A 115,343-nucleotide genomic window follows, 5' to 3' on the forward strand; every position below is an offset into this window, starting at 1 on the left:
TGCGATCGCGTATCTTCCGCGCGCGGGAAGCAGTGGATCAGCATATTCAGCCGCTGATGACCACGTCGCGCAATGCGGAATCCCTGTCTGAATAGGCGGCAGGAGCGGCTTTAGTGGCCTGGGGAAAAGGGCAAATCATGCGACTTCCCCATTTTTTTCAAATTGAGATGAACTGTTGGCGAGAATGGGCGTCTTACCCAGTGACTGACCGATACATGCATTGGGCTTCCATTGCCTCACGCCGCACGCTGTAGCTGGCTTCAAGGCGGCAGAACAAAGGCAGTTCGGTAGTGGAACCTGACGCCGATTCTAGGGTCTTGGACCTGTAGGCGTGACGCTTCGTCGAAATGAGGTGTGGAGAATGAGTCTGAACGCACGGGAATCGCTTTCAGCCCTGATGGACAATGAAGGTGACGAGCTGGAGCTGCGTCGGGTGCTGAAGGCACTGGATGGCGACCAGGACAGCGCAGAAAGCTGGCGCCGTTACCATCTGATGCGGTCTGCTCTGCGCCGCGAGACAGATACCGATCCCTCCGTGGATCTGTCGGCCGGCATCATGGCCCGACTGGAGGATGAGCCTGCTCCGCTGGTGGAGTCGTCCCCACAAGGCACAGCGCAGCGTGGAGGCATCGGCCTGGCGCGCGGAGCGGGCATTGCGGCGGCGGTGTCGTTGATGGTGATCAGCGGCGTGCAGTTCTACAACTCGTCCTTTGATGCCGCGCCTGCCGCTGGCACTGCAGGCTTGGCCGCCGGAAACGGTGCCGCCCAGCCGGCCAGCGTGTCCAATGCCAATGCCGGCGCGGAGCTGGCCAGCGTGGCGGCCTCGCGCCCCTCGCTGATGGATTTGCCGATGTTCCAGTCCGGGGCCGGCAATGGAGCTACGAATAGCGGGTTGATGACGGTCGGTGCGCAGGTGGCGTCGCCGATGATGCTGTCACCTTCGGCCCAGCAATCTCGCGTCAGCGACCAGGCCCAGGCACAGCTGTTGCAGTCCTACCTTGATCGGCATGCCCAGGGCGCCGCCTTCAGCAGCGCCGACAACTGGATGCCGATGCTGCGCAGTACGCCCGTCGAGGCGCGCTGAACAGACGTGGATTGCCGCAGCGATGACTGTCGCTTGCGCACATGATGGATTTGTCCGGCCCCTGATGGGGCCGGGCGTCGTTAATGACAAGCCTGTCGGGACACACCTCCTATGCCATATGCAGGGCCGCATGCTTCCGTGACGGGTCGGCTGACGCTCCTTCTCGCCTGCCTGTGCCTTTCTCCGCTGACGCTGGCGCAGAGCGCGCCCGTCTCCTCCAGCCCTGCGCTTGCCGGGGCGCCGTCTGAGGCGGCTGATGTTCAGAGCGTCTATGACTGTGCCGCGCTACCTGCACTGGCGCCTCCCTCTGAACCGGGAGAATGGTTCGAGCGCAGCGTGTGGGCATCCCATTGCTACCAGTATCAGGCCCGCGCGGTGCGGATTGTCGATGACGAGGTGGTTACCCTGTCGGTAGCGCGAGACATCCGTCAGGGGGTGGAGCGAGATCGCCTGCACTTTCTTGATGGGCCTAATCGTTCGCTGCTGCGAGAGGGCGGTGCCTTTCGCTTCGAACTGCCTTCCCCGGAGGCTGCTGCACCGGCTTCCCCCGAGGCCCTGGTCGAGCATCTGAGCCATTTCTATCGCCTGCGACTCGACGGTGAAGAGCGCATTGCCAACCGGGCGGCGGTGCGGCTCGAGCTGCTGCCCCTGGATGACATGCGCTACGGCTATCGCATGTGGCTGGACCGGGAAACGGCGATTCCTCTAAAGCGGGCGCTGATCGATGACAGCGGGCGCGTGCTGGATACCTTCCAGGTTGTCGCGATGACACCGCCGCAGCGCTATCAGGGCAGGGTCGAACTGAAGCGCCCCGCGTCCTCTGCGACCCTCGCCTGGCGCGCCGGCTGGCTGCCGGGTGGGTTCGTTGCCCAGCCTCTGATGGCGATGGCGGACGATACCGATGAGCCCCGTCGTCACAAGCTTTACAGTGATGGCCTGTCGACCATCAGCCTGTTTGTCGAGCCGGTTGCCGGGGCGCGGGCGCTGCGTCCTGGGGTGCACCGACTGGGCGCCAGTCACGCCGCGGTACGTCGGATTCAGCAGCAGGGACAGTTGCTCCAGGTGGTGGCCGTCGGTGAGTTGCCCCCCAGCGTATTGATCCGAGTGGTCGAGACCCTGGAGATGGGAGAGGCGTCATCGGCTCCCTCGTTGACGACTGACGGCCAGAGCGCGTCATCATGAGTGGGTCCTGCGCCACCGCAGAGGCGACCGTGATCGGCTGGACCCGCGACGGTATTCGGGTGGCGGTGAAGCCTCAGCCTGGCTGCGGGCAGTGTGCTGCGCGGGGCAGTTGCGGCGCCCGTTGGCTGTCCCAGGACACGCCTGAGCGCCGTGAGCTTGAGGTGGCGACCACATCCCGGCCTCCCATTGGCAAGCCTGTGACGATCAGGCTGGCCTCGGCGACGCTGGTGCGAGCCAGCGTGTTGATGTACGGGCTGCCGCTATGGGTGGCGTTGGGCCTGACCCTGCTGGTGGAGCTGGCCTGGCCGGAGCACTGGTCATCTCCTCTCGCCTTTGTTGCTGGGCTGGTGGTCGGCGCGGCGTTGCTGCGTCGTCATCTGCAGCGGCATGGAGCACAGTTTCGCCCTCAGTTGGTGGGCGCGCCTGTCGATGTGTCGGACGAGGCGGCCGAGGTGCGGTCTCGTTAAGGGTGGCTTGCTCGCTAACGATTGAACCTTTTGCGCTGGCGACGGTAAAACATGTAGCGACCCCAGGGACGCATCGAATAGATGACGCACAGAGCGGTGTATTCCGTGCCTCTCTCAGGTCGCTTCTCTCGCAATCAGAGTCCTAGCAGGAGCCTTGCATGAAGCCGATGACTCGCACCCTGTCCACGTGGATGGCGCTGATGGTGGGCATGGTCGTAGCCCAATCCAGTCTGGCCAGGGATCTTCCCGATTTCACCGAGTTGGTCGAAGAGGCCGCCCCAGGCGTGGTCAATATTTCCACGACCCGCGTGACAGAAGGGTATTCAACGCCCTTTGGCAACTTTGGCGGTCAGGAGATTCCCGATATCTTCCGTCACTTCTTTGGGGATCGCTTTCCGGTACCCCCGGGCGGTGGCGGTGGTGGCCACACCGAAGAGCGCCAGTCGCTCGGTTCTGGTTTCGTGATCGATGCCGATGGCTACATCATGACCAATGCCCATGTGGTGGAGGGTGCCGACGAGATCATGGTTCGCCTCAATGATCGTCGGGATCTCAAGGCCGAACTGGTCGGTGCTGACGAGAAGACCGACGTGGCGGTGCTCAAGGTCGACGCCAGTGACCTGCCGACGCTGTCCCTGGGGGACTCCGATGACCTCAAGGTTGGCGAGTGGGTAGCGGCCATCGGCTCGCCCTTCGGCTTTGATCATTCGGTGACGGCGGGCATCATCTCTGCCATCAACCGCACCTTGCCGCGGGATGCCTATGTGCCCTTTATCCAGACGGACGTGGCGATCAACCCCGGCAATTCCGGCGGTCCGCTGTTTAACCTGGACGGCGAGGTGATCGGTATCAACTCGCAGATCTTCACCCGTAGCGGCGGCTTCATGGGGCTGTCGTTCGCGATTCCGATCAACGTGGCCATGGACATTGCCGATCAGTTGCGTAGCGAAGGCCATGTCACCCGTGGTTGGCTGGGCGTGATGATTCAACCGGTCTCCAAGGATCTGGCGGAGTCCTTTGGCATGGAGCGGCCAGAAGGCGCCTTGATCGCCGATGTCGACCCGGATGGTCCTGCCGCCCGGGACGGTCTGGAAGCGGGGGATATCGTGCTGGAAGTGGACGGCGAAGCCGTCGAGCGTTCCAGCAGCCTGCCGCGCTTGATTGGTCGCGTGGCCCCGGACAGTGAGGTTGAGCTGAGCGTGCTGCGTGGAGGAGATCGGCAAACCCTGACGGTCACCGTGGGCGACTGGCCTGAAGCGTTGGCTGGGGGCAGTGGTGAGTCCTCCAGCAGCGCCTCGCCGGCCCGTCTGGGGATTGCGGTGCAGGCGCTGACAGAGGCGGAGCTCGGCAAGTACGGCATCGACGCTGGTGTGCGAGTCAGTGATGTGGATCCCCGTGGCGTGGCGGCGGCTTCCGGTATTCGCCCTGGCGACATCATCGTCAGTGTGGATCAGACGCCGGTGGAAAGCGGCCGCCAGTTGAGCCAGCTGGTGCGTGAATTGCCCGCTGATCGTGCGGTGCCGGTGCGCCTGTATCGCGATGGGCGCTCGCTGTTCGTGGCGCTGCGCCTGGCCGACGACTGAGCGCCAACAGGCATTTTTTGCTGGTGACGAACGCCCGGGTTCACCCCCGGGCGTTGTCGTCTTCTGCCACGCTACAGCAGCCCGCCGATGCGGCTTGGGATGCGCGGGGCAGGGGATGCCGGTACAATGGCGCCAACTTTTTCTCGGCGTCACCCAGGCAAGGTTATTCTCGTTGCCCTTCGGCGCGTTCTCAAGATGGAATCATCCAGCATGTCAGAACCTGATAACCGCAAGGTAATCAATAATATACGCAACTTCTCGATCATCGCGCATATTGACCATGGCAAGTCTACCCTGGCCGATCGCCTGATCCAGAACTGCGGAGGCCTGACCGAGCGTGAGCTCAAGGATCAGGTGCTGGATTCGATGGATCTGGAGCGTGAGCGCGGTATTACCATCAAGGCCCAGTCGGTGACGCTGGATTATCACGCCAATGATGGCCAGACCTACCAGCTCAACTTCATCGATACGCCAGGGCACGTCGACTTTTCCTATGAGGTGTCGCGTTCGCTGTACGCCTGTGAGGGCGCGTTGCTGGTGGTCGATGCCGCTCAAGGGGTGGAAGCCCAGTCCGTCGCCAACTGCTATACCGCCATCGAGCAAGGCCTCGAGGTGTTGCCGGTGCTTAACAAGATGGACCTGCCCCAGGCGGATCCGGACAAGGTGGCTCACGAGGTAGAGGAAATCATCGGCCTCGACGCGACCGATGCCTGCCAGGTTTCCGCCAAGAGCGGCATGGGCATTGACGCCTTGCTGGAGCGCCTGGTGCGCGACATCCCGCCGCCCAAGGGGGATCCCGAGAAGCCGCTGCAGGCGCTGATCATCGATTCCTGGTTCGATAACTACCTTGGCGTGGTATCCCTGGTCCGTATCTTCGATGGTGTATTGAAGAAGGGCGAGAAGATTCGCATTCTGTCGACCGGGCGTGACTGGCAGGCCAACGAGGTGGGGATCTTCACGCCGCTGCGCAAGGAAACCGATATCCTGCGCGCCGGCGAGGTGGGCTTTGTGGTAGCCGGTATCAAGGACATCCACGGGGCGCCGGTGGGGGATACGATTTCCCACGCCAAGACTCCTGACGTCAAGCGTCTGCCCGGGTTCCAGAAGGTCAAGCCTCAGGTGTACGCAGGCATGTTCCCGGTCAGCGCAGATGACTACGAGGACTTCCGTGACGCCCTGGAAAAGCTGGCACTGAACGATGCTTCGCTGGACTATGAGCCGGAAAACTCGGATGCCCTTGGCTTTGGTTTCCGCGTCGGCTTCCTCGGCACGCTGCACATGGAAATCGTTCAGGAGCGCCTGGAGCGCGAGTACGACCTGGACCTGCTGACCACCGCTCCCACGGTGGTCTATGAACTGGGAATGAAGAACGGCGAGGTTCGCTACGTTTCCAACCCGTCGAAGCTGCCTGATATGGCGGACGTCGAAGAGATGCGTGAGCCGATCGTTCGGGCCAGCATCCTGGTGCCCCAGGAGTTTGTCGGCAACGTGATCAGCGAGTGCGAACTGCGCCGCGGCACCCAGAAGGACATGCTGTTCCTGGGCAGCCAGATCCAGCTGACCTACGAATTGCCGATGAGCGAAGTGGTCATGGACTTCTTCGATCGACTCAAGTCGATCTCCAAGGGCTATGCCTCACTCGAGTACAATTTCGAGCGCTTTGAAGCGGCCAAGCTGGTGCGTCTTGACGTCCTGATCAACGGTGATCGGGTCGATGCGCTGGCGGTCATCATCCATCGTGATCACGCCCACAGCCGCGGCCGGATCCTGGTGGAAAAGATGAAGGAGCTGATTCCCCGTCAGATGTTTGACGTGGCGATTCAGGCTGCCATCGGTGGTCAGGTGGTGGCGCGCTCGACCGTCAAGGCACTGCGCAAGAACGTCACCGCCAAGTGTTACGGCGGTGACATGACGCGTAAGAAGAAGCTGCTCGAGAAGCAGAAGGCCGGCAAGAAGCGCATGAAGCAGGTCGGTCGCGTGGAAATTCCTCAGGACGCCTTCCTCGCCGTACTCAAGGTGAACGACTAGCGTTCCCCTCGGGCGTGGTGCACGCCCCGGCGTAGTTGCCGGGGCCATCCGCCCGATCCCTATTGTCTATCAAGCCACCTGGAATGACTGATATGGACTTCTCCCTGTTGCTGGTGATCGCGGTTGCCGTCACTGGCCTGATCTGGCTGCTCGACCTGGTCTGGTGGCGTCCTCGCCGTCGAGCCCACACCGAGATGGCCGAAGCCGGCACCACCGAAGGGGTAGGCACCACAGCGCGGACCCTGGCCAGCAAGGAACCCTGGCCGGTGGACTATGCCAGGTCCTTCTTTCCAGTGCTGCTGGTGGTGCTGGTGCTCAGAAGCTTTGTGGTGGAACCGTTTCAGATTCCCTCGGGCTCGATGCGTCCGACCCTCGAGATCGGCGACTTCATTCTGGTCAACAAGTTTACCTACGGCCTTCGGCTGCCGGTGAGCAATACCAAGGTGCTGGACGTCAACGAGCCGGAGCGGGGAGACGTGATGGTGTTCCGCTTTCCCCAGGATCCCTCGGTGAATTTCATCAAGCGGGTCGTGGCGGTGCCGGGAGATACCCTGCGCTACGTTGACAGGCAGCTTTACGTCAATGGCGAGGCCGTGCCCAAGACGTTGCTCGACGATGCTCCCGACAGTGCTCCAGGCGAGCTGCTGTTCTCCGAACAGCTGGGCGAGCATCAGCATCAGATCTACAATAATCCTCGTGCTACTAGCCCGTTGGTCCATGATGTGGTCGTGCCTGAAGGCATGTACTTTGCCATGGGTGACAACCGGGACCATTCCAATGACAGCCGCTATTGGGGCTTCATCCCCGAAGAAAACATCGTCGGCAAGGCCTTCGCAGTGTGGATGCATTGGGACGGTGGATTGCCGAGTTTCGCCAGCGTGCGGTCGATTCCTTGAACGCATCCTGGCGGCCAGGTGTCCCCATCGTCAGATTACAGAATTAACAGGAGCGTCGTGAGCAATCCCCTGATTCCCTTCAGTCGCCGAATTGGCCATGATTTCCAGAACCCCGATCTTCTGGAATTGGCCATGACCCACCGCAGTTACGGTGGTCGAAATAACGAGCGCCTCGAGTTCCTCGGTGACTCGATCGTCAACTTTGTCATTGCCGAGGCCTTGTTTGCCCGTTTCCCTGAAGCTCGGGAAGGGCAGTTGTCGCGTCTGCGGGCCCGCCTGGTGAAGGGACAGACGCTGGCGGAACTGGCCCGGGAGATGCGCTTCGGGGAGTGTCTGCGCCTGGGCTCCGGCGAGATGAAGAGCGGCGGCCATCGCCGCGAGTCGATTCTGGCCGACGCCGTCGAAGCGGTGATCGGCGCGATCTATCTGGATGCGGGTATGGACACGGTCAGAAGCCGTGTGCTGGCCTGGTTCGAGGAACGTCTGGGGCGTATTGACCTCAAGGAGTCCCAGAAGGACCCCAAGACCCGCCTGCAGGAATTTCTGCAGTCCCGTCAGGCGCCGCTGCCGCGTTACGAGGTGACCTCGGTGGAGGGTGAGGCGCATGCCCAGACCTTTACCGTCGAATGCCACGTCGAGATGCTCGACGAACACACGACCGGCACCGGAGCCAGCCGTCGCCACGCCGAACAAATGGCGGCAGAAAGCGCCTTGAAGCGTCTTGATCCGAAGGGAGCCAGCGCATGAGCCAGACCTGTGGATTTGTGGCCATTGTCGGTCGACCCAACGTCGGCAAGTCGACACTGATGAATCGCATTCTTGGCCAGAAGATATCGATCACGTCACGTCGCCCGCAGACGACGCGCCATCAGGTGCTCGGGATCAAGACCGAAGGCGAAGCCCAGACGATCTTCGTGGACACGCCCGGTATCCATATTCTCGGCAAGGATCGCAACAAGGCCATCAACCGCTTCATGAACCAGGCGGCGGTGCAGGCCCTGCGTGATGTGAACTGCGTGGTGTTCCTGGTCGATCGTACGCGCTGGACGGAAGAAGACCAGATCGTGCTGGACCGTCTGGCCAACGTGAAGGCACCGGTTATCCTGGCGGTCAACAAGGTGGATCGTCTGCAGGACAAGGCGTCATTGCTGCCTTGGCTCGCGGAGCTTGGCAACAAGCGTGAGTTTGCCGCCGTTGTGCCGATTGCTGCCCAGCACGGCACCAACGTGCCCGAGCTTGAGGCCGAGATCGACAAGCACCTGCCGGAAGGCATTCACTACTTCCCGGAAGACCAGGTCACCGACAAGAGCATGCGCTTCCTGGCCGCCGAGATGGTGCGCGAGAAGGTCATGCGTCAGTTGGGTGATGAGCTGCCCTACCAGATGACGGTGGAGATCGAGGAGTTTCGCGACGAGGCCCGGGTGGTGCACATCAGCGCGCTGATCCTGGTGGAACGCCAGGGGCAGAAGAAGATCCTGATTGGCGAGAGCGGCGATCGGATCAAGAAGATTGGCCGCGAAGCCCGCCTGGACATGGAACGGGCGCTCGACAAGAAGGTCATGCTCAACCTGTGGGTCAAGGTGAAGCGTGGCTGGTCCGATGACGAGCGAGCGCTGAAGAGCCTCGGCTACGACCTCGACTGAAGCCCTCCGCCGCCGGCCAGGCCGGCGGCCCCTTCGCTGCCTCTTTTCGGACGCGACGCGACATGCAGCCGCAACCCGCCTTTCTCTTACACAAGCGACCCTATCGCGAGACCAGCGCCCTGGTCGAATTGCTGACCCTGGACCACGGTCGCGTGCGCGCCGTGGCTCAGGGCGTGCAGCGTCCCAAGAGCCGAGCACGCGGTCAGCTGCAGCCGTTCGCCCCATTGCACCTGACCTGGCAGGGAGAGCGTGAGCTGAAGCGCCTGAGACTGATGGAGTCTCGCGGCCCAGCGGCAATGCTGGTGGGTGAGGGGCTGCTGTGCGGGTTGTATGCCAACGAGCTGCTGACGCGCCTGCTGCCGGTGGAGTTTCCCGTGGCCCAGGTCTTTGCGTTCTATGCCTCGGCCGTCGACGCACTGGCCGTGCCCGCCAGCCGCGCGTCAGCTCTGCGCCGCCTGGAATACGCCCTGCTTGATGCGCTGGACGCATTGCCGCGCTTTAGCGTGGCGAGCGGTGCCAGTCTGGATCCTCACGCTCGCTATCGATTTGATCCAGCGAGCCGAACCTTTGTGGCCGCGGACAGCGGGCTTGATGGTCGCACCCTGAAGCTGCTGTCGTCTGCTGACTGGGGCGAGCCTGGCCTTGCCGGTCCCGCCAAGGTTCTCAGCAGGGCAGCCCTGGCCCCTTTGCTGGGGGACCGACCGCTGCGCTCGCGCGGGTTGATGGTGTCCATGGCGCAACGCCGCCGGCAACAGCCTTGAGCGCGTTGGGCAACAGCCTTGAGCGATACGGGATATAGCGAGCCCTGAGCGTTGTGGGATACGGCCTTGAGCGTTGTGGGATACAGCCTTGAGCGTTGTGAGAAACAGCCCTGAGCGTTGTGAGAAACAGCCTTGAACGTTGAGAGAAACAGCCCTGAGCGGTACTGATACTCGCCCCGAACCTCGCAAGCGATCGATGCATGGGGGTGATACCATGCGCGCTAGAGCAGCGCGTTCGGCTTGCCGGTACCGGTGATGGCGCGCCGCTCATCACCCTCTAGACGGAGAACTCTGATGCACCCCCCAAGACTGCTGCTGGGCGTCAACATCGATCACATTGCCACTCTGCGTCAGGCCCGAGGAACTCGCTACCCTGATCCGGTCCAGGCTGCCTTGTTGGCAGAAGAGGCGGGTGCTGACGGGATTACCGTGCATCTACGTGAGGACCGTCGCCATATTCAGGAGCGTGACGTGCGTGTATTGGCTGAAGTGCTCAACACGCGCATGAACCTCGAGATGGCGGTGACCGAGGAGATGCTGGCCCTGGCCGAGGAGGTCCGTCCGGCACACGTCTGCCTGGTGCCCGAGAAGCGCGAAGAACTGACCACCGAAGGTGGCTTGGATGTGGTCGGTCAGTTTGACGCGGTCAAGGCCGCCTGCGAGCGTCTGGCAGCGGTGGGCTGCGAAGTGTCCCTGTTCATCGATGCCGATCCCGACCAGATTGCCGCTGCCCAGCGTGCCGGGGCGCCGGTGATCGAGCTGCACACCGGGGCCTACGCGGAAGCGACATCGGACCTGGAGTCACGCCGCGAGTATCAGCGTATCGTGGCTGGCGCCGAGATGGCCGTGGAGCTGGGGCTGATCGTCAATGCGGGACATGGTCTGCATTATCACAATGTGGAAGCGGTGGCGGCCATTCCCGGGCTACACGAACTTAACATCGGTCACGCCATCATCGCGCGCGCGCTGTTTGTGGGGCTCAAGGAGGCCGTGGCAGAGATGAAGCGGTTGATGCTGTCGGGCTACGAGGCCGGCCTGGTGGCGGCCATCGAGGAGTTTGACCACGATCACGATCACGACCATGCCCATTGATGTCAGCGTGTCAGGGGGGCGCGGCTGGTGATTCTCGGAATCGGTACCGATATCGCGCGGATTGAGCGCTTCGAGGCCGCCGTGGTCCGCCATGGGCCGCGCTTTGCCCAGCGTATCCTGGGGCCCAAGGAACTGTTGCGCTACCCCCATGCCCCGCGCCCCAGCGCCTACCTGGCCAAGCGTTTTGCGGCCAAGGAGGCATGGGTCAAGGCGCTGGGCACGGGTCTGCGCCAGGGCATGCGCTGGACCGAGATCGAGGTCGTCAACGATGCTCTTGGGCGCCCCCATATTGCGCTGTCGGGAGAAGCCCTGCGCCTTGCGGGGGAGGCCGGCATGTCGCGCTGCCATCTGTCCTTGAGCGATGAAAGCGATGTGGTGGTCGCCTTCGTCGTGATCGAGGGCGGCGATCTCTCCAGGCGGCCAGACTAGCGGTGTGACTCGCGGTTCCCTGGGGCTTCCAGGGGCACTTCGCCGGAGGCTGCCTGCCAGCGTTCGACCTGTTCCATGGCGTGTTGCAGGCTGGGTAGCAGGGGGCGGACGTCGTCGATACCGCGGGAGCGCAGGCGCGTTTCGAGGGTCTCGACCAGCAACGCCATGCGCGGTACGCCGCAGTATCGGCAGGCACCGTTCAGCGCATGGATGGCGTCGAGCAGGGCTTCCTCGTTCTCGTCCTCCAGTGCCGCCTGAATTTCCTGGCGGGTCTGCTCGAGGGAGGCCGCCAGGGTCGCCAGCAGTTGACGCGCCAGGGGCTCGCGTCCCCCCGCCAGTCGCGCTCCCAGCGCGATATCGATGTCCGGAAGGTCTTCTTCGCGGGTGGGTGCAGTGGGGGGCGCTTGCGGTGTCTCTTCCTCCAGTCCACTCCCCAGTCTGAGTGTCAGCAGCTCATCGAGTCGGGTCGTATCCAGCGGCTTGATCAGTACGTCATTCATGCCATTGGCCAGCAATTCCCTCCGCTGGCTCTCGAGTACGTGGGCGGTCACCGCGATAATCGGTCGTTCGGCCCACTCGGCACTGAGTTGCCGGATCGCACGGGCTGTCTCCACGCCATCCATGCCGCCCATGCGAATATCCATCAGTACCAGGTCATAGAGTTGCTGTTGGGCGAGCGCCAGAGCCTCTTCGCCGCTGCTGGCCAGGGTAACCCGTCGCCGCGGGCTTTCCACCAGCTCGCGCAGCAGCAGTCGGTTGGTTTCGCTGTCGTCCACCACCAGTAGCTGTGCCGTCTCGCTGGTTGCGTGATCGTCACTAGCGACAGCGCCGCCGGGCTGTGGTGTTGCTGCGTCGCTGTCGATCTCTGTCTGACGGTCCCGTGGCGCGTTCGCCGGTCCAGCGGTGCCGGCAGCGTGGTCGACTGTCAGTGCCTGCTCGTTGGCCGGCGGTGGCAGGGCGGCCTCCGGTGCAGGCAGTGCCGTCACCGAAGGTGTCTTGGTCAGGGCGATGATCGGTTCCAGCGCGTTGGCCAGCGCCTGGCGTGCGAGGGGCTTTGACAGCACTCGCACATGCTGCGGTAGCTCCAGCGCCGGGATGTCCGGCAGGCCCGCGTTGATCAACAGCAGGGTGGGGCAGCTGCGGCCATTCAGTCGCTCACGCAGTTGGACGAGCTCTGGGCCTTCCAGCTCCTCGACAGGTATCGCCTCGAGCGCCAGGCGCGCCTGCTGTGGGCTCTCCACGACGCGGCCTTCCCATTGGTTGAGCAGGTGCAGCAGGGCGCGGCGGGTGGCGCCGTGGGGTTCCTCGACAAAGATCGGCATCTGGTCAAGGGACAGCTCTGGCGTGCGGCTGCCTCCCGTGATGCCGGCCAAGGGCAGGGTGAAGTGAAAGGTCGAGCCCCGTCCAGGACTGCTGTCGACGCCGATGATGCCGCCCATCTGTTCCACCAGCTGGCGCGAAATGGCAAGCCCCAGACCCGTCCCGCCGTACTGGCGGGTATGGCTCGCAGCGGCCTGACGGAAAGCCTGAAACAGACGTCGTTGTTGGCTGTCACTGAGTCCGATACCGGTGTCACTGACGCTGATCCGAAGCTTCATGGGCTCATGCTGGGTGTCTTCGACCATGACCCTGACGATGATATCGCCGCGCTCGGTGAACTTGATGGCGTTGTTGACCAGGTTGGTGACGATCTGGCGGATGCGCAGGGGATCACCAATGAACTCCTCTGGCACGTCATCGTAGACCAGGCTCAGCAGCTGCAGGCCTTTTTGCTGAGCCAGCGGGGCCTGCAGCCCCAGCACTTCGTCGACCAGCGACTGAATGTCCACCGGCACGTTTTCCAGAATCAGCTTGCCCGCTTCCAGCTTGGAGAAGTCCAGCACATCGTTGACCAGAGACAGCAGGTTGTCGCAGGCGCGCTGTACCTGATCGAGCCACTCCCGTTGGCGGGTGTCGAGAGAGGAGCGACCAATCAAGCGGCAGAAGCCGATGATGCCGTTCAGGGGGGTGCGAATCTCATGGCTCATGTTGGCCAGGAATTCCGATTTCACGCGGTTGGCCTCCACCGCCTGTCGGTGGGCGAGATCCAGCTCGATGTTCTGCACCTCGATGGTTTCCATCGACTCCTGCAATTCTGCAGTGGCGTGCTCAATCTGCTGTTGAAGGTCGTCTCGCGCCTGGGCCTGGTGGTCGATCAAGGCGTTGACACGACTGCCCAGCGCCGCCAGCTCCCGAGGCTGGTCCAGGGCAAGATGGCTAGGCTGGCGGCCTGCGGCCAGCTGATCCAGCAGGTGGGAAATGTCGTCCATGGGCCGGGTCAGGCGTCGGCTCAGGGTCAGCGCGACCAGAAACAGCAGCAGCCCACTGACCAGCAGCGCCACCGCGGCTCTGGCCAGGTGGCTGTAGGTGGCCAGCAGCAGGAGTGATGCGTCGACGTCGAGGATCAGGTAGGCGGCGGTGACGCCCGGGACCGGCACCGTCATCACCCATTGGCGGTAGTGTCTGGTCAGTTGGGCCTGGCCCCCTGGGGTGGCGTCCAGAGCGGCCCCTCGCAGGCGTCCAAGCTCAATTACGCTCTGGTCGCGATGGATCAGGCGCAGTGCGCGAATGCTGGTGATATCCATCAACCGGTTGGCCGCGGCCTGCACCCCCGGCGTATCCCCCAGCGACAGCGCCGAGCCGAGCGTCGGCGCGACCAGCTGGGTGGCGGTGACCAGGTTCTGTTCCAGGGCCGATTGACGCAGGTCATGCTGTTGCTGCACGGTCAGGCCGACGGCCAGGCTGAGCAGCACCAGCGGCAGCCCCACCAGGGCCAGCATCAACCTTGTCTTCACGCTCATGGCACAGTCCTTGCCGAGTTACAGGCGTGCCGGGGCGGGAACCCGTCACGGCGCACGTTCCATGTCACCCCAAGTGAGCACGCCTGTCCAGTCGCGAGGGGCGTCGATATAATGGCCGCAGACGACGTTACAAGGAAAGCGTGATGGATTTCCCCTATCTCGAACAGCTGGTCGGTCATACGCCGCTGGTTCGGCTCAAGCGAATCACCGCAGGTCGCAACAATGTGTTGCTGGCCAAGCTGGAAGGCAACAACCCGGCGGGGTCGGTCAAGGATCGGCCGGCGCTGTCGATGTTCGACGAAGCCGAGCGGCGCGGCGATATTGCCCCGGGAGACACCCTGATCGAGGCGACCTCCGGCAACACGGGTATCGCCTTGGCGATGGTGGCCGCGATGAAGGGCTATCGCATGGTTCTGATCATGCCGGAGAGTGCGTCGAGTGAGCGTAAGCAGGCGATGGCAGCCTACGGTGCGGAGCTGATCGAGGTCAGCAAGGAAGGTGGCATGGAGGCGGCCCGAGACCTGGCCGACACCATGGTCGCTAAGGGCGAGGGCAAGGCACTGGACCAGTTTGCCAATCCCGACAATCCGCTCGGTCACTACCGCACCACGGGACCAGAGCTGTGGCAGCAGACCGATGGTCAGATCACGCACTTCGTCAGTTCCATGGGGACCACCGGGACCATCATGGGCGTTTCTCGCTATCTCAAGGAGCAGCGCGACGATATCCAGATCATCGGCCTGCAGCCGGAGGACGGTGCCAGCATCGCCGGTATCCGTCGTTGGCCAGCGGCGTATCTGCCGAAGATTTTCGAGCCAGAACGGGTGGATCGGGTGCTCGATATTGGCCAGCAGGAGGCCGAGGTTCACATGCGCCGCCTGGCCCGCGAGGAGGGCATTCTTGCCGGAGTGTCTTCCGGTGGCGCCCTGGCGGGCGCCCTGCGGGTGGCAGAGCAGGTCGAGAACGCCGTGATCGTGTTTATCGTCTGCGACCGGGGTGATCGCTACCTGTCCACCGGCCTGTTGGCTCCGGAGGCTTGACGTGGGATTGGGAAAACGCCGTCCGCCGCGTCGTGCCTCTGGTGGCTCTGGACTGTCCGGCCAGCAGGCCAGGGAGCGTCAAGCGGCTCCGTCGCAAGCTGCCAAGGGAATGGTACACCAGGAGCTGGCGCAAGAGGGCCTGGTCGACGTTCACGGCCTGGCCCATGATGGCAGAGGAATTGCCCGCGGCGCGGACGGCAAGACGGTCTTCATCGACGCTGCCCTGCCTGGCGAGCGCGTCGAGGTGGCGGTTCACCTGACGCGCAAGCGTTTTGATGAGGCGCATGTACGCCAGCTGATCGACCCCTCGCCGGACCGGGTTACGCCACCGTGCCCCTACAATGACCGCTGTGGCGGCTGTGATCTGCAGCACCTGTCCCGCAGCGGTCAGCGCCGGCACAAGGCCGCGGTGTTGTCCGATCTGCTGGCTCGCCAGGGGATCCAGGCAGAGATCGACAGTATCGAGGTGCTGGCGACCGATACCGAGGGGTATCGGCGTCGCGCGCGTCTTGGCGTCAGGGTCGATGCCGAAGGCGTCGTCCACATGGGCTTTCGTGCCAGGCGCAGTCACCGCCTGGTGTCGGTGACCTCGTGCACCGTGTTGGTGCCAGAGCTGGCGGCACTGCTGCCAGCGTTGCACCAGCAGCTGTCGGCCCTGGCATCACCGCGGCTGGTGGGACACGTGGAACTTCTCGCCAGTGACGATCAGGTGACCTTGGTGGTCCGCCAGCTGCGCGAGCATGCGCAAGATCTCGACCTCTGGCAGCAATGGGCAGAGCACCACGGGGTGGCCCTGGCGCTGCTGTCCGGCCGGCAGTCGCCGGCCTTTGCCTGGGTGATCGAGCCCCGCGCCGCGCTCACCGTGCAGGTGCCATCCGCCCATGGCAGCATGGCGCTGGGGATTGCGCCCGGCGATTTTCTGCAGGCCAATGACGAGGTCAATCGACTGATGGTGGCGACCGCCCTGGCGTGGCTTGGCGCGCCTGGGACGCCAGACGAGCCCCTGTTGGACCTGTTCGCGGGCATCGGCAATTTCAGCCTTCCCCTGGCGGCGGCCGGGTATCAGGCCGCGGCCTGGGAGGGCGCTGCGCAGATGGTCGAGCGCTTGCGCGACAATGCCCAGCGCGTTGGCGTTGATGTGGCGGCCGACCAGGCCAATCTGCATGACCAGACCCAGGTGGAGAGGCTGTTGCAAGACCCGTCCATCGGCGTGGTGGTGCTTGACCCGCCCCGTGATGGCGCCGAGGCATTATGTCGGGCACTGGCCAAAAGTACGGTGCCCAGGGTCTTGTATATTGCTTGCGATCCCTCCACCCTTTCTCGCGATACGGCACATTTGTTGCAGGGAGGCTATCGTCTGCGACGAGTGGCCATGGCAGACATGTTCGTGCACACCTCGCACCTGGAGTCGATGGTGTTGCTCGAGCGTCCAACGTCGTCGCCACGCCAAGGAGTCAGGAGAGATGGTTAAAGTGCGGGAAGACCAGCCGCTGAATGCGGAGGGTCGGGTCGATATCGACCAGTGGGTGGCGCGGCTGCAGGAGGATGTCAAACTCGCTGACGCCAGTGAGCTTGCTGAGGCCTGCCGCTTGGCGGAGTCGCTGGAGCAGACGTCGGAGCGCCCCCACAAGTCCTGGCTGAAGGATGGCTCAAGCTTCCGCATGGGGCTCGAGATGGCGGATATTCTGGGTGAGCTGCGGCTGGACCAGACCGCCATCGAGGCGGCGGTGCTCTATCGTGCCGTGCGTGAGAAGCTGATCCAGCCCGAGCAGGTGGCCAAGCGCTTCGGTGATGAGGTTGCCCGCTTGATTCAAGGCGTGCTGCAGATGGCTGCCATCAGCAACACCCAGACCAGCACACCGGGGCTGCAGCAGCAGGATCAGCAGGATAATCTGCGCAAGATGCTGGTCAACATGATCGATGACGTTCGCGTGGCATTGATCAAGATTGCCGAGCGTACCTGCGCCCTTCGTCAGGTTCGGGACGCGCCGCGGGAGAAGCAGGTCCGGGTCGCTCGAGAAGTCTTCGATATCTATGCACCGCTGGCGCATCGTCTGGGCATCGGTCACCTCAAGTGGGAGCTCGAGGACCTGTCGTTCCGCTACCTGCATGAGGACGACTACAAGACCGTGGCGCGGCAGTTGGCCGAGAAGCGCCTGGACCGTGATCGGTATATTCAGGAAGTGGTGGACACCCTCAAGACGTTGATGTCGGCGCAGGGTATCCGTGATTTCCAGGTGGATGGGCGGGCAAAACATATCTTTTCGATCTGGCGCAAGATGAAGCGCAAGCGGATCGACTTCTCCCAGGTCCATGACGTTCGCGCGGTCCGCATTCTGGTGCCGAGCGTCCAGGACTGCTACACCATGCTCGGTATTGTCCATTCCCGCTGGCACACGGTGCCGGACGAGTTCGACGACTACATCGCCAATCCCAAGAAGAACGGCTACCAGTCGCTTCATACGGCGGTCATCGGTCCGGAAAACAAGGTGCTCGAGATCCAGATTCGCACCTTCGCCATGCACGAAGAAGCGGAGCTGGGCGTGTGTGCCCACTGGCGCTACAAGGGCCACGACACCAACGCCCGCAGCGACAGCTACGAAGAGAAGATCGCCTGGCTGCGCCAGGTGCTGGAATGGCACGAGGAGGTCGGCGAGTTCGGCGATCTGCGAGAGGGCCTGACCAGCGATGTAGCTCCGGATCGCATCTATGTGTTCACCCCGGATGGTCATGTCATCGACTTGCCACGGGTCGCCACCCCCATCGACTTTGCCTACCGGGTGCATACCGAGGTCGGGCATCGCTGTCGCGGTGCCAAGGTCAACGGACGCATTGTGCCGCTGACGTACAAGCTCAAGACTGGCCAGCAGGTGGAGATCCTTACCGCCAACAAGAGCGCGCCAAGCCGTGACTGGCTCAATCCGAATCTGGGCTTCGTGCGCACTTCCAGGGCCAGGGCCAAGATTCAGTCCTGGTTCAAGCACCAGGCCAGAGACCAGAACGTCGAGGAAGGCAAGGCACTGTTCGAGCGTGAGATGAAACGTCTCGATGTGCACGACATGGATCTGGACACCCTGGCGAAGAAGGTCAACTACGCCAACGCAGATGACATGTATGCTGCGCTTGGCGCCGGGGATCTGCGCATCGGTCAGGTGCTGCATCAGGCCCAGCAGCTGTTCGGCGACAGCGACGAGCAGGAACACCTGGACCGACTGCTGGCCAAGCAGCGTCAGCGTCCCGCCAAGACCCCGGATGGTGACATCACGGTGCTGGGGGTGGGCAATCTCAAGACCAACATGGCCAATTGCTGCCATCCGATGCCCGGGGAGCCGATTGTCGGCTTTATTACCCAGGGGCGTGGGGTGTCGATTCATCGTCAGGACTGTCCCAATATCCTGCAACTGAGGGTCGACGAGCCCCAGCGGGTCATTGAAGTCGAGTGGGGGTCGCGGGCGAGCAACCAGTATCCGGTCGACATCGAGATCCTTGCCTGGGACCGGTCCGGCCTGCTGCGGGATGTCACTGCCGTGCTGGGCCAGGACAAGGTCAACGTGCTGTCGGTGAATACGCGCACCGATACCGACGATGGCATCGCTAGACTGTCGATCACCGCCGAGGTCGATGGTCTGGAGACGCTGGAGCGACTGTTCTCGCGGATCCAGCAGTTGCCCAACATCATCGAGGTCAAGCGCAAGCGCGCCCAGGGGAGGTCGCGAGGATGAGTCGACGCTACGACATCGACGATCTGCTCACGCTGATGCGCGTGCTGCGGGACCCTCAACAGGGCTGCCCGTGGGACGTCAAGCAGCACTGGGACTCCATCGTGCCCCACACCCTGGAGGAAGCCTACGAGGTGGCTGACGCCATCGAGCGCCGGGCGTTTGACGAGCTTCCTGGTGAGTTGGGGGATCTGCTGTTTCAAGTGGTCTACTACAGTCAGTTCGGCCGCGAGGAAGGGCGTTTCGATTTCCATGATGTGGTGCATGTGCTGACCGACAAGATGCTCAAGCGCCACCCACATGTGTTTGTGGACGGCACCCTGGAGTCTCGCCGGCAGGGTGAGTCCGCGGCCGAGGTCGAGACGCGTCAGGTGAAGTCGCGCTGGGAGTCGCTGAAGGCGGCCGAGCGGGAGAGCCGTGCCGAGGGCGAGGCCCGTCATGTATCGGCGCTGGATGATGTGCCGCGCACACTGCCTGCCCTCAGCCGCGCGTCCAAGTTGTCCAAGCGCGCGGCGCGGGCCGGCTTCGACTGGCCCGATGCGGCTGGAGTGATGGACAAGCTGGAGGAAGAACTGGCCGAGGTGCGCGAGGCCCTGGAGGCCGGCGATCACGACCACGCGGCCAGTGAGGTGGGGGATCTGCTGTTTGCCACGGTCAACCTGGCACGCCGGCTTGGCGTCGACCCGGAGGCCTGCCTCAGGGGCACCAACGGACGCTTCGAACGGCGCTTTCGTTATATGGAAAGGGCACTGGTGGAGCAGGGCACGGCGCTGGAGCGTGCCTCCCTCGAACAGATGGAAGAGCGCTGGCAGGAGGCGAAGCGGCTGGAGCGCGAGCAGCCAGAACGCAAGCAGCCAGAACGCGAGCAGGCCTCGCCGCCACACCAGGGCTTGGCTGGCGCCGACTGATCCACGGGCACCTTACCACCACAACGTAGTGGGGCCGGCGTCAGGGGTCCCGCTGGACACAATAGACAAGGAGACCCCATGAGCCACGACCTGCACGAATCCCTGCGTGACAACGTCCGCATTCTTGGTGACAGCCTGGGACGCACGATTGCCGATGACCTCGGCCCGGGGTTTGTCTCGCGCATTGAAACGATTCGCGGACTGGCCAAGCGGGGACGCCAGGGAGAGGAGGCCGGCCAGCAGGAACTTATCGAGTATCTGCGTCGCCTGCCGGAGAAGGACCTGTTGCCGGTCACCCGCGCCTTCAATCAGTTCCTCAATCTGGCCAACATCGCCGAGCAGCACTACCGCGCGCGCTTTCGTCGGGTCGAGGACTACAAGCCAGGGATGCAGCCGGTACTGGGCGAACTGCTCGAGCGGGCGCGCCAGGAGGGTCATACCCCGCGCAAGCTGGTCGAGACGCTGGCCAACATGCGCGTCGAGCTGGTGCTGACGGCGCATCCGACGGAGGTCATCCGGCGCACGTTGATCCAGAAGTACGACGCGATCGATGACTGCCTGACCGCGATCGAATCCTCTGGTGAATACCCCGAGCGCGCGGCACGGGCCAAGGGGCGGCTCGAAGAGTTGATCAGCCAGGCCTGGCACACCGATGAGATTCGCCATGATCGGCCGACCCCGGTGGATGAGGCCAAATGGGGCTTCGCGGTGATCGAGAATTCCCTGTGGCAGGCGGTGCCGGATTTCCATCGAGACCTCGACAACCTGTTGCTCGAGAGCGCCGGTGAGCGCCTGCCGCTGGACGCCGCGCCGCTGCGCTTCGCTTCGTGGATGGGCGGCGATCGCGACGGCAACCCCAATGTCACCGCCCGGGTCACCCGGGAAGTGCTGCTGCTGGGGCGCTGGATGGCGGCGGATCTCTATCTGCGTGATCTCGAACAGCTCAAGATCGAGCTGTCCATGTGGAGCACCAACAGTGCCCTGCGTGCCGAGGTCGGCAATGTCGCTGAGCCCTATCGGGAGCTGCTCAAGCGCCTGGTGACGAAGGTCGAGGCGACCCGCGACTGGGCCAAGGCAGAGCTGGACGGCAAGAGCTACGACGGTGGGCCGATCATCGAGACCCGTGATCAGCTGTATGCGCCGCTGCTGGCCTGCTATCGCTCGCTGTGTGACGTCGGCCTGGACACCATCGCCAACGGCGTGCTGCTGGATACCCTGCGCCGGGTGGCGGTATTTGGCGTCACCCTGACCAAGCTGGATCTGCGCCAGGAAGCCGGACGTCACGCCCAGGTGATGGAAGAGCTGACCCACGACCTGGGGCTTGGCAACTATCGCGACTGGAGCGAGGAGCAGCGCCAGGCCTTCCTGCTGGCGGAGCTTGAATCCGCGCGGCCGCTGATTCCGCGTCGCTGGGAATGTTCGGCGGAGACCCGCGAGACCCTGGACACCTTCCAGGTGGTGGCCGCCGAGCACGGCGAGGCACTGGGCACCTATATCATCTCCATGGCAGGCCAGCCCTCGGACGTGTTGACGGTGGCACTGCTGATGAAAGAAGTCGGCGGCCGCGTGGGCATGCCCATCGCACCGCTGTTCGAGACCCTCGATGACCTGAACCGTGCGGGCGATGTGATCGACCGGCTGCTGGCGTTGCCTGGCTATCGCCAGTTTGCAGGTGACAGTCAGGAGGTGATGATCGGTTATTCCGACTCGGCCAAGGATGCCGGGCAACTGGCAGCGGCCTGGGCGCAGTATCGCGCCCAGGAAGCGCTGGTCGACGTGTGTCAGCGGCACGCGGTCGATCTCACCCTGTTCCACGGTCGCGGTGGTACCGTGGGTCGCGGCGGTGGTCCTTCCCACGCGGCGATCCTTTCGCAGCCGCCGGGGTCGGTCAACGGCAGCCTCAGGGTGACCGAGCAGGGCGAGATGATTCGCTTCAAGTTTGGCCAGCCGGACATTGCCCTGCGTTCCATGGAAATCTATGCCTGCGCGGTGCTCGAGGCCTCGCTGCTGCCGCCGCCCAAGCCCAAGCCCGCCTGGCGTGACGAGATGGACCGGCTGGCCGAGATCGCCCACGGTGCTTATGTCGGCGTGGTGCGCAAGGATCCGGACTTCGTGCCGTACTTCCGCGCGGTCACCCCGGAAGGTGCGCTGGGTCGCCTGCCCCTGGGCTCGCGTCCGACCAAGCGGCGCCAGGATGGTGGCGTCGAGACCCTGCGCGCCATTCCCTGGATCTTCGCCTGGACCCAGATTCGCCTGATGCTGCCCGCCTGGCTGGGCACCGGCGAGGCCTTCGCCACGCGCCTGGCCGAACCAGGTGGCCTGGATGTCCTGCAAGAGATGCGTGAGCAGTGGCCCTTCTTCGGTACCTACCTGGATATGCTGGAGATGCTGCTGGCCAAGGCCGACGTGGAGCTGGCGGCCTACTACGAGCATCGACTGGTCGACGAACCCAGTCTCGAGGCGCTGGGTCAGCGGCTGCGGGAGCGTTTCCGCAAGCTCCATGAAGAGCTGCTGAAGATCCTCGACCAGCAGGAATTGCTGGAGAAGACGCCGTTGATTCGTCAGGCCATCGAAGTGCGCAATCCGTACATCGATCCGCTGCACGGCTTGCAGGCCGAACTGCTGCAGCGTAACCGTGACGCGGACGGTGCCATCAGCGCGGATCTGTCCCGTGCCCTGATGGTCACCATGGCAGGTATCGCCGCCGGGCTGCGTAACACCGGCTGACGACGAGCATGTAGCGCGCTGTTAGCGATGCCCACACCCTCTGCCCGGCCATATGGCCGGGCAGATAGTGTGAGGTGCAAGGTATGCCAGCCCACAGGGATATGCGCTCAACTGAGATCTTCACCCCTTCCTGAGGCGGCGCATCAACCAGGATTGGCTGACTCCCAGTGCCTCGGCGGCCTTGCGCGTGCTGCCATGCTGTTCGAGGGCCTGATCGATGGCCGCCCGCTCCAATGCCGCCAGGCGCTCAGGCAGTGGCCGTGGGTCACTGTCTTCAAGCGTTGCCAGCAGCGTGCCGTGGGAGGTCGTGGCATCAGCGGCGGTACTCGGCTCCAGTTCGGGTAGGTCCAGGGCCAGATCGGCCACGCCGATGGTGCTGCCTTCGCAGAAGACGCTCATGCGCTCCAGCAGGTTCTCCAGTTCGCGCACGTTACCCGGCCAGTGATAGCGGCTCAGCGCTCTCAAGGCGGCGCGTTCAAGGCTCAGGTGACGCTTGTGGCGTTGTGCAATGTCCTTCAGCAGCTGCGTGGCAAGGCGGGGTATGTCCTCGGGGCGCTCGCGCAGTGGCGGCACCTCGATGGGCACGATATTGAGGCGATAGAACAGGTCAGGGCGAAAGCTTCCGTCCTGGACCCGGGTCGCCAGGTCAGCATTGGTGGCAGCCACGATACGCACGTTGGCCTTCTGCACCTTGCCCCCCAACGGGTGGTACTGACGTTCCTGCAGCAGTTGCAGCAGCTTGGGTTGCAGCGGCAGCGGCAGCTCACCGATCTCGTCGAGAAACAGCGTGCCGCCTTCTGCCAGGGCGACATAGCCGACGCGACCATCACGATGGGCGCCGGTAAAGGCGCCACTGCGGTGGCCGAACAGTTCGGCCTCCAGCAGCGCTTCGGGGATGGCGGCACAGTTGACGTGAATCAGCGGTTTGTCGGAGCGCGGGCTGTACTGGTGCAGGCGATTGACCAGCCAGCTCTTGCCGACCCCGGTTTCCCCCGTGACCAGCACGGTGGTATCGCTGGCGGCGGCTCGGTCCAGGCGTTCGAGGCACTGGCGATAGCGCGGACTGCGGCTGGGTGAGGCCGGACTGGTCTCGCTGGCGACCTGCTCTTGGCGAATGCGCTTGAGCTGGTGCATGACATGGTCAAGTAATGCTTGCGTGGTGTCCGGGGAGCGGGAGGCCAGCACGTCACGGTCCAGATTGCGTGTCTGTACCAGCACGGCATCGGGCTCGGCGGGAGAGCCTGAGTTCAGGCAGAACAGGCTGCCGTTCACCAGATAGTCCTTGCCGCGATAGCGGTGCACGACACTGACGGGCCTGCGTTCATCGATCACGAAGCGGGTGACCGACGGAGAAAACACGCCTTCCTGCTCCAGAGTGTAGACGTCGCTGGCATACAGCCGTGCTTCGGTGGTCTCGAGCTGGGACAGGCTGGCCTGGTTGACCCACAGCACGCGTCCCTCGAGGTCGGTAATGAAAATGCCATCCTCGAGTGCATTGAGGATGGCCAGCAGTTGATCGGGCATGAGGGTGCCGTGGTTCATCGAGGCTCCGGACAGTGACGAGGTGGGTCATGGTGTGCCCGGAGCGAGCGTTAGTAAAGATGGGAGAGGGGCTCAGCAGCCCCTCGACCTGCTGTTAAAGCCCAAGCTGGCTGAACAGGTAGCCCCACAGCGCGCCGGCGATGACCACGAACAGCACCATGATGAACCACACCTGGCGGTATTCGCGGATAAGTGCCTTGGCGCCGTTCGGGCGGGCCAGGATGTCGCGGATGGTGGTGTCGGACAGCCGCCGGGCGCGGATGTCGTCGAACACCTTCAACTCATAGTCCGAGGGCTGGCTCTTGAGTCCCACGGCAATCAGCGCCAGGGTGCCGAGCAGAATGGCGACCTGCAGGTTGTCGATGTGCAGCGGCAGTGCCAGCAGACCATGACGTTCCAGTTCGCCCACCACAATGAAGGTGATCGAGCCCACCAGCATGCAGGCCAGCGCGGCGTTGGCGCTCATCCGGCGCCAGTGGAGCGCAGCCACGATGGTCGGCAGCCAGGCCACGGCGAAGATGGCACCGGCATAGATGGAGATCCAGTAGATGCCGGCGGGGCGCGAGATCGCCACCGCGCAGACGATCAGTGCCACCACCGCCTGGGAGATGCGACCCAGGACGACCCCCTTGCGCTCGCTGACCTGGCGGTCAAACAGCTTTTCGTAAAGGTCTCGCGCCAAGGCAAAGCCTGTCAGCACGAACAGGGTGGACGCCGTGGACATGATGGAGGCCATCAGACCCGCCAGGCCGATGCCCGCCAGGGTCGGATTGGTGTGTTCCATGAAGCCGACAATCATGGCCCGGTCAGTCGGCTCGATACCCGGCTGGATGACTTGCATGGCGGCGGCGGCAAGAAACACCAGCAGCTGCATGGCGGGGGCAAAGAACACCCCGATCACCGCGACCTTAAGGATCACGAAGTCGTTCTTGGCCGGAAACACGCGGGAGACCAGTGCAGGGGTACAGGCGAAGAACAGGATCCACACCAGGAACTGCGAGATGGACCAGCCCAGCGGACGCTCATTGGCGCCACCGATGGTCCAGAAGCCGGGCAGCGTTTCGCCAAGGCCCTTCATGGCATCAAAGCCCGCATCGCCGATCAGTAGCGGGGCAATGACGAAGGCTATGGCCAGCATGGTGAAGAACATCATGGTGTCGGTGTAGACGACGCCATACATGCCGGACAGCGAGCAGAAAGCCAGCAGGGCCAGGGTGAAGGCGACGATGATCACCGGGAACGGGATGTCGATGATCTCGGCCAGTACCAGGCCCGCACCAATCAGCTGGATGATGCCATAGCCGAGCAGGCCCACGACCATCAGGATCAACGCCACCACGCTGACCCATTTGTTGTTAAAGCGATAGTCGAAGAAGTCCATCATGGTGCGGCAGTTGAGCGCCTTGAGCTTGCGCCCGATGAAGACCACCGCGATCAGGGTGCCGACCCAGGCACCGAAGGAGCCTAGCGCCGCGATCACCAGGGGCCCCTCGCTGTAGGAAATGCCGGCGATGCCCATCAGGGTCACCGCACTCAGGAAGGTCGCAGCCAGGGTGCCGACGATCAGCAGCGTCGAACCCTGCTCGCCCATCACATAGAAGTCGTCCTTGTTCTTGATACGACGGGCGAGCAGTGCCGCCACCGCCACGTAGGCGGTGAGTACGGTAGCGAAGATTGCCAGAGTCATGGCAGGTCTCTCTTGTTACAGGTTGTGGTTGTGTCAGGGAAATGCGGCAGCAAATGCCTGCGCCGCCAATTCGCCGCGCTGCCAATTCACTGCGCCGCCAATTCGCTGCGCTGTGGGCGCTTGGCGTCTCGTGGCGCTGGACCGATGTCTTCAGCACTTCCCTTGGGTTGGCAAATGGGTCAGCCCCGGGAAGTCTCGGGCTGTGGTGACGGGCTCCTGGTTTGCTGAGGGGTGGGCTGCCCAGATTGAGGCGCGCTGTCGGGTTGAGCGCCTTGCTTGAGCCGGCGAATGGTCGGGCGATACTCCCTGACCAGAATGACGCCGACAATCGCGACGGAAAGTGCCGTCGTGAGGAAGGCGTTGGCAAACAGAAACAGCACGTGGGGGTGGAAATCCATCGAAAAGCCTCTTGTTGTGGGGCGGGTATAGCGCGCACGCCTAGCCCGTCCTGTCATCGGGTCAGCGGATCAGGTGTCGGCCAGTTCACACCAGTCCATCAAGGTCAGCGCCATGATTTCGGCCACGGTAAAGACATCGTCCAAGCGAATGTGCTCATCGGGATGGTGGGCCAGTCGCGTGATGCCTGGGCCGAATACCAGCGCCGGAATGCCGTACTGGGACAGCAACCCGCCATCGGTTCCCCAGGGCGAGGCCTGCACCGCCGGCTGGCGGCCGTGGACCCGCTCGAAGGCATCGGCGAGCTGTGTCACCAAGGGGTTGTCCATATCGATGCCCCCTGGCTGCCAGCAGGCACCGTAGAAGGTGACGTCTATCGGGTGGTCGATGAACCAGTCGTCGACCTCTGCCAAGGCTGCCATGGCGTCCCGCAGGGACTGTTCGGCAGCCGCCACGGTCTCACCGGGGCCGACACCGATACGGCCTTCCATGGTGATATCGTCCGGCACGCTGGACGGCCAATCTCCACCGGCGATGCGGCCGAGATTGATCGGCAGAGGAATCGGTACACCGGCGTAGAGAGGGTCATCCAGCTCGGCGTTGCGGCGTGCCTCCAGGGCCTGGATCGCCTGAATCACGGGAACGCTTTTCTCCAGCGCGCTGACGCCCTCATAGCGGGTACCGCCATGCGCCTTGACCCCGGACACCGTCAGCCTGAACCAGCGCGACCCTTGCTGGCGCGGAAACAACTTCTGCTCGCTGGGCTCGGGGATCAGCGCCGCATCCGCGGTGTAGCCTCGCTCCAGAGCCGCCAGGGTACCAGCGCCGCCAGCCTCTTCCTCGACCACGCTTTGCACAATGACGTCGCCCTTCAGGCGGATGCCCAGTGCCATCAGGGTTTCCACCGCTATCAAGGCAGACAGGTTACCGCCTTTCATGTCGGTGACGCCGCGACCGAACAGGCAGCCGTCGCTGACATGGCCAGAGAAGGGGTGATCCTGCCACTGGTCATGATCACCCTCCGGCACTACGTCGACGTGGCCATTGAGGATTAGCGAGCGGCCACCGCCAGCGCCTTTCCAGGTGCCCACGACATTGGGGCTACCGGCCAGGCTATCTCTCTGGCAATGGAAGTAGGGGTTGTCAGCGAGGGTGTCGATATCGATTTCCCACAGGTCGGTATCCAGCCCCAGCGCTTGGTAGCGCTCAGCAATGCGCTGCTGATAGTGCTGCTCGTGGCCGGGAAGCGTCGCCTCCTGAACCCATTCGCTCAGTAGTGAGATGTAGTCATCACGCCGTTCGTTGATGAGCGTGCGAATCTGATCATGCATCGAGACACTGCTCATGGGAGCCAGACTCCCTGTTGGGTTGTCGTTGTAGGGACCATCGTTGTAAAGACCATTGTTGTGAAGACTGTGGCTGTGAAGATTGCTGTGAGGACTGTGGCTATGACGATCGACACGGTGAACGAGCGTGACGGGGAGGCCCGCCGCCATGAAGATCATGGCGTGCATCGTCATAGCGGTGGTTGGCGTTGTGAGCGAGGGGACAGCGCATCTCTGCCCACCTCGCTAGAGCTCGTTTGAGTCTATATCAACTCATTCGAGTCGAATTAGACTCGATTGCTCAGCTATCCTCACGCTCGGCCCTGGCGATGACGGCATCGCACAGCAGCTGGGTACCCAGTGCACAGTGCTCCGGCTCCGCGTACTCTGCCTCGTTGTGGCTGATGCCGTCGCGGCAGGGCACGAAGATCATGACCGTCGGGGTGACATGGGACAGGTGCACCGCATCGTGGCCTGCGCCACTCATCATGCAGGGAGCATCGAGTTGGCGGGCCTCGACGGCATCGCGCAAGGCGTCGATCAGCACCGGGTCAAAGGGCGTGACCGGGGAATGCCAGCGCCGCTCGAAGCTCAGCGTCACGCCCTCGGCCTCGGCGGACTCGTGGGCGATGCGCTCAAGCGCAGCGTCCAAGGCGTCAAGCTCGCTATCGCTGACATGACGAAGGTCGATCGTCAGCTCCACCTCACCGGGCACCACGTTGCGGGAAGGCTCGATGACCTTGAAGTCCCCCACCGTCAAGCGCGCGGCACCTTCGGAGTCGGCCATGACCTCCTCGCGCATGCGCTGTATCAACCGAGTGGCAGCCAGCAGCGGGTCGTGCCGGTAGCTCATCGGGGTGGGGCCAGCGTGAGCCGACTGTCCCGTCAGACGGATGTCGTACCAGCGAATACCTTGCACGCCGGTGACGATACCCACGGCATGGCCTTGTTCCTCAAGTACCGGTCCTTGCTCGATATGCAGCTCGAAGTAGGCGTCAAGGTCGGGTTCGCCCAAGGCTTGATCGCCGGCCTCGCCGCAGGCCTCGATGGCGTCGGCCAGGGTGATGCCCTGGCTGTCCTTGGCGTTGAAGAAGGTGGCGGCGTCCAGGCGGCCGGACCATACGCCACTACCGCCCATGGCAGGAGCGAAGCGGCTGCCTTCCTCGTTGGTCCATACGATCAGTTGCAGTGGACGCCGGGTGACGATGTCGCGCTCATGCAAGCTGCGCAGTACTTCCAGGCCGCCAAGCACGCCGAGAATGCCGTCGAATCGACCTCCCAGGGGCTGTGTATCCAGGTGGCTGCCCATGGACACTGCCGGCAGGTCGTCCTCGCGGCCACTGCGTCGGATAAACAGGTTGCCTGCCTTGTCCCGGCTCCAGCTACAGCCGATGGCTTCAATCCAATCCAGCAGCAGACGCCGGCCTGCTGCGTCTTCCTCAGTCATGGCAAGTCGCCGGTTGCCGCCGTTGGGTGACGGGCCGATCTTGGCCATTTGCATCAGGCTGTCCCACAACCGCTGGGCATCGATATCGACAGGGCGCGACGAAGACGTCATGGCAGCATTTCCTTGTGATGTTGTGTTATGCCACAGCATCTAGCGAATCATGGGCCATTTCGAGAATAAGGTTTATGAAACAATGACATAAAGTCTATTGCGTGGTGTGTCTTACGGCAGAAGGTGACTCGTGGCTGCCGCGTCAAGCCTCTGTGAGTCGATATCGACTCAGAGATGGGTGGCCTATTCAGGGCAAGCAGGTCTTCAGCTGCCTGGGGGGCGTCCGCGAGTGGGCGAAGTGCTGGGAGAGCGCTGGGAGAGCACTGGGAGCGTGCTGGCAAAGTGCTGACGAGTGCAGCAGAGGACCTTCCGATGGACCCCGGGGTGGGGTTAGAAGGGCAAGTGAAAGGAGGCGGTGATCATGTTCAGGTGCTCCAGCTCGCGGTCATCCACTTCCTCGAACTCGACCTGCCCGATCCAGCTGGAAGTCATCCAGCGGGCACCAAATCCCTGCACCCGGGTAGAGCCGCTGGTGGAGTCGAAGGTGTTACGCCCGGTAACTGGATCGCTGATCCATTGTGCCATACCGGTCTTGCCGTAGACCCCGAACTGTCCGATCCGGTAGCCGGCCACCAGGCTGCCACCCAGGCTGGTAACGTCCTGCACGTGTTGACTGTCGCTGGCGGTCATGGGGACATCGTCGCTATGTCGATAACGCAACTCGGCGCCCAGGTCCCAGCCGGACACATCTTCTGGAGCCATACCGGCTGTCAGGCGGAATCCAGAGGTATAGCCGTCAGGTGTATGTACCTTGTCACCCTGTACCAGCACGCCGCTGTCGAGTCTGACGATTTCTTGACCCATGCCAGAAAAGGCCGGTGTCGCCCCCTGGCCCGCGTCGTTGTCAGCCAGGGTGGACGTGGTGGTGTTTTCGTTGGCGCAGACCCCTTGGGCCGCCAGCGTCATCAGGCTGACCAGCAGGAACAGGGTGATCGAGCTTCTCCGCGCGAGCGGTGAGCGTGATGGCGAGTCGCTGTGGGCGATGCGCATGGGTGACATCAAGAAGCGTGGAGCTGTCATGATGGTTGTCCTGGCGGAGCCTCTCCGCTAATGGCGACCCTTCCTGGGGCGGGTCGTGCCTCGTTGTTACAGGCCCCGTGCACGCTGCCGTGCTCGGCGGGGCCGGAATCTCTGCTGCTTGACGACTGTCGCTCTTCACAAGCGCCGCTCTCAACAAGCGTCGCTCTCAACAAGCGCCGATTTCTACGACGTACCGCCAAGGAGGTAGCGCGTGGCGACTGTGACGAATCTCAAGCCGTCACCGGACAGCTACTATCGCCAGACAGCTACTATCACCTGACAGTCTCTGTCGCCGGACAGTCTTTATCGCCGGACTGTCATCATCGGCAGAGCCTTGCTGAGCATGGATAGCCATTCACTATAGACAGTAGCGACCGTAGTATCTACGACTATCGTCGCGGCTGTCCTGTCTGATCTACCTTGCCTTTTGACCTTGCCTTGCCGCGTATCAGTCATCGGTGGTCTGGCTAACGCGTTCTGCCGCAACAAACGTCGCGGGGCCGAGTGCTGTCCTGGCCTGCACCCAGGCTGGCGTTGGAGCTAAAAATAGCAATCGCTGCCCGTGGATGCTACTCCAGGCTTGCCTGATTCAAGCATTCAGGAAGTGCCAATACGCCGTCAGCTGAGGGCAGGGAAGGTTCGCGTCGCTCGCGGCGTCGAGCAGCGGGCCGAGGATGGCATCGTGCTCGGTGGGGCGACCCGCCTCGATGTCCTGAAGCATTGAGGCGCGATTGGCGGCGGTTTGCGCAATGACCTGCCAGACCCTGGCGTGCCAGGCGCTGTGTCCGTGCTGCAGCGGGTACGACCCGTCCAGCGCTGTTGCGGGAGGGGGGATCTCCAGGGCCGCCAGGATCAGGCGGATTTCATCGATGATGGTGTTCACCTCATCGCGATAGGGGGCTTGTGCCAACTCGCCGTTACGGACCCGGTGGCGTGCCACCAGGGGATTGATGGCGGCATTGACGGCCAGCTTGTGCCACAGCCTGACCGAGATGTCTGCGACGGCCCGGGCATCCAGTCCGGCGTGGCGGAGTTGAGCGGCCAATGCCTCGGCAAGCTCAGTGTCGCTTGGGTTAGCGGTGCCGTCCAGATGACCGATCACGGTTTGCCCGTGACCGGCATGTACCACCCCGTGGTCGTCCTCGAGATAGGCGCCTTCGGTAGTGGAGGCGCATAGCACCGGCCCGGTCCAGGCCTCGGTGATGGGGCGCTGAACGCGCAGGCCGTTTTGCCACAGGATCACCGGCGTCTGCGGGGCAAGATGTCCGGCGACGGCGGCAAAGGCGTCCTGGGTAGCGTATGACTTGGTGGTCAGCATGACCCGCTCGACGCCTTGGCAGGCCTCGCCGGGATCCGTGCTGACAGTGAGTAGCAGTCGCTGGTGCTGGCCGTTGGGGTCCGTCAGTGATTGTTGCCGGGGGAGCGGACGTCGGCCGAGCAGCCGCACGGACTGCCCTGCAGCGCTAAGGCGACATGCCAGCAGGCGGCCAATGGCGCCCGGTCCCACGATCAGCGTGCTCATCAGGTGTTCCCCTTGCGTGGCGAGCGGCGCCCCCGGCCGCTGCTGGACTTGCGGTTGGCGCCGCCGTCAGAGGTGGTGCTGGAGGCGTCTCGTGCGCTGGTTCCTTTTTTGGCCCTGGGCTGGCTCCGGCGCCGGCGAGTGCCAGCCCGCTTCGCGGGCGTGGCGGCGGCGACTTCACCCTGAGCGGAGCGCAGGGCGGACTGTAACCGCTGGCTATCGGCGCTGGCCACCAGCGCAGTGAGGTCGACCACCAGCTGAGACACGAAGGGATCGGGCTCCGCTCGGGCTTCAGCGATATCCTCCAGGCGCTGCTCCCACAGCGCCGTCCGTTCAGGCCTGCTGACCGCATCCGGCAAGGAGTGAATCAGGCCGACGCCCAGGCGGGTCGCTCGCAGAGTCTTGGCCTTGCGCACCAGGTAGCCCCGCTCGATCAGTGTCTCGATGATGCCGGCGCGAGTTGCTTCGGTGCCCAGCCCATCGGTGTCTCGCAGGGTGCGCTTGACCTCGGCGTCTTCCACGTAGCGGGCGATGTTCATCATGGCCTTGATCAAGCTGGCGTCGGTGAAGGGTTCTGGCGCACGTGTCTCGCGCTGTTCCACCTCGGCATTGATGGCCTGGCAGGTTTCTCCCTGGTGCAGGGCGGGCAGCGGAGGCGCCTCGTCACGGGTAGTGAACAACGGCTTCCAGCCAGGTACCAGCAGTGTCTGCCCCGACGCCGCAAAGCGCTCATCCAGGAGTTGGCATTCTGCCTTGATCTCCTGGGTCTCGAGGGCCGGGTAGAATTGTGCCAGGACGTTGCGGGCGATCAGCCGATAGACGTCGGCTTCCTGGGCGGACAGCCGCTCTGCGCTGAAGGGTTTGCCGGTCGGGGCCAGAGCATGGTGGGCGCCGACCTTGCTGTCATCGAAGGCGCGCGAGCGCAGCTGCATGTCGGCGTTGGCCAGCCAGCGTCCCAGCGTCGCATCATCTCGACAGGCGCTGGCCAGCTGCCCGGGCAAGCTCTTCAAGTGCTCTCGGGGCAGGTAGCGGCAGTCGGAGCGTGGATAGGTGATGAGCTGGTGACGTTCGTAGAGGCGCTGGCAGATATCCAGCACCGCCTTGGCCGACAAACCATGACGACGGGCGGCATCGACCTGCAGTGCTGACAGCGAGTATGGCAGCGGGGGAGGCTGGCGCCGGTGACGGGATTCGACCTTGGTCACGACACCCTGGCTGCCTGGCAAGCGCGCGGCCAGGGCCTGGGCCGGGGCCTCATCGAGCAGCCGGCCGCGTTCATCCAGCCGATGCTGTTCGGACGGTACCCACCAGGCCTTGAAGGTCCCTGCGGCGACGCGCACCTCTGCCCACAGCACGTGGAACGGATAGGGGACGAACTGGCGAATTTCCTCGTCGCGGCGCACCACCAGCCCGAGTACCGGTGTCTGTACACGGCCTACCGACAGCACACCATCGTGACCCGCCTGTCGCCCTATCAGGGTCCAGGCTCGGGTCAGATTGATGCCATAGAGCCAATCGGCACGCGCCCTGGTCTGGGCCGCGCGATAGAGAGCATGGTAGTGACGATTGTCGCCGATACGTGACAATGCCCTGACGACCGCCGGACGGTTGAGGTCATTGATCAGCAGGCGTGCTACGTCGCCTTTCCAGCCCAGATGCTCGATGACCTCCTGGACCAGCAGCTGACCTTCTCGGTCCGGGTCGCCGGCGTGCACAAGCTGGCTGGCACGCTTGATTCTGGCGCGGATGACGGCCAGCTGACCTCGCGCCTTGGGCCGCGGTACCAGTTTCCACTGACTCGGCACGATGGGCAGGTGGTCCCGTCGCCATGGCTTGAGCGCTGGATCATAGGCATCCGGGGGCGCCTGTTCCAGCAGATGCCCGAGACACCAGGTGACCTCGGTGTCGCCGACGGACAGGTAGCCGTCATGTTTCTGTGCAGCCCCGGGCAAGGCATCGGCGATGGCGCGCGCCAGGCTAGGTTTTTCCGCAATGATCAATCGCATGGCGCACCACAGAAGGGATGTTTCTGGATATTCTTCCAGTATCTGAAGAGCGATGCCAGGTGTACCATGACGTGATTGATGTACAACTCTTATATCATTTTTTTATGCATCGAGAGTGGGCTGACCAGGCAGTCTTGCCATCTCGAGCGCCGCGACCGCTGCCGTTGGTGGCACGAGGAGCATCATGCGACAGGCTGGAAGAACGCGCCGTATGTTGGGTCTGTCGGTGCGCACGGGGACCACGCTACTGCGATCCCGGGTAGGCGGCAATGCCGACTGGCAGGCGCTTGGCGAGTCGCTGTTCGACGGCTTGTCGGAGCTGAAGGGGCCAGCCATGAAGCTGGCTCAGGTCATGTCCCAATGGGATGACCTGCTGCCCCCTGAGCTCGCCGAGGAGCTGGCTCGCCTGCAGCGCAATGCCACTCCGGCGCCGTGGGAGGATATTCGGACGACGCTTGAGCAGGAACTGGGTGAGCTGCAGGCACTGTTTCGTCATGTCGAGCCCGCGCCCTTCGCCAGCGCATCCATGGGGCAGGTGCATCTCGCCACTACCCTGGAAGGGCAGCAGGTGGTGCTCAAGGTACAGTACCCCGGCCTCGAGCAGGTGCTGGAGCAGGACCTGGCACAGGTCCGCCGTATCCTTCGCCTGGGGCGCTGGTTCAAGGTCTCCCAGAGTCGCCTCGATGCCTTGTTCGATGAATTGGCCGAGAGCCTGCGCCAGGAGCTCGACTACGTCGCTGAGGGCAACATGTTGAGGCGCTATCGTGAGCGCTATGACGCCTGGGGCAATATCCGCATTCCCGCACCTGTCGACTCCCTCTGCACGTCTCGAGTGCTGGCCATGGAGTATGTGCCGGGAACACCGCTGCGCGAGATCGAGCAGGTCGATGACGAACGACGGCAGCACGTGGCCAGCACGCTGGCGGACTGGCTGACAGAGGAACTGTTCGTCCATGGCGAGGTGCATGCCGATCCTCATGCCGGTAATTTTGCCGTGGATGATCAGGGTCGCTTGATCCTGTACGACCTGGGGGCGGTGATAGCGGTGCCACCGGAGCGACTGAGGGGCATGCTGGCGCTGCTGTCGGCGACCCTGGAACGGGACCCTGTGGCCATGGATGAGGCCCTTCGAGGACTCGGCGGGCGGCAGGGCGAAGGCGCGCCCTTGGCGTTGTATCAGGAGTCGGCCGAGGCCATTGCCCCGCTGTTTGCGCCGGGGCTGCAGGATTTTGGTGATGTGCGTGTCCATCGGCGTCTGCGCGAGCTGAGTCCCAGAGTATGGAGCGCGCTGGACCGTCTCCAGCCACCGCCCGGCATGTTGATGTTGGCGCGCACGCTCAACGGACATTACTGGAACCTGGTGCGTCTCGAGGCGCGCCTGGATATGCAGAATCGAACAGCGCAGGTCTTTCAGACCTACGCCGGCCAGGGCGTGGGTCTGCCAAGCTGAGCTCTGCACTGTTAGACTGTGCCGTTTTTAATTTCAGGGGAGAGGGCGATGCTGGCGTTATGGGTGGATCAACTGCTGGGCTATGCCTCTGGCGCCCTGGCAGCCATTCGGCAGGATGAACGCTATCCCAGCCTGATGAGCTGGGCGCGGGAGCAAGGCCCGGACTGTGTGGGTGGCGACAAGTCGCTGGCCCAGGCGCTGGCGCCGGAGCTGTGGTCGCAGACGCCGCTGGCTCGGCTCGATTTCGCCTGTGAAACCCTGGCGCGCCCCGGCCGCAACGAGCCTTGCTGGTGTGACTCCGGACGCAAGATGAAACAGTGCTGTGGTGCGGTCAGCCTGCCGGGCCACCTGCCTCCACACCTGATGTGGATGCTGTCGCTGCGTGAGTGGAAGGGCGACGCACTTAAAGCGGCGCTGGCCAGCGGTCGAGCCCCCGCCCAGGCGCTGCTCGAGGCGGGCCTGATCGCGGCGGAGTCCGGTCAGCGCGGCCGTGCCCAGCAGATACTCGAGTCCCTGTTCACCAATGCGGACTGGGAGCGATTGCCCGAGCAGGCGGAGCCGGCCTTCGAGATACTGCTCGACCTGTTCCAGGAGCGCGGCTTCCATCGCAAGCGGGAGGCGCTGCTGGACGAGGTGCTGGAGCGAGGTCCGATGTTCCTGCGCGGGGTCGCCCTCGAGCGGCTGTGCCTGATGCATCTGGACAATGACGATCTGGATAGTGCCCGCGCAGCCTTCGTGCGTGCGCAACAGGCCCTGCCAGATTCGCCGACCCTGGCATACATCGAGGCCATGCTGCTGCTGCATGAAGGCAATGACGAGGAGGCGGTGGAGCGCTCACGCTTCTGGCTGCGTCGTCTGACCCGGCAGGGCGACCTCGATCCCGAGCAGTTGCAGTTTCTTGCCGATCTGGCCGACAACCCCGGCGCTACCCTGGCTGACCAGCTATTGAGCGCTGAAGAGGATCTGGCCGAGCCGCTGGTGGGGCTGCAGACCCTGCTGGCTGAGCTGCCGACGCCTCCGCCGATCAAGGTTGAACAGCAGGATGGTGTGCTGGTGTATCGCTCCACTGCACGGGAAGACACCCTGTTTGCGGCCTTCCAGGAAGGTTTCCAGGTGGACGTGGACCCGGACGCCCCCATGGGATTTCTGGGAGACCCCTGGATCAATGCCAGCGTCTGGTTGCCGGCGCTGTGTGCCAATCCCGAACAGCTCGATTCGCCGGCAGTACTGCAATCGGTGTCGCTGGCATTGACCAGTCGCTTCGGCAGCCTGCCGTGGATGGCGCCCAGCCTGTTCGAGCCGCTGGCCGAACGGCTTGAGCGTTGGCTGCAGCAGGTCAGCCAGAGCGGTGACGGTCCCTTCCAGTGGGATCAGGCGGACAACGCGCAGCTGCTGCGCGCGGGGCTGGCCCTGGTGGTCGGCATGGAGCGCGGGTCGCGCCAGCATTCCCGTGAGTTGGCCGAGTTGCTGCTATCGCTGGACGAGCAGGACAGCCTCGGCTTGCGTGAGCTGGTGCTCGACCAGTTGCTGCGTGAAGGCCGTGACGGCGAGGCGTTGTCGATGAGTCGGCAGGCGTTGGAGCAGGCAAGCGAAACGGATGCCGCTGAACAGGATGCGCCGCTGTTGGGCATGTACATGGGCCAGGTGCTGGCACTGTACCGACTGGGGCAGCTCGACGATGCGGCGGCCGCGTTGGAGAGTGCCAAGCGCCATAACAGCCATGCGGTCTCTCTGCTGTGCAGCGACAACCCTCAGCGCGCGGCGACGCCTCCCAATGGACAATTGGCAGAGCCTGGCACCCGTGCCGAAGCCTGGCAGTACCGCACCCTGATGCGTGACCAGTGGCGGACGACTCCAGGGGCGCTGGACTGGTTGCAGGAACTCGGTTCTCGCCGCTGAAGTGACCGCCCGGCGAGTGAACGTCAGTCGCACCTGCGCGTCTGACGTTCGCTACCGGTATCAGGCCTCGGCGCTGGAGGTCTCTTCCTTCACCTGGAGGCCTTTACCTTCACTTGGAGGCCTCTTCCTTCACATAGTGCCGTTTGATCCACAGCGCCATCGCCACCGCCGGAAGGCCAAGAAGCGAGGCCAGCACGAAGAAGCTGGGGTAGCCCCAACCCTCCACGACCAGTCCGCCAAAGCCTGACAGAAACTTGCCAGGCAAGGTCATCAGTGACGAGAACAGCGCATATTGAGTGGCCGTGTAAGCGCGAGACGTCAGGCTTGAAAGAAACGCCACGAACACCACGCTGGCCAGACCGTTGCTAAGGTTGTCGCCCATGATGGTCAGCACCAGCAATTCTTTCTGAGCGCCGCTCATGGCGAGCCAGGTGAACATCAGGTTGGTGAGCACGGTGGCGGCAGCCCCTATCACCAGGATGCGTCCGATGCCGAAGCGCACGACAAGGACCCCGCCGAGCAGTCCCCCCAGTAGGCTCATGACCACGCCAAAGACCTTGGTCACGGTGGCGATGGTGTCCAGACTGAAGCCCAGATCAACGTAGAGCGGATAGGCCATCGATGCCATCGCCAGGTCGCTGATGCGGTAGATGCCGATGAACACCAGCAGTCCCAGGGCGCCTAGCCCAAAGCGCGAGAAGAAATCCAGGAAAGGGCAGACCACCGAGCCGATCAGCCAGGCCCCGGTGCGCCGGAACCAGGCGGGTTGGCCTTGGCTGGCACGCAGGAAGCTCCTGACCCTGGGTTCTGCGCTGAGGCGCTGTGCCAGGGGCTTGCGGGGAGGCTCGGGGCGCAGCAGCACGGTGATCATGCCAATGGCGGTCAGTGCGGCCATGCACTGATAGGAAAGCTGCCAGGAGCCCAGGTCGGCCAGGTACAAGGCTCCTGCGCCGGCCATGATCAGGCCACCGCGATAGCCAATGATGTAAGTCGAGGCCATAGCTGCCTGCACATCGTCTTCCGCTGACTCGATGCGAAAGGCGTCGATGGCGATGTCCTGGGTGGCGGAACCGAAGGCGACCATCAGGGCGAATAGCGCCACGCTGCCAAGTTGCTGTGCAGGATCAAGCGTTGATAGGCCCACCAGTCCGGCCATCATCAGCGTCTGGCCGGCCAGCATCCAGCTGCGTCGCTGGCCCAGCCAGCGTGTCAGCAGAGGCAACCGAAAGGCGTCGACCACAGGCGCCCAGAAGAACTTTATCGAATACAGCAGTCCTATCCATGAGAAGAAGCCGATGGCTGCCACCTCGACGCCAGAGGTGCGCAGCCAAGTCGTCAGGGTGGAAAACACCAGCAGGAACGGAAGGCCGGCAGAGAAGCCCAGAAACAGCATGGCCAGTACAGGCGGCCGCAGATAGACGCCAAGGGCCTCGATCCAGCGGCGCATGGCCGAAGGGGTGGGCATGTGAAAGCCTCCTTGCATGATGGTCGGCGATCCGAATGGTAAAATGCGCTCAGTATCCCGGCGCTGCTCGGCGAATTGTTGCAAAGCCGCAGGGACGATACCAGCGGCGCGCGACAAGCCGCGTCGGTGGCGAGCCGGAAACTGAGACCAAGACAGGCCCCCAGGTCATATCCTTGTCCGCCTGGTGGGTGCCCGGAAGGAGTTACATGAGTCACAGCATCAACGAGACGGTCACTGGTGGCGATTCCACGCCGCGCTGGTACGTAATCCAGTGCAAGGGTGGAGAGTCCTTTCGCGCCGCTCAGCATCTGGCCAATCAGGGCTACGAACTCTTCCATCCGGTGCTTGAAGTGCAGAAGAAGCGCCGCAACAAGCTGACCTGGGTCGAAGAGCCACTATTTCCTTACTACCTGTTTCTTCGCCTCGACCAGGTCGAAAGCAACTGGCGCCCCATTCGCTCGACCCGGGGGGTGCTGAAGATCGTCACCTTCGGCCTGTCGATGCCGGTACCGGTCAGCGACGAGCTGGTCGAGCTGTTGCGTCGGCACGGGCAAGAGAAGGACGAAGGCCCGGGGCAGCTGTATTTCCGCGCCGGCGAGAGCGTCGAAATCACCGACGGTCCGTTCAAGGACCTGAAGGCAGTGTTCGATAGCCACAAGGGAGAGGAGCGCGCCATCGTGCTGCTCAACATGCTGCATCGCCAACAGCGCCTTGAAATGCCTGTCGCCGCCTTGAAGCGTCAGGACTGAGACTTATCTCCGAAAGGAACGCATCATGAAGATTGCCCCTCAGAAAGTGGCCCAGCTCCATTATGTGCTCAGTAATAGCCACGGTGAGGTGCTCGACGACTCGCGTCAGCGAGGCGAGCCACTGGAATACCTTCACGGCCACGACAACCTGATGGCGGGGCTCGAGCGAGCGCTCGAAGCGACCGAGCCGGGTTCTCGTGTCGATGTCACCCTGGCCCCTGACGAAGCATACGGACGCAGGGATGAGTCCCTGGTCCGTGAGGTGGGGCGTCAGGCGTTCCCCGCGGCGGAATTGCGCCCTGGGATGTGTTTTCAGACCCCCGGCGATGCCGGTCCCCAGATCGTCACCGTGGTCGAGGTGAAGGACACCACGGTGGTGATCGACACCAATCACCCACTGGCGGGGCAGACCCTGCGCTATCAGGTCGAGGTGCTGGAGGTACGCGACGCGACCCGCGCGGAACTGGCGAAGGGGCACCCACTGCCCGCGGGTACCGAAGCCTCATCGGTGGAAGATCGCAAGGTGCTGTAGGCCGCTGGCTGACCACCGCTTGCGCTGTCCGCGACCGCCAGAAAAAGCCGCCCTTGGGCGGCTTTCGCGTGAATGGACGACGGCTGATATGGCGGCGGGCGAATGTCGCACAGGGACCCTTGACTCAGGTCAGCACAATTCATCAGGAGGGCGGCTAAGCTTGAACCATCAACACAGCAAGGGGAGGGCAGGGCCATGTATCTCGATGATGCAGTGATCTTCGGTCTGGGGGCTGTCGCCCTTTCTGTGGTCTTCATGGCGGGCTGGATCGCCTTTGTCATTCGCGACAGTCATCGTCGCAAGCGATAGGTTCCGCGTAGACAGGTTGGGTCTCATGTGCACAGAACCCAGCCATTGACCAGCGTCAGGGGAGGGGGAGTCATCCCCCTTTTTCAACCGGCCCTTCGGGGCCGGTTTTTTTATCTGCAGGATTCACAGCACGGCATGAGCAGCCCTGCGGCTGTCGCGTCGCCGCCAGGTCAGACCTGCACCAACGGCCCGGACGCCTCAGCGCCCGGGACCGTTGAGGGCCCTGTTACAGGGCGATACGCTGCTTGAGGAAGTCGACGATGGCGTCGGCGGGCACCATGGTGGCGTCACTGTCGCGGCGCCCCTTGTACTCAAGCTCGCCCTTGTCCAGGCTACGGTCTCCCACGACCAGGCGATGGGGAAGGCCCATCAGCTCCTGGTCGGCAAAGCGCACGCCGGGACGCAGATCACGATCATCCAGCAGCACGTCGAAGCCTGCCGCGGTGAGCTCGTCATGCAGGCGATCGGCCGTTTCGCGCACGCGCTGGGACTTGTGTGCGTTCATCGGCACAATGGCCACATGGAAGGGGGCGATCGCATCGGGCCAGATGATGCCGTTGTCGTCGTGGTTCTGCTCGATGGCAGAAGCCACCACCCGGGTCACACCAATGCCGTAGCAGCCCATCCACGGGTGGATGGCACGACCTTCGTCACCGAGCACGGTGGCATTCATGGCTTCGCTGTACTTGCGGCCCAGCTGGAACACGTGACCGACCTCGATACCGCGCTTGATCGACAGTACCCCCTTGCCGTCCGGCGAGGGGTCGCCTTCGACCACATTGCGGATGTCGGCCACCTGGGGCAGCGCCACATCACGCTCCCAGTTGATGCCGAAGTAGTGCTTGCCGTCGACGTTGGCACCGGCGCCGAAGTCGCTCATCAGCGCGACGCTGCGGTCGATCACGATCGGCATGTCGAGTCCCACCGGTCCCAGTGAGCCAGGCCCTGCGCCAACTGCAGCACGGATCTCTTCTTCGCTTGCCATGGTCAGCGGGGTGGCCACCTGCTCCAGATGCTCGGCCTTGACCTCGTTGAGCTCGTGGTCGCCGCGCACCAGCAGCGCCACCAGACCGCCTTCGCTGCCCTTGACCATCAGTGTCTTGATGGTCTTTTCGATGGCAAGGCCATGCTGTTCCACCAGGGTGGCGATGGTCTTGGCGTTGGGGGTGTCGACCAGGCGCAGCTCCTCGCTGGGCGCTGCACGGCTGGCGTCACTGCCCAGCGGCGCCGGCAGCGCTTCAGCCTTCTCCATGTTGGCGGCGTAGCTGGACTCGGTGGAGAACACGATGTCGTCTTCGCCGGAGTCGGCCAGTACATGGAACTCGTGGGAGCCGGTGCCACCGATGGAGCCGTTGTCGGCGATCACCGGACGGAAGTCGAGACCCAACCGCGTGAAGATGCGCACATAGGCGTCATACATCTTCTGGTAGGTATCCTTGAGGGACGCCTCGTCCTGATGGAAAGAGTAGGCGTCCTTCATGATGAACTCGCGCGAGCGCATGACCCCGAAGCGCGGACGAATCTCGTCACGGAACTTGGTCTGAATCTGGTAGAAGTTGGCTGGCAGCTGCTTGTAGCTGGCAATTTCCTTGCGCACCAGGTCGGTAATGACTTCTTCATGGGTCGGGCCGACACAGTAGTCGCGCTGATGCCGGTCCTTGAGGCGCAGCAGCTCAGGTCCATACTGCTCCCAGCGGCCAGACTCCTGCCACAGCTCGGCAGGCTGTACGGCGGGCATCAGCAGCTCCTGGGCGCCGGCGCGATCCATTTCCTCGCGCACGACCCGTTCCACCTTGCGCAGAGTGCGCAGGCCCAGTGGCAGCCAGGTGTACAGGCCAGAGGTCAGACGGCGGATCATGCCCGCACGCAGCATCAGCTGGTGGCTGACGACTTCAGCGTCGGCAGGCGTTTCCTTGAGGGTACTGATCAGCAGGTCGGTGGCGCGCATGGGTCCGCAGATTCCTTCACATCGAGTCGATAGATCGTAGAGCGTCGAGGGATACGGCAGAGTCTTCTATTGCCGGTGATCAGGCGCTGCCTGATATCGGTCGACGCTCGCAATGGAGAGTGTGGTGTGTTGACGATGTCACTCATCGAAAGTGTCGAGCATTGTACGGTGAAGCCGTCGCGGCGGCAAAACAGTGTCATGCAGTGATATAAATGGTGTCGACGTGCGCAAGGTCTGGCCGATGGCGGGGAGCGAACCGGAATCTACGTGCCGCAGCGGAGTCGACAGCGGGAGTGCTGCGCAGCGTTGGCGAGGTCAGCTAAGTGGTGCAGAAAAACGTGCTAGGATGCGTGCGAGTTTTCTCATGGAAGATGTCGCCAAGGCGGCGGGATGGCCTCCACGGCCGCCCCAGGCAGCGATATCGACCTTGTTACCATCGCGCTAGAAACAGCAAAGGAAGTTGTTCATGTTACGTCCACCCCGTCTGCTTACCGGCCTGGTCCTGGCCACTACCCTGACCTCACTCGCCGGCTGCGGCACCGTCTTTCATCCGGAGCGCAAGGGGCAGATCAGTGGACGTATCGACCCGGTGGTGGCCGTCGCCAACGGTGTGGGCCTGCTGTTCTTCATCGTGCCTGGCGTGATTGCCTACGCGGTAGATTTCTCCAACGGCACGATCTACCTGCCCGGCACCAGCACCACCTCGGTCGATGCATTGCCCATGGGCGAGGCCCGTGATCTTGCGAGCCTGGAGCAGCTGATCAGTGAACGCGCCGGCACCGCGGTGAGCCTGAGCAATGAGCTGGTGCGCGTCGAGCAAGTGGCGACCCTGGACGAGGCGCTGGCGATGGTGCGGATGGCCAGTGACGAGGCGTCTCATGGAGCAGCGCCCACCTCCAGCTAGCTTGGTAACGCGCCTGGGGCCTTCTCAGGCGCGGCGCCATGCCCCCAGGGCAACGATGACCAGTCCAGCGATCAATCCCCAGAAGGCTGATCCAATCCCCGCCAGGGTCAGGGGAGAGGCGGTGACCGCAAAGGTCACCAGCGCCGCGTCCAGATGGCGAGCGTCGGAAAAGGCGGTGGTCATCGCCCCACCCAGGGTGGCCATCAGTGCCAGTCCCGCCACTACCGCGATCAATCCCTCAGGCAAGGCAGCGAACAGCGCGGCCACGGTAGCGCCAAGGGTTCCCAGCACCAGGTAGCCGATACCGGCTGCCACGCCGGCAGTGTAGCGGCGATGCGGGTCAAGGTGCGCCTCTTCCCCCAGGCAAGGCGCCGCGCTGATGGCGGCCATGTTGATGCCATGCCCAGCGAAGGGAGCCATCAGCAGCGACGCCAGCCCGGTGGTGCCCAGGCAGGCGCCGACAGGAGGCGAGTAGCCCGCACTGCGGACCATGGCCAGGCCCGGCAGGTGCTGAGTGGTCAGGGCCACGGCGAACAGCGGCACCCCAATGCCCAGACAGGTCGCCAGGTCAAACGCAGGGGAGACCCATTCAGGTCGCGTCAGCATCAGCGAGACCTGGGCGACCTGGAAATCCCCCCGCGCCAGGCTTATCGCTATCCCGGCCATCAGCACCGCGATGATGGCAAGCCTTGGCAGCCAGCGTCGGCACAGGACCCATACGCTCAATAGCAGCAATGGCATACAGGGATCGACACGGACAGTAGCGAAGATATCGAGAACGAACGGCAGCAGAATGCCCGCCAGCATCGCTGAGGCCAATGCTGCCGGGACGATGGCCATGATCCGAGTGACCACGCCGCTGGCGGCGACCAGCAGCATGCACACCGAGGCCACGATGAACGCGCCCACGGCCTGGTCGAAGGCGACCCCCGGTAGCTGGGTGACCAGCAGGGCTGCGCCCGGCGTCGACCACGCCGTCAGCAGCGGCATGCGATAGCGCCAGGACAGTCCCAGGGTGGTCAGGCCCATGCCGATGCCCAGGGCCCACATCCAGGAGCCGATCTGTGATGGGGGGATTGCCGCCGCCTGGGCGGCCTGGAAGATGATGGCGGCGGAGCTGGCGTAGCCGATCAGTACCGACACCAGCCCTGCTGCCACGGTAGAAGCATGCAGGTCGTTGGCCAGCTGACGCTTTTCGCGGGGAGTCGCTGGCTCAGCAAGAGTGGAAGACGGCTCGGTCATGGGGCGTGTCGCTGTGTGGTGGGAAGGGGGGGAGATTGTGCGTTATAACGTCCAAGGCTAGCAGCAGGCGTTATAACGCACAAGCGCTGTGGGCTCGAGCCTCTGTATACTGGTGCGCGTCACGCATTTTCATGAGAGACGACATGTCGGACACTGCCCACCACATCGGCCACCATATCGCCAGCTCCCTCAAGGCGCTGCGCCAGGCGCGGGGCTGGAGCCTGGCACATACCGCCAGGGAGACCGGGGTCAGCAAGGCCATGCTGGGCCAGATCGAGCGTGGGGAGTCGAGTCCTACGGTGGCGACGCTGTGGCGCATCGCCAGTGGTTTTCGGGTGAGTTTCTCGTCGTTGTTCGGGCAAGGCCCCGGCACCGATGACTCGCCGCTGGAGCAGCGCCACTGCAGTACCAGTGATTCGGTGTGGGGGCAGGATAGCGCGGGGATGCAGGCAAAGTTGTTGTTTCCGTACGATCCCCTGCTGGGCTTCGAGATGTTCGAGATTGAACTCGCCGCAGGCGCTGAAAGCGCCTCCAGCCCCCATGCGCCTGGGGTGGTCGAGCACTTGGTCGTGCTCGAGGGCACGCTGGTGCTGGCTGTGGGCGATGAGTGGCACCGCTTGACGGCGGGGGAAGGGCTACGTTTCTGTGCTGACCGGCCGCACCTGATGCGCAACGAAGGGCCCGCGGTGCTGCGTTTTCACGACGTGATCCATTACCTGCCCGGCGCGGCTGGAGGAGCGGCTGGTTGAGGCTCAGCTGGTTGAGGCTCGGCTGGTTGAGGCTCAGCTGGTTGAGGCTCGGCCAGTGTCGCCAGCGCCTCTGGCAGGTATCGCTCCAGTAGAGCCCACAGGCGTGCGCAGGTGTCTGCGTCGAGATTTCCGCTGAAGTCGGCGGGACGAAAGTGAAGCTGGAATGCTCGCAGGGTGGCGCGGGTCGCGTCATCCAGCACGCCGCTGACGTCGATGTCATAGCCCCAGGCACGCAGCGCCCGCTGCACCGTCTCAATCGAGGGGAGGCTCCCTCCTGCGATACGTTGGCGAGCGTCGAAGCGCTGGGCATAGTGGGCCACCCGCTCCGGCTCGGGCCAGGCACCAATGCCGGCATCATGCAGCCGTTTCCAGGGAAATGCCGGGCCTGGGTCCAGCTTGCGCGTGGGCGCGACGTCAGAGTGTGCCAGCACGTGCCTGGCCTCGATGCCATGCCGCTCGATGATATCCCGGGACAGGGCGATCAGCGCTTCAATCTGGCTGTCGGGGTAGGGCATCCAGCCGACTCCCTCGGGGGGCTCCAGCTCGCTGCCGACCCAGGGCTGGTCGGGGCCCTGATTGACAATCTCGATGCCGATGGAGGTATCGTTGAGGCCGATGCGGTTGCCCCAACGGCTGGCGCCGGCGTGCCAGGCACGGCGAGACTCGGGCACCAGCTGAAACACCACGGGTGAGCCCTGCAGACGTCGTGTGGGCAAAGGCAGTAGATAGTGACTGGAGACCCGTGGTCCAGTGAGTGCGCGCAGCGAGTCCGCCTGGTTTTCATCGGTATAGTGCAGGATCAAGAAATGCACGCGGCTGTTGTGGCCCCGGGCGGGGTGACGATGGTCCACCACATAGCCGTCACGGGGTTCCAGAGCGGGCCTAGAGTAGGCTTGAATCAGCCCTTGTGTGGCGACCCCGGTTGCCATGTCGCAGCCGGCCAGCCACACCAATGCGCCGGCAAGCAGCAAGGGTCTGAGTCGGCGAAGTGTCTGCGGCAGGTGGGGCATCGACGGGTCCTTGATCAGATCCGGGGTCGTGGTCTAGCGAGCCAGCTCGCGCATGGCCTCGTCGAGTCCTTCCAGCGTCATGGCGTACATGCGCTCCTGCACCAGCTCGCGGATGATCCTGGTCGAGGGAGTATATTCCCAATAGCGCGGTGGGTTGGGGTTGAGCCAGACCAGTCGCGGGTAGCGCTCCACCAGTCGCTTCAGCCAGATGCCGCCCGGCTCCTCGTTGAAGTGTTCGACGCTGCCGCCGGGGTGGGTGATCTCGTAGGGTGACATCGACGCATCGCCCACGACCACTACCTGGTAGTCCGCGCCGAAGGTGCGCATCAGCTCCAGCGTGGAATACCGCTCCTTGTGACGGCGCGCATTGTTTCGCCAAACGCCTTCATACAGACAGTTATGGAAGTAGAAGTGCTCCAGGTGCTTGAACTCGGAACGCGCCGCCGAGAACAGCTCCTCGCAGACGCGAATGTGGTCGTCCATGGAACCGCCCACGTCCAGAAACAACAGCACCTTCACCGCGTTGTGGCGCACCGGTCGCATGCGCAGGTTCAACAGGCCGGCATCCCGAGCGGTGTCGCGAATCGTGGCGTCGATATCGAATTCGTCCAGTGCTCCCTGGCGAGCGAAGCGGCGAAGACGGCGCAGTGCCATCTTGATGTTGCGCGGCCCCAGGGCCTGATCATCGTCATAGTCGCGGAAGCGGCGTTCGTCCCAGACCTTGATCGCACGTCGATGGCGCGAGCCATCCTGGCCGATACGCATCCCCTCGGGATTGTAGCCATAGGCGCCGAAGGGACTGGTACCGCCGGTACCGATCCACTTGTTGCCACCGGCGTGGCGTTCCTGCTGTTCCTTGAGACGTTGCTTGAAGGTCTCGATCAGCGCTTCGAGTCCGCCCAAAGACGTGACCTGCGCCTTTTCCTCGTCGCTCAACTGGCGCTCGAACTCCCGGCGCAGCCACTCCTCGGGGATCAGTGCGTCAATGGCCGCATCGAGGCTTTCCACCGACCCGATCCAGGCGGCGAAGGCGCGATCGAAGCGGTCGAAGTGGCGCTCATCCTTGACCATGATGGTGCGGGCCAACTGATAGAAGGCGTCCACATCGGCAAAGGCAATGCCGGAGTCCACGGCGGCATGCAGGTCCAGCAGTTCGCGCAGGGATACCGGGACCTGCTGGCGCCTGAGACTGTCGAACAGATCGAGAAACATCAGCGCCCCTGACGCCGCACCATAAAGGCCAGGCGCTCCAGCAGAGCCGTATCCTGCTCGTTCTTGACCAGGGCGCCGGCCAGGGGCGGCAGACTCTTGGCTGGATCGCGCTGGCTCAGGGCTTCCCGCGCCACGTCGTCGGCCATCAGCAGCTTCAGCCAATCGACCAGCTCAGACGTGGAGGGGCGCTTCTTGAGGCCCGGCGCCTCGCGCAGCTCAAAGAACACTTCCAGGGCCTGGCTGACCAGCCTTGGGGCGATATCCGGGAAGTGTACGGCGACGATACGCTCCATGGTGGCGCGGTCGGGAAACTCGATGTAGTGGAAGAAGCAGCGGCGCAGGAAGGCGTCGGGCAGCTCCTTCTCGTTGTTGGACGTGATCACCACGATGGGGCGGTGGTGCGCCCGGATCGTCTCGCCGGTCTCGTAGACAAAGAATTCCATCCGGTCGAGTTCCTGGAGCAGGTCATTGGGGAACTCGATGTCGGCCTTGTCGATCTCGTCGATCAGCAGTACCACCCGTTCGTCGGCAGTGAAGGCTTCCCATAGCTTGCCGGGACGCAGGTAGTTCGCCACATCCTCGACCCCGTCGATGCCGAGCTGGGAATCTCGCAGACGGCTGACCGCGTCGTACTCGTAGAGGCCCTGGGCGGCCTTGGTGGTGGACTTGATGTGCCAGGTCACCAGACGGGTGCCCAGGGACGCGGCCAGTTCTTCTGCCAGCAGCGTCTTGCCGGTGCCTGGCTCGCCCTTGATCAGCAGCGGGCGCTCGAGGGTGACGGCCGCATTGACGGCCTGCTTGAGCGCATCGGTAGCCACGTAAGTGGCGGTGGAGTTGAACGCCATGGAAAAGCATCCTGTAACTGATGGCGGATGTCGAACGAGTGTACGGCGCCGCCGCAGACGGGTCTAGCTGCGCTGCGCGTCGTCACGATAGAGCCGAATCAACGTCGCCGGATCGCTCTCGCCTTCGCCCCTGGCCAGTCGACTGCGCATCAGCTGGGCGGCCAGCGCTGCCATCGGCGTGGCGCTGGCTTGCCGATATCCCTGAGCGGTGGCCATGTCGACATCCTTGAGCAGGGTGCGCAGGTGCCAGCTGGGCGCCTTGAAATCACGCTCGGCCATGCGCGGTACCAGCATGCGAAAAGGCGTTGAGTCGGCAAAGCCGCCCGCCAGGGCCTCTGGCAACAGGCCGGCATCGACACCGCTGGACTCGGCCAGTGCCACCATTTCGGCGATCGCTGCGGTATTGCAGGCCACCAGCAGTTGATTGCACAGCTTGGTGACCTGGCCTGCGCCTACCGGACCCATATGGGTGATGCGCGAGGCCAGTGGTTGCAGGATCGTCCTGGCGGCGTCCACGTGGGCTCGGTCGCCTCCACACATGATCGCCAGGCTGCCGGCCTCGGCACCCGCCACGCCACCGGAGACCGGGGCGTCGACCCAGCTGAGGCCGGATTCGGCGGCCAGCTGGGCAAGCTCCCGGGTGGCGGCCGGGTCGGCGCTGGTCAGGTCAATGATGGCGCCACCGGGACGCGCGTTGGCGATGACCCCCTCGGCCCCGAGCATCAGCTCGCGCAGCACCTCGGTATTGGCCACGCAGGTGATCACCACGTCTACCTGAGCGGCCAACTGTGCCACGCTATCGGCGACCCAGGCGCCGGTCTCCGCAGCGACGGCGTCGGCCTTGGCTCGAGTGCGGTTGTAGAGGACCAGCGGATGACCGGCCTTGGCTAGCCGGCGGCTTAGGGGGTCGCCCATCAGACCGATACCGATAAAGCCGAGGCGGGGCAGCAACGCGGACATGGTAGAACTCCTTGGCAGGGGAGAAGGGAACGGCGTCTTGAGTTGGCCGGGCAAGGGAAGACAGCATGCAGCAAGGTGTGTTTCTGGCTCAACTGGGTTGCGCGCTGAGGCCCCGTCGCCTAGCGTGGAAGGCTTTGCTACCGACGCTGCCGCCACGAGATCCGCCATGCTCGAGTATACCTTGGCCCACTGGGTCACCTTTCTGTCGGCAGCCTTGCTGCTGAATCTCTCACCGGGGCCTGACATGGCCTTTGTACTGGGCCAGACCGCGCGACATGGCCGCCGTGGGGGCTTCGCTGCGATGTTCGGGGTATGGAGTGGGGCGGGCGTGCATGTGCTGATGGCGGCGCTGGGTTTGTCCGCCGTGCTGGCAACGTCCGCGGTCGCCTTCGGCCTGATCAAGTGGGTCGGCGCGGCGTACCTGCTGTGGCTAGGCATTCAGGCGTTGCTCGCCCGCCCGTCCAGCGAAACGGCGGCGCCGGCCCCGTCTCTGCCTGGGGCTGCCAGCATCTATCGCCAGGGCGTCGTGATCTCTCTGTTGAACCCGAAGGTCGCCATCTTCTTCCTGGCCTTTCTGCCTCAGTTCGTGGTGCCAGGCGCAGGGCCGGCCAGCCTCCAGCTTGCCCTGCATGGGTTCTTGATCATTGCGGTGGCAGGACTGATCGAACCGCCGCTGGTGATCCTGGGCGCTAGGCTGGTCACAGCGCTGCGCGGCAATCGTCGTCTTGGTCTATGGTGTGAGCGAGGGTTGGGGGCGCTGTTCATTGGCCTGGCGGCCAGGCTGGCAATGAGTGAGCGCAGCCCATAACGCTTAAGCCGGAGGCGAGCTCATGCGCCTGAGAATCCTGTCGGACCTGCACCTGGAGCACTTCGAGGGGGATCGCCTGCTGCCCGACATCGAGGCCGATATGGTGATCCTGGCAGGAGATATTCATCTAGGCCTGCAGGGAATCGAGTGGGCTGCTGCGCGCTTTCCCGATCATCCGGTGATCTACGTGCCGGGCAATCACGAATTTTACAAGCATCGCATGGAGCCACTGCGCAAGGAGATGCGTGAGCGCGCGGCCACGCTGGGCATTCACCTGCTCGACAATGCACGGCTGGAGCTCGGCGGCGTGCGCTTTCTGGGGACGACACTGTGGACCGACTTCGCGCTCTACGATGAGCGTGCCGCTCCCGAGGACATCCCTGCGGAGACGCTGTCCGCTGCACTCAGGCAGATGCCCGACTTCGCGATCATCGAAGAACCTGATGGCGAGGTCTTCTCGCCGGAGCGCAGCGTCGAGCTGCACCGCGAGAACCGGGCCTGGCTAGAGACCGAGCTCGCCAGGCCCTTTGCCGGCGCTACGGTGGTGGTCAGCCACCACGCTCCCCTGGCCGAGTGCATTCCTGCCCACTATCAGGGCGACCCGCTGTCGCCGGCCTTTGCCTCTCGCCTCGAGTCGCTGATGGAGGGCGTGGCGCTGTGGGTCCACGGCCACGTCCACGACCCGGTGATGCTGACGCTGGGGGACACCCGCGTGGTGGCCGTGCCCGGCGGCTATCCCGGCGAGCGTTCGGATGACGAGCTGCGCCTGGATCGGGTGGTCGAGGTCGAGAGCATGGCGTCGCAATCCCGGCAGGCCTGAACTAGCCCCCCTGCAGCTGTTCCTTGAGCTTGCTGGGCAGCTTCTTGATGATCAATCGGTCATGTTCTTCGTCGTACTCGATGCTGTTGCCCAGCAGGTGGGAGTCGAAGCTGATCGAGACGCCCTCGGCGCGGCCGGTGAATCGGCGGAACTGATTGAGGGTGCGCTTGTCCGGCGGGATTTCCGGTGACAGGCCGTAGTCGGCGTTGCGAATGTGCTCGTAAAAGGCCCGCGGATTGTCATCGTTGACCAGGGCGGAGAGCTCATCCAGGGTCATCGCTTCACCGCGACTTGCCTGGTCCTGGGCGTAGTCGATCAGCGCATCGGTCTTTTCCCGCGACGCTTCCTCCTCCATGTCTTCCTGCTCGACATAGTCGCTGAAGGCCTTCAGCAAGGTACGGGTTTCGCTCTTTGGATCGACGCCTTCGCTAGCGCCCAAAAGGGCCTGCAGGTCGTCGGCCAGCTTCTTCGCGCCGCGATCTGCCAGCATCGACAGGTACTGACTCGACGGGCCGCCGTCCTGCCATTGGGTCAGGTTGAGGCGGAAGGCCAGCGACATCTGACTGTGATTGAGCTGCCCGGTGATGCCGACGCGACCGTCTTCACCGATGACGAAACCGTCCCGATGGTGAACCAGGGCGACGAACAGGTGGCGGGTCTCGCCCTGGCGCTGGTCGACCATGAGCAGGTGGCCTCCGGTGGGCAGGTGCGCGTCGACCACGCCCTTGATGGCCTCGCCAAGCTCCCTGGCCAGTGCCTGAAAGTCTCGCTCGCCGTCGAGGAAGGCACGAAACTCGGCAGGGAAGCGGCTGGTGGTCGCCACTACCGGACCTTCATCAGAGGCGGCCAGGCCAGAGGAGCCTGCACCAGAGGCCCCTGTCGCGGAGGAGTCCTCGTCGTCCCAAGGGGCGACATCCTCGCCGCTGGCGTCGCTATTCTGCACGCTCGGGCGATCCGTGGTGCTGGGGGGAGCGTGCTCATTGAGCCGGCCCCAGCGCTTGGCCTTGCCGTGGTAAGCGTCGGTCAGGCGGGTGACCAGGCTGTCCAATGCGTCGCTGTCGGGATGCAGCTCGCTGGCTTGCTTAAGCGTTGCCGGGATGTCGCTGGCGCTCTTGTCCAGGCGCTGGATGACGCAGGCAGAGATCGGCATGGAAACCTCGTGACCAAAAAACGGCGGCAGATGATAGCGTACTTGGGGCGTCAGACCGAAGCCGATTCATGGCTTGAGGCGATAGCCGCTGCGGAAGATGGCATGGATGACCGCCAGCGCCAGGGCCATGAACAGCAGAATCATGCCCAGACTGACCCATACGCTGACATCGCCGAGTCCATAAAAGCTGTAGCGGAAACCCGACACCAGGTAGACCACCGGATTGAACAGGGTCACCGTTTGCCACAGGGGAGGCAGCATGTCGATGGAGTAGAAGGTTCCGCCGAGGAAGGTCAGCGGCGTGATGACCAGAAGCGGCACCAGCTGCAGCTTTTCAAAGCCATCGGCCCAGATCCCGATAATGAAACCGAGCAGGCTAAAGGTCAGTGCGGTCAGCACCAGAAACAGCAGCATCAACAGCGGGTGCATGATGGTAAAGGGCACGAACAGGCTGGCCGTTGCCAGCACGATCAAGCCGAGCACAATAGATTTGGTGGCGGCAGCGCCGACAAAGCCCAGCACGATCTCCAGCGGCGAGATGGGAGCCGATAGAATCTCGTAGACCGACCCCGAAAAGCGTGGGAAGAAGATCCCGAATGAGGCATTGGAGACACTCTGGGTCAGCAGCATCAGCATGATCAGCCCCGGCACGATGAAGGCACCGTAGGGAATGCCCTCGACCTCACTGATGCGTGAGCCAATGGCGGAACCAAAGACCACGAAGTACAGCGAGGTGGATAGCACGGGGGATACCACGCTCTGCAGCACGGTGCGCAGGCTTCGGGCCATCTCTGCCAGGTAGAGCGTCTTGACCGAGGTGATGTTCATGGTCGCTCCTTGACCAGATTGACGAAGATTTCCTCCAGCGAACTCTGGCGAGTGTGCAGGTCCTTGAATGCGATGCCGGCGGCGTCGACGTCTGCGAGCAAGTCGGCGATGCTGCTCTCACCGTCGTCTGCACCGTCATAGTGGTAGACCAGCGCATGGCCCTCGTCGCTCAAGGCCAGGTGGTGGTGAGCCAGGGCGTGCGGAACAGCGTCGAGGGGTTCGCGCAAGTGCAGGGTCAATTCCTTGCGGCCGAGGCTCGCCATCAGCGCCTGCTTTTCCTCCACCAGCACCAGCTCTCCGGCACGAATGACGCCGATGCGCTCGGCCATCTCTTCCGCTTCCTCGATGTAATGCGTGGTGAGGATAATGGTGACGCCGCTCTCTCTGAGGCCTCGCACCACCTCCCACATGTCACGGCGCAGTTCGACGTCGACCCCGGCGGTGGGCTCATCCAGAAACAGTACCTGGGGTTCGTGGGCCAGTGCCTTGGCGATCAGCACCCGACGTTTCATGCCGCCGGACAGGGTGATCAGCCGGTTCTTGCGCTTTTCCCACAGGCTGAGCTGGCGCAGCACCTTCTCGATATGCGCCGGATCCTTGGGCTTGCCGAACAGGCCGCGGCTGAAGGACACCGTGTCCCATACGGTGGAGAAGGCTTCACTGGTCAACTCCTGGGGCACCAGCCCGATCAGCGAACGGGCAGCACGGAAATCATCGAGAATATCGTGGCCGTCAACCCTGACGTGGCCTGATGAGGGATTGACCAGCCCGCAGATGACGCTGATCAAGGTGGTCTTGCCTGCCCCGTTGGGGCCAAGCAGGGCAAAGATCTCGCCGCGCTTGATGCTCAGGTCGATGCCCTTGAGCGCCTCGAATCCGCCGGCATAGACCTTTGTCAGCGCCTGGACATCAATGATCGGGGAGTCGCTCATGGGTGCCTTCCCCCGGGGGCAAGGTCTTGGTGCGGCGGGTGAGGCAGTCCTGATGAATGCTCCATGCTGACGTCCTTATCGATGGCCTTCGCCCATCCTAGCGCGGTTGTCTGCATCTGCACACCGGCCCGATCCACGCCCTGGCCGGTGTGTCCCCTCCGCCGGGGCCGCAGGTTCATGCCGTCCATGGCTGCGGCGGACTTATTTCCTGGCGCTGACGTCAAGCATGCGGGGCAGGACATCCTGCTGCCTGGGATTCATGCGGTGATGAACCGCCATCAACACGTGCCCCAGGGCCATCGCGAACAGCGCCCACCCCAGCCAGCCGTGGAGCAGATTGGCAGGGAGCATCATCCACTCGATCTTGTCGCCGTCAAAGCCTGACATGAGCTCGATGCCGAAGGGCGCAAAGGCGCGCCCGGAGCCATATTGGCGCATCAGCGCAATCGACGGAATCACGACCAGCAGGGCGTATAGCGCGAGATGACCCAGATGCGACGGCAGGTTGAGGCTGGATGGGCGGCGGCGCTGGTTTAACAGCGCCCAGGCCACCCGGCCCAGCATCAGGATCAGAATCAGCAGGCCCACCGGCTTGTGGGTAGCCCAGGTCAGTTTATCCAGCCAGGAATCTTCGAACAGCACTGTGGTGGTGGCCGTGACGAGCTGCCACAGCACCAGGGCGGCGATGCTCCAGTGGAAGAAACGGCTGATACTGCCATAACGTTCGGGTGAATCGATGATCGACATAAGGGACTCCTCATCCTCGGTCGGGGCGGTCGATGGTTGTTTTTGCATAGCCTAACTCGGCCCAGCGGGCAGGGCTGGGGAATTTTCCCAATAGAATGTGCACGAAGCTGCAGCCGTGGGTCGAACATGCCGTTCGGCACGGGACGTTACCGGGGCGGATGTAAGGAAGGCGGTGGTGGCGTCATCCAAACACTCTCGTCACCGACGACGTTGTCCCAAGAGGTCTCCTCCATGTTTCCTGAGTCTCCCCTGACGTTGAAACGAATGACCAGCAAGAACAAGGCGTGCGGTGCTGTGCCTCTGCCCCAGTCGTCCGGGCGCTCGCTGCGGTTGGCGACGCGGTTGGCGTTCGCCCTGACGCTACTGATTGCGGTGACGCCCCAGGCGTCGGCACAGAGTGGCGATCAGGTAACGCCCAGCGTGTCCCAGAACATCATGCAGCAGAAGTGGGTGTCAGACGATTCCAACCTGATCTCCACCGTCGTACTGGTTACCCTGGACCCGGGGGCCAGTCTGCCGCCCCATCGCCACGCAGGGCCAGCCTACGTCAAGGTGGCCGCCGGCGAGGTGATCTCACAGCTTGAGGGTGGGGAAGAAGAACGCTTTGGGCCTGGCGACGAGTGGCGAGAGCCGGAGGGCGTGCGTCATGTGAAGCTGGTCAATGCCAGCGATGAAAGTGCTGCGGAATTGATCGTGGTGATGATCCACACTCGCGGTGAACCCCTGACCCGAGTCGAGAAGACAGTGGAGTAGATAACAGCAGCAGGAAGGGGGGCAGAAGAGGCTGCCTAAGACACTGTTTTAGACACCAAGGCCACGCTTTGGCGTGGCCTTGGTTTGACTAGCATGGTTTGACTAGCTCGGTTTGACTAGCTCGGTGTGGCTAGATCGGTGTGACTCGCTCGGCGGGATATCAACCGCGGCTGGTTACTTCCAGCAGGTGGTAGCCGAACTGGGTCTTGACCGGGCCCTGGACCTTGTTGAGCTCGGCGGAGAACACGACTTCGTCGAATTCGCGCACCATCTGGCCGGGGCCGAAGCTGCCCAGGTCGCCGCCCTGGCGGCCGGACGGGCAGGAGGAGTGTTCGCGGGCGGCGTCGGCAAAGTCACGACCGTTCTCGATTTCGGCCTTGAGGGCCTGGCACTTGTCTTCGCTGTCGACGAGGATATGGCGAGCAGTAGCTTGAACCATGGGAAACTCCAATTGAGTGCTGGGGGAATCAAAGGTGGGCGGAGCTTAGCATGCTGCGGCACACAGGGCATCCTGTCGTCGAGCGGAGGTAGCCGCCAGCGATGCCATGTTGACGATAGAAGTGATGGTGAGGAGTTGCCACGTGAACAAGGTTCTGGTCAGTGCTTGCCTGCTGGGAGACCCGGTGCGCTATGACGCCAGTCACAAGGCCCTGGGCGATGCGCGTCTGAGGCGCTGGCGCGAGGAGGGGCGGCTGGTACCCATCTGTCCGGAAGTGGCGGGAGGATTGCCGACGCCAAGACCTCCCGCCGAAATCCAGGGAGGGCAGGGACGTCAGGTGCTGCACGGGCAGGCAAGGATCGCGGATGACGCCGGGGACGATCCCACCGATGCCTTTATCCGGGGTGCAAAGCTTGCGCTGTCCGCGGCCAGGCGCCATGGGGTTCGCCTGGCCCTGTTGATTGACCGCAGCCCCTCCTGCGGCAGCACCCAGATCTACGACGGCCATTTTGAGGGCACTCTGGTGGCCGGTGAGGGAGTCACCACGGCGTTGCTGCGTGCCTCTGGCATTGAGGTCTTCGCTCCCCACCAGCTGGACGCCCTGGGAGAGCGGCTGGCCCAGCTCGACGCAGACGAGGCGTTTTGAAGGGCGGGCGTCAGTGAGGGGCCACGCTCCAGGCTCGGACTGCTTGGCTTCCTCAGCCTCCTGTCGCTGCGGGACCGGCCTATGGGCCGCGCGCTATTCCTCAACCTATCCCTCAACCTCGGTGGGCGCTGGCGGAAAACTGACCGTCAGCGTGTGTTGGGCCCGTTCGCGCCTTACCTCGACTCTCGCCTGGGTCCCCGGCATTACGCGGTTCACCAACGCCTTGAGCTGCGCAGGCTGGTCAAGGGGTTGGCCAGCAAAGCGCAGCAGGCGATCACCGACACGCAGCCCCGCAGCCGCGGCGGGGCTATCGGGTGCCACCTCGCTGACTACCAGACTGCCTTCGTCCATGTCGACGCCAACCCCCAGTCGCGGTCCATGCTGAATCATGTCGTTGTGCACCACAAAGATCGCATCGGCGAGCCCGTCGTCGGCCGTGCAGGCCTCGTCCACCGTCAGCGGTAGCAGGCTCGACACCGCGCGGATATCCCGGTGTGAAAGCTGCGTTTCGATGCCCTCGCCGTAGCTGGCATGTCCCATTCCCACCAGGCCCACCGCCAGGTAGCCGTCCTCTACCAGCTCGGTAAGTCCGTACGCCATGGCCGTGTCCCAGACCTGCTGGGCGTAGACGAAGTCATCGATCATTCCGGCATCGAATACGCGACTGCCGGTTTCGTCACCAAGTTCGGCCGCGTGCTGGGCCAGGCTCTCTTCCAGGCGCCGCCGGTAGGAGGGCGATGCCGGGGCCGGTTCCGGGATGCCGTGACGCTCAGTGGGTGGAACGGCCATGACACCTTGCTCGACCAGGCGTCGGCGCAGCTCAGGGGTGACGTTGAGTGCCTTCAGCGGCAGGCGATGGTCACGGGCAAAGTGCAATATCGGTAGGTAGAGCGCGGCGTCAAAGCCCCAGTAGCGATACCACTGGCTCTGCTCGAGCAGCTCTGTCTCGTCGAGATCTCCGGCCACCCAGGCATCCAGCGCTGCCTGGCTTTCCCTTGGCAGCATCTCCAGGCCGATGGCCAGGCGCGGCTGCTGGGCGTGCAGGGCGCTGATCGCCGCCAGCTGAAAACGATGGTGGGCAGGCTGGTCGTGGCGCTCGCCCAGCAGTACCACCTGCTCGTCCGCCAGCGCTGCCCAGCCCATGGGAGGAGAGCGGCGGGTCAGGCTGTCTCCTGGCGTTCGCCAATCGCCGGGGAGGGCACAAGCGGCGCCTGTCGAGGGCGCGGCGACGGGGGGCTGGGTGTCATCGCCCATGGGGGACGCCAGGGCCATGTTCAGCGGTGCCGACAGTGATACCAGCATCGACGCCAACGCTGGCAGGCATAGCCGGACATGGCGGTGTTGGGACATGGGATGAGTCTCCTGACATCGAGGGTCTTGAGTGTGGCGATGGTCCCCATGGGGATATCGCCGCAGGTGCTAGGGCAGTGCTATCAAAGGCATCGCACGGTCACATTTCAACAACAACCCGATGGTGACGACAGTGGATCATAGTCTTTCAGAGCTGGCGAATCGTCGCCAGGACCCCAATCGCGGCCTGCGTCGCGGCTTGCTCTTTCTCAGTGTGGTGCTGGTTGCCAGCCTGTCCGGCCACTGGCTGATCCAGGATGGCCACTATGGCGCCTACGCGCTGGTGCCCACGGTGGTCGTCATTTCCATGGCGCTGATCACCCACCGTACCCTTGAGGCGCTGATGGCTGGGTGTCTTAGCGGTTTCATCATCCTCTCACCTTCCAGCGCCATTCAGGACATGGCGCTGGCGGGGCTGGAGGTCATGCAGCAGCCGACCATGGGCTGGATCGCCCTAGTCTGTGGGCTGCTGGGTGCCTTGATTGGCCTTTTGCAGTTCGTCAGGGGCACCGAGGCCTTCAGCGATAGCGCGGGCCGCCTGTTGACTACGCGTCGACGGGCCATGCTGGGGGCCACGGGCCTTGGCATCCTGATCTTCATCGACGATTACCTCAATGCCATGACGGTATCGGCGGCGATGAAGAAGCTGTTCGATCGACTCAAGATTTCCCGCTCGATGCTGGCCTATATCGTCGATTCCACCGCGGCGCCGATCTGTCTGCTGATACCGTTCTCGACCTGGGCCATCTATCTGGCGGGACTGCTGGAAAGCCAGGGCATTGCTGCCACCGGAGATGGCTTCGCCACCTATCTCGGCCTGATACCGATGCTGTTCTACCCCTTGATTGCGCTGCTGGTGGTACTGCTGGTAGCGCTGGGGGTGTTGCCTGCCCTTGGGCGCATGCGCGCGGCAGAGGCGGGAGATGAGCTGGTGGATGATAGCAGCGCCGAGCAAGCCGACGAGGTGCAGCGCCAGATCACGCCCCGCTTGATCAATTTCGTACTGCCGGTGACCACGCTGCTGCTGGCGACCTGGTGGTTCGGTATCGATGCGCTGATCGGCGTTGGCTTCGCCCTGCTGGTTGCCCTGGCGCTGTATGCAGCGCAGCGGATCGCGCCACTCAATCGCATGTTTGATGAGCTCCTGAAGGGCTTTCAGCAGATGCTGCTGCCCCTCGGCATTGTGTTCGCCGCCTTCCTGCTGCAAACGGTGAACCAGAACCTCGGCCTGACCGAGACGCTGGTGGCCTGGGTCGAACCTTTGATGCAGGGAAGCTGGTTGCCGGGCGTCACCTTCCTGCTGCTGTCCGGACTGGCCTTTGCGACGGGGTCCTTCTGGGGCGTCTACGCCATCGCCTTTCCCATCGTGATTCCCCTGGCCGAGGCGACAGGGGCCTCCATGGGGCTGACCCTTGGGGCGATGATTTCGGCCGGTGCCTTCGGTTCCCACGCCTGTTTCTTCGGTGACTCCACCGTGCTCAGTGCACGTGGCTGCGGAGTGACGCCGATCCAGCACGCCCTGACACAGCTGCCGTACGTGCTGCTGGCGGCAGGTGCCAGTGCCATTCTTTATTTCCTGCTGGGGTAGCCACGAATGCAACGACGTACGGCCTTTGCCTTTCATGAGCACTGCCTGTGGCACGACAACGGTCCCTGCTCGGTCTTTGCGACGCCTGGTAAACATGTCCAGCCTGCGGCCGCGGTGGAACACCCGGAGACCAAGCGACGCCTCAAGAATCTGCTGGAAGTCACCGGACTGATGGATGCGCTGGTGCCGATCAAGGGGGCCCCTGCCGATGAGAGCGATCTGCTGCGTTTCCATACCGCCGAGTATCTGGCGCGGCTGGCGCAGATGAGCGAGTTTGGCTTTGGCGATGCCGGGGAGTGCGCGCCGCTGCGGCGTGACAGCTACGACATCGCCCGTCGCTCCACCGGACAGGCGATTGCCGCCATGGATGCGGTGCTGCGCGGAGACGCCGACAACGCCTATGCCCTGTGTCGCCCGCCAGGGCACCACGCCGAGCGGGACCGAGGCCGCGGTTTCTGTCTGCTGGGAAACATCCCGATCGCGGTCATGACCATGATGGCGCGCCATCCGCTTAAGCGTGTCGCGGTCATCGACTGGGACGTACACCATGGCAACGGCACCGAGCAGGCATTCTGGGAGCGCGATGACGTGCTCACCATGTCGCTGCACCAGGACCGCAACTACCCCGTCGACAGTGGAGACATCGAAGATATCGGGGGTGGTGTCGGCCGCGGCTACAACCTGAACGTGCCGTTGCCGCCGGGCTCGGGTATCGGCGCCTACCAGGCGGCCATCGAGCGCGTGGTGGTGCCGGCGCTGGAGCGCTTTCGCCCAGAGCTGGTGGTGGTGGCCTGTGGTTACGACGCCAGCGCCATGGATCCCCTGGGCGGCATGATGCTCAATAGTCAGGCCTATGCGGAGATGACGGCCAGGCTGCTCGATGTGGCGGACAGACTGTGCCAGGGCCGCCTGGTGATGGTGCATGAGGGAGGCTACAGCGAGGGCTACGTGCCGCTGTGTGGTCATGCGGTCATCCAGACCCTGGCAGGATCAGCGATCCAGGCCGATGACCCCATGAACGACGAGATCGCACGCTGGGGCCAGCAGACGTTGCAGCCGCATCAGGAGGCTTTGCTGGCACGCCTTGATGGCTTGGTCAGACACCTGGGGTGACGTATTCTGACCCGATGGATGTTTGCCGCCCCTGCCGTTTGCCCTCGAAGGTGCTGCCACCGAGCGATCTTGCGCCGGTGGCGCGCCTTGCCGACCGCGTGCGTTCGCCCAATTTTCTCGAGGGGTTAGGGGAGGTGCTGGGTGCCTATGCCCCGGGGATCAGCTATGCGGTGATGCACTTCCCCGGCGTGGGCAGGCCCACGGTGCTGGCGCATAACCTGTCGGCGGTGCTCGATCGTCGGGTGCTGTTACCCTACGTGGAGCGCATGTACCTGCTCGACCCGTTTCATCAGCATTGGCAGTCCCAGGCGGCGCCAGGGGTGTGGTGGCTTGAAGAACTGGCACCCGCCGGCTTCCGCGAGACAGAATACTTCGCGACCTACTACCGCAACCTGGGCCTTGAACGGGAAGCCGCCGCGTTCTTTTCGCTGGGAGAAGGGGATGGCATCACGATGTCCTTTGGTGCCTACGGTGCCCTGGAGGAGGGCGCCGATCACGTAACCCTGATGGCGCAGGTGGCCTATCTGTTTCCTCTGCTTGAGTCACTGGTTCGCCAGTTCTGGCTGGTGTCGAGTCTGCACCTGCCGCGGGAGGAACAAACGCCAAGCCTGCTGGCGAGCTTTGGACAGGATCGCCTGAGCGAGCGTGAGCGAGAGACCGCCTGGCTGATTCTGCGGGGACATACCAGTCCGGAGATCGCGAGCAAGATGGGAATTTCTACCGGCACCGTCAAGAATCATCGCAAGCGACTGTATGCCAAGCTGAACATCTCGAGCCAGGCAGAGCTGTTCCGGCAATTTATGCTATTTCAGCACCAGTCCGATGGACGCGCCTGACAGGCCCCGTGTCTGCTACCATGGCGCGCCTGTCCCCTTGACCACACGACCGATGTCGTCCTTGCGCGCATGACTGCCAGCTTGAGCCACACCGAGCGCCTCGCGGCGCTGACCCGCCTGCTTGCCGAGTGGCACTGGCTGTGGTCGCCGACCCCCTTCACCCACGCCTCCATCCCCTGGTCCGACCGCGCGCAGGCCGGGGATATCGCTGCCTGCCTCGAAGCGCTGGATGACCAGCGCTGCCAGCGGCTGCAGCAGCGGCCCTTCGACGACTCGCCGCTGGCGGCCTGGCTACCGGTGGCCGAGCTGAAGCGACTTATCGACGTTGCCCCGGGGCCGCCGGCGATCGACGCCCCCGAGGCCTGGGCGTCCCACGTGGGTGGTCGCAAGTGGGCGCAGATGCTGGCGTTTGCCCCTCAGGTCGAGCAACTGCGTGGCCAGCGCCTGGTCGAATGGTGCGCCGGCAAGGGCCACCTGTCGCGGCTGTTGGCGCGCTGGCACCATGGCCCGGTGCGTGCTCTGGAGTGGCAGCCAGCGCTCTGTCGCAGTGGCCAGGCGCTGGCCGATCGCCAGGGGCTTGAAGTGAGTCTGGTGGAGCAGGACGTGATGCAGCCAGGTGCGGCCGAGCAGCTTGACCACGCCGATCAGGTGGTGGCGCTGCATGCCTGTGGCGATCTGCACGTGCGCCTGCTGCAGTTGGCGCGGGACAAGCGCGTGGCGGTGACGCTGGCGCCATGCTGCTACCAGCGGACCCGGGACGAGCGCTACCGACCGTTGTCCGCCCAGGCCCGATACCAGGCTGAGCTGCATGACCTGGCGCTGGATCGTGAGACGCTGGCCATGGCGGTGCAGGAGACGGTGACCGCCAGCCGGGGAGAGCAACGTAAGCGCGAACGGGCCAACGCCTGGCGGCTTGGCTTCGATGAGCTGCAGCGGGAGCTGCGCGGGACGGACGACTACCTGGCGGTGCCGAGTCTGGCCTACGGGCAGATGCCAGATGACTTCGCCGGGTTCTGTCGCTGGGCCGCCCGGGAGAAGGGGCTGGCGCTGCCTAAGGGGGTCGACTGGGAAGCGTTTGAGCGTCGCGGTGTGGCGCGGCTGGGGCGGGTCAATCGATTCGAGCTGGTGCGCCACCTGTTTCGCCGACCACTGGAGCTATGGCTGGTCCTGGACCGGGCCCTGTGGCTGGAGGAGGCCGGCTTCGAGGTGCGCTTGAGCGAGTTCTGTGAGCGAGCGCTGACGCCCCGCAATCTGGCCCTGGTGGCCACCCCGCAGCCGCCAGCCTGACCGGGCGCAGAGCCCCACGGCCTCGCTGAATCGCCGTCGTTGAGTCGTCGCGCCGCCGCGGCTGGGCCCCGGCGGCGCGACCTGGGTTCAGCTGCGCTTGCCTCGACGGAACTGCTCGACCTCCCAGGCCTTGGCGCGCTGGATCAAGGGGGTGATGCTGGAGCCCTGGATCAGGATCGAGAACACCACCACCGAGTAGGTCATCACCAGGATGATTTCACGCACATCGATGTTCTTGTCGGGGATCACGTCAATGCCGGCAGGAATGGACATCGCCATCGCCAGCGCCAGACCACCACGCAGGCCACCCCAGGTCAGGATGCGCACGGAGTAGGGGTTGTAACGGCGGAAGCGATGGAAGCCAACATAGGCGACGCGCACGCTGAGATAGCGCGACAGCAGTACCAGCGGTACGGCGGCGATCATCAGCACCCAGTCTTCAGGGTGGAAGCTGAACGATAGCATGGTCATGCCGATCAGCAGGAACAGCACGCCGTTGAGGAATTCATCGACCAGCTCCCAGAAGTGATCGAGATGCTGCTGGGTCTCCTCGGAGAAGCCCTTGCGCCGGGTCCTGTTGCCGATGATGATGCCCGCCACCACCATGGCCAGGGGGCCCGAGACCTCCAGGAACTCAGCGAACACATAGCCGGAGGTGGGCACCAGCAGGGTCAGCATCAGCTCCATGGAGTGATCCTCGGTATGCCGGATCAGGTAGTGGAATAGCTGGCCAAGGACGAAGCCGTAGAGGATGCCGCCCAGTGCTTCCTGTAAGAACAGATGGCCGACGCTCATGACGGTGGGGGTCGCACCGCCAAAGGCGATGGCAAACAGCGTGACAAACAGCACCAGTCCAAAGCCGTCGTTGAACAGCGATTCGCCCTCGATCTGAGTGGAGATGCGACGCGGCGCGTTCATCTTCTTGACGATGGCCAGTACCGCGATGGGGTCGGTGGGCGAGATCAGTGCACCAAACAGCAGGCAGTAGATCAGATCGAAGTCGATGCCCAGCCAGCCGACCAGCAGCCACAGGGTATAGCCGATAAAGAAAGTGGAGAACAGGGTGCTGCCCATCGCCAGAATGGCGATTTCCCACTTCTGATCACGCAGGTGGGGGAGCTTGATCCCGAGAGCGCCGGCAAACAGCAAAAATCCGAGGATCCCCTTCAGCAGGAAATCCTCGAAATTCAACTGGTTGATGGCATTCTCTGCGGTTTCATCAAGGGCGAACCATCCCGCGTGCCCAGCGATGACAATGGCAAGTGACAGTATCAGTGCCCCGGCAGTGATGGCGATGGTGGTCTGGAACTTGCCTATCTTGCCGTTGATCAAGGAGATCACCATCGCCATCGCGGCGAGCAGGCATAGGGTGTCGTACACCGACATGGAGTGAAGCCTCTGAAGTGGTTGGGGTAGGGGGAGAGATAGCGGTGGAAAGCATCGTCGGCAGCGCGGTTGGGAGCTCGACGGAAATAGGATGGGTAACAGGGGCTGACACGGCTGGCGAGACAGCGGCGGTAGCAGCGGATGAGACAGGGGCAGAGACGACGGATGAAGAAGCCCCCGAGACCGCTATGGCGCTGGCCCGAACCTTGGCCCCATCACCTGGGATGCGGTGACGACCGAATACGGCAGACGGGATGAACATTGCTGTGATACCCGCATGATATGAATGCGTGGCGGGCAGAAGAGGCGATAATGACATGTCCATCGCGACAGCCGGGTCCTGAGCATGAGGCGCGTTCACGCGCCTTGCTGAAAGCGAAAAAGGGCTGCAAGCAGTGGGGTTCAGGGGCTCGCTGGCTCCTGCCTGGTGGAAGCGTTCCCGGCGGAGGTCAGGCGCCGGTTAAAGGGCGCATCTGGGGTCCTGTCCACTGCGTTTCGCAGCGCAGCAAAGTATACGCGGCTCACGTGTCGGTTACAGCCCGGATGTCGCATTTTTTGAAGCTAAAGTGCATGGGCTGTCAGAGATGGCGGACAGCTGCTACCAAGGTATGATGAGCCAGACCGAAACGATCGGACAGCGATCCTTTCAGAGGCCGCTGCACCGCCCCCAATAACCCGCAGGAGTCCTCATGCCCGAGCATGATATCGCCCGCCATCTGAGCGCCGGCCAGGCCCACCTTCGCGGTATTGATTCCGCCTGGGCGCGACTTGTCGACCAGGTCGGAGACTGCCGACTCACGACCGCAGTGGAGCGCAGTCCCTACGAGTCCCTGGCACGGTCGGTGGCCTATCAGCAGCTGCATGGCAAGGCCGCCGCGGCCATCGTGGGGCGTCTTGTCGCACGGTTCCCGGGACAGGATTTTCCCTCGCCTCAGCAGTTGGCGGCGCTGGCGCCGGAGACCTTGCGGGAATGCGGCTTTTCCGCGCGCAAGGTGGCGACCCTGCAAGGCCTGGCCAGTGCCGCGATGGAAGGTGACATACCGGGGCGGGAAGAGGCCGCCGAGATGGACGACGAGGATCTGGTCAAGCGCTTTACCCGGATCAAGGGCATTGGGCGCTGGACGGTGGAAATGATGCTGATCGGGACCCTTGGGCGGCCGGATATCCTGCCGGTAGACGACTTCGGCATCCGTGACGGCACGCGCTACCTGTTCGGGTTGGATCACATGCCAACCCCCGCCGAGACGCGGCGACGTTGCGAGCCATGTCGCCCCTGGCGCACGCTGGCATCCTGGTATCTCTGGCGCGCCAACGAACAGCCGGACTATCGGCGTCTCGGTCAGTAGAAACCGCCACGAAAAGACTGACATGAAGTAACAGGTCAGGCGGTGCCGTCCATCCTCGCGATCGTTGTCAGTCGCGCCGTCGGTAAGGATCGGGCATGGCCTGCTCTGGCCGCCAGCGTGAGCGCTCGCCATTGAGCGTCACGATAAGCTGGCGCGGCCCACCATGGTCCCGATGCTCGCAAAGATAGATACCTTGCCAGGTGCCGAGCTTCAGCTCGCCATCTCCCACCGGTATGGTCAGTGCGGGCCCCAATAGACTCGCCTTGAGATGGGCGGGCATATCGTCGCTGCCCTCATCGGTATGGCGGTAGTAGGGAGCGTCCTGGGGCACCATTTGATTGAAATGGCGCTCGAAATCGCCGCGCACACTGGGGTCGGCATTCTCGTTGATGGTTAGCGACGCAGACGTATGCTGGATGAACACATGCAGCAGCCCGACGCGCATCGCCGGCAGGTCTGGGAGTGCCTTGACGATCTCGTCGGTAATCAGGTGAAACCCCCGTGGACGGGCGGAGAGGCGAAGGCTGTTCTGGAACCACATGGCGGTCGATCTCGAAGCAGAAAAGGATAAACGCTCAGAAGGTAACATCCCGAGAGCTCAGGGTGGGAAGCGTCGTCACAGCAGTGCGGCCAGTTCTGCTGCGTCGGCGGCCACCACCACACCTGCGCCTCGCATGCGGGCCAGTGCCTGCTCGCATTGCTGTGGGTCGATGCCGCGACAACCTGCCAGATTAAGGTAAACCTGAAAGTCGGCGTCGCGAAGCTGCATCACCGTCGTGACGACGCAGTAGTCCAGAGCCAGTCCGCCGACGATCACTCTGTCGACGCCGCGCCCCCGAAGGAATTCGATGACGCCGGTGCTGACCCGATCATTCAAGTCGTGAAAGCAGGCGCCGTAGGGGTGGCAGTCGGGATCGAGGCCCTTGCTGACCATGTAGTCGTAGCCCTCCACCGGATGCGGCAGGCCGTCCAGCAGTTCGAAGCCGCGGGTGCCGACAACCGCATGACGGTACCAGCGGACATCGACATTGGGGCCGGCAATGGCGCTGTCGACCGGCGTCAACAGCTCATCCTGATGCTTCGCCAGCCAAACCGGGTTGGCCGGGTGGGCGTCCCGGGAGCCTACACGCAGATCGGCAAGCCTGGCCTGGGCGTTGAGCTCGTCCACGATGGCATCGCCATCGGCTACCGGCAGCTCGTCGGGACATAGCGGGGTAAAGGTCTTCTGGGGATCGACATCGAAAGAGGCAATCTGGCTCATGGGACGCTCCTGAGTAACAGGCTCTGCCGGGAAGCGGGGCTTCTGACTAGCAGCTTCTAAACTAGCGGGGCTTCTGACGAATGGACTCACGCGCTGGCGAAATGCTGCCTCAGCGTTGCCACATAGGTGTCATCGATGCTCATGCTCTTGCCAGGGTCGTCGGAGATCTTGGCCACCGGCTGGCCGTTGCACTCGACCATCTTCATCACGATGCTCAGCGGCGTGTAAGGGACGCCCTGCTCGGTGGCATAGTCGCCGAGATCATTGGTCAGATAGGTGCCGATGCCAAAAAAGGTCTGGGTCCTGCCCTGGAAGTGTTGGGCGATGTCGAGCGCTCTATCGAAGGTCAGGGAGTCGCTGAAGGTCAGCGTTCGCTCCATCGGATCGATACCAAGTCGCTCGAAGTGAGAGATGAATTTTTCGCCCCAGCGTATCGGGTCGCCGCTGTCGTGGCGCACTCCCTGGTACTGCTGGCTGCGTCTGGCGTCGAAGTCCTTCAGGAAGGCATCGGATGAGATGGTATCGGTCAGCGCCACGGCAAATTGGCCGCGATAGACATCGCTCCATACATCGAGGGCGCGTCTCTGGCTTTCCTGCGCGGGCACCAGTGCCTGGTGCGCCATGATGAATTCGTGGGCCATGGTGCCGATGGCCGGCAGCTGAAACTCCCGGGCCAGATGGTAGTTCGAGGTGCCCGCGAAGTGCTCGGGAATCTCGTTGACCATGTATTCGACGACTTCACGTTGGATGGCATAGGAGAAGCGTCGACGCGTACCAAAGTCGGCGAAACGGAACTCGGTCAGACCTCTTCGCTGCACTTCCGTCTTGAGCCGCTCGACCTTGTGGCGCAGGGTGCGTCCGATCGCCTCCTCAGGGACCTCTCCAAAGCGCCGACGGTTGCGTATTTCGCTGACGATGGCCAGGACCGGTATCTCATAAAGAATGGTGTCTAGCCAGGGCCCCTCGACCTCGATCGCCAGTTGGCCGGCGTCGATGGCTACTGTGACGTGTCGCGCCGGGTCGAAGCGGAAGCGCTTGAGGTAGTCGACAAAAGCTGGCTTGATCTCGCCCCGGGTGCGCAGGTAACGCAGTTGGTCATCGCTGAAGCGAAGTCGCTGGAGCTTGAGGATCGCCTGTCTGACGTCGTCGGCGTAGGCGGCCAGGTTTTCCTGGCTGCGGCAGTGGAAGCGGTACTTGACCCAGGCAGTGGGGTAGCGCTCGAAGACCACCTGCATCATGTGGATCTTGTAGGCGTCTGTGTCCAGTAGGCTGGTGATCAGCTCGTCGCGGAACAGCGAGCGATTGACGCCGGCAACCATCGGGTTGCGCTTTCCAGCAGGGAACCTGGGCAGGCCATTCATGGGGGCGCTCCATACTGTCAAGTATTTTGACTAAATGCAGTCTGCGTGCTGCATGTTCTTTTGTCAAACAGTTTGACTGTAGTCCGGTGTCCTTTACACTGGCGGCACAGCATCTGCCTTGAGGTACGCCATGATCGTCACCCTGGATTTCGTCTGCATCCGGCTCCACCCTGAGTCTCGGGCACCGGAAGTGCTGTTGCGAAAGCGGGAGGCGTCACCCGAGCCTGGGAGCTATGGCCTGGTCGGCGGCTGGATCCGCGAGCAGTCCCAGGGGCAGACCCAGGGGCAGACCCAGCCACAGACCCAGCCACAGACCCAGGAGCGGACCCAGAAGCCAGGCGAAGGAGGAGACAGCTGTCTCGATGATGCTGTGCATCGTATCTTGCGCGACAAGGTGGGGCTAGCGCCCAGCTATCTGGAACAGGTCAGGGCCCAGGGCAGTCTCTACCGCGACATAGCGCGAGGATGGTCCGTCACCATTCCTCATCTTTGCCTGTTCAATCGCACCGAGAACGATCGTCTTGCCCTCCAGGATCACCTGCGTTGGGCCTCGCTGTGGGACCTGTTGGACAGCAGGGTGCCTCTGCCGTTTGACCACCTGACGCTGGTCAGCAGTGCATATCAGGCCTTCGTCAACAAGATCAAGTACTCGTCGTTGTTGCTCTACCTGCTGCCGTCCGAGGTAACCATCGGTGAGATCGTCGATGCCTACGCCACCTTCGGTATCGAGGTGAAGAAGCAAACCGTCATCAACCGCTGGATCAAGGCAGGCCTGCTCGAAGAAACCGGCACCACCAGAGCGGTCAGCAGCAAGGGGCCTCCCGCGCGCCTGTTTCGCCTGACGGAACCCACCCTCAGCTACTTCGAGAGCGCCATTGGTAAAAGCCTGCCCGCCGCGCCAACTACCATTGCCTAGGTAGCGCTGCCGGGACGGTAGTGAGGAGAGCTCTCCTGTCAGTAGGGGAGAATAGCGATATTGTCACTCCGCTATTGGTGACAATAGGGCGCTGTCTTTGCCGTCATCTGGCTGGCGCGTTCTAATGCTTGGGTTCCACATTGTCCGCTATGTATGCACTGCCGTGACGACCTTAAAAAGATATGTGCATGATATCTATGCTCCCAGGAGCAGATATTCGGCCAGTCATAAAAGACTGATCCCTTGAAATTGGAACAAACCTTTGAGGTGAGATCCATTATCGCAACATCTGCCGTCGGGTAGTAGCGTGACAGTGCATCGATTCATCGTGTTATTGCTCTTGGAGTGAAACAATATCCGCGTGGTAATTGACCAAAAAAGTGTGCTGAAGTGAAGAATTGTCCCTGCGTGCAGGTTCAATAGGACAATGCTGAAATTCTCACCATCGCATACGCTTGAGTATGGTCGGCACTAGTGGGTAGGCCATAGTACCTGGTGGCTCTTCTGGAGGCGGATATGAACGGTGAGGATACGATGTCACAGACTTCAGTGAATGTTGGTGCGCGATCTGTACCTGACAGCGATGGAGCGTTGGGTGAGGACAAGGGGGTAGCGAGAAGCGAGCTCCCCAGTAGCTCAGTTATCATTGATAACCGCGCAAGCTATGAGGGGTATCTCAACTATAGCTTTGGTGCTCTCGAGCCTGCGGAAACGGGCGCGTTTCGCTGGTCGACGGAGAGTCTGCCTGCACTGACGTCACGCGGAGAGAAACTGTCCTACGTGGTATCGAATGACGGCTTAACACTCACCGCGGAAACCCCTGACGGTATGAGGGTCTTTGAAATAGTGGTGGATAATGTGCTGTCTGGCCACTTCAATGCTACCAGATATAGAGGCTTGGATCATGATAACCCATTGTTACAAGATGGGTTTTCTTTCAACGTTGGCGACTCGCTTATCGTCGATGCTGAGTACGTCCTGACCGATAGCGAGGGTAATACGGCGTCCAGTGCATTGCGTCTACAGTTTAACGACAGTCGGCCTTCTACGCATAGCGATCACGTGGATGCCAATGAAGGTGCCACCTCGGTCTCCTGGAATGTGCTGGACAATGATTCTGGCCGTTTAGATGGGTTAGCGCTCTATCGAGCAAAGGTAGAAGGTGGTGATGAGGTCGGCCAGGTCAGTTTTACCACTGACGGAGAGATCACCTTTATTCCGAATAATGAGTTTGTTGGCCTTGCAACGATTTTGTATGATGCGGTAGACGGTGATGGGGATATGGTTAGGGAGGTTTTCACCGTCCTTATCATTCCTGGCCCCGATAAGCCGGTAACGCCCGACTTGGACGGTGATGACAGTACCCGTAACCCGGCTGTGGTTCTGTGGGAATCACACATTGATGACGTCAAGGGGGTGTTGGTCAAGCAGGGATTTCTCGGCTATGACTTTGGGCTCGATGGACCGGGGCGCTTTACTTGGCACATAGATGACCTTCCTGATCTGACGACGGAAAGCGGAAGCTCGGTGACCTGGTCCATAACGCGTAACGGCCGCCAGATTGCCGGTCATGATGATAATGGTGATCGCGTCATCTTGATTCAGCTGCCGGACGTGGAAAATGGCGCTTTTAGAGTGGCCCTGTTCCAGCCGCTGGATCACGATAGTGTCGGAGCGGAGTATTTGAGCTTTCCTGGAAATATAGATCTGGACGTTGGCTATACGATTTACGATAGCTACGCGGTTAACAATAGCGAGGGGGATAGCGCATCCGGCGTGCTTCATATTAATATCCGGGATAACCCTACCGTGGCGTCTGCGCGGGCATATCGCGCAGATGACGACGTCACCGCTGAGCCCTCTGTCGCTACCTCTGACGTTAGTGCGCTTGTAGCTCCTGTGGCCAGTGCTCTCGTTAGCCCCGACATCAGTGTCCTCGCCAGCCCTGTCGACACCCCTGTGGCCGCTCGTTTTTCTGGCAGTGCATCTTCCACTATTGAGGTGGAGACAGATCGGCTGATCGAGGACGGCTCCAGCTCTGAAGGTAGTTCCAGCTTTGAGGGCAGTGCCAGCTTTGAGGGCAGTTCTAGCTTTCAGGGCAGTTCCAGCATCGAGGGTGGCTACAGCTTCAATGCCAATGCCAATGCCAGCTTTGATGCCAGCACCAGTGGCGGCTACTTCTTGAATATGGGTTCTGGCTTTGATGCCAGTTCCAGTATCAGCTGGGAGGGGCGCTTTGGTGACAAGGTCGTGACGTTTGACCTGGATGCCGAGCGAGTGGCCGAGGTAGGGGAGGATACGCTGACAAGCAGCGGTTCGGTTGAGGTAGCGCTCAGCATTAGCGACCTATTGGATGACTCCGACGAGGGTGATGTACTGTTGACCATGGAGGCGTCACAGGATAGCCATCTGGAGAGCCAAGTGGCTGGTCATGTGACGGGCAGCAGCGGTCAAGGGGCCGATTCCACCTCCAGCAGTGACGCCCAATTCAGTAGCAGTGTCCAGGCGCCGGGTCTTTCCTTGGCCTCTGGCTTCCAGTGGGGCAGTGACAACCCCCTCGGCCAATGGCTGGGAGAGAGCACCCTTATCCACGAATGATGACGATCGATACCCACGCACCCTGCCACGGCAGGGTGCGTTGTTGCGTCCACGGTGTATCGTACAAGGGGGTGTAGCAAACATGGTGTCCCAGTAAGAGGTCAGGACACTGGGGTAGCCATCACTCGACCAGCAATGGGAACAAGGGGTGATCCATGGGGCTTCCTGCCGGCAGCTGTTCATCTAGGCCTGGAAAAGGAGGAGAGGTCGTCCAGCGTCGCGGGGCGTGGACCATGTCATCGCCGAGCAGCCGGACGGAGAAGGCGCGGCGACGTTGCGGCCCCCTGACCCCACCTGCCGCATGCAGCGTCAGCATATTGAAGAACACGGCGTCGCCAGGCTCCAGCGCCCAGCCCACAATGGGGTAACGCTCGCGATGGGCCTCGATGTCAGGCAGGTCGGCAAGACTGCCTTCAGGGAACCACTTCGCTTCGTTGTCCATGAAGGTGCGGGGCATTAGCCACGGACCCTTGTGGGACCCCGCCACGAATTCGAGGGTTGAGGCCCGCGGTACCGGGTCGACCGGCAGCCACATGCTCAGGTTCTGATGACCCTCCACGTTGTAGTAAGGCTGATCCTGATGCCAGGGGGTGCGCTGTCGGGTGCCTGGTTCCTTGACCAGCACATGGTCATGGTAGAGGCGCACCTGGCGCGAGCCCATCAGTCGCTGGCCGATCAACCCCAAGGGCGATTCAAAGATAAAGTGACGATAGGCCGGGTTGTCTTGCCAGTTGCAGAAATCCTCGAAGAACCAGCCTGGATCGTCTGGACGACTGGCCACCTTGGCGCGGGGGCTCGGGTGCTGGATGTTGTGCTCGATGCCTTCTGCCAGTCGGGCGAGTTCTTTTGGACAGAAGATGCCCCGTAGGCAGATGGCGCCGTCTCGCTGAAAGTCTGCCACAACGTCGTCATCGACGATGGTGTCAGGATGTATACGTAGGTTCATGTGCACTCCGCTTCAGCTGAGCCAGGTATTGGGAAGGCGAGCGCTGCCAATAGACGGGTAAAGAACTGCTCGCACTGAATGACCTGCTCAAAGGTGATGTATTCATCGGGCCGGTGGGCCTGGTGGATGCTGCCGGGGCCACAGATGACCGTCGGCGCACCCAATTGGGCAAACAGCCCAGCCTCACAGCCGAACCCCAGCGCCATAGGCTGGGCGGGGCTGCCGGCCAGGTCGGCGATCCAGCGCGGGAACTCGCGGCGCCGCTCATCAAGTGCCGGATAGTGCCCCAGGCTTTCGAGCGTCAGGGATCCGCGCTGAGTTCGGCCGGCCTGCGTTGCGACCGTTGCCGACCCAGTGGGGGACGGTGGTTCAATAGGAAATGAGGCGCAGGCCCTCGGTAAAGAGGCCGTGCTATGAGAGCCCGTGTCGTGAGAGTCCGTGCTCAGGCATCCATGAGGTCGGGATGCATCGATCTTGGATTCCAGCGGGTCACCAACTGCGGAAGGCGGATAGAGCCTTTGCAGGTACTCGCGCAGTTCCTCGACACGCTGATCGGGCAGGCAGCGCATCTCGATATCCATCTCGCAGCGTTCCGGGATGCGGTTAAGGACGGTACCGCCGTGAATGGTGCCGACGTGCACGGTGGACCAGGGAGGGTCGAACCGAATGTCGTGCAGGGCCTGCTGGCGTTTTTCCTGAGCCAGCTGGCGCAGATCAAGTAGCACATCGGCGGCCAGGTCGATGGCATTGATGCCGCGTTCTGGATAGCCGGAATGGCCACCGACGCCGTTCAGGACAGCGCGAAGACCCACGTGGCCCTTGTGAGCAGTGGCAACGCGCATCTCGGTGGGTTCGCCGATGATGACGCCTCTTAGTCGCTCCTGTTGCCTGGCCAGCACTGGCAGCATCAGCGGGGCGCCCTGGCAGCCCACCTCTTCATCGAAGGACAGGGCCAGGATGACCCCATGGCGTGAGCGATGTCGCTGGTGCCAGGCCGTCAGTCGGGTCAGCGCGACGCCAACAAATCCTTTCATGTCAGCGGTGCCGCGGCCGTAAAGCCGGCTCCGGTGTCGACGCGGAGTAAAGGGTGGGGTGATCTGCCAGTTTTGGCCGTCCGCGGGCACCACATCGGAGTGTCCCGAGACGATGATCGCCGGCGCCTCCCTGGGTCCAAATTCGGCGATAAGGTTGGCCTTGTCGCCCGTGCCGTTACGACACAGCGTGACGGTCACGCCTCGCCGTTCCAGCCAGCCTGCGATGAACTCGATCATCGGCAGATTCGAGTGTCGACTCGTGGTATCAAAAGCCACCAGGCGTTCGATCATGGGTACGCTGGCAGGTAACGCAATATCGGCCAACCCTTGTCTCCTCGCAGGTGTCAGGCAGCAGGCCACACGACCGTGGTGGCCAGCAGGACCAGTAGCGCGCCCAGTCCATACAGCAGCGCGATCAAAGGCAGCATGAAGCGAATCCAGCGGGTCCAGGGAATGCCCGCGATGGTCAGGCCAGCCATCAGCCAACCAGCGGTTGGGGTAAACGCATTGGAGATGCCGTCGCCAAACTGGAATGCCAGCACGGCCACCTGCCGATTGACCTCGGCCAGGTCGGCCAGCGGCGTCATGATGGGCATGGTCAGGGCGGCCTGGCCGCTGCCGGAGGTGACGATGAAGTTCATCGCGCTCTGCATTGCAAACATGCCCAGGGCAGCGGCGCTGGAGGAGGTGTCGCCGATGATGGACGACAGGGCGTGGATGATGGTGTCGATGGTATCGCTTTGCTGGACGATAACGACGATGGTAAAGGCCATTCCTACCGCCAGGGCACCGTCCACCATGTCCTTGCACCCGGTGGAAAACGAGGCTGCCAGGCGGTTGGCGCCCATGCCGGCAACTCCGCCGGTAACGATGCCGAGCACCAGGAAGACCCCAGCCATTTCCTTGAGGTACCAGCCGAAGGCACTGACACCGGCGATGATGGCAATCAATGCCAGTGCAAAGGCGCCCAGGATGATCAGGTGACGAGGGGTCAAGTGGATGTGTTCGGCACTGACTTCGCTGGCCTCGGGTGGTGCCAGGCCATAGACCACGCTGCGATCCGGCGAGGCTTGAACGCGGCGCGCATAGAGCATGACGTAGCCGATGCTGACGGCGACAAAGGCTAGCCAGCAGATGATGCGGTAGCCCATGCCGGAAAACAGCGGCAGTTCAGCAATGCTCTGGGCAACACCGACATTGAAGGGGTTGAGGAAGGAACCGGTGTAACCGATGGCGGTTCCAATCAGCGGGATGGCGGCGGCGACCACGGCGTCGTAGCCCACCCGGCGTGCCAGGGGCAGCAGGATGAAAATGTAGACGATGCTGCCTTCGATCATGCCGTAGGTCCCGGAGCACACGGCGAAGAAGGTCATCATCAGCGGGATGATCAGAATTTCCCGGCCCTTCAGGCGCTCCAGCAGGAAGTTGACCAGCCCCTCCACGGCGCGGGATTGGCGCAAGACGCCAAAGGTGCCGCCGACAATAATCAGAAAGAAGATGATGGAGGAACCACTTTTCATGCCCTCGAAGAAGGCATTGAAGAAGTCGAAAGGACCGATGCCGTGGTTGTCGATCAGTCGGTAGGTGCCTTCCACGATAACGGAACGGCCCTGGGCGTTGGTCTCGCGCTCATAGCTGCCACTGGGGATGAACCAGGTCACCACGGCGGCCAGCACCGCCAGCAGAAACAGGATGACAAAGGCGTGGGGGAGCGTCTGATTGGCATTCATGCTCGGCCGGGCGGCCGCATTTCCCTGCGGGTCTTGAGTCATCGCTGATATCTCGCTGGCTAGAATGTCGGTAGACGCGGGCCCGCCTTGTTTTGTACTGCCTTGTCGTTCTCTATCGCTTCTTGTTTTTCCTTATCGCCCCCTGTCGCTCCTATTAGGGCCCTAGAGTCAGTCTGTCCGAGTTAGCTCACCGAGATGCGGTTACGATGCGGTTACATAGCAGCCAGGAAACCCCCAAGGACGCTCTGCCAAGGACGGGGCCGTGGTGTTGCTACGGGGCATCCTTCAATCAGCATCCTTCACGAGATAGGTCGACTCGGCCCACTCATAAGCCCTGACTGAACGTGAATGGCAGGCAGTGCAAAAGGGTATGGTCCGTATCATTCTTTGGGTTTAGCTCGCCGTGGCACGCTGTGTCGAGCCATCAGGCTCGACTGGGCAGAATGGCGCCAGATATCAGCTGAGAAAGCGCACCACGATCAAGCAACTCGATGGCAACCTGGATGTCGGGGGCGAAGTACCGGTCGTGATCGTAGTGCGCCACGTGCTTGCGCAGGCTGTGTCTGGCCTGCTCCAGCAGCGGCGTCGTGGTGAGTCCGTCGCGCATGTCCAACCCTTGGCAGGCGGCCAACCACTCGATGGCCAGCACGCCTCTCACGTTGGCGGCCATGTCCCCGAGTCGGCGCGCCGCGGCAGGAGCCATCGAGACATGGTCTTCCTGGTTGGCAGAGGTCGGCAGGCTGTCGACGCAATGAGGATGAGCCAGTGCCTTGTTCTCGCTGGCCAGTGCGGCGGCGGACACCTGCGCGATCATGAAGCCGGAGTTGATACCTCCGTTGTCGACCAGGAAAGGCGGTAGCCGCGACATATGAGTGTCCATCATCAGTGAAATCCGGCGCTCGGACAGGGCACCGATCTCCGCCAGTGCCAGGGCCAGGTTGTCGGCGACCATGGCGACAGGTTCGGCGTGGAAGTTGCCGCCCGACAGAATGTCGCCGCTGTCGGCAAACACCAGAGGGTTGTCGCTGACGGCGTTGGCTTCGATATCGAGGATGCGGGCGGCGTGGCGCAGCTGATCCAGTACCGCCCCCATGACCTGTGGCTGGCAGCGCAGCGAGTAGGGGTCCTGGACCCGGTCGCAATTGGCGTGGGAGTTGCCCACGGCGCTCTGATCCTCAAGCAGTTCGCGGAAGACCCGTGCCACGTCGATCTGGCCTTGCTGGCCGCGTAGCTCGTGAATACGCGCGTCGAAAGGCACCCGTGACGCCAGGCTGGCCTCGACGCTCAGCGCACCGCAGACCAGCGCACTTGCCAGCAGGTCTTCCGCCTCGAACAACCCCTTGAGCGCCAGCGCGGTAGAGACCTGGGTGCCGTTGAGCAGCGCCAGCCCCTCCTTGGGGGCCAGGGTCAGCGGGGATAGGCCAGCAATGTCCAGCGCGTCCCGTCCACTTAGCACCTCACCGCGATGGCGGGCCTGGCCCTCACCCAGCAGCACCAGGCTCATATGCGCCAAGGGCGCCAGGTCTCCAGAGGCGCCGACGGAGCCCTTGGCCGGAATTAGCGGTGTCACCTGGGCGTTGACCAAGGTGATCAAGGCCTCGATCACCTCCCGACGTATTCCGGAAAAGCCCCTGGCCAGGCTGTTGACCTTGAGGGTCATGATCAGCCGCACCAGAGCGTCGTCCAGCGGCTCGCCAACGCCGGTGGCATGGGACAGCACCAGCGAGCGCTGCAGGTCGTTCAGGCGGTGTCGATCGATACGGGTGTGGGCCAACAGGCCGAAACCGGTGTTGATGCCATAGGCGGTGCGATCTTCGCGTATCACCGCATTGACCGCCTCGACCGAGGCATCGATGGCGGCCGTGGCGGTAGGCGGCAGGGCGATGGCGAGGGGGCTCTCCAGCTGGCGCCGTGCGTCCTCCAGGCGAAGTTGACCGGGGGTAATGACGAGGGTGGGCATGCTGATGAACTCCCTGTGAGGTGACGCGATGAGCGGGCGTTACCTCGAGTCTAATGTATATACATTAGACGCTCCATGCTTCGCGCTGGAGGTGTCTGCTCCAGCACGACATGGCCGCAGATCTACGCTGCAACGGCAGCTGACTGGACGGCAGCCGCTTTGGCGAAAGACTTGGCTACAGGGTGGCCCAGGGACTGGTGTTGCCCTCGTCAAGCACCCGCCGCAACGTCGTCAGTGCCGTTGTCAGCCGTGCTCTGCTGGTGGCTGCTCCGACACACAGACGGATGGCCTGTGGTGCGGGGTCGCTGCCGCTGCAGAAGGGCTCAGGTGTCGCGACCAGCACTCCTTCGCGTTGCAACAGCGTCTGCACTTCGCTGGCGCGACGGCCCTCTGGCAGCGGCAGCCAGAAGTTGGCGCCATAGGGCAGACTGCGCGGTTCCAGGTCGGCCAAGGTGCTCTGAGCCAGGCGCTGGCGAGCGGCCAGTTCCTGCTCCTGCCAGGCCAGCAATGTGGTATAGCGAGGTGAGTCGATCCAGCGACAGGCGACTTCGGCCATCAGCGGTGGACACATCCAGCTCTGGGCGCGCATCAGGCTGCCGATGCGCTCGCGCAGCGTGGCCGGCATCTGCAGAGTGCCGACCCGCAGCCCGCCGGAGAGAATCTTGGAGGTGCTGAATATCTGTAGCGTTCGATGGGGGACCAGGCTGACCAGCGAAGGGCCCCGCTGCGCTGCCGGCACATATTGCACCGCATCTTCCACCACCCAGAAATCGTAGCGTTCGGCCAGCTCGGCCAGATGCTGACGTCGTTCGCTCGACATCACCGCGCTGGTGGGATTGTTCTGATCCGGTGTGACGTAGATCAGTCGGGGCACCTGTCGCCTGCAGCGCTGCTCCAGCGCATCGGTGTCCAGACCATGCTCATCCAGCGGAATGGCCATGGGCCGCAGGTGAGCATGGCGGCTAGCGGCATTGAAGCCAGGATAGGTGAGGGCATCCGCGGCAACATGGTCGCCAGGGCGGGTCAAGGCTCTTAGACACAGGTCAAGGCCGTGCTGTCCTCCTTGGGTGACCGCCAGCACCTCGTGCAGTGGGAAGCCAAGGGCTGCCAACCATTGGCTGAGGGCCTGGCGGTGGGCCGTCGTGCCGATATCCGGCTGGTAGGCAGCCGCCATGGCAATAGCGGCGGGATCCTGGCTGACCTCCACCAAGGCGTCGCGCAGGCACTCGTCGCGCCATGGATGGGGGGGCGCAAAGCTCAAGCTCAGGTCAATCACGTCGGACTGATCATCCGCGACGTGAACGCTGAAAGGCGGCTCGTGAGAGTCCGTATCACGGACATAGGTGCCACTTCCCACCCGTGACATCACCCAGCCCCGCTGCTGCGCCTCGGCGTAGGCGCGGGTAATGGTGCCCACGGTGACGCCCAGCGCATCGGCCAGGGTCCGTTGCGGGGGCAGTCGATCGCCGGCGGCGAGTCGGCCTTGGTCGATGGCATCACCGATGGCCGCGGCGATCTGGCGATAGCGGGCCGATCGGGAGTCGAGCTCGAGGGAGGGGATCCAGACTGTCATGGTGACAATAAACCCTTTGACGCCAATTGTGGCCTGAGTATGCTTTCTTTCATGGGGGGGCAATTTGCCGTGATTAACACCATAATGCAAAAAATGTAGGGATACAATTGTGGAAGAGACCGTTAGCCAGCTCGCCTACCTGCTACCCGCGGCGCTGTTCATGGTGTCCATGACCATCACGCCAGGTCCCAATAATGTGATGCTGACCGCCTCCGGCGCCAACTACGGCTTCCTGCGTACCCTGCCGCACCTGTTCGGTATCCTGGGCGGCTGTTTTGTGCTGTTCGCCTCGATTGCGCTCGGGCTCGGGGTGGTGTTCGAGCGCTATCCGGTGGTGCAGGGCGGGCTCAAGCTGATTGGCAGCCTGTACCTGTTGTACCTGGCCTGGAAGATCGCAACGGCCCCACCGCCGGATCTGCGGGTCGGCGATGCCCGCCCGTTGACCTTCGTGCAGGCGGCGGCATTCCAGTTTGCCAACCCCAAGGCGTGGGTCATGGGCATTGCGTTGATGGCCGGGTTTCTGCCTGACGGTGGCAACCCCTGGGTCAACGCCCTGTTGCTCGCGGGCGTAGCGGAACTGGTGGGGCTCCCGTGCATTGCCCTGTGGGCAGGGTTTGGCACCGCCATCGGTCGCCTGCTGACGACCGACCGAGCCTGGCGAGTGTTCAACGGGCTGATGGGCGCTCTGACCGCAGCTTGTGTAGTGATGATCCTGCGCTGAGGGTCAGGCCGGGGAGCGTCACCTGCCCCGGCAAGATCGACAGTTCTGGCAAGCCAAGCGGTTCTAGCAAGCCAAGCCATTGGAGCAAGCCAAGCAGTTGGAGTAAGCCCAGCGATAGGCGAGTGAAGGGGCTTAACCGCTGACTTCGCAGTTGACCGGCATGCGCCTGCCAATTGTCCAGGTGGCTTCATTACCCTTGCCGCGGAACACATGCTGGCCATTTTCCGAGGCGTAGCTCATGCCCGAAGCGACAGGCTGACGCTCAAGAGGATAGCGATCGCCGCGCATCCGGACTTCCGCCGAATCGGGACTGTCGAAGACAATCGTGAACTGGCTGCCATCCTGGCAGATGTAATCGGCGGAGGGTGAAGCTGCCTCATCTGCCGGGGGCTCATTTCCTTGCTGTCCAGTGCCAGCGCAGCCGGTTATCAGCAGGGCGAGGGCAGCAGCGGGAATCCAGCAAACCTTCATGACGTTTCTCCTTGTCGAAAGTCCTGTCGCAGAGGGTGGCGGCCATCGCTGGCCGCTTTAGCTTGGTGTGCTCGAGGAACGTTAAGTTCCGCGGCGGCGCTGTCCATGATGAGCCGTCCCGGCCGCTGGCGCCAGGGTGTGATGGCACCTGGCGGGGCCATCAGGACCCTGAGTCGGAGTCTGGAGCCTCGCCGTCATTGCCGACGTTGCTCTCGTCCGTAGTGTCGGCTGACGGCTGAGCCGAGGCGCGCTGTTGCCTGGTGCGCTGGCGCTGGGCCTTGTCTTCAGGGGTGTCGTCGGGCACCAGGGCGAGCAAGGTTTCGCCGGTGTCCGCATCGAAGCTCTCGTCCTTGTGCATGACCCTGACGTCGCCGTCTTCGGCATAGGCGGAGATCACCCGAGCATCCGGGTTGTCTCGGCGATAGTCGTCGAATGAGTAGCTGTCGCTAAGGCGTGTCAGGCGCACGCACCAGCCTTGGCGAATCCGTGAATTGGCCTCTTCATAGTCGAGCTCCTTGGCGAAGAAACGCCCTCCCAGCGTCTGCTCGAGCTGGTCGCCGCCGACGCCTCCGCCGGGAGCAAAGCGATAGACCCGGTGATGTCCGAACTCCGGAGCGTAGTGCATGCACAGCAGCGCGTTGTAGTCATCGTTGTCGGTCAGCGCAACCATACTGTCGAAGCGATTGAGCTCCAGCGTCAGCTCGGCTTCCTCGGTGAGCACTTCGCCGTAGTAGGTCGGGATATCGCGTCCTCTGACCTGGCGCAGGTGATTGTAGTTGCGGTCCGCGATCAGCACCGGTCTTCCCTGGGCCTGAATTGCCTCGGCCAGGGCCGCGGTAAAGGGATTGGCGCCGACGATCAGCAGCCCCTTGGTATCGGTGGACTGCAACTTGAGCCGGCGTGCCAAGGGCTGCAGCGAAAAGCCATGCAGCAGGACGGTCACGGCGACAATGGCAAACGCCAATGGCGAGAGCAGGGCGGCGTCCTCGACGCCAACATCGCTGAGGCGGGCTCCAAACAACCCGGCGATGGCTACCGCCACCACGCCTCTCGGGCCGATCCAACCCACGATCAGCTTTTCCGAGAAGGGCAGGTCGACCCGGATCAAGGCCAGGAATACCGCCACTGGCCTGACCAGCAGCAGCACGACGGCGACGAACACATACTCGCGCATGCTCAGGGTGGCCAGGGTTCCAAGATCCACCTGGGCAGCCAGCAGGATAAACACGCCCGACACCAGCAGGACGGTGATGTTCTCCTTGAAGCGTCGAATCTCGTCCAGGGACGACAGCGACGAATTGCCGATCACTACCCCCATCACCGTGACCGCCAGCAGCCCGCTTTCATGGAGCAGGGCATTGGGTAGCGTGTAGGTCGCCATGACCAGAAAGATCATGACCGGGACTTTCAGGAATTCGGGAATCTGTCCGGCCTTGATCGCGCGTATCAAGCCCCAGGCCGTGGCCAGTCCGACCGCGGTGGCGACGACAATGCCCAGTAGCATATGGCCCAGGGTCACCGACAGGTCGTGGGATGAATACATCACGATGGTGATTTCGAAGGCCAGCACCGCTGCCAGAGCGCCGACCGGATCGTTGAGAATCGCCTCCCAGCGCAGGATCTCACCGGGACGCCGCTTGAGGCTGGCCTGGCGCAGCAGCGGAATGATGACCGTGGGGCCGGTCACGATCAGGATGCCGCCCAGCACCGATGCCGAGGCCCAGGACAGACCGCCGATGTAGTGTCCCGACAGCGTGGCCAGGCCCCAGACCAGCGGTCCGCCGAGAAACACCAGACGCTTGACGGCGAGCTCTGCCCCTCTCAGGCGGGTCAGGTTGAGGGTTAGACCACCCTCGAACAGAATCATGGCCACGGCAACGGCGACCAGGGGTTCCAGCAGGTCGCCGAAGACGGCGTGGGGGTCGAGCACCCCGCTGACCGGGCCGATGAGCACACCGCTGAGCAGCAGCAGGACAATGGCGGGCACTTTCCAGCGCCACGCCAGCCACTGCGCACCGATACCGAGCGCCGCTATCAAGCTGAAGGCGAGAACCGGGGACATGGTGACTTCCTTGTTGTGAAAATTGTTGTGAAAATTGTGGTGAAAACAGAGACCTTTGATCCACACGCTAGGCGGCTGCAAGGCGAATCACAAGGCGCGGTGTAAACGCTTGCCTGGGGTAGGTGAAACCAGGTCGTCGCGACACTGGATCAGCGAATGGTGCGGCGGGAGCTCGTGACTGGCGTGTCGCTGATATCGCTGGGGGGAAGCAGTCGAGGGTAGGGACGACTGGGAAAGGTAAAGCCCGAAATAGAGATGATCTTGTCTCGTGTCAGCGACAGGGTATTGGTCGGTAGCGGGGCAGCCAGATCAAAGTCGTGTCCGCCGGTAATGACGATACGACGCCTTTTGTCTCGATATCCCGAGCGTACCGGAATCACACCAATGCCTCGGGAAATCACGCTTTCTTCATCTGGCTCCGGTAGCAGGGTAGGTAGCCCGATGTAGACTTTATCGTTCTCGAGACTAATCAGAGCGTAGGTGACCTGTCGATACGTTAGCCGTTTCAGTATCGCGGCCAGTGCCGCCCTGTCCTCCGGGTCATGTCGCTTGATCTTTCCGCAGCGTAGATGGGACAAGACGTCTCGTCTGGCACGGTAGATCGCGGCATTGTGGGCGAAGTCAATCTTGGCCTGTGTCTTGATGGTGATGAGCTGGTGTTCGATGGGGGCCTTATCTTCGAGCAGCAGCTCCACTTGTCGCTTTCTGGCCCGACGAAGCCTCTGGGCACCTAGCCAGTTGACCCGTTGGCAAGTGAAAGCGGTCATCCAGGTCAGCACGATGGAGCAGAAGGACAGGGACGCCAACTGCAACGATGCCAGGGTGGACGGATCGAGCTGACGACCCGGGTACAGGCCCGACCCCATCAGGTTTGCCAGGTACAGAAACAGGTGGGTGTCAGGCAGAGGGGTAATGCCTGTCCAGCGCCCGATGCATGTGCCAATGGCAGGGAGCAGATAGCCAAAAAGTGCCGCAACGAAGGCAACGATCAGAATACCGAACTTGGCAGCCCGGATGTACAACAGCCAGCCATGATAGAGGCTGATGCGAATCTGCTCTCTGGGACTTTCGGTGATGTAGATGTAGCCGCAGACCAATACGGGAAAGATCAGCAGGCCGATCATGGTCAGCGACTGGCGCTAGAGAATATCGTGATCAAGCCGCTGCCGCTCCAGTTCAGCGGCGTCCTTGCTGGCGTACTTGCGGACCACGATGGTACCCGATGGCGTCACCTCGACGTCATCCCAGCCGACCGTTTCCGCAGCCTCGATGGAGGTCGTTAGCTGCTGTTGAATCTGTTCCAGTACGAGCTGCCCTTCGCTACTCATGGCAATGCCTCTTTTTCGCGTACCTTGGATAAAGGCTTCGCGTACCTTGGATAGTGGCTTCGCGTACCTTGGATAGTAGCATGTCCGCGGCGCCGCATAGCGAGCAAAACACCGCGAGCAGGGCGTCCAGGGCAGGGCGCCGAGGGCAAGATCAGGGAAGCGGGCATCAGCGACCAGCGGCCCCTGACGGCGCCGCCGATCGCTCAGGTGTTCGTTAGCCCTTGGCGACCATTGCCACCCCCGCCTTGGAGCGATTCGGGCGGCCGATGGTGCGGGTGATCCAGTCACCGACGGCGGCAATGCGAGCGAGATCGACCCCGCAGTCGATGCCGAGTCCTTCCAGCAGATACACCACGTCTTCGGTGGCGACGTTGCCGCTGGCGCCCTTGGCGTAGGGACAGCCCCCAAGGCCGGCCACCGAGCTGTCGATGACCTGGACACCGTCTTCGAGCACCGCCACCAGATTGGCCAGGGCTTGGCCATAGGTATCATGGAAATGGGCCGCAAGTCGGGTGACCGGCACATCCCGGGCGACGGCTTCGAGCATGCGTCGGGCTTTCAGCGGCGTTCCGGTGCCGATGGTATCGCCCAGTGATACCTCGTAGCAGCCCATGTCATCCAGCGCTTGTGCCACCTTGGCCACCTGCCCAGGCGCGATGTCACCCTCATAGGGACAGCCCAGGACACAGGACACATACCCCCGTACCTGTATGCCCTCGGCCTTGGCACGTTCGACCACCGGGGCAAAGCGCTCGAGTGATTCGGCGATGGAGCAGTTGATGTTCTTCTGCGAGAACGATTCAGAGGCCGCGCCGAACACCGCGACTTCCTGCACGCCACATTCGATGGCGGCCTCCAGCCCCTTGAGGTTTGGCGTCAACGCCGAATAGCGCCGTCCGGGCTGTGCTGCTCCCTCTTGCATCAGGGCCCGCATGACCTCGCGATGATCGGCCATTTGCGGCACCCACTTGGGGGAGACGAAGCTGGCCGCCTCGATATGGCAGTGTCCGGCCTTGGCCAGACGCTCGATCAGTTCGAGCTTGGTCGCCGTGGTGATCGGGTCCGGCTCGTTTTGCAGGCCGTCCCGCGGGCCCACCTCGACAATCCGCACACTGTCGGGAAAGGCCATCAGAGAGCCTCCTTGTCATGAACGCTGTCGGCGGACTGGGCAGTGAAGTCGAGCAGCACATCGCCCTGGCCGACGGTGTCGCCAGCGGCGTAGCGAAAGGCCTCGACCGAACCGTCGGCAGGCGCGGTCAGCGTGTGCTCCATCTTCATGGCTTCCATGACCATCAGCGCGTCGCCCTTGCTGACCGCGGCGCCAGGCGCCACCAGCAGTGCCACGACGGTGCCATGCATCGGCGCGGTGAGCGTCGATTCCACCTCGTGCTGGCCATGATCGATGGCATCAATGCGACGCCAGCAGAGGCGCACTTCACCCTCAGGGCTGGACAGCACAATGGTATTACGCTGCTGGCCTTGCCCCAGCAGGCGAGCCTGCAGCCGGCGGCGATGACCGTCCAGAGTGATCGCCACCGCGTCGCCGGGCAGCTCAGTCAGGCTGGCAGATACCTCGGCACGAGATTCCCCGGGACCCCGGATGCTGAGCTGCCATGCCTGATCGCTGGCGGCGTGACGTCCCTCCACCACGCACAGGCTGGATGGCTCGGCCTCAGCGGCCTCCCGTGGATCGCACAGCGCGATGCGGATTTGACGGGGGCCATTGACGCGAAAGCCATCGTGGCGATCCCAGGGAGAGTCACTTTCCGACTCCCGGGACAATTGGTGCAGTGCCACCAGGGCCGCGCTGGCCAGGCTCTGCTGGTCCAGCCCGCGGCTGGCAAACAGGCTTTCCTCATGGCGCTCGATAAAGCGGGTGTCGAGATGCGCGGCCTGAAAGTCCGGGTGGTTCGTCAGCCGCTGCAGAAAGCCTCGATTGGTGATCACCCCCTGCACGTCCAGGGCGGCCAGCGCGCGATTGAGGCTGGCCAGGGCAGAGGCACGATCCGGGCCGTGGGTGATCAGCTTGGCCAGCATCGGATCATAGTGCATCGATACCGTGTCGCCAGTGGCCACCCCGCTATCCAGGCGCACCTGAGCGGAGCTCAGGTCGGCCCCGACCAGGTCCAGCGCGAAGCGATCGAGCACGCCGGTGGCAGGCAGAAAGTCCTGGTCGGCATCCTCGGCGTACAGGCGCGCCTCAAAGCTATGGCCATCGATGGACAGCTGGTCCTGGCGCAATGGCAGCGGTTCATTCATCGCCACCCGCAGCTGCCATTCCACCAGATCCTGGCCAGTGATCATCTCGGTCACCGGGTGCTCGACCTGCAGCCGCGTGTTCATTTCCATGAAATAGAAGGCGCCGTCCTGCTGTTGCGAAGCGCCGGGCGTAGCGTCGAGCAGGAATTCCACGGTGCCCGCGCCGACGTAACCGATCTCCTGGGCGGCGCGAACCGCGGCATCGCCCATGGCACGTCGTAGTGCTGCCGTCATGCCGGGAGCGGGCGCTTCCTCCAGTACCTTCTGGTGACGGCGCTGGACACTGCAGTCCCGTTCGAACAGGTACACCCCATTGCCGTAGCGGTCGCAGAACACCTGGACCTCAACGTGGCGGGGTTGGGTCAGGTACTTCTCGATCAGCATGCGATCGTCATTGAAAGCGGCTCTGGATTCCCGGCGGCAGCCTTCCAGCGCCGCCTGAAACTCGCTGCCGCTCTCGACCACGCGCATACCCTTGCCGCCGCCGCCGGCGCTGGCCTTGAGCAGCACGGGGTAGCCGATGGCGTCCGCCTCGCGCTTGAGCAGAGCGTCGTCCTGGTCATCGCCGTGGTAGCCCGGCACCAACGGCACCCCGGCATCCATCATGCGTGCCTTGGCGGCGGACTTGTCGCCCATCGCCTTGATGCTGGCCGCGGGAGGACCGACGAAGACAATGCCGGCGTCCTCGCAGGCCCGCACAAAGGCCTCGTTCTCCGACAGGAAACCATAGCCCGGATGAATGGCGTCGGCGCCGCTGCGGCGAGCAGCGTCGATCACCTTGGCGATATCCAGGTAGCTTTCCCGGGCGGCCGCCGGGCCGATATGGATGGCTTCGTCGGCCTCGCGCACGTGGCGGGCGTCGGCGTCCGCATCTGAATAGACGGCGATGGTCTTCAGGCCCATGGCGCGTGCGGTACGCATCACGCGGCAGGCGATCTCACCGCGATTGGCCACCAGCAGGGTGTCGAAGCGCAGCTGGTCAGCAGTGGGGGTCGAGCTCATGAGGCGCTCCCGCTATGGTTGGTGGTGCCCGCCCAGGCAGGGCGGCGCTTGTCGAGGAAGCTGGAAAGCCCTTCCTGGCCTTCGTCGCTGACGCGCAGGCGGCTGATGACCAGGCAGGTGCGCTCCCGTGTGGCCTGTTCGTCCGGCGCTCGAGCGACCTCAGCGAGCAAGGCCTTGGTCGCTCGACTGGCCTGGGGAGAGGTGGCCAGCAGGGTCTCGAGCATGCTCTCTACAGCATGGTCCAGGGACTCGGGTTCAACGACCGTGTGCACCAGATCCAGTGCCTGCGCTGTCGTGGCGTCCATCACCTCTGCGCTGAGCGCATAGCGGCGCATCTGGCGGCTGCCGATGGCGCGCAGCACGTAAGGGCTGATGACAGCTGGCGACAGGCCAATCTTGACCTCGGACAGGCAGAACTTGGCGCGCTGGGACGCCAGCACGATATCGCAGCAGGCGGCGAGGCCCACGGCTCCGCCAAAGGCGGCACCTTGTACCCGGCACAAAGTGACGCAGGGCAGGGTGTCCAGTCCGTGCATCAGGCGCGACAGCTCGCGGGAATCGGCCAGGTTGTCGTCGACGCTGTAGTCGACCATGCGCTTCATCCAGTTGAGGTCGGCGCCGGCGGAGAAGCTCTTGCCCTCCGAGCCGAGCACCATGACCCGGACCTCGCCGCGCTCTGCGGCGGCGCGAACTCGGTCCAGGTGGCGATTGAGCTCGCCGATCAAGGCATCATCGAAGGCGTTATGGACCTCCGGACGCGTCAGCGTCAGCCAGGCCACCCCCCTGGCATCAATGTCTAGTGTCGATGTCTGAGACATGTCTGCATCCTCGGTTACATGCGGAAGACGCCGAAGCGCGTCTCTTCGATCTCGGCATTCATCGCGGCGGCCAGTGACAGCCCAAGCACGTCACGGGTCTGGGCAGGGTCGATGACGCCGTCATCCCAAAGCCGCGCGCTGGCGTAGTAGGGGTGGCCTTGGTGCTCGTACTGCTCTCGGGTCGGCTGCTTGAAGGCCTCTTCCTGCTCTGCTGTCCAGGACTCCCCGGCGCGTTCCAGCTGCTCGCGCTTGACCTGTGACAGCACCCCGGCCGCCTGCTCGCCCCCCATCACCGAGATTCTGGCGTTGGGCCACATGAACAGCAGGTTGGGCTCGAAGGCGCGGCCGCACATGCCGTAGTTGCCGGCACCGAAACTGCCGCCGATCAGCACCGTGAACTTGGGCACGCGGGCACAGGCCACCGCAGTGACCAGCTTGGCGCCGTGCTTGGCAATGCCTTCATGCTCGTACTTCGAACCGACCATAAAGCCGGTGATGTTCTGCAGGAACACCAGGGGAATGCCGCGCTGGGCGCACAGCTCGATAAAGTGGGCGCCCTTGACCGCGCTTTCCGAGAACAGCACGCCGTTGTTGGCCACGATGCCAACGGGGTGGCCGTGGATATGGGCGAAGCCGGTGACCAGCGTATCGCCGTAGTAGCGCTTGAACTCGTCGAAGTCGGAACCGTCGACAATGCGGGCGATGACCTCACGTACGTCGAACGGCTTCTTCAGGTCGGTGCCGACGATACCGTACAGCTCGGCCGGATCGAGGGCGGGAGGACGCGGGGGCTGCATCGCCAGTCGGCCACGCTTCTGCCAGTTCAGTCGGGCGACACAGCGCCGGGCGAGCTGCAGGGCATGGGCATCATTGTCGGCGTAGTGGTCGGCAACGCCGCTGATCTTGGCGTGGACATCGGCGCCGCCAAGATCCTCGGCGCTGATGGTTTCACCGGTGGCAGCCTTGACCAGGGGCGGACCGCCAAGAAAGATGGTGCCCTGTTCGCGCACGATGATGGACTCGTCCGCCATGGCGGGCACGTAGGCCCCCCCGGCGGTGCAGGAGCCCATGACCACGGCGATCTGGGGAATACCCTCGGCCGATAGGGTGGCCTGGTTATAGAAGATGCGGCCGAAGTGGTCTCTGTCGGGGAACACCTCGTCCTGGCGTGGCAGAAAGGCACCGCCGGAGTCCACCAGGTACACGCAGGGCAAGCGATGCTTGCGGGCGACTTCCTGGGCACGCAGATGCTTCTTCACCGTCAGCGGGAAATAGGTGCCGCCCTTCACGGTGGCATCGTTGGCGACGATCACACACTCGACGCCGCTGATGCGACCGATCCCGGTGACCAGGCCTGCCGCCGGCACATCGCTGTCGTACACGCCGTGGGCGGCCAGAGCCGACAGCTCCAGAAAGGGCGACCCCTCGTCGATCAAGTGATCGATGCGGTCGCGTACAAACAGCTTGCCGCGGGATTCGTGGCGACTGCGTGCCTTGTCACCGCCGCCGCGACGAATGGCGTCGGTCAGTTCGTTCAGCTTGCCGACCTCGGCACGCATGGCCGCATCCCGAGCCACAAAGTCTTCGGAACGCGGATTGATTGCGGTATCCAACATGGCCATCTGGTGGCTCCGTAGGCAAAAGAGGGGCGACGTACGCCAGCATTCACAAGGCGCTGAACGCGCTCTGCTCCGGGATCAACGTCGGGTTCAGGCGGACTCGTTGAACAGCTCGCGGCCGATCAGCATGCGCCGGATCTCACTGGTGCCTGCGCCGATCTCGTACAGCTTGGCGTCGCGCAGCAGGCGACCCGTCGGGTACTCGTTGATGTAGCCATTGCCGCCCAGCAGCTGAATGGCATCCAGCGCCACCTGGGTAGCCTTCTCGGCGCAGTAGAGAATGACCCCAGCGGCGTCCTTGCGCGATGTCTGACCGCGATCGCAGGCCGCGGCCACCGCATACAGGTAGGCGCGGCAGGCGTTCAGGGTGGTGTACATGTCGGCAATCTTGCCCTGCACCAGCTGGAATTCGCCGATGGACTGGTTGAACTGCTTGCGTTCGTGGATGTAGGGCACGACCACATCCATGGCGGCCTGCATGATGCCGATAGGGCCCGCCGCCAGCACGGTGCGCTCGTAGTCGAGGCCGCTCATCAGCACGCGCACGCCCTTGCCGACTTCGCCCAGCACGTTCTCCGCGGGGACCGCGCAGTCCTCGAACACCAGCTCACAGGTGTTGGAACCCCGCATCCCCAGCTTGTCGAGCTTCTGGGCGGTCGAGAAACCGTCGAATCCTTTCTCGATGATGAAGGCGGTGATGCCCTTGGACCCGGCGTCCGGGTCGGTCTTGGCATAGACCACCAGCACATCGGCGTCAGGGCCATTGGTGATCCACATCTTGTTGCCGTTGAGGATGTAGCGATCGCCTTCCTTGCGCGCGCGCAGCGACATGGACACCACATCGGAACCGGCTCCCGGCTCGGACATGGCCAGTGCACCCACGTGCTCGCCGGATATCAGCTTGGGCAGGTACTTGGCCTTCTGCTCGGCGTTGGCGTTGATCTTCAGCTGATTGACGCACAGGTTGGAATGGGCGCCGTAGGACAGTCCGACGGATGCGCTGGCGCGGGAGATCTCTTCCATGGCGATGCAGTGGGCCAGGTAGCCCATGCCGCTGCCGCCATCTTCGTCGGGAACGGTGATGCCCAGCAGGCCCATGTCACCGAATTTCTGCCACAGATCAGCGGGAAATTCGTTGCGCTCGTCGATCTCGGCGGCGCGAGGGGCGATCTCGTCACGGGCAAAGGCATTCACCTGATCGCGAAGCATGACCAGGGTTTCATCGAGGCCAAAATCGAGCGGGGTATAGGGGCTGAACATGGCGGGCTCCAAAGCGTCTTGAATGGTCGTTGCGGTGGCGGTCAAGACCACGACCATCGGCAGTGATGTAGGGCTGCAAAAGCCGATCAGCGGCCGGCGAGGCAGCGGCTGGCGGAATGCTAAGAAGACTAGGCAAAGTTGACGTTAACGTAAAGTGCAGCTTTTACCGCTTGCGACCAAAGTGGGGGGCGACTTCGTCTGCAGGGGGGAATCGATGGACCTGGGGGGAGCCACGGGCAGAGTAGGAGTCGGCGCACAGCGCAAGCTGCCCTCAGAGGCCTCTTGGCTTTGGGCTAAGGCCTCTCGGTTTTCTGCCAAGGCCTCTTGGCCTTGGGCTAATTGGGCTAGACCCCTGGCGAAGCCGGCCAGGTCGGCTGATGGTCAGCCGGCTCAGCCAGCGTCAGTCCTCGTCCTGCCAGTAGTCCACGGTATCCTTGCGCAGGCCGGTGTGCTCGAAGCCGCGGCTGGCCTTGTCGCCCCCCGGGGCCGAGCCGGTGACGACCTGGAACTTGCCGGAGTCCGGATACTCCGTCACGTCCGGGGCATTCATGCTGCTGATGCATAGATAGGTGAGGGGCTCGTCGGAGTCGTTGATGATCTGATGGGCGCAGTCGGGGTCTGCGGCAGGTGCCGCGATCAACTCGCCTTCGACGATCGGATAGCGCTTGTCGCCCAGGCGCACGCTGCCCTTGCCCTTCAGCACCACAAACATCTCGTCGTTGTTGTGATGGAAATGAAAGGGCCAGGCGTGGCTGCCCGGCGCCAGGGTGACCCGGCGACAACCAAGATCGCGCATGCCCAGCACCGGCGTCAGGTTGACGATGCTGGCGTCGACCTTGTCGCCGTGCTGGTGGTGTTCTCGGGCAATCGGGCAATGGCAGAGAGAGAGGATGCGTGCGCGCATTGAGGGTCCTTGTGTGTGCAGCGGACGGACGAGCAGCCCGTAAGTGGGGCGTCGTCCGTCCTGCGTCGGTCCTCATTGCAGCCTAGACGCCGGAGCCATGCAGCGCTATTTCGACAGGGCTATCTCGACAGGGCTATCTCGACAGGGCGAGCTGCGCCGATCAGGAAAGGCTTACTGGGCGTCAGCGTTGGGGAAGAACAGCTGCTGACCCTTGACCTCGAAGTCACCGATCGCCTGCTGGCCTTGTTCGGAGAGCAGCCAGTCATGCCACTGGTCAGCCAGGTCATGCTTCAGCTCCGGGTGACGCTCCCGTGACAGCTTGAGGCTGCCGTACTGGTTGAACAGGACGTCATCGCCTTCAAACAACAGCTCAAGGTTCTGGCGGTTATCAAAGGCGACCCAGGTCGCGCGGTCGGACATGACGTAGGCATCCATACCCGCGGCAGTGTTGAGTGTCGCGCCCATGCCGCTCCCCAGCTCGCGATACCAGTCACCGCCAGGCTCAACGCCAGCGGCATCCCACAGGCGCAATTCAGCCCGATTGGTGCCGCTGTCGTCGCCGCGAGAGGTGAAAGGGGCTCCACTCTCTGCGATCAAGCTGAAGGCAGTGGCTGCACTGTCGGCGTCGCGGATACCGGCCGGATCGTCGGACGGTCCGATCAGTACAAAGTCGTTGTACATGACGTCATCGCGCTGACTGGCGTAGCCGTCCGCCACGAAGGCTTCCTCACCGGCAGTGTCGTGTACCAGCAGGCTATCAGCGTCACCGCGACGGGCGATTTCGAAGGCCTGGCCGGTGCCCACCGCGACCACGTGCACGTCGATGCCGGTGCTGTCGGTGAAGGTCGGAATAATGGCGTCAAACAGTCCAGAGTTCTGGGTGGATGTGGTCGATGCGAGGGTGATGAAGGGGGCCTCGTCCTGGGCCAGTGCGCTGCTGGCACCGAGTATCAGCGCGCACGCCGCGGCAGCGCTGGTGGCCGCACGACGAACCTGCATGGGAGACAGCCTGCGCGACGATGTGGTGTGGCGATGTGACATGGTGCAGTTCCTTGCGTAGATCGCACGACGGGTGTCGTGCGGTGGATGAATGGGCCTGAGGCGTGGTCACCACCGTGGCCTCGATCTAGTCCAGTAGCTCTCCTGCGATAAAAGCGCTGGCTTCCTGGGTGACGGGTCGGCTGAAGAACAGGTTGGCTGGGCTTTGTTCGACCAGTCGGCCCCGGTGCAGCAGGATGACGTCGTCGGCCAGACGGCGCGCCTGGTGCATGTCGTGACTGGACATGACAATCCGCACGCCTTGCTGATGAAAGGTCTCGATGGCACTCTCCACCGCCCGAATGGCGGCGGGGTCAAGCGCCGAGGTCGGTTCGTCAAGGAACAGCACCTCGGGCTCCAGCAGCCAGGCCCGGGCCAGTGCCAGACGCTGCTGCTCACCACCTGACAGCACTCGAGCCGGGCGTTTGGCCAGGCTTTCCAGGCCAAAGCGCTCGAGGGCGGCGATGGCGCGCTGGCGCCGCTGTCGGCGTGGCACATGATTCACCGCCAACGCATACTCGAGATTGGCCAGGGCGCTGCGTCTGAGCAGGACCGGACGCTGAAATACCATGGCCTGGCGGGGAGCCGAACCTTCCCATTGCAGCTGTCCCTGAGTGGGCGAGAGCAGGCCATGGGCAAGGCGCATCAAGAGGCTCTTGCCCGCGCCATTGGGGCCCATGATCAGGGTGCGCCGATGACCGTCGAGAGTGAGTGACAGGGGGCCCAGCAGGCGCTGACCAGCGGTCGAGAAAGCGACCCGGTCGAGGGTGAGGCGAGGGGCCGAGGCTGGCGCCGACAGCGTCATCGTGGTCATCCCAGCTGCCTCCTGGTGGACTCGCCGATCAGGTGGGCGAGGGCGTTGATCAGCCCTACCAGGGCCAACAGCACGATGCCCAGACCCAGCGCCAGGGGCAGGTTGCCCTTGCTGGTCTCGAGCACGATGGCGGTGGTCATTACCCGGGTGACGCCGTCGATATTGCCGCCGACGATCATCACGGCGCCCACCTCGGCGCTGGCTCGTCCAAAGCCCGCCAGCATGACCGTAATCAACGCGAGACGGGCGTCCCACAGCAGCGTCGGGATACGGCGTACTCGGGAAATCCCCATGGATGCCAGCTGCTCGGCGTATTCGCCATGCAGCTCCTCGACCTTCTGCCGGGTCAGCGAGGCCAGAATCGGGAGGACCAGAATGACCTGTGCCACCACCATGGCGGTGGGGGTAAACAGCAGGCCCAGGGAGCCAAGGGGCCCCGCCCGGGACAGCAGCAGATAGACGATTAGGCCCGCCACCACCGGTGGCAGGCCCATCAGCGCGTTAAGGGCGATGATCAGCGGGGCGCGGCCGGGGAAACGGTACAGTGCCAGCGCCGCGCCAAGGGGCAATGCCAGCGCGGCAGCGATGGCGACTGCCGTCAGCGAGATGCGCAGGGACAGGCTGACGATGGCCAGCAGGTCGGGATCCAGTCCAACTATCAGGTCCAGGGCGGTGGCAAAGGCGGAGTCGGTCATCTCGGCTCGGGTCAGGTAGGGTCAGAACGGCGCCGCGGTCGCGGGATGCCCTTGATATACCAGCATAATGTGATGAAACGTCGGCATGCGCATCCGGGCACTGAAATTTATGCAGCCTGAAACATCTTCGTGCATAGTTACTGGCTACATCTTTCGGCTAGTGGCTCGTTCTGAACCAGTGAACCAGCGCTTCGAGACAGACGACCAGCCCCGTAGAGCAAAAGGGAGGCAGGACCATGGATGACGCAGCGTTCCCGACCTATCTGACCACCTCGGAAGTGGCGGATTATCTGCGCCTGAAGCCGCGCAAGGTGTATGACCTGGTGCGCCAGGGGCAGATTCCGTGTAGCCGGGCCACCGGCAAACTGCTGTTCCCTCGGCAGGCGGTGGATCTGTGGGTCATGAATCACCTGGAGGGGGATCAGGCGGCCAGCGTGGGACCTCAGGAAGTCCTCGGTGGCAGTCAGGATCCGCTGCTTGACTGGGCCATGCGCGAGAGCGGCTGCGGTCTGGCCAGCCTGTGCCAGGGCAGTGGTGACGGTATCCAGCGACTGCTGGCCGGCAAGGCGAGCGTGGTCGGCGCGCACCTGCTGGATGCCGATGGCGGCTATAACGATCCTGCGCAGCTGGGACTGGGAGGCATGCGTGACCTGGTCGTTGTCCACTGGGCACGTCGCCAGCAGGGGTTGATGCTGGCGGCGGACAATCCGCTGGGTATCTCGGGTCTTGGTGACCTGACCCGGGGCGACGTCCGGGTGGCACGACGACCGCAGGGCGCAGGGGCCCATCGCCTGCTGCAAGGACTGCTGGATCGGCAGGGCATCTCGATGGACGCCCTTGGCCTGCTGGAGCAACCCGCCATGAGCGAGGATGATCTTGCCCTGTCGATTGCCCAGGGCAGGGCAGACGCGGGCCTTGGTGTCGAAGCGGCCGCGCGACGTCAGGGACTCGCCTTCCTGCCGCTGCAGCAGGAGTCCTTTGATCTGCTGCTGCGCCGCAGGAGTTACTTCGAGCCGCCGCTGCAACGACTGCTGGCGTTCGCACGGCAACCCCGCCTGCGTGAGCAGGCCGAACAGTTCGGCGGTTACGACGTCTCTGACCTGGGAGCCGTTCGCTTCAACGCCTGATAGCGGTGTGACGCCGTCCCGCGAGTGCAGCGCAGGCTAAAGCGTGGCTCAAGGCTGTCGGTCCGTTGTGCGATGAATGATCTGTGGTACCAGTCGCTCCGAGAACCCCGCGGCAAAGGACCAGAAGATCAGTTTGGCGACGTCCTCTCCCTGGGCGGGATAGGTTCGCGAGAGAAAGTGAAGAATGTCATCCGTAGTAGGCGGTTCGGGGAAGGCGGCGATGTGATAGCTGGGGAACAGGTGCCCTTCGATCAGGCCGGCCAGGGTAAGCGCGTAGAACACCAGCGCAAAGGTGCCTCCGTAGATGGGCACCACCAGCACGGTCGCCCAGGACTGGGTGAGCAGTCGCAGTTCGGTCGACGAGATGTGCTTCAAGCGTTGCTGAATACTGACGAAGCCTCCGATGATGCCGCATTCGAACACCAGCCACGAGATCATCAGGCGCTGCTGAAACCACAGCGTTGCCGCGAACAGGGCCGCCGTGGCCAGCAGACTGATAATGATGAACACCAGCAGTCGCCTCGACACCACCAGCAGCATCTTGGTGCGATTGTCGTACACGTGCCGAACCCCGCAATGTGGCATCGCCGTACCAGCGTCTCTACCTCACTATAGACCCAGGACAGACCCAGGACAGACGCTGGCTACGGCGGCAGGGCGTGTAGGCTGAACCGCTTCCCATTCGGCGCAGGATCGTCGTCTTTACTCCTCGCGCATGGCTCTTGCCAGCATGTCGGTGACCGGTTTGGCCACGTAGCTGGCAAAGCTGCGCTCGCTGGTGCGGATCATCACCTCCGCTGGCATGCCGGCCATCAGGCGCATGTTGTCGGTCATGTTGGCCTCGCCCTGTTGCGTGACCTGGATGCGCACCTTGTAGTAGCGCTCTCGGGTGGCTTCGTCCTCGAAACTGTTGGCGCTGACGTGGACGACTTCGCCATCGATGACGTTGGACAGACGCTGGTTGAAGGCGCTGAAGCGAATCTCCGCCGGCTGTCCCAGGTACAGATGATCCACGTCGTGGTTGGCTACCCTGGCCTCGACGATAAAGCCATCGCCCATTGGCACCAGATCCATCAGCGGATCGCCTCCGCGGATGACCGCCCCCAGGGTATGGACCTTCAGTCCCACCACGGTGCCGGCCACCGGCGCGGTAATGGCCGTGCGTCTCAGGGTATCGGTCAGGGCTACCAGGCGCTCCTCCGCATCGGCCACTTCCGACTGCACCTGACGCAGGGCCTCGCCGACCTGTTGCTGGAATTCCTGCAGGCGAATCTGCTTGTTCAGCACGTTCTCGCTGATCTGCGCGCGCAGTCGGGCTACCTCGGCCAGATGACGCGCATTGTCGCTCTGGTACTCGAGGCTCTCCCTCTCCATTTCGCGCATCCGCTGGCTGCTGATCAGTCCATCCCGGAACAGCTTGCGGTGATTGGCCACCTCACCATTGAGCGAGTCGATCCTTCGCTGAGTGATCTGGCGGGTGGCCTCGAGCCCGGTGATCTGCTCGTCCAGCTGCAGAATCTGCTGATCAAGTGCCGCCAGGGTGCCGTCCAGAGACTCTCGACGGACCTCGAACAGGCGCTGCTGCACCCCCAGCACCGCCTGGACGCGGCCATTGTCGGACTGACGCAGAGCGTCGGGAAACACCAGCTGGTCCGCTCCTGCCTGCTCGGCCAGCAGCCGTACCTCGCTGGCCCTGGCGATCAGATAGTCCGCCTCGACGATGCGGCTCTGGGCCCTGGCTTGGGTGTCATCCAGCGTGATCAGCACGTCGCCGGCATCGATCTGACTGCCGTCTTCCACATGGATACGCTCGACGATACCGCCCTCCAGGTGTTGCACCGTCTTGGTGAAGCTTTCCACCGAGACGGAGCCGGGGGCAACGACGGAAACCGCCAGACTGGCCATCACCGACCAGCTGCCGAAGCCGCCCAGCGCCACCAGCAGGATGAGCAGGCCAAGGCGGCGGTAACGTTGATCTTGCAAAGGCAATTCTTGTTGAGGGGCACCTGCGGGATTCATGATCAGGTCTCCTTGCTGTCGGGACGGACAGTGGACGCCGTGGATACCGGCGACGCCGATTCAGCGGGCACGGCCGCGCTTCTGCCACGTGCGCTGGGGCGCAGGGTGGTGACGGGGGAGACCCGTCTTGCCCCCGCCGCCACGGCGGAGACCGGCTCTCGGCGCCCCGGTGGCGTGAGCGATGCCACGCGTCCCTCCTTGAGCACGAGAATGCGGTCCACATTGGCCAGCAGGCGCTGACGATGGGTGATGATCAGTGCAGTGGTGCCCTGCTGGCGCAATTCGATCAGGCATTGGGCCAGGGCCGCTTCGCCGGCATCGTCCAGGTTGGCATCGGGTTCATCCAGCACGATCAGGGCAGGGTTGCCGTACAGCGCTCGCGCCAGGCCGATACGCTGGCGCTGACCAGCGGACAGCGCGCTGCCACCGTGATCCAGCCAGGTGTCATAGCCATCCGGAAGCTTGAGCACCAGTTCGTGCACACCGGCGCGACGGGCGGCCCGCACCACCTGTTCCGGGTCCACGTCCTGAAAGCGCGCAATGTTCTCGGCGACGCTGCCATCGAACAGCTCGATGTCCTGGGGCAGGTAGCCCAGATGCGGCCCCAGCGCCGTGCGTTCCCATTTATTGATGTCGGCGCCGTCCAGGCGCACGCACCCCAGCTGGGTGGGCCACAACCCGAGCACCACCCGAGCCAGCGTGGACTTGCCTGCCGCGCTGGGCCCCACCACCGCAATGTGTTCGCCCTTGGCCATGCGCAGGTCGATGTTGGTGATGGTGGGCAGCTTGACGCCGGGAGGCGCTGCGCTGACGTCGTCCAGCGTCAGCTGTCCTCGCGGGCTTGGCAGCGGCATCGCCGGCGGATCGGCAGGAATCTCGTCCAGCAGGGCTTCCAGCCGCCCCTTGGCGGTACGCGCGCCAGAGAATCCCTTCCAGCCATTGATCATCTGGTCGATAGGGGCCAGCGCCCGGCCCATCAGAATGGAGCCGGCGATCATCATCCCCGGGGTCAACTCACCGCGCAGAACCAGAAAGGCACCGACTCCAAGAATCAAGGACTGAAACATCAGCCGCAGCACCTTGGAGGTGTTGGTCAGCAGGCCTGAGCGGTCGCTGGCCATGGACTGCAGCACCAGGTATTCGCGATGACGTGCTGCCCAACGCCCCTGGATGCCTGGCAGCATGCCCATGGCATGCAGTACCTCGGCATTGCGCAGGTTGCTGTTGGCCAGATCCTGTGACTGCACGTGGCGACCGTTAGCCTCCGTTAGCAGCGGTTTGGTCAGTCGTTCATTGATCACGGCAATGGTCGCGAGGATGATCCCGGCCACCAGAGCGAACAGCCCAAACCAGGGATGGAAGAGGGCCAGCACGCCGATGTAGATCGGCACCCAGGGAGCGTCGAAGAAGGCAAACAACCCGTTGCCCGACAGGAACTGGCGCAGGCTGGTCAGGTCGTTGAGCGGCTGAGCGGAGGGTTTGCCGGGGCTCGCCAGGCTGCGCTTGAACATGGCGGCGTAGAGGCGTGGGCTGATCAAGGTGTCCAGTCGGTTACCCACCCTGACCAGGATTCTCGAGCGCATCAGCTCAAGTCCCCCCATCACCACAAAGAGAAATACCACCACCAGTGTCAACATCCACAGAGTTTCCTGGCTGCGGGTGGTCAGCACGCGGTCGTAGACCTGCAGCATATATAGCGGTGGTACCAGCATCAGCAGGTTGATAAACATGCTGAACAGCGCCACATAGCCGAAGCTTCTTCGACAGAAGGCGAGGACCTTACGCAGGTCATTCTTCTCTGCAGCCATGATGGTTCCCCCTGACATCACCCCTCTTGCGGGGATGGTGTTGTTGTCGTTATCCGTGGTTTTCTTGTTGTAGTGATGTGTGGCGCATCTTCGATCTATTGATGTTCTCTTGAGTGTTCTCCTGAAGACCCTCGGAAGTGTACCGAGATATTGGTCCGTCCTGGTGATGTGATGATGGTGAAAAAGAGCCATGAAACGGAAATGGGTCTCGATGGGATAGTAGCGAAAATATGGCCAACCACAATAGCGATGAAGGCAATGAGGCCAATGTTTTCTTCGACTTTTGCAGAGAGGAAAGAATGCGATGGTATCCCTGAATAAAGGGTGTTGGAGAAAAGTGGAGGTTAGTCTGCTTTTTTACACTTTAAGTCTCATCGTTGGGTTGGTTACTGCTGGTGCTGTTAGTGCTATTTAACTGAATTTTTTAAAATATGAAGTCTAGTGTTTTCAGTTTAGATAACTAAAAAAGTCAATTTTTACAATGGCTTGAACGTTACATATCTTCCTTTATTGAAGGCTAAGTGGCGTTAGCGTTAGCGCTGTCAAAAAAATCTTGCTGTATGTCGATGGGGTTATAGAATCAGTGAAGGTGGGCTACATCTTATGAGTTTTGCTGTTTCGAGCACGGTGGCTAGTGGAGCATAGAGGCTAGTGGAGCTTGGCTAGTGGGGCTTGGCTAGTGGAACATAGTGCCGAGTGACAGCTTTTCTCCATGGGTGGGTTCCAAGGGTGTGGTCAGTAAGGGTAAGACCAGAAGAGCACCAGAAAGAGGAAAGGATGTTCTCGCGAATCGCGGAAACATTCGTTACCTCAGCAATGCAAGGGTAGTCGTAAATAAGACCAAGCTTTGGCAGTGGATGCCGACAATAAAATGTGGTTCGTCAAGGACTGATCATCCGATATCATCGTCAGGGGACAGCTCATGTTTTCCATGTCATTTGTTGGTCGCGGTCGCAAGTCCTTTCAAAAACGCCTGGAAGACAAGGCGCATTTCCTAAATAAAGATTTCGAGTTGCATGACGTGGTGGTGGCGCCCCATCCCGGGCGCTGGCAAGAGGCTGTCGCGGCCGTGCGCATGACATGGGAAGACGCGTCAGGAGCGAGAAGCGTCTTCGAGAAATTCGAAAGACCCTTCGTGTTCGAGCAATTACCGACGCCCCCCATTGGCAAGCTGGGAATGATGATCGAGGCGCTCGACGCCAGAGGAGCGCTGCTCCCCGGTGTTGCCGCCCTGCGTGAAGTGCTGGTGCAGGACGCCGAGGCCGATGCCGATGATGGAGCAGAGCAGCAAGGCTCCACGGATCCTGTGGCAAGCCACCCTGAGCCAACCGACCCAGCCGTGGGCAACGATCCGGGATCGTCAGCGCAGGATGGCCACGGCCCGCAGGCGGGCGCGAGCGGTGGGGGAGGCGACGGCGCTGACATGGACAGCGCGTCAGGGGCGGCGGGCTCTGCCGCAGCGTCCTCAGGGCCTGCTTCAGGTGGCTCTCAAGACGCCTCTCCGGACACTTCTCCAGACACTTCTCCAGGCGCTTCTCAAGACAGCCGTCCAGACAGCTCGTCAGCTCCCTCGTCAGACCCCTCGTCAGACACCCTGCCCGCAGCGGCCGCAACCCCCTCAATAGTGGCCCTGGCGGCCCCCGTGGGCTTCTCGCTGCGCATCCAGGCCGAAGATGACGATGCCAGTGACGGTGCCTCGGCCAGTATCACCGGAGATACCGGCATCGCGGTGGTGGATGACCCGACCAACCCGGACGCGGCGGACGCCGAGGGCAATGCCTACGTGGACTATGGCAATGGGGTGGCCGGTGGCGAGAGCCTGACCTTTACCTTCGACGTGCCCGAGGCCGGTGAATACGACCTGGTGCTGCGCTACGCCATGGGCGCCGGCAATCGCCCGCTGCGCCTGGACGTCAACGGTGAGCTGTTCGACCGCATGTTCGACCTGACCTCCACCGGCGACGATTTCACCAACTTCGAGCTGACCCAGCCGGTACGACTGACCCTGGAGCAGGGCACCAATACGATTACCCTGACTTCCAACGGCGCCAGCGGACCGAACATCGACTATCTCGAGATCACCGCCCCGGACCCTGACCGTTACGTGGTTCAGGGCGAAGATATGCTGTTGTCGCCCGCCGAGGACGTGAAAGAAAGTGACACCAACCGGGTGGCCACCCTCGACACCATCGCTGACTTCACCACCGGCAACGAGACCTTCCGGGTCGGTGCCGAAGGAGAAGCCTATCTGGATTGGGCCTCTGACAATGCCAACGCCACTGCCGACGTTACCCTGGACATCGCCACCGCTGGCACCTACGCCATCAGCATCACCTACGCGACGTCCACCCCCCGCCCACTGGACCTGATGCTGGTCGACGGCGGTAACACCACCACCCTGGCCACCTTTGACTTTGCGCCGACCCTGGAGCCGGTCTATTACCCGGACGATACCGAAGCCGATATCGCCGCGGCCAACCGCCCAAGCCCGAGCGGCGGCAACCTGCAGAGCCAGTGGGAAGGCTGGACGGTCGAGACGGTGGAGGTCGAGCTGGCCGCCGGCAGCAACACCCTGCGCCTGGGCGGCTATACCAATGGCCCCAATATCGACAAGATGGAGCTGGTGCTGGTCAGCGCCGCGGTCACCGGGCCCGACATTGCGCCCCAGGTGGTCCAGGCGGAAGACGCCGAGCTTGGCGCCGGCAACGATGCGGGCACCCTGGTGCGTGATCCGGCCAACCCCGAGGACGGGACCGGCTTCCAGGGCCTGCGTCCTGACTATTCCGGGACCGGCTACGTGGACTTCGGCAGCGTGCCCGGCGACAGTCTGACCTTTACCGTGAACGTGGCCGAGGCGGGTCAGTACGACCTCAACTTCCGCTACGCCAGCAACGGCGACCGGCCCATGGACATGGCGGTCAACGGCGGTATCGCCAGCGCCCTGGCCTTCGTCACTACCGACCCCAATGCCACCAACGAAGCGCCGGAAGGCTTTGACGTGTGGTCCTATCAGACCCAGACGGTGGCATTGCAGGCGGGCGACAACACCATCACCCTGGCGATTCCCAGCGGCGCCGGCAGCGGCCCCAATATCGACCGGCTTGAGCTGACCACGGCGGGCTCCGGCCCGGTGGGCGATGTGGAAGGGGACGAGGGCGATGACCTGGCCTTTACCACGCCTGACAGTGTGGTCAACGCCGCAACCGTCGACGCTGTGCCCTTTACCGTCGCGGGGCTTGATGACGATATCGTCTACGTGGGCTTGAGCTTCGATGGCGGCGTGAATGTAGAGGAGGTCACTCCGGACGCCAGCGGTGCCTTCAGCCTGGACCTTTCCGGTCAGGCCGACGGTCCGCTGTCGGCCACCCTGATTGTCATGGACGCCTATGGCAACCGTGGGACTCGCGAGCTGGCCCTGACCCTGGATACCACCGCCGACGAAGGCGGCGATCTGGCACTGGCCGGCCCGGCAGACCCGGTGTCCCAGGCGGATAGTGCCGCCGTGACCTTTACCCTGGCTGGGCTGGATGCTGACGCCGACAGCGTCGAGGTCAGCCTGGATGGCGGCGCCACGCGCACCCCGGTCGGGGTCGATGGCGACAGCCTGCAGCTTGACCTGTCCGGTCTGGGCGGCGGCAGTCATCCCATTGTGCTGTACGTGACCGATGTGGCCGGCAATGAAGCCACTACCTCGACCCAGGTGACCCTGGAAGACGATAGCGATGCTCCGCTGACGCTGGACTTTGCCGCGGGGCCGATCACGTCCTACGGCGGCAATCAGGACAACCCCAGCCAAGGCACTGGCGCAGCGTCGGAGGATGCAGGGGCGACCCTGGCCTTGACCGACAACGTATGGAAGCGGGTGGCCCTGGGCGAAAGCTACCAGATTACCGCGGATACACAGCTGACCCTGGAACTGGATGCCTCGAGCTCCCCGGTATCGGAGATCATCGCCGTCGGTATCGACCCGGACGACAACCCCTTCGGTGGTGGCGGCAGCCTGTTCCAGCTGGGCGGCACCCAGACCCAGCAGGGCTTTATCGACCTGCGGGGACAAGGCACCGATGATGATGGCGATGGCGTCCTGACCTTCACCATCGACCTGTCGTCCCTGGCCGGCTCGACCATCGACTCCCTGGTGTTCGTCAATGACGATGACCTTGGCGCCAAGGGCAGTGCGCGTTTTTCCAATGTGACGCTAAGCGAAGCCACCACCGTGGACACCAATCAGGCCCCGGTGGTGGTCGGCGGCGGCGTCGCTGACCTGGTGCTGGACGAGGGCGCAACGCTGGAGGTGGACCTGCCCTTCGAAGACGCCGATGGCGACGACCTGAGCTATCGCTTCGAGGTGGCCGACAGCGACGGCGCGCCCGTCGACGCCGCTGGTCTTGCCATCGATGGCAGCGTACTGGGCGGCAGCCTGGACGACATGGTGCCGGGAGTTTATACCGTTACCTTGTTTGCCGACGACGGGGAGTTCGAGACCTCCGACAGCTTTGTGCTGACCATCGAGAACGTCAACGACGCGCCGGTGGCCGAGCCCGCCGCGCTGGAGCCATTCTTCGGCGAGGTGGGCGAAAGCTTCGTCCAGATTACCCTGGCGGATTACGCTGTGCTGTTCTCTGATCCCGACGGGGACGACCTGACGCTGAGCGTTGAGGACCTACCCCCGGGTCTTGAGCTGGTCAATGGCGTGATCCAGGGCACCCCGACCGAGGGTGGGGCCTTCAGCGTGACGCTGCGGGCCTCCGATCCGGGCGGCCTGTCGGCCATCCAGGTGCTCGACTTCCAGATCGCCGGTACCGATATCGGTGATGTGGTGACCATCGAGACGGAAGCCTTCAGTGACCTGGATGCCGCCAACCTGATCGTCACCGCCAATACCAGTGCCTCCAACGACCAGCTGATTCGCCTGACCAGCACCGCGCCTGCCGCCATCGGCACCGACCTGGCGGCAGCCGGGGTCGAGCCAGGCTGGTATCGGGTCACCCTCTACGTCTTCGATGAAACCGACGGAGAGGGCGAGCTGACGCTGTCCATCGATGGAACGGCGCTCGAGGCTCGCCATCTGTCGAGTGACAGCCTGACCTCCGACGTGGTGCTCAGCGACGATTTCGGCACTTTGGTGGGCAGTGGCGCCAGAGGCAACGCCGGCCAGAGCGGTAACCGCAAGGCGATCGTGTTCGAGACAGCGGTCGAGATTACCGCCGACTCGCAGCTGGGGCTTGAGTTGCGTGGCCAGGGCGGCGAGCTGATGCGTATCGACTCGGTAGCGTTCGAGCGCATCGAAGAGCCGGTCAACAACGCGCCCACGATTACCGGGCTTGGCGCTAGTGTCAGCGTCGACGAGAACTCAAGCGCGGTCGCGACGCTCACCCTGGACGACCTGGATGGTGACACCCTGAGCGTGACCCTGGAAGGCGTCGACGCGCCGCTGTTCAGCTTCGATGCGGCCACCGGCGTACTCAGCTTCGTCAACCCGCCCGATGCGGAACTGGCGGTCGACGCCGATGAAGACGGCGTCTACGAAGTCACCGTGGTCGTCAGCGACGGGGAAGACAGCGTGTCCCAGGCGACCCTGATCACGGTCAACGACCTCAACGAAAGCCTGTCCATCGCACAGACGGCGCTCGACGTGGACGAGAACCTGACCGAGATCGGCGCCATCGCGGTACTCGATGAAGACGGTCAGCCTGCCGCGCTGAGCGCACCGGTGTTCGCCATCACCGGTGGCATCGACGCACCGCTGTTTACCATCGATCCCGATACCGGGGTGCTCAGCTTCACTTCGGCCCGTGACTTCGAGCTGGCGGTGGACGCCAACGAGGACAACGTCTACGAGGTCGAGGTCAGCGTCACCGACGATGGCCTGACGACCAGCGAGCTGGTGTCGGTGAGCGTCAATGATGTGGACGAAGCACCTTTCTCGCCGCTATCGCTGCAGGCCGAGGATGGTGCGGTAGAAAGCTTCGACGTGGATGCCAACGACGCTGATACCCAGATTCGCGATCCCAGCAACCCGGAGCCCAACCAGCCCACCGGTCTGCGACCGGGATTCTCCGGCAGCGGCTACCTGGACTTTGGCGACACCCCCGGAGACAACATCAGCTGGCAGGTTGATGTGGCCCAGGCCGGGCAATATGACATCAACGTGCGCTACGCCACCAATACCGATCGCCCGCTGGATCTGGTGATCAACGGTGGTGATCCGCTGGGGCTTGCCATGGCCAGCACCGACCCGGATGGCACAGGCCCGGAAGAAGGCTTCGACCACTGGGCCTTCGAGACCATCACGGTGACCCTGGAGGCGGGCAGCAACACCATTGCGCTGGCGATCCCGGCAGGTGCCAACACCGGCCCCAACATTGACCGCATCGAGGTTACCGAGGGCGGAAGTGGGCCCATCGTGATCGATGACAGCGCCGATGAAGACGGCGATCTGGCCCTCGTGGCCGCCGACGACAGCCTGGACGATAGCCAGCTGGCGACGGCGGTGTTCAATGTGTCCGGTGTCGATGACGACGTCACCACCGTCGAGGTGTCTTACGACGGCGGCGCCACTCGCACCGAGGTGACGCCGGATGCCTCGGGCAACGTTACCCTGGACCTCAGCGGTCTGCTGGATGACCAAAGTGGCGATCTCACGGTGACGCTGATCGTCACCGACGCAACAGGTAACGAAGCCAGCGTCGATGAGGTCGTCAGCTACGACGATGGCGCTGTGGTGGTAGCGCCGATCACCCTGCAGGCAGAGGACGCCGACATCGTCGACGTCGGTGGCACCGCCCAGGGTGAAGTCACCCGGGTGGTCGACTCGGCCAACCCTGATGACTTTGGCAACTACCGCCCTGGCGCGGTGGGCGAGGCCTATCTCGACTTTGGTACCAACCCCGGTGACCAGATCACCTTCAACGTCAACGCGGTGGAGGCGGGCAGCTATACCGCCACCATTCGTTTCGCCAACGGCGGTGACGCCCCACGGCCACTGGATCTGACCGTCAATGGCAGTGGCCAGGGCCAGCTCGGCTTCCCCAATGCCACCGGTGTCACCGAGCCCTGGGAAGAGTGGCAGACCCTCGAGGTCACGGTGGAGCTGGTGGAGGGCGCCAACACCTTCACCCTGACCATTCCCGCTGGCGCGGTGAACGGCCCGAATATCGACCAGGTGGTATTCGACTTCAACGACGGCGTGACCCAGCCACCTTTCAGCTTCAGCATCGAAGGCGAGGCGCTGGATATCGTCGACGTCGATGGCGATACCCAGGTGCGCGACCCGAGCAACCCCGAGACCAACGCCGCGGCAGGCGCGGACGGACTGTGGGATGGCTTCAGCGGTGCCGGATATCTGGACATGGGCGGCGACGTGGGCGACGCCGCGGAATTTCAGGTCAGCGTGGACCAGGCCGGGACCTACACCCTGGAGGTGCGCTACGCCAACGGTGCGGGCAATGGCGCCGACCGTCCGATGACGGTACTGGTGGACGGGGCGAGCCAGGGCAGCCTGGCCTTCGCTTCCACCGGCGGCGACCCGGTGGGCTGGGAGAACTGGACCACCACCACCATCGAGGTGGAGCTGGAGGCCGGCGATAACACCATTCGCCTGGCCAATCAGGGCACCGCGGGCCCCAACATTGACCTGGTCACCGTCAGCCGTGACGGCGTAGCGCCGCCGCGCCCGGTGGAGCCAGGCGAACGCTTCTCGGTGAAGATCAACTTCCAGCCCGAAGGCACCGCGGTACCCGATGGCTACATCGCCGACAACGGCAAGGCCTTTGGCACCCAGTCGGTGACGGTGGATGGCCAGGTGCACCAGTACGGCTGGGTCACCGAAGAGTCGATCTACGATAGTGACCCAGGCACCGAGCCGCTGGATATCAGCTCGCTGACCAGCGTGGCGGTGAATGACCGCACCGACGATATCGCCGGACTCGACCCGCGCCAGGGCACCTATGCGCACTTTGACCAGCCCGGCAACTATGTGCGCGCCGGCTGGGAGATCGAGCTCGACGATGGCTACTACGAGGTCACCATCTCCATCGGCGATACCAGTGGGCCTTACGACAGCAACAATGTGCTCAATGCCGAAGGACAGCTGTTCAACGACCCCTTCACCCCGTTCCGCCCGGACGACTTCCCTGCGGACGGCAATCCTGCCGATGACACCGAGGGCGTGCGCTCCGACCTGGTGACCCGCATCGTTCAGGTCACCGACGGTCGCCTGACCCTGGACTCCATGGGACTCGACAACGAGAACACCGAGATCCAGTACATCGAGATCCAGGCGTTGCCGGATCTGACGCCAGGAGATGGACGCGAGGCGGTCGAGGACTACGCCTTCTTCACCGACGCCCGAGCCATCGCCGGGGTGGGGCAGAACGAAGTGGAGGTCGACCTCGACCCGGACGACGGCAGCATCCCCACCGGCGTAGACCCGACCTCTGATATCTTCGTCGGCATCTCGGTGGTGGACGGCCGCGGCGGGGCCTTGCTGGAAAGCCTGGCCGACGGCTCCATCCGCCTGTTCGAAACCGTGACCGGCCAGGAGGTCACGTTCAATGCCAACACCACCGGTGGTTTCGACTCCCTGACCATCTCGCCGAGCCAGTCGCTCAAGCCTTTCACCAGCTACACCCTGGTGATCGATGGCTTCCAGGATCGCGGCCCCAACGATGATGCCAGCGCGCCGACCAGGGAGTTCCAGAAGTACACCAACACCTTCGTCACCGGCCCTGAGCCGGAGATCGTGGCCCGTGATGTGGCCTTCAATGATGTGGTCGAGCTCAACGGCGCTGCCGATGGGGCCTTCGGCTTCACCTCGCTGGAGATGAGCCCCGACGGCGCCTTCATGTATATCGCCACCATCAGTGGCCAGCTGCTGCGCTACGACGTGGACCCCATCGATGGTTCACTGTCCAACCGGCTGGAGCTGAGTCTGCCCAACGACTACTTCGATCAGCCGGGAGAAACCCAGCAGCGGGGCATCATTGGCCTGGTGGTCGATCCCACCGACCCCAATGTGCTGTGGATCACCGATAACTACCCGATCCCGCTGTCGGGACGTGACAACGGGGTGCCGGACTTCAGTGGTCGCATCACCAAGATCACCCTGGACGATGGACCCGGCTTCTCCGGCACCGCCGAGGCCTACATCACCGGCCTTCCGCGCTCCAACGGTGACCACGTCACCAACAGCCTGGAGTTCCGGGTGAACCCGGACTACGACGCGGACACCAACCCGGATGTGCCGAGCCACTTGCTGTACCTGATCCAGGGCTCCAACTCGGCCATGGGGGAGCCGGACAGCGCCTGGGGCAACCGCCCGGAGCGGCTGTTGAATGCGGCGGTGATGGAGATCGATCCGACCCGCGATGTGTCGAATGGCCCCTTCGACGTGACCACCGAGCCGCTGCCCGACAACGGGCTCAACCAGCGCTTCGATGATCCGGACGGCCATCCCAAGGACGACCCCATTCCTATGGGTAATGGCGAGTTCCTGGTGTTTGATGATCGTGGCGTCGCCACGGTGCAGGATGCCGATGGCAATGTGCTTGAGTCCTACTACGACCCCTATGCTCCCGATGCGGTGCTGACCATCTTCGCCACCGGGGCGCGTAACGCCTACGACCTGGTATGGCACTCCAACGGCTATCTGTACGTGCCGACCAACGGCTCGGCCGCCGGCGGCAACGTGCCGGATGATCCGAATACGCCGGAGGACGAGCGCTACACCAACGTCGAGAAGCAGGATGACTACCTGTTCCGCATCGAGGAGGGCGGCTACTACGGCCATCCCAACCCGCTGCGTGACGAATACATCTTGAACGGCGGCAACCCCACCGGTGGCAATGATCCCAATCAGGTCGACAAGTACCCGACGGGCACCAACCCCGAGGGCACCTATGACATCGCCGGGGTCTATTCGCTGGGCGAGAACCGTTCGCCCAACGGTGCGGTGGAATACACCAGCGGTGTGTTCGGCGGCAACCTGCAGGGCAACGTGTTGTTCACCGAGTACTCCGGCGGTGACGACGTGCGCTCCATCACCCTGGATGCCAACGGCAACGTCATCGGTGACGACGTGCTGCGCGATCCCGACGGCAACGTCATCACCTACGTCGATCCGCTGGATATCATCGAGAACCCCGCCACCGGCCAGCTGTATCTGCTGACCCTTAACCGAGGCAACGGCCAGAGTCAGATCATCCGCCTTGATCCGGTGCCGGGCGGCACCACCGATCCCGGCGATCCGGACCCGGACGATGACCTGATCACCGTCCTGACCATCCAGGCCGAGGACGTGACGCCGAACGATGGCACCTCGGTGACCATCGCCACCGGCGCCGATGCGGAGATTGAAATCCGCGATATCAACAATCCGGAGACCAACCAGAACCTGCCCAATGGCCTGCGTCCCGGCGCCTTTGGCCTGGATGGCAACACCGTGGATGACGATGGCGTGCCGGGGGGCTATGCCGACTTCGGCAGCACCAACGTCGACTTCATCACCTTCAGCTTCGAGCTGGACCCCGCCCAGGCCGGCGAGTCGGTGCTGCGGGTGCGCTATGGCAATGGCTCGGACATCGATCGCCCGCTGGAGGTCTTCGTCAACAACGTCTCGGTGGGGGTGGTGTCCTTCCCGCCGAGCCAGGATTCCAGCATCACCGATCCTGACGCGCGCTGGTCCGACTGGCTGACGGTGGACATCACCGCGGACCTGGCCGCCGGCCTCAATACCGTGCGTTTCCAGGCGACCCAGGACACCGGGCCCAACATCGACCAGCTGGAGATCCTGCGCGAGGAGGACGCCACGCCGGGCTTCACCGTCTACGAGGCCGAAGACGCCGTGCTGGGCGGTGCCGTGTTCGTGCCGGAGAGTCAGGATGACCGCAACGCCTCCGGCGATGGCTTCGTCGACTTCGATGGCAGCGGCGATCAGACCATCACCTGGACGGTGGATGTCGCCGAAGACGGCAGCTACGAGATCGGTTTCCGCTATGCGCTTGCCGCCAGCAAGGCCGACCGCCCGCTGGGACTGACCATCAATGGCACGGACCTGGGCCAGCTCAACTTCGTCGGCCAGAGCAATGACGACGAGGATGACTGGTTCTTCCAGGAGGTGCTGGTCAATCTGCAGGCGGGCAGCAACACCATCACCCTGACCGCACCGGGAGCCGTGGGGCCGAACATCGACCTGCTGCGGGTGCCGGACAGTGGTGGGGATGTGTTCATCCCGGTTTACGCCGACGTGTCCGACGGCGCGCGGATCGAGCTTGAGGATGGCGCCAGCGCCCGCACCGTCAATGAACTGACCGCGGACTTCTACTTCACCGTAGACAGCGATGGCCTCTATCGGCTGGACCTGGCGGCCAACGCCGGTGGCGACAATGGCGGGTCGTTGGCGCTGACACTCAACGGTCAGGCCGTCGACAGTCTGGCCTATCCGGGGGTGGGCGATGCCGGCGAAGAGGGCGTCTATGTCGAGCTCGAGGCCGGTGTCGAGTACAACCTGCGTGCGGTGTCCGCCGTGGATGGCGCGGATGATCTGGACTACCTGGATGTCACGCCGCTGGCGGGTAACGCCAACGCCGACATCGAGGTGCAAAGTGGTGACGCGGCCTTCTACGCCAACCGGCTGCACTTCAGCTATCTGGAGAACAACGGTGCCTCCAACCCGGACCGCGAGTTCAAGGACAGCGCCACGGTCACCATCAGCAACAGTGGCAGTGAACCGCTCGATATCCTCGAGGCACAGATCGACGGGCCCTTCGTGCTGGCCGATCCGGGCGCGTTCGACGGCCTGACCCTGGCCGCCGGGCAGTCGCTCACGCTGACGGTACTGTTCGACCGCGACGCCTACACGCCTCCTGCCAATGACGCCGGTGACGGGGTGTTTGAAGGCCGCATTCGGCTGGTCACCAACGACGCCGACTCGCCGGTGGCCGAGATCGCCATGGCCGGCTTCTGGCAGGCCCGTGACGAGGGCGGCTGGGAACCCAACGTCAACGAGATCTGGGAGGTATTCGGCTTCGGCAACCGCATCGCTGGACTGACCACCGTGGGAGGTGGCGAGAATTCGGTGCTCAACGACTTTGACCTGTACCGTCCGGTGAACGACGACGAGGTGCTGTCGCGCTACTGGTCCCTGGCCGATGGCGTGGACCAGGCCAAGATCACCCAGCTGGCGGCCTTCCATGGCAACGGTGGGGCGACGCTGGGCATTCATGCGCCGGGCAACAAGGGCCAGGACATCATCTTCTCCAACCACCAGGGAGACAATAATCAGACCCTGCTGCCGCTGGTCAACAACGGCAACTTCGCCACCGCGACCTTCGGCAGAGGGACCATCCCCGATGGCTGGGCCGGTGATGAGGTGTTCGGTATCGAGGTGGCGGGACTGTCCACCGATCCGTCGCTCAACCCCTCCGGGGGCGGCACGCCGCCGGCGGATGCCGATGGCATCGAGCGCGGCTATACGGTGCGCATGTTCCGGGCCCTGGACGAAGATGGCAACGTGATTCCCAATACCTACCTGGGGATCATGGACTACACCGGCATCAACTATGACTACAACGACAACGTGTTCGTGATCGAAGGCGTCAAGCCGGTCTCCGGCGGCTCGCTCACGGTCACCAACAATGATGGCGTTCCGTCCAACGATCGCCTGGTGATGTCGCGTATCGAGAACCCCGTCAATGCGGCCCAGGAAGTGCATGACGAGGTCACCATCACGCTCTCCAATGACGGCTTCGATGCGCTGACCATCAACGCTGTGGCGGTCAGTGACCCCAGCCTGTTCGAGCTGACCCAGGCCTTCAGCGCCGTGGTGCTGGAGCCCGGTGAGTCGGTGGAGGTCACGGTGCGCTTTATCGCCGATGACCCCAATGACGGCTCGCTGTACGAGGCCAGTCTGATCATCAGCTCGAGTGACGCCGATGAGGCCGAGAAGGTGATCGAGCTGGCCGGTATCAGCCAGAACCAGTCCGAGAGTGGTCAGGAGCCGACGGTGCAGGAGATCGTCAATGCCTTTGGCTACACCACCGACGTCGCCGAGGGGCAGATGAACCAGGGTGGCCTGGTGGAAGCCAACGGCGACGAGATCCTGGCGCCGTTCTTCCAGCGCGCCGACGGGGCCTCGCCGATCACCATCACCCAGCTCGCGGCCTACCATGGCCAGGGCGACATCGCCCGACTGTTCATCCATGACGTGGACAGCCGCGACATCAGCGAGATCATCGCCCACGACGAGGCCGACGGTCAGACCCTGCTGCCGCGCACCCTCAATAATGGCGACAATCTGGCGGTGGCGACCCTGGATCGGGATGATCCGTTCGGCTTCTACGCCGAGATCTCCGACCGTCCTGGGTACATCTCCTGGTCGGATCCCGACGCCAACCTGTACGAGGACACCATCGATGCCATCGGCATACCCGGCGCCAACCTCAACTGGGACGAGAACGACGGACACCTGATCCGGGTGTACGTGGCCAAGGACGCCGACGGCAACGTGATTCCGGACACGTACATCGTGATCCAGGACTACGCGGGGGTGAACTACGACTACAACGACAACATCTTCCTGGTGCAGAACGTCACGCCGTACGATCCGACCGGCGTCGAGGACGCCGACGGCAACGGCCGGGTGGATCTGTACGATGATGATGACGGTGACGGGACGCCGAACTTCCTTGATGACCCGACGCCGGTCGCGCAGACCGCCTTCAATGACACCCAGACCGCCTGGGCGGTGGGCGCCGATGGCCTGGATCTGGAAGCGCGCTTCTACGACAACGGCGGCCAGGGGGTGGCCTACAACGACTCGGACACCACCCATAGCGGCAATGCCTTCCGCTCTGACGAGGCGGTGGACATCTCGACCCCGTCGCTGGCCATCGGCTTTGTCGCCGACGGCGAGTGGGTGGAATACACCCTGAACGTGGAGACCGCGGGCACCTATGTGCTCAACTTCTCGACCTCGGCGGTGGCCGGTGGCAAGACCATCACCGCGGCGTTCGAGCAGGATGGCGCCTTCTACACGGGAAATCAGTCGGTGGCACTGCCCAACACCGGCAGCTTCACCACCTTCACCGACGTCGGGCCCTTGAGCTTTGACCTGGAAGAGGGTGAACAAGTCCTGCGCCTGACCTTCAACGGCGGTCAGCTCGACCTGGCTTCCTTCAGCCTGGATCTGGTGGAGCCGGTGGACGATGGCCAGTCGGCGTTTACCGATGATGGTACGCCCTGGCAGGTGGGGTCGGACTTCAACCTGGAGGCGGTCAACTACGACGAAGGCGGTCAGGGAGTCGCCTACAACGACTCAAGTCAGGCACAGCTGGGTACCAATCCCCGTGGCGATGGGGTGGACCTGGCGGGTGGTGGCAGCGTCATCGGCTGGATCGAGAACGGCGAGTGGGTCGAGTACACCCTGAACGTGGAGCAGGCAGGCACCTATGATCTCGCCTTCCTGGCTTCCCTCGGCACCACCGCCGGCGGCCAACGCAGCATCACCGCCAGCTTCACCAAGGGCGATGGTACGCCTTACGCGACGGCAGGGGCGGTAGAGGTGGATCCCACCGGAAGCTGGACCAACTTTGTCGAGACCGCGTCGACCCAGGTCACGCTGGAGGCCGGCGAGCAGGTGCTGCGCCTGACCTTCAACGGCGGGTCCATGGACCTGCAGGGCTTCTCGCTGTCCAAGGACGGCCAACAGGCCTTCAATGCAGGAGGTAACGCCTGGCTGGTGGACGCTGACGATGGCCTGTCCCTTGACGCCGTGCTGTTCGACGAGGGCGAGCAGGGTGAAGCCTACAACGAGCTGACCCCGCAGCAGTTCGGCAGCAACTTCCGCGATACGCCGGTGGATATCGTGGGGCAGGGCGACGCCGTGGGCTGGATCGACAACGGCGAGTGGCTCGAGTACACCATCAACGTGGAGCAGGCGGGCAGCCACACCCTGTCCTTCGTGACCTCGGGCCCCAATGGCGGGCGCAGCATCACCGCTTCGCTGGAAAAAGATGGCAGCGTCTACGAGCAAGGCAGCGTGGCCACGCCGGTGACCAGTGACTGGGGTGTCTTCGTCGACACGGCGGCGATGACCCTGGACCTTGAAGCGGGGGTGCAGGTGCTCAGGCTGACCTTCAACGGCGGCTCCCAGGATCTGGCCTCGTTCCAGCTCACCCGGGATCCCGACGTGGCGGCGGCCAGCCTGGCTACCAGCAGCCTGTTGCTGGCAGCGGACGACCCTGTTGTTGATGCCTCCAGCGACGATGTGGATGACCTGCCGATGAGTGACGACGTGGGCGTGCAGGGCGTGCAGGATGATGCCGGCCTGTAAGCCAGCGACGACCGGTGACGCCCGCGGTGGGTGAGGCGGGCGTCACCGAATGACGTAAAACGACCAGATGCATGGTCTAAGGGAGGTACCCCTCAGGGAAACGCAGCAGCTTCCCTCAGGGGGGTGTCATCGGCGGAGGCTATCAGGGAGGCTTCTGTCGGACATGTCATGGTGTCCCGTGCCGGCAGGGAGCTGGCCCTGCGCGGATCGTCCCCCTGAACCTTGATCCGCGCAGTTTTTTTTGCCTCTCTCATGGTGGTTGGGTGGCGGTGCTATTGCTTGCGCAGGCGTCATTCCTCGCGCATGGCCCTGGCCAGCATGTCATTGAGCGGCTTCAGCATGTAGCTGGCAAAGCTGCGCTCTCCGGTACGAATCATGACCTCTGCGGGCATGCCCGCGACGAGCGTCATGCCCTCAGGCAATACGCTAGTGATCGGGTCTGTCACCTGGACGATGACCTTGTAGTAGCGCTGCCGACTCGTTTCATCGTCAAAGCTGTTGGCGCTGACATGGCCGATGGTGCCTGCGACCACCTTGGTCAAACGCTGATTGAAGGCACTGAAGCGGATATCGGCGTGCTGGCCGACATGCAGATGATCCACGTCCTGGCTGGGGACCCGTGCTTCGACCACGAAGCGGTCGTTGGACGGAACCAGCTCCAGCAGGATGTCGCCTCCGCGGACCACCGCGCCGATCGTGTGCACGTCGAGTCCGACCACCGTGCCGGACACCGGCGCCACAATGCGCGTGCGCGTCAGCCGATGATTTAGCGCGACCAGGCGCTCTTCGGCGTCGGCCACCTCGGCCTGAACCCGCCGCAGGTCCTCGCCCACCTGTTGCTGAAACTCCTGTCGCCGCACCTGCTTGTTCAGTACCAGCTCGCTGATCTGAGCCTGCAGTTTGGCAATGTCCGCTGCATGCCTGGCGTTGTCGCTCTGGTACTCCAGGCTCTCGCGCTCCAGCTCGCGCAGCCGCTGACTGCTGATCAGGCCATCGTCAAACAGGCGGCGATGGCTGGCGATGTCCCGCTCCAGGGAGTCGATACGCAGGTCGGTAATTCCCCGGGTACGCTCGAGCCCCTGGATCTGCTCCTCCAGTTGGATCACCTGTTGATCCAGGGCCGCCAGGGTGTCCGTAAGGGCCTGGCGACGGACCTCAAAGAGGTGTTGTTGCACCGCCAGCACCTCACGCACGCGCTGTAGCCGGGCGGCCGTCAATTCATCGGGAAAGGTCAGCACAGTGGCATTTGCCTGCTCCGCCAGCAGGCGAATCTCACTGGCACGCGCGATCAGGTAATCGCTGTCGGCAATGCGGCGTTCTGCCCGTGCCAGGGTGTCATCGAGGCGGAGCAACAGATCACCATGCTGCACCTGATCCCCATCCCTCACGAGAATGTCGGCGACGATGCCCCCCTCCAGATGCTGAACACGCTTGGTGAAGCTTTCCACCGATACCGCTCCGGGCGCGACCACGGCCACCGCCAGCTGAGCCGTGGTTGCCCACAGCACGAAGCCGCCCAGGGCGATAGTCAGCAGCGCAAAGCCCATGCGGCGATAGACATGCAGCGCTGTCGGCGGCCCGTCTTGCGATAAGGCTGGCGATGGGACCACGGAAGAGCCGCCGGCGTCTAAAGGGACCGCGGTCTTAGCGGACGTCTCGGTGGATGAGCCAGGCGAAGGCAAGGTCATGGCGGGCCTCCTGCCGATGCCGATCGGTGTGGTGTTACCCGTTTGATCACCTTGCCGGGCAACGTCTTGGCCCCGACCGGGCCACCGTCGGCGCTGCGGCGGGCGTGCAGCGCGGCTACCTGGCCGTCACGAAGCGACAGGATACGGTCTACCCGATCCAGCAGGCACTGACGGTGGGTGATCACCAGGGTGGTCGTCCCCTGGCGGCGCAGCCCATCGAGAGCCTGCGCCAGGGCGCGTTCGCC

Annotated in this window: 87 protein-coding genes (2 of these 87 only partly in view); 38 read left to right on the forward strand and 49 right to left on the reverse strand. The window is 63.3% G+C overall.

The window, feature by feature from the left end; all coding sequences use genetic code 11:
- The 12 genes from rpoE to KUV41_RS15400 all read left to right on the forward strand — a co-directional run.
- Positions 1–95: the 3' portion of an RNA polymerase sigma factor RpoE gene (gene rpoE, locus KUV41_RS15345; protein ID WP_206937507.1), read on the forward strand. Its footprint begins 511 nt before the window's first position; only the last 95 of its 606 coding nucleotides appear in the window; its start codon lies off the left edge, out of view; it ends in the stop codon at positions 93–95.
- 266 nt (positions 96–361) lie between these two features.
- Positions 362–1,084, forward strand: coding sequence for a sigma-E factor negative regulatory protein (locus KUV41_RS15350; protein WP_206937510.1), 723 nt, complete (start codon positions 362–364; stop codon positions 1,082–1,084).
- Positions 1,085–1,195: 111 nt separating this feature from the next.
- Positions 1,196–2,266: a MucB/RseB C-terminal domain-containing protein gene (locus tag KUV41_RS15355; protein ID WP_222486667.1), complete on the forward strand. Its 1,071-nt coding sequence runs from the start codon at positions 1,196–1,198 to the stop codon at positions 2,264–2,266.
- Positions 2,263–2,733 (forward strand): SoxR reducing system RseC family protein, encoded by a 471-nt coding sequence (locus KUV41_RS15360; protein ID WP_222486668.1) that lies wholly within the window; start codon positions 2,263–2,265, stop codon positions 2,731–2,733. The genes KUV41_RS15355 and KUV41_RS15360 overlap by 4 nt, the downstream gene beginning before the upstream one ends.
- Positions 2,734–2,891: 158 nt before the next feature.
- On the forward strand, positions 2,892–4,316 hold the full coding sequence (locus tag KUV41_RS15365) for a DegQ family serine endoprotease (RefSeq protein WP_222163049.1): 1,425 nt from the start codon (positions 2,892–2,894) through the stop codon (positions 4,314–4,316).
- A 210-nt stretch (positions 4,317–4,526) separates the two neighbouring features.
- A complete protein-coding gene (gene lepA / locus KUV41_RS15370; RefSeq protein WP_206937537.1) occupies positions 4,527–6,344 on the forward strand; it encodes a translation elongation factor 4 in 1,818 nt (605 codons plus the stop codon).
- Positions 6,345–6,436: 92 nt separating this feature from the next.
- Complete coding sequence (lepB, locus tag KUV41_RS15375) at positions 6,437–7,240, forward strand: signal peptidase I (protein ID WP_206937539.1); 804 nt, start codon at positions 6,437–6,439, stop codon at positions 7,238–7,240.
- Between the two features lie 57 nt (positions 7,241–7,297).
- Positions 7,298–7,987 carry a ribonuclease III gene (rnc, locus tag KUV41_RS15380; RefSeq protein ID WP_222163050.1) on the forward strand — a complete coding sequence of 230 codons (690 nt, stop codon included), beginning with the start codon at positions 7,298–7,300 and terminating at the stop codon, positions 7,985–7,987.
- A complete protein-coding gene (era, locus tag KUV41_RS15385) occupies positions 7,984–8,883 on the forward strand; it encodes a GTPase Era (RefSeq protein ID WP_206937566.1) in 900 nt (299 codons plus the stop codon). Before rnc ends, era begins: the two co-directional genes overlap by 4 nt.
- 62 nt (positions 8,884–8,945) lie before the next feature.
- A complete protein-coding gene (gene recO, locus KUV41_RS15390; protein ID WP_222486669.1) occupies positions 8,946–9,644 on the forward strand; it encodes a DNA repair protein RecO in 699 nt (232 codons plus the stop codon).
- A gap of 294 nt (positions 9,645–9,938) precedes the next feature.
- Positions 9,939–10,736: a pyridoxine 5'-phosphate synthase gene (gene pdxJ / locus KUV41_RS15395; protein ID WP_222486670.1), complete on the forward strand. Its 798-nt coding sequence runs from the start codon at positions 9,939–9,941 to the stop codon at positions 10,734–10,736.
- 27 nt (positions 10,737–10,763) lie between these two features.
- A complete protein-coding gene (locus KUV41_RS15400) occupies positions 10,764–11,165 on the forward strand; it encodes a holo-ACP synthase (RefSeq protein WP_222163053.1) in 402 nt (133 codons plus the stop codon).
- Here KUV41_RS15400 and KUV41_RS15405 read toward each other — a convergent pair.
- Positions 11,162–14,005, reverse strand: coding sequence for an ATP-binding protein (locus KUV41_RS15405; protein ID WP_222486671.1), 2,844 nt, complete (start codon positions 14,003–14,005; stop codon positions 11,162–11,164). The genes KUV41_RS15400 and KUV41_RS15405 overlap by 4 nt on opposite strands.
- 143 nt (positions 14,006–14,148) lie before the next feature.
- On the opposite strand from KUV41_RS15405, the gene cysM reads away from it, so the two are divergent.
- From cysM to ppc, 5 genes are all read left to right on the forward strand, one after another.
- Entirely contained in the window at positions 14,149–15,045 is an 897-nt protein-coding gene (cysM, locus tag KUV41_RS15410; RefSeq protein ID WP_206937626.1) for a cysteine synthase CysM, read from the forward strand.
- Between the two features lies 1 nt (position 15,046).
- A complete protein-coding gene (gene rlmD / locus KUV41_RS15415; protein ID WP_222486672.1) occupies positions 15,047–16,516 on the forward strand; it encodes a 23S rRNA (uracil(1939)-C(5))-methyltransferase RlmD in 1,470 nt (489 codons plus the stop codon).
- Positions 16,509–18,767: a GTP diphosphokinase gene (relA, locus tag KUV41_RS15420; protein ID WP_222486673.1), complete on the forward strand. Its 2,259-nt coding sequence runs from the start codon at positions 16,509–16,511 to the stop codon at positions 18,765–18,767. The genes rlmD and relA overlap by 8 nt, the downstream gene beginning before the upstream one ends.
- A complete protein-coding gene (mazG, locus tag KUV41_RS15425) occupies positions 18,764–19,672 on the forward strand; it encodes a nucleoside triphosphate pyrophosphohydrolase (protein ID WP_206937661.1) in 909 nt (302 codons plus the stop codon). The genes relA and mazG overlap by 4 nt, the downstream gene beginning before the upstream one ends.
- Positions 19,673–19,750: 78 nt before the next feature.
- Positions 19,751–22,399 carry a phosphoenolpyruvate carboxylase gene (gene ppc, locus KUV41_RS15430; RefSeq protein WP_222485469.1) on the forward strand — a complete coding sequence of 883 codons (2,649 nt, stop codon included), beginning with the start codon at positions 19,751–19,753 and terminating at the stop codon, positions 22,397–22,399.
- A 120-nt stretch (positions 22,400–22,519) separates the two neighbouring features.
- On the opposite strand, the gene KUV41_RS15435 is transcribed toward ppc, so the two are convergent.
- The 8 genes from KUV41_RS15435 to KUV41_RS15470 form a co-directional block, all read right to left on the reverse strand.
- Complete coding sequence (locus KUV41_RS15435) at positions 22,520–23,941, reverse strand: sigma-54 interaction domain-containing protein (protein WP_222486674.1); 1,422 nt, start codon at positions 23,939–23,941, stop codon at positions 22,520–22,522.
- A gap of 94 nt (positions 23,942–24,035) precedes the next feature.
- Positions 24,036–25,628, reverse strand: a complete 1,593-nt coding sequence (locus tag KUV41_RS15440) for a sodium:solute symporter family protein (RefSeq protein WP_206937694.1) — start codon at positions 25,626–25,628, stop codon at positions 24,036–24,038.
- Positions 25,629–25,807: 179 nt separating this feature from the next.
- A complete protein-coding gene (locus KUV41_RS15445) occupies positions 25,808–26,026 on the reverse strand; it encodes a hypothetical protein (RefSeq protein ID WP_222485467.1) in 219 nt (72 codons plus the stop codon).
- Between the two features lie 69 nt (positions 26,027–26,095).
- Entirely contained in the window at positions 26,096–27,370 is a 1,275-nt protein-coding gene (locus KUV41_RS15450; RefSeq protein WP_222485465.1) for a peptidase, read from the reverse strand.
- A gap of 280 nt (positions 27,371–27,650) precedes the next feature.
- Positions 27,651–28,907, reverse strand: coding sequence for a M20 family metallo-hydrolase (locus KUV41_RS15455; protein WP_206937704.1), 1,257 nt, complete (start codon positions 28,905–28,907; stop codon positions 27,651–27,653).
- Positions 28,908–29,237: 330 nt separating this feature from the next.
- A complete protein-coding gene (locus KUV41_RS15460) occupies positions 29,238–29,927 on the reverse strand; it encodes a hypothetical protein (RefSeq protein ID WP_222486675.1) in 690 nt (229 codons plus the stop codon).
- Between the two features lie 589 nt (positions 29,928–30,516).
- Entirely contained in the window at positions 30,517–31,449 is a 933-nt protein-coding gene (locus KUV41_RS15465) for a ketopantoate reductase family protein (protein WP_222486676.1), read from the reverse strand.
- Positions 31,449–33,452: a DNA topoisomerase III gene (locus KUV41_RS15470; RefSeq protein ID WP_222486677.1), complete on the reverse strand. Its 2,004-nt coding sequence runs from the start codon at positions 33,450–33,452 to the stop codon at positions 31,449–31,451. The genes KUV41_RS15465 and KUV41_RS15470 overlap by 1 nt, the downstream gene beginning before the upstream one ends.
- A 184-nt stretch (positions 33,453–33,636) precedes the next feature.
- On the opposite strand from KUV41_RS15470, the gene KUV41_RS15475 reads away from it, so the two are divergent.
- A complete protein-coding gene (locus KUV41_RS15475; protein ID WP_222486678.1) occupies positions 33,637–34,902 on the forward strand; it encodes an ABC1 kinase family protein in 1,266 nt (421 codons plus the stop codon).
- Between the two features lie 48 nt (positions 34,903–34,950).
- Entirely contained in the window at positions 34,951–36,801 is a 1,851-nt protein-coding gene (locus tag KUV41_RS15480; RefSeq protein WP_222486679.1) for an SEC-C domain-containing protein, read from the forward strand.
- Between the two features lie 109 nt (positions 36,802–36,910).
- Here KUV41_RS15480 and KUV41_RS15485 read toward each other — a convergent pair whose 3' ends face one another.
- A complete protein-coding gene (locus KUV41_RS15485) occupies positions 36,911–38,266 on the reverse strand; it encodes an AmpG family muropeptide MFS transporter (RefSeq protein ID WP_206937724.1) in 1,356 nt (451 codons plus the stop codon).
- 206 nt (positions 38,267–38,472) lie between these two features.
- Here KUV41_RS15485 and rfaH point away from each other — a divergent pair, with 206 nt between their 5' ends.
- The 3 genes from rfaH (at position 38,473) to ccoM (ending at position 39,856) form a co-directional block, all read left to right on the forward strand.
- A complete protein-coding gene (gene rfaH, locus KUV41_RS15490) occupies positions 38,473–39,015 on the forward strand; it encodes a transcription/translation regulatory transformer protein RfaH (RefSeq protein ID WP_206937742.1) in 543 nt (180 codons plus the stop codon).
- 25 nt (positions 39,016–39,040) lie between these two features.
- Positions 39,041–39,547 carry a peptidylprolyl isomerase gene (locus KUV41_RS15495; RefSeq protein ID WP_222238216.1) on the forward strand — a complete coding sequence of 169 codons (507 nt, stop codon included), beginning with the start codon at positions 39,041–39,043 and terminating at the stop codon, positions 39,545–39,547.
- A 195-nt stretch (positions 39,548–39,742) separates the two neighbouring features.
- Positions 39,743–39,856 carry a cytochrome c oxidase subunit CcoM gene (gene ccoM / locus KUV41_RS19660; protein WP_277987364.1) on the forward strand — a complete coding sequence of 38 codons (114 nt, stop codon included), beginning with the start codon at positions 39,743–39,745 and terminating at the stop codon, positions 39,854–39,856.
- Positions 39,857–40,082: 226 nt separating this feature from the next.
- Here the strand turns inward: ccoM and KUV41_RS15500 are convergent, their stop codons facing one another.
- The gene (locus tag KUV41_RS15500) at positions 40,083–41,804 is read right to left on the reverse strand and encodes a proline--tRNA ligase (RefSeq protein WP_222163068.1); all 1,722 of its coding nucleotides are present in this window, start codon (positions 41,802–41,804) and stop codon (positions 40,083–40,085) included.
- A gap of 466 nt (positions 41,805–42,270) precedes the next feature.
- Here KUV41_RS15500 and KUV41_RS15505 point away from each other — a divergent pair, with 466 nt between their 5' ends.
- A complete protein-coding gene (locus KUV41_RS15505; protein WP_206937751.1) occupies positions 42,271–42,708 on the forward strand; it encodes a hypothetical protein in 438 nt (145 codons plus the stop codon).
- Between the two features lie 24 nt (positions 42,709–42,732).
- Here KUV41_RS15505 and KUV41_RS15510 read toward each other — a convergent pair whose 3' ends face one another.
- Positions 42,733–43,950 (reverse strand): benzoate/H(+) symporter BenE family transporter, encoded by a 1,218-nt coding sequence (locus KUV41_RS15510; protein ID WP_222486680.1) that lies wholly within the window; start codon positions 43,948–43,950, stop codon positions 42,733–42,735.
- Between the two features lie 143 nt (positions 43,951–44,093).
- Between KUV41_RS15510 and KUV41_RS15515 the strand changes: the two genes are divergently transcribed.
- The gene (locus KUV41_RS15515; RefSeq protein WP_206937764.1) at positions 44,094–44,699 is read left to right on the forward strand and encodes a helix-turn-helix domain-containing protein; all 606 of its coding nucleotides are present in this window, start codon (positions 44,094–44,096) and stop codon (positions 44,697–44,699) included.
- Here KUV41_RS15515 and KUV41_RS15520 read toward each other — a convergent pair.
- The 4 genes from KUV41_RS15520 to KUV41_RS15535 form a co-directional block, all read right to left on the reverse strand.
- Positions 44,663–45,709 (reverse strand): N-acetylmuramoyl-L-alanine amidase, encoded by a 1,047-nt coding sequence (locus tag KUV41_RS15520; RefSeq protein WP_261396069.1) that lies wholly within the window; start codon positions 45,707–45,709, stop codon positions 44,663–44,665. The two genes, KUV41_RS15515 and KUV41_RS15520, sit on opposite strands and share 37 nt — an antisense overlap.
- A 33-nt stretch (positions 45,710–45,742) precedes the next feature.
- Entirely contained in the window at positions 45,743–46,921 is a 1,179-nt protein-coding gene (locus KUV41_RS15525; protein WP_222486681.1) for a vWA domain-containing protein, read from the reverse strand.
- Positions 46,921–47,766 carry an AAA family ATPase gene (locus KUV41_RS15530; RefSeq protein WP_222485443.1) on the reverse strand — a complete coding sequence of 282 codons (846 nt, stop codon included), beginning with the start codon at positions 47,764–47,766 and terminating at the stop codon, positions 46,921–46,923. Before KUV41_RS15530 ends, KUV41_RS15525 begins: the two co-directional genes overlap by 1 nt.
- Before the next feature lie 63 nt (positions 47,767–47,829).
- Positions 47,830–48,726: an NAD(P)-dependent oxidoreductase gene (locus KUV41_RS15535; RefSeq protein WP_222486682.1), complete on the reverse strand. Its 897-nt coding sequence runs from the start codon at positions 48,724–48,726 to the stop codon at positions 47,830–47,832.
- 166 nt (positions 48,727–48,892) lie between these two features.
- On the opposite strand from KUV41_RS15535, the gene KUV41_RS15540 reads away from it, so the two are divergent.
- Both KUV41_RS15540 and KUV41_RS15545 read left to right on the forward strand, forming a co-directional pair.
- Positions 48,893–49,534 carry a LysE family translocator gene (locus KUV41_RS15540; protein ID WP_206937772.1) on the forward strand — a complete coding sequence of 214 codons (642 nt, stop codon included), beginning with the start codon at positions 48,893–48,895 and terminating at the stop codon, positions 49,532–49,534.
- Positions 49,535–49,556: 22 nt separating this feature from the next.
- A complete protein-coding gene (locus KUV41_RS15545; RefSeq protein WP_222486683.1) occupies positions 49,557–50,354 on the forward strand; it encodes a metallophosphoesterase in 798 nt (265 codons plus the stop codon).
- A gap of 1 nt (position 50,355) precedes the next feature.
- Here the strand turns inward: KUV41_RS15545 and KUV41_RS15550 are convergent, their stop codons facing one another.
- The 4 genes from KUV41_RS15550 to KUV41_RS15565 form a co-directional block, all read right to left on the reverse strand.
- Entirely contained in the window at positions 50,356–51,504 is a 1,149-nt protein-coding gene (locus tag KUV41_RS15550) for a nucleoid-associated protein (protein WP_222486684.1), read from the reverse strand.
- Between the two features lie 66 nt (positions 51,505–51,570).
- Complete coding sequence (locus tag KUV41_RS15555; protein WP_222163075.1) at positions 51,571–52,332, reverse strand: ABC transporter permease; 762 nt, start codon at positions 52,330–52,332, stop codon at positions 51,571–51,573.
- Complete coding sequence (locus tag KUV41_RS15560) at positions 52,329–53,264, reverse strand: ABC transporter ATP-binding protein (RefSeq protein WP_222163076.1); 936 nt, start codon at positions 53,262–53,264, stop codon at positions 52,329–52,331. The genes KUV41_RS15555 and KUV41_RS15560 overlap by 4 nt, the downstream gene beginning before the upstream one ends.
- Positions 53,265–53,465: 201 nt before the next feature.
- The gene (locus KUV41_RS15565; protein WP_222486685.1) at positions 53,466–54,011 is read right to left on the reverse strand and encodes a cytochrome b; all 546 of its coding nucleotides are present in this window, start codon (positions 54,009–54,011) and stop codon (positions 53,466–53,468) included.
- Between the two features lie 264 nt (positions 54,012–54,275).
- Here KUV41_RS15565 and KUV41_RS15570 point away from each other — a divergent pair, with 264 nt between their 5' ends.
- A complete protein-coding gene (locus KUV41_RS15570) occupies positions 54,276–54,764 on the forward strand; it encodes a cupin domain-containing protein (protein WP_222486686.1) in 489 nt (162 codons plus the stop codon).
- A 160-nt stretch (positions 54,765–54,924) separates the two neighbouring features.
- Here KUV41_RS15570 and KUV41_RS15575 read toward each other — a convergent pair whose 3' ends face one another.
- Positions 54,925–55,203 carry a peptidylprolyl isomerase gene (locus KUV41_RS15575; RefSeq protein WP_206937791.1) on the reverse strand — a complete coding sequence of 93 codons (279 nt, stop codon included), beginning with the start codon at positions 55,201–55,203 and terminating at the stop codon, positions 54,925–54,927.
- 142 nt (positions 55,204–55,345) lie between these two features.
- On the opposite strand from KUV41_RS15575, the gene KUV41_RS15580 reads away from it, so the two are divergent.
- On the forward strand, positions 55,346–55,849 hold the full coding sequence (locus KUV41_RS15580) for a DUF523 domain-containing protein (protein WP_222238233.1): 504 nt from the start codon (positions 55,346–55,348) through the stop codon (positions 55,847–55,849).
- Between the two features lie 105 nt (positions 55,850–55,954).
- Here the strand turns inward: KUV41_RS15580 and KUV41_RS15585 are convergent, their stop codons facing one another.
- Entirely contained in the window at positions 55,955–57,199 is a 1,245-nt protein-coding gene (locus KUV41_RS15585) for a ChaN family lipoprotein (RefSeq protein WP_222486687.1), read from the reverse strand.
- A gap of 133 nt (positions 57,200–57,332) precedes the next feature.
- On the opposite strand from KUV41_RS15585, the gene KUV41_RS15590 reads away from it, so the two are divergent.
- From KUV41_RS15590 to KUV41_RS15605, 4 genes are all read left to right on the forward strand, one after another.
- Positions 57,333–58,787: a Na+/H+ antiporter NhaC family protein gene (locus KUV41_RS15590; RefSeq protein ID WP_315900596.1), complete on the forward strand. Its 1,455-nt coding sequence runs from the start codon at positions 57,333–57,335 to the stop codon at positions 58,785–58,787.
- A gap of 6 nt (positions 58,788–58,793) precedes the next feature.
- Positions 58,794–59,900, forward strand: coding sequence for a class II histone deacetylase (locus tag KUV41_RS15595; protein WP_222486689.1), 1,107 nt, complete (start codon positions 58,794–58,796; stop codon positions 59,898–59,900).
- Positions 59,901–59,914: 14 nt separating this feature from the next.
- The gene (locus KUV41_RS15600; protein WP_222163082.1) at positions 59,915–60,736 is read left to right on the forward strand and encodes a helix-turn-helix transcriptional regulator; all 822 of its coding nucleotides are present in this window, start codon (positions 59,915–59,917) and stop codon (positions 60,734–60,736) included.
- A gap of 81 nt (positions 60,737–60,817) precedes the next feature.
- A complete protein-coding gene (locus tag KUV41_RS15605; RefSeq protein WP_224908799.1) occupies positions 60,818–62,023 on the forward strand; it encodes a methyltransferase in 1,206 nt (401 codons plus the stop codon).
- An 87-nt stretch (positions 62,024–62,110) separates the two neighbouring features.
- Here the strand turns inward: KUV41_RS15605 and KUV41_RS15610 are convergent, their stop codons facing one another.
- Complete coding sequence (locus tag KUV41_RS15610) at positions 62,111–63,409, reverse strand: cation:proton antiporter (protein ID WP_206937822.1); 1,299 nt, start codon at positions 63,407–63,409, stop codon at positions 62,111–62,113.
- A 689-nt stretch (positions 63,410–64,098) separates the two neighbouring features.
- On the opposite strand from KUV41_RS15610, the gene KUV41_RS15615 reads away from it, so the two are divergent.
- Positions 64,099–64,755, forward strand: a complete 657-nt coding sequence (locus KUV41_RS15615) for a DNA-3-methyladenine glycosylase family protein (RefSeq protein ID WP_222486691.1) — start codon at positions 64,099–64,101, stop codon at positions 64,753–64,755.
- Between the two features lie 67 nt (positions 64,756–64,822).
- Here the strand turns inward: KUV41_RS15615 and KUV41_RS15620 are convergent, their stop codons facing one another.
- The 3 genes from KUV41_RS15620 to pncB form a co-directional block, all read right to left on the reverse strand.
- Entirely contained in the window at positions 64,823–65,296 is a 474-nt protein-coding gene (locus tag KUV41_RS15620; RefSeq protein ID WP_206937826.1) for a secondary thiamine-phosphate synthase enzyme YjbQ, read from the reverse strand.
- Positions 65,297–65,371: 75 nt separating this feature from the next.
- Positions 65,372–66,016, reverse strand: a complete 645-nt coding sequence (locus tag KUV41_RS15625; protein ID WP_206937828.1) for an isochorismatase family protein — start codon at positions 66,014–66,016, stop codon at positions 65,372–65,374.
- A gap of 86 nt (positions 66,017–66,102) precedes the next feature.
- On the reverse strand, positions 66,103–67,377 hold the full coding sequence (gene pncB, locus KUV41_RS15630) for a nicotinate phosphoribosyltransferase (RefSeq protein WP_206937830.1): 1,275 nt from the start codon (positions 67,375–67,377) through the stop codon (positions 66,103–66,105).
- 130 nt (positions 67,378–67,507) lie between these two features.
- Between pncB and KUV41_RS15635 the strand changes: the two genes are divergently transcribed.
- Together KUV41_RS15635 and KUV41_RS15640 are read left to right on the forward strand one after the other, a co-directional pair.
- Positions 67,508–68,293, forward strand: coding sequence for a hypothetical protein (locus KUV41_RS15635; protein WP_222486692.1), 786 nt, complete (start codon positions 67,508–67,510; stop codon positions 68,291–68,293).
- 516 nt (positions 68,294–68,809) lie between these two features.
- A complete protein-coding gene (locus KUV41_RS15640; protein ID WP_222486693.1) occupies positions 68,810–70,891 on the forward strand; it encodes an Ig-like domain-containing protein in 2,082 nt (693 codons plus the stop codon).
- Positions 70,892–71,012: 121 nt separating this feature from the next.
- Here KUV41_RS15640 and KUV41_RS15645 read toward each other — a convergent pair whose 3' ends face one another.
- From KUV41_RS15645 to KUV41_RS15665, 5 genes are all read right to left on the reverse strand, one after another.
- Positions 71,013–71,837, reverse strand: coding sequence for a phytanoyl-CoA dioxygenase family protein (locus tag KUV41_RS15645; protein WP_222485386.1), 825 nt, complete (start codon positions 71,835–71,837; stop codon positions 71,013–71,015).
- Positions 71,834–73,195, reverse strand: coding sequence for a M20/M25/M40 family metallo-hydrolase (locus tag KUV41_RS15650; protein WP_222486694.1), 1,362 nt, complete (start codon positions 73,193–73,195; stop codon positions 71,834–71,836). Before KUV41_RS15650 ends, KUV41_RS15645 begins: the two co-directional genes overlap by 4 nt.
- A 20-nt stretch (positions 73,196–73,215) precedes the next feature.
- A complete protein-coding gene (locus KUV41_RS15655) occupies positions 73,216–74,643 on the reverse strand; it encodes a YfcC family protein (RefSeq protein WP_222485382.1) in 1,428 nt (475 codons plus the stop codon).
- Between the two features lie 382 nt (positions 74,644–75,025).
- Complete coding sequence (gene hutH / locus KUV41_RS15660; protein ID WP_222486695.1) at positions 75,026–76,561, reverse strand: histidine ammonia-lyase; 1,536 nt, start codon at positions 76,559–76,561, stop codon at positions 75,026–75,028.
- Positions 76,562–76,736: 175 nt separating this feature from the next.
- The gene (locus tag KUV41_RS15665) at positions 76,737–78,134 is read right to left on the reverse strand and encodes a PLP-dependent aminotransferase family protein (protein WP_222486696.1); all 1,398 of its coding nucleotides are present in this window, start codon (positions 78,132–78,134) and stop codon (positions 76,737–76,739) included.
- A gap of 160 nt (positions 78,135–78,294) precedes the next feature.
- Between KUV41_RS15665 and KUV41_RS15670 the strand changes: the two genes are divergently transcribed.
- Positions 78,295–78,855 carry a LysE family translocator gene (locus tag KUV41_RS15670; protein ID WP_222163239.1) on the forward strand — a complete coding sequence of 187 codons (561 nt, stop codon included), beginning with the start codon at positions 78,295–78,297 and terminating at the stop codon, positions 78,853–78,855.
- A gap of 132 nt (positions 78,856–78,987) precedes the next feature.
- On the opposite strand, the gene KUV41_RS15675 is transcribed toward KUV41_RS15670, so the two are convergent.
- The 13 genes from KUV41_RS15675 to KUV41_RS15735 form a co-directional block, all read right to left on the reverse strand.
- Positions 78,988–79,326 carry an MliC family protein gene (locus KUV41_RS15675; protein WP_222486697.1) on the reverse strand — a complete coding sequence of 113 codons (339 nt, stop codon included), beginning with the start codon at positions 79,324–79,326 and terminating at the stop codon, positions 78,988–78,990.
- A 160-nt stretch (positions 79,327–79,486) separates the two neighbouring features.
- Positions 79,487–81,388, reverse strand: coding sequence for a cation:proton antiporter (locus tag KUV41_RS15680; RefSeq protein ID WP_222486698.1), 1,902 nt, complete (start codon positions 81,386–81,388; stop codon positions 79,487–79,489).
- A 149-nt stretch (positions 81,389–81,537) separates the two neighbouring features.
- Positions 81,538–82,512 (reverse strand): hypothetical protein, encoded by a 975-nt coding sequence (locus KUV41_RS15685; protein WP_222486699.1) that lies wholly within the window; start codon positions 82,510–82,512, stop codon positions 81,538–81,540.
- Positions 82,513–82,527: 15 nt separating this feature from the next.
- Positions 82,528–82,716 (reverse strand): hypothetical protein, encoded by a 189-nt coding sequence (locus tag KUV41_RS15690; protein WP_206937860.1) that lies wholly within the window; start codon positions 82,714–82,716, stop codon positions 82,528–82,530.
- Positions 82,717–82,930: 214 nt separating this feature from the next.
- Positions 82,931–83,845, reverse strand: a complete 915-nt coding sequence (locus tag KUV41_RS15695; RefSeq protein ID WP_222486700.1) for a hydroxymethylglutaryl-CoA lyase — start codon at positions 83,843–83,845, stop codon at positions 82,931–82,933.
- The gene (locus tag KUV41_RS15700; protein ID WP_222486701.1) at positions 83,845–85,977 is read right to left on the reverse strand and encodes an acetyl/propionyl/methylcrotonyl-CoA carboxylase subunit alpha; all 2,133 of its coding nucleotides are present in this window, start codon (positions 85,975–85,977) and stop codon (positions 83,845–83,847) included. The genes KUV41_RS15695 and KUV41_RS15700 overlap by 1 nt, the downstream gene beginning before the upstream one ends.
- Positions 85,974–86,795: an enoyl-CoA hydratase-related protein gene (locus tag KUV41_RS15705; RefSeq protein ID WP_222486702.1), complete on the reverse strand. Its 822-nt coding sequence runs from the start codon at positions 86,793–86,795 to the stop codon at positions 85,974–85,976. The genes KUV41_RS15700 and KUV41_RS15705 overlap by 4 nt, the downstream gene beginning before the upstream one ends.
- Before the next feature lie 14 nt (positions 86,796–86,809).
- Positions 86,810–88,417 carry a carboxyl transferase domain-containing protein gene (locus KUV41_RS15710; RefSeq protein ID WP_206937874.1) on the reverse strand — a complete coding sequence of 536 codons (1,608 nt, stop codon included), beginning with the start codon at positions 88,415–88,417 and terminating at the stop codon, positions 86,810–86,812.
- Positions 88,418–88,504: 87 nt separating this feature from the next.
- On the reverse strand, positions 88,505–89,674 hold the full coding sequence (locus KUV41_RS15715; protein ID WP_222238258.1) for an isovaleryl-CoA dehydrogenase: 1,170 nt from the start codon (positions 89,672–89,674) through the stop codon (positions 88,505–88,507).
- Between the two features lie 400 nt (positions 89,675–90,074).
- A complete protein-coding gene (locus KUV41_RS15720; protein WP_222486703.1) occupies positions 90,075–90,578 on the reverse strand; it encodes a cupin domain-containing protein in 504 nt (167 codons plus the stop codon).
- Positions 90,579–90,749: 171 nt separating this feature from the next.
- Positions 90,750–91,619 carry a substrate-binding domain-containing protein gene (locus KUV41_RS15725; protein ID WP_409995809.1) on the reverse strand — a complete coding sequence of 290 codons (870 nt, stop codon included), beginning with the start codon at positions 91,617–91,619 and terminating at the stop codon, positions 90,750–90,752.
- Between the two features lie 85 nt (positions 91,620–91,704).
- On the reverse strand, positions 91,705–92,430 hold the full coding sequence (locus KUV41_RS15730) for an ATP-binding cassette domain-containing protein (RefSeq protein ID WP_261396070.1): 726 nt from the start codon (positions 92,428–92,430) through the stop codon (positions 91,705–91,707).
- Positions 92,427–93,125 carry an ABC transporter permease gene (locus KUV41_RS15735; RefSeq protein ID WP_222486704.1) on the reverse strand — a complete coding sequence of 233 codons (699 nt, stop codon included), beginning with the start codon at positions 93,123–93,125 and terminating at the stop codon, positions 92,427–92,429. The genes KUV41_RS15730 and KUV41_RS15735 overlap by 4 nt, the downstream gene beginning before the upstream one ends.
- Positions 93,126–93,361: 236 nt before the next feature.
- On the opposite strand from KUV41_RS15735, the gene KUV41_RS15740 reads away from it, so the two are divergent.
- Positions 93,362–94,252 carry a helix-turn-helix transcriptional regulator gene (locus KUV41_RS15740; RefSeq protein ID WP_222486705.1) on the forward strand — a complete coding sequence of 297 codons (891 nt, stop codon included), beginning with the start codon at positions 93,362–93,364 and terminating at the stop codon, positions 94,250–94,252.
- 48 nt (positions 94,253–94,300) lie between these two features.
- Here KUV41_RS15740 and KUV41_RS15745 read toward each other — a convergent pair whose 3' ends face one another.
- The 3 genes from KUV41_RS15745 to KUV41_RS15755 all read right to left on the reverse strand — a co-directional run bounded on the left by KUV41_RS15745 (position 94,301) and on the right by KUV41_RS15755 (position 98,079).
- Positions 94,301–94,813 (reverse strand): hypothetical protein, encoded by a 513-nt coding sequence (locus tag KUV41_RS15745; RefSeq protein ID WP_222163102.1) that lies wholly within the window; start codon positions 94,811–94,813, stop codon positions 94,301–94,303.
- 141 nt (positions 94,814–94,954) lie between these two features.
- The gene (locus tag KUV41_RS15750; RefSeq protein ID WP_222486706.1) at positions 94,955–96,271 is read right to left on the reverse strand and encodes an HlyD family type I secretion periplasmic adaptor subunit; all 1,317 of its coding nucleotides are present in this window, start codon (positions 96,269–96,271) and stop codon (positions 94,955–94,957) included.
- A gap of 2 nt (positions 96,272–96,273) precedes the next feature.
- Positions 96,274–98,079: a type I secretion system permease/ATPase gene (locus tag KUV41_RS15755; protein ID WP_222486707.1), complete on the reverse strand. Its 1,806-nt coding sequence runs from the start codon at positions 98,077–98,079 to the stop codon at positions 96,274–96,276.
- Positions 98,080–99,214: 1,135 nt separating this feature from the next.
- Here KUV41_RS15755 and KUV41_RS15760 point away from each other — a divergent pair.
- Positions 99,215–113,410, forward strand: a complete 14,196-nt coding sequence (locus KUV41_RS15760) for a carbohydrate-binding protein (RefSeq protein ID WP_222486708.1) — start codon at positions 99,215–99,217, stop codon at positions 113,408–113,410.
- Positions 113,411–113,700: 290 nt separating this feature from the next.
- Here the strand turns inward: KUV41_RS15760 and KUV41_RS15765 are convergent, their stop codons facing one another.
- Together KUV41_RS15765 and KUV41_RS15770 are read right to left on the reverse strand one after the other, a co-directional pair.
- Positions 113,701–115,098: an HlyD family type I secretion periplasmic adaptor subunit gene (locus tag KUV41_RS15765; protein WP_261396071.1), complete on the reverse strand. Its 1,398-nt coding sequence runs from the start codon at positions 115,096–115,098 to the stop codon at positions 113,701–113,703.
- Positions 115,095–115,343, reverse strand: partial view of a type I secretion system permease/ATPase gene (locus KUV41_RS15770; RefSeq protein WP_222486709.1) — the end only. Its footprint extends 1,521 nt past the window's final position; the window shows 249 of its 1,770 coding nt (coding positions 1,522–1,770); its start codon lies off the right edge, out of view; the stop codon is at positions 115,095–115,097. Before KUV41_RS15770 ends, KUV41_RS15765 begins: the two co-directional genes overlap by 4 nt.

Origin of the sequence: Halomonas sp. DP8Y7-1 (assembly GCF_019801685.1) — a bacterium.
Classification (GTDB): domain Bacteria; phylum Pseudomonadota; class Gammaproteobacteria; order Pseudomonadales; family Halomonadaceae; genus Halomonas; species Halomonas litopenaei_A.

Coding starts and splice junctions, on each gene's coding strand:
- KUV41_RS15555 (WP_222163075.1), bottom strand. CDS start 52,332: ATGAACATCACCTCGGTCAAGACGCTCTACCTGGCAGAGATGGCCCGA.
- lepB (WP_206937539.1), top strand. CDS start 6,437: ATGGACTTCTCCCTGTTGCTGGTGATCGCGGTTGCCGTCACTGGCCTG.
- KUV41_RS15665 (WP_222486696.1), bottom strand. CDS start 78,134: ATGACAGTCTGGATCCCCTCCCTCGAGCTCGACTCCCGATCGGCCCGC.
- KUV41_RS15450 (WP_222485465.1), bottom strand. CDS start 27,370: ATGAGCAGTGTCTCGATGCATGATCAGATTCGCACGCTCATCAACGAA.
- relA (WP_222486673.1), top strand. CDS start 16,509: ATGGTTAAAGTGCGGGAAGACCAGCCGCTGAATGCGGAGGGTCGGGTC.
- KUV41_RS15525 (WP_222486681.1), bottom strand. CDS start 46,921: ATGTTTCTCGATCTGTTCGACAGTCTCAGGCGCCAGCAGGTCCCGGTA.
- rfaH (WP_206937742.1), top strand. CDS start 38,473: ATGAGTCACAGCATCAACGAGACGGTCACTGGTGGCGATTCCACGCCG.
- KUV41_RS15695 (WP_222486700.1), bottom strand. CDS start 83,845: ATGGCCTTTCCCGACAGTGTGCGGATTGTCGAGGTGGGCCCGCGGGAC.
- hutH (WP_222486695.1), bottom strand. CDS start 76,561: ATGCCCACCCTCGTCATTACCCCCGGTCAACTTCGCCTGGAGGACGCA.
- ppc (WP_222485469.1), top strand. CDS start 19,751: ATGAGCCACGACCTGCACGAATCCCTGCGTGACAACGTCCGCATTCTT.
- KUV41_RS15675 (WP_222486697.1), bottom strand. CDS start 79,326: ATGAAGGTTTGCTGGATTCCCGCTGCTGCCCTCGCCCTGCTGATAACC.
- KUV41_RS15725 (WP_409995809.1), bottom strand. CDS start 91,619: ATGTCACATCGCCACACCACATCGTCGCGCAGGCTGTCTCCCATGCAG.
- KUV41_RS15645 (WP_222485386.1), bottom strand. CDS start 71,837: ATGAACCTACGTATACATCCTGACACCATCGTCGATGACGACGTTGTG.
- KUV41_RS15365 (WP_222163049.1), top strand. CDS start 2,892: ATGAAGCCGATGACTCGCACCCTGTCCACGTGGATGGCGCTGATGGTG.
- KUV41_RS15575 (WP_206937791.1), bottom strand. CDS start 55,203: ATGGTTCAAGCTACTGCTCGCCATATCCTCGTCGACAGCGAAGACAAG.
- lepA (WP_206937537.1), top strand. CDS start 4,527: ATGTCAGAACCTGATAACCGCAAGGTAATCAATAATATACGCAACTTC.
- KUV41_RS15595 (WP_222486689.1), top strand. CDS start 58,794: ATGCAACGACGTACGGCCTTTGCCTTTCATGAGCACTGCCTGTGGCAC.
- KUV41_RS15690 (WP_206937860.1), bottom strand. CDS start 82,716: ATGAGTAGCGAAGGGCAGCTCGTACTGGAACAGATTCAACAGCAGCTA.
- KUV41_RS15740 (WP_222486705.1), top strand. CDS start 93,362: ATGGATGACGCAGCGTTCCCGACCTATCTGACCACCTCGGAAGTGGCG.
- KUV41_RS15700 (WP_222486701.1), bottom strand. CDS start 85,977: ATGAGCTCGACCCCCACTGCTGACCAGCTGCGCTTCGACACCCTGCTG.
- KUV41_RS15520 (WP_261396069.1), bottom strand. CDS start 45,709: ATGCCCCACCTGCCGCAGACACTTCGCCGACTCAGACCCTTGCTGCTT.
- KUV41_RS15750 (WP_222486706.1), bottom strand. CDS start 96,271: ATGAATCCCGCAGGTGCCCCTCAACAAGAATTGCCTTTGCAAGATCAA.
- KUV41_RS15510 (WP_222486680.1), bottom strand. CDS start 43,950: ATGACCGAGCCGTCTTCCACTCTTGCTGAGCCAGCGACTCCCCGCGAA.
- KUV41_RS15765 (WP_261396071.1), bottom strand. CDS start 115,098: ATGACCTTGCCTTCGCCTGGCTCATCCACCGAGACGTCCGCTAAGACC.
- KUV41_RS15360 (WP_222486668.1), top strand. CDS start 2,263: ATGAGTGGGTCCTGCGCCACCGCAGAGGCGACCGTGATCGGCTGGACC.
- KUV41_RS15350 (WP_206937510.1), top strand. CDS start 362: ATGAGTCTGAACGCACGGGAATCGCTTTCAGCCCTGATGGACAATGAA.
- KUV41_RS15560 (WP_222163076.1), bottom strand. CDS start 53,264: ATGAGCGACTCCCCGATCATTGATGTCCAGGCGCTGACAAAGGTCTAT.
- KUV41_RS15620 (WP_206937826.1), bottom strand. CDS start 65,296: ATGTGGTTCCAGAACAGCCTTCGCCTCTCCGCCCGTCCACGGGGGTTT.
- KUV41_RS15440 (WP_206937694.1), bottom strand. CDS start 25,628: ATGACTCTGGCAATCTTCGCTACCGTACTCACCGCCTACGTGGCGGTG.
- KUV41_RS15755 (WP_222486707.1), bottom strand. CDS start 98,079: ATGGCTGCAGAGAAGAATGACCTGCGTAAGGTCCTCGCCTTCTGTCGA.
- KUV41_RS15670 (WP_222163239.1), top strand. CDS start 78,295: ATGGTGTCCATGACCATCACGCCAGGTCCCAATAATGTGATGCTGACC.
- KUV41_RS15470 (WP_222486677.1), bottom strand. CDS start 33,452: ATGCGATTGATCATTGCGGAAAAACCTAGCCTGGCGCGCGCCATCGCC.
- KUV41_RS15615 (WP_222486691.1), top strand. CDS start 64,099: ATGCCCGAGCATGATATCGCCCGCCATCTGAGCGCCGGCCAGGCCCAC.
- KUV41_RS15530 (WP_222485443.1), bottom strand. CDS start 47,766: ATGGCGTTCAACTCCACCGCCACTTACGTGGCTACCGATGCGCTCAAG.
- KUV41_RS15445 (WP_222485467.1), bottom strand. CDS start 26,026: ATGGATTTCCACCCCCACGTGCTGTTTCTGTTTGCCAACGCCTTCCTC.
- KUV41_RS15435 (WP_222486674.1), bottom strand. CDS start 23,941: ATGAACCACGGCACCCTCATGCCCGATCAACTGCTGGCCATCCTCAAT.
- KUV41_RS15735 (WP_222486704.1), bottom strand. CDS start 93,125: ATGACCGACTCCGCCTTTGCCACCGCCCTGGACCTGATAGTTGGACTG.
- KUV41_RS15480 (WP_222486679.1), top strand. CDS start 34,951: ATGCTGGCGTTATGGGTGGATCAACTGCTGGGCTATGCCTCTGGCGCC.
- cysM (WP_206937626.1), top strand. CDS start 14,149: ATGGATTTCCCCTATCTCGAACAGCTGGTCGGTCATACGCCGCTGGTT.
- KUV41_RS15475 (WP_222486678.1), top strand. CDS start 33,637: ATGCGACAGGCTGGAAGAACGCGCCGTATGTTGGGTCTGTCGGTGCGC.
- KUV41_RS15730 (WP_261396070.1), bottom strand. CDS start 92,430: ATGACCACGATGACGCTGTCGGCGCCAGCCTCGGCCCCTCGCCTCACC.
- KUV41_RS15355 (WP_222486667.1), top strand. CDS start 1,196: ATGCCATATGCAGGGCCGCATGCTTCCGTGACGGGTCGGCTGACGCTC.
- KUV41_RS15610 (WP_206937822.1), bottom strand. CDS start 63,409: ATGTCGGTGTACGACACCCTATGCCTGCTCGCCGCGATGGCGATGGTG.
- KUV41_RS15600 (WP_222163082.1), top strand. CDS start 59,915: ATGGATGTTTGCCGCCCCTGCCGTTTGCCCTCGAAGGTGCTGCCACCG.
- pdxJ (WP_222486670.1), top strand. CDS start 9,939: ATGCACCCCCCAAGACTGCTGCTGGGCGTCAACATCGATCACATTGCC.
- KUV41_RS15495 (WP_222238216.1), top strand. CDS start 39,041: ATGAAGATTGCCCCTCAGAAAGTGGCCCAGCTCCATTATGTGCTCAGT.
- ccoM (WP_277987364.1), top strand. CDS start 39,743: ATGTATCTCGATGATGCAGTGATCTTCGGTCTGGGGGCTGTCGCCCTT.
- KUV41_RS15405 (WP_222486671.1), bottom strand. CDS start 14,005: ATGAGCGTGAAGACAAGGTTGATGCTGGCCCTGGTGGGGCTGCCGCTG.
- KUV41_RS15485 (WP_206937724.1), bottom strand. CDS start 38,266: ATGCCCACCCCTTCGGCCATGCGCCGCTGGATCGAGGCCCTTGGCGTC.
- KUV41_RS15570 (WP_222486686.1), top strand. CDS start 54,276: ATGACCAGCAAGAACAAGGCGTGCGGTGCTGTGCCTCTGCCCCAGTCG.
- KUV41_RS15460 (WP_222486675.1), bottom strand. CDS start 29,927: ATGACAGCTCCACGCTTCTTGATGTCACCCATGCGCATCGCCCACAGC.
- KUV41_RS15465 (WP_222486676.1), bottom strand. CDS start 31,449: ATGAGCACGCTGATCGTGGGACCGGGCGCCATTGGCCGCCTGCTGGCA.
- KUV41_RS15500 (WP_222163068.1), bottom strand. CDS start 41,804: ATGCGCGCCACCGACCTGCTGATCAGTACCCTCAAGGAAACGCCTGCC.
- KUV41_RS15655 (WP_222485382.1), bottom strand. CDS start 74,643: ATGACTCAAGACCCGCAGGGAAATGCGGCCGCCCGGCCGAGCATGAAT.
- KUV41_RS15635 (WP_222486692.1), top strand. CDS start 67,508: ATGATCGTCACCCTGGATTTCGTCTGCATCCGGCTCCACCCTGAGTCT.
- mazG (WP_206937661.1), top strand. CDS start 18,764: ATGAGTCGACGCTACGACATCGACGATCTGCTCACGCTGATGCGCGTG.
- KUV41_RS15550 (WP_222486684.1), bottom strand. CDS start 51,504: ATGCCGATCTCTGCCTGCGTCATCCAGCGCCTGGACAAGAGCGCCAGC.
- KUV41_RS15585 (WP_222486687.1), bottom strand. CDS start 57,199: ATGTCCCAACACCGCCATGTCCGGCTATGCCTGCCAGCGTTGGCGTCG.
- KUV41_RS15515 (WP_206937764.1), top strand. CDS start 44,094: ATGTCGGACACTGCCCACCACATCGGCCACCATATCGCCAGCTCCCTC.
- KUV41_RS15685 (WP_222486699.1), bottom strand. CDS start 82,512: ATGATCGGCCTGCTGATCTTTCCCGTATTGGTCTGCGGCTACATCTAC.
- KUV41_RS15680 (WP_222486698.1), bottom strand. CDS start 81,388: ATGTCCCCGGTTCTCGCCTTCAGCTTGATAGCGGCGCTCGGTATCGGT.
- recO (WP_222486669.1), top strand. CDS start 8,946: ATGCAGCCGCAACCCGCCTTTCTCTTACACAAGCGACCCTATCGCGAG.
- pncB (WP_206937830.1), bottom strand. CDS start 67,377: ATGAATGGCCTGCCCAGGTTCCCTGCTGGAAAGCGCAACCCGATGGTT.
- KUV41_RS15715 (WP_222238258.1), bottom strand. CDS start 89,674: ATGTTCAGCCCCTATACCCCGCTCGATTTTGGCCTCGATGAAACCCTG.
- KUV41_RS15535 (WP_222486682.1), bottom strand. CDS start 48,726: ATGTCCGCGTTGCTGCCCCGCCTCGGCTTTATCGGTATCGGTCTGATG.
- era (WP_206937566.1), top strand. CDS start 7,984: ATGAGCCAGACCTGTGGATTTGTGGCCATTGTCGGTCGACCCAACGTC.
- KUV41_RS15705 (WP_222486702.1), bottom strand. CDS start 86,795: ATGTCTCAGACATCGACACTAGACATTGATGCCAGGGGGGTGGCCTGG.
- KUV41_RS15720 (WP_222486703.1), bottom strand. CDS start 90,578: ATGCGCGCACGCATCCTCTCTCTCTGCCATTGCCCGATTGCCCGAGAA.
- KUV41_RS15565 (WP_222486685.1), bottom strand. CDS start 54,011: ATGTCGATCATCGATTCACCCGAACGTTATGGCAGTATCAGCCGTTTC.
- KUV41_RS15505 (WP_206937751.1), top strand. CDS start 42,271: ATGTTACGTCCACCCCGTCTGCTTACCGGCCTGGTCCTGGCCACTACC.
- KUV41_RS15710 (WP_206937874.1), bottom strand. CDS start 88,417: ATGGCCATGTTGGATACCGCAATCAATCCGCGTTCCGAAGACTTTGTG.
- KUV41_RS15540 (WP_206937772.1), top strand. CDS start 48,893: ATGCTCGAGTATACCTTGGCCCACTGGGTCACCTTTCTGTCGGCAGCC.
- KUV41_RS15545 (WP_222486683.1), top strand. CDS start 49,557: ATGCGCCTGAGAATCCTGTCGGACCTGCACCTGGAGCACTTCGAGGGG.
- KUV41_RS15455 (WP_206937704.1), bottom strand. CDS start 28,907: ATGACGTCTTCGTCGCGCCCTGTCGATATCGATGCCCAGCGGTTGTGG.
- KUV41_RS15625 (WP_206937828.1), bottom strand. CDS start 66,016: ATGAGCCAGATTGCCTCTTTCGATGTCGATCCCCAGAAGACCTTTACC.
- KUV41_RS15640 (WP_222486693.1), top strand. CDS start 68,810: ATGAACGGTGAGGATACGATGTCACAGACTTCAGTGAATGTTGGTGCG.